Origin of the sequence: Pantoea sp. WMus005 (assembly GCF_013415305.1) — a bacterium.
In the GTDB taxonomy this organism is placed as follows: Bacteria; Pseudomonadota; Gammaproteobacteria; order Enterobacterales; family Enterobacteriaceae; genus Pantoea; species Pantoea rara.
In genome coordinates this window covers 172,133-287,475 of record NZ_JACBXU010000002.1, presented here as the reverse complement: position 1 = coordinate 287,475, position 115,343 = coordinate 172,133, and the positions used below count along the sequence as shown (strand labels likewise).

At 52.0% G+C, this 115,343-nt stretch carries 94 protein-coding genes, 3 tRNA genes and 1 pseudogene (2 of these 98 running past the window's edge); 39 read left to right on the top strand and 59 right to left on the bottom strand.

Translation table 11 applies throughout. The annotated features are described in order from the left end of the window. The 8 genes from HZZ01_RS11640 to HZZ01_RS11605 all read left to right on the top strand — a co-directional run. On the top strand, positions 1–5,669 hold the 3' portion of the coding sequence (locus HZZ01_RS11640) for a BapA/Bap/LapF family large adhesin (RefSeq protein WP_179897493.1). Its footprint begins 4,201 nt before the window's first position; only the last 5,669 of its 9,870 coding nucleotides appear in the window; its start codon lies beyond the left edge, outside the window; it ends in the stop codon at positions 5,667–5,669. A gap of 319 nt (positions 5,670–5,988) precedes the next feature. Continuing rightward, complete coding sequence (locus HZZ01_RS11635; protein ID WP_255434215.1) at positions 5,989–7,248, top strand: TolC family outer membrane protein; 1,260 nt, start codon at positions 5,989–5,991, stop codon at positions 7,246–7,248. 28 nt (positions 7,249–7,276) lie between these two features. Next, the gene (locus tag HZZ01_RS11630; RefSeq protein ID WP_179897490.1) at positions 7,277–9,484 is read left to right on the top strand and encodes a type I secretion system permease/ATPase; all 2,208 of its coding nucleotides are present in this window, start codon (positions 7,277–7,279) and stop codon (positions 9,482–9,484) included. After that, complete coding sequence (locus HZZ01_RS11625; protein ID WP_179897488.1) at positions 9,481–10,662, top strand: HlyD family efflux transporter periplasmic adaptor subunit; 1,182 nt, start codon at positions 9,481–9,483, stop codon at positions 10,660–10,662. The genes HZZ01_RS11630 and HZZ01_RS11625 overlap by 4 nt, the downstream gene beginning before the upstream one ends. Before the next feature lie 267 nt (positions 10,663–10,929). Then, positions 10,930–12,447, top strand: a complete 1,518-nt coding sequence (locus tag HZZ01_RS11620; RefSeq protein WP_255434214.1) for a transcription antiterminator — start codon at positions 10,930–10,932, stop codon at positions 12,445–12,447. Between the two features lie 15 nt (positions 12,448–12,462). Continuing rightward, complete coding sequence (locus HZZ01_RS11615; RefSeq protein WP_179897486.1) at positions 12,463–12,936, top strand: PTS sugar transporter subunit IIA; 474 nt, start codon at positions 12,463–12,465, stop codon at positions 12,934–12,936. A gap of 107 nt (positions 12,937–13,043) precedes the next feature. After that, a complete protein-coding gene (locus tag HZZ01_RS11610) occupies positions 13,044–14,468 on the top strand; it encodes a PTS fructose transporter subunit IIC (protein ID WP_179897484.1) in 1,425 nt (474 codons plus the stop codon). Between the two features lie 5 nt (positions 14,469–14,473). Continuing rightward, positions 14,474–15,334, top strand: a complete 861-nt coding sequence (locus HZZ01_RS11605; RefSeq protein WP_179897482.1) for a ketose-bisphosphate aldolase — start codon at positions 14,474–14,476, stop codon at positions 15,332–15,334. Positions 15,335–15,456: 122 nt separating this feature from the next. Here the strand turns inward: HZZ01_RS11605 and HZZ01_RS11600 are convergent, their stop codons facing one another. The 4 genes and pseudogenes from HZZ01_RS11600 to HZZ01_RS11585 all read right to left on the bottom strand — a co-directional run bounded on the left by HZZ01_RS11600 (position 15,457) and on the right by HZZ01_RS11585 (position 18,242). Then, a complete protein-coding gene (locus HZZ01_RS11600; RefSeq protein ID WP_179897480.1) occupies positions 15,457–16,041 on the bottom strand; it encodes a DJ-1/PfpI family protein in 585 nt (194 codons plus the stop codon). Positions 16,042–16,321: 280 nt separating this feature from the next. Continuing rightward, a complete protein-coding gene (locus tag HZZ01_RS11595) occupies positions 16,322–17,101 on the bottom strand; it encodes a CDP-diacylglycerol diphosphatase (RefSeq protein WP_179897479.1) in 780 nt (259 codons plus the stop codon). 17 nt (positions 17,102–17,118) lie between these two features. Further along, the gene (locus tag HZZ01_RS11590) at positions 17,119–17,544 is read right to left on the bottom strand and encodes a hypothetical protein (RefSeq protein WP_179897477.1); all 426 of its coding nucleotides are present in this window, start codon (positions 17,542–17,544) and stop codon (positions 17,119–17,121) included. Next, positions 17,541–18,242 (bottom strand): annotated as a pseudogene (locus tag HZZ01_RS11585) (hypothetical protein). The gene HZZ01_RS11590 and the pseudogene HZZ01_RS11585 overlap by 4 nt, the downstream one beginning before the upstream one ends. Before the next feature lie 714 nt (positions 18,243–18,956). Between HZZ01_RS11585 and dndB the strand changes: the two are divergent. From dndB to dndE, 4 genes are read left to right on the top strand one after another with little or no spacing between them, the layout of a single operon-like run. After that, on the top strand, positions 18,957–20,042 hold the full coding sequence (gene dndB, locus HZZ01_RS11580; protein ID WP_179897475.1) for a DNA sulfur modification protein DndB: 1,086 nt from the start codon (positions 18,957–18,959) through the stop codon (positions 20,040–20,042). Further along, positions 20,039–21,673: a DNA phosphorothioation system sulfurtransferase DndC gene (dndC, locus tag HZZ01_RS11575; RefSeq protein WP_179897473.1), complete on the top strand. Its 1,635-nt coding sequence runs from the start codon at positions 20,039–20,041 to the stop codon at positions 21,671–21,673. Before dndB ends, dndC begins: the two co-directional genes overlap by 4 nt. Further along, positions 21,663–23,663, top strand: coding sequence for a DNA sulfur modification protein DndD (gene dndD, locus HZZ01_RS11570; RefSeq protein ID WP_179897471.1), 2,001 nt, complete (start codon positions 21,663–21,665; stop codon positions 23,661–23,663). The genes dndC and dndD overlap by 11 nt, the downstream gene beginning before the upstream one ends. Next, on the top strand, positions 23,663–24,016 hold the full coding sequence (gene dndE, locus HZZ01_RS11565; protein WP_179897469.1) for a DNA sulfur modification protein DndE: 354 nt from the start codon (positions 23,663–23,665) through the stop codon (positions 24,014–24,016). The genes dndD and dndE overlap by 1 nt, the downstream gene beginning before the upstream one ends. Before the next feature lie 112 nt (positions 24,017–24,128). On the opposite strand, the gene dptH is transcribed toward dndE, so the two are convergent. The 7 genes from dptH to HZZ01_RS11530 all read right to left on the bottom strand — a co-directional run bounded on the left by dptH (position 24,129) and on the right by HZZ01_RS11530 (position 37,969). Continuing rightward, a complete protein-coding gene (gene dptH, locus HZZ01_RS11560) occupies positions 24,129–31,487 on the bottom strand; it encodes a DNA phosphorothioation-dependent restriction protein DptH (protein WP_179897467.1) in 7,359 nt (2,452 codons plus the stop codon). After that, positions 31,468–32,820 carry a DNA phosphorothioation-dependent restriction protein DptG gene (gene dptG / locus HZZ01_RS11555; RefSeq protein ID WP_179897465.1) on the bottom strand — a complete coding sequence of 451 codons (1,353 nt, stop codon included), beginning with the start codon at positions 32,818–32,820 and terminating at the stop codon, positions 31,468–31,470. The genes dptH and dptG overlap by 20 nt, the downstream gene beginning before the upstream one ends. A 2-nt stretch (positions 32,821–32,822) precedes the next feature. Next, the gene (dptF, locus tag HZZ01_RS11550; RefSeq protein ID WP_179897463.1) at positions 32,823–34,457 is read right to left on the bottom strand and encodes a DNA phosphorothioation-dependent restriction protein DptF; all 1,635 of its coding nucleotides are present in this window, start codon (positions 34,455–34,457) and stop codon (positions 32,823–32,825) included. 633 nt (positions 34,458–35,090) lie between these two features. Then, positions 35,091–35,175, bottom strand: a tRNA-Leu gene (locus HZZ01_RS11545). A 122-nt stretch (positions 35,176–35,297) separates the two neighbouring features. Further along, positions 35,298–36,329: a DUF1176 domain-containing protein gene (locus tag HZZ01_RS11540; RefSeq protein WP_179897842.1), complete on the bottom strand. Its 1,032-nt coding sequence runs from the start codon at positions 36,327–36,329 to the stop codon at positions 35,298–35,300. 229 nt (positions 36,330–36,558) lie between these two features. Beyond that, positions 36,559–37,551 (bottom strand): YsnF/AvaK domain-containing protein, encoded by a 993-nt coding sequence (locus tag HZZ01_RS11535; protein ID WP_179897461.1) that lies wholly within the window; start codon positions 37,549–37,551, stop codon positions 36,559–36,561. Between the two features lie 16 nt (positions 37,552–37,567). Continuing rightward, on the bottom strand, positions 37,568–37,969 hold the full coding sequence (locus HZZ01_RS11530; protein ID WP_179897459.1) for a DUF2382 domain-containing protein: 402 nt from the start codon (positions 37,967–37,969) through the stop codon (positions 37,568–37,570). Between the two features lie 527 nt (positions 37,970–38,496). On the opposite strand from HZZ01_RS11530, the gene HZZ01_RS11525 reads away from it, so the two are divergent. From HZZ01_RS11525 to HZZ01_RS11515, 3 genes are all read left to right on the top strand, one after another. Next, positions 38,497–39,006, top strand: a complete 510-nt coding sequence (locus HZZ01_RS11525) for a DUF2501 domain-containing protein (RefSeq protein WP_179897457.1) — start codon at positions 38,497–38,499, stop codon at positions 39,004–39,006. A gap of 130 nt (positions 39,007–39,136) precedes the next feature. Then, a complete protein-coding gene (locus tag HZZ01_RS11520; protein ID WP_179897455.1) occupies positions 39,137–39,772 on the top strand; it encodes a hypothetical protein in 636 nt (211 codons plus the stop codon). A 15-nt stretch (positions 39,773–39,787) separates the two neighbouring features. Beyond that, positions 39,788–40,456 (top strand): MarC family NAAT transporter, encoded by a 669-nt coding sequence (locus HZZ01_RS11515; RefSeq protein ID WP_136197793.1) that lies wholly within the window; start codon positions 39,788–39,790, stop codon positions 40,454–40,456. 43 nt (positions 40,457–40,499) lie between these two features. Here the strand turns inward: HZZ01_RS11515 and HZZ01_RS11510 are convergent, their stop codons facing one another. The 3 genes from HZZ01_RS11510 to HZZ01_RS11500 are packed head-to-tail and all read right to left on the bottom strand — an operon-like array spanning position 40,500 to position 44,301. Next, on the bottom strand, positions 40,500–41,762 hold the full coding sequence (locus tag HZZ01_RS11510) for a cytochrome c (RefSeq protein WP_179897453.1): 1,263 nt from the start codon (positions 41,760–41,762) through the stop codon (positions 40,500–40,502). A gap of 4 nt (positions 41,763–41,766) precedes the next feature. After that, positions 41,767–43,536 carry a GMC family oxidoreductase gene (locus tag HZZ01_RS11505; RefSeq protein WP_135910279.1) on the bottom strand — a complete coding sequence of 590 codons (1,770 nt, stop codon included), beginning with the start codon at positions 43,534–43,536 and terminating at the stop codon, positions 41,767–41,769. A gap of 36 nt (positions 43,537–43,572) precedes the next feature. Next, positions 43,573–44,301, bottom strand: coding sequence for a gluconate 2-dehydrogenase subunit 3 family protein (locus HZZ01_RS11500; protein ID WP_179897451.1), 729 nt, complete (start codon positions 44,299–44,301; stop codon positions 43,573–43,575). A gap of 689 nt (positions 44,302–44,990) precedes the next feature. On the opposite strand from HZZ01_RS11500, the gene HZZ01_RS11495 reads away from it, so the two are divergent. The 3 genes from HZZ01_RS11495 to HZZ01_RS11485 all read left to right on the top strand — a co-directional run bounded on the left by HZZ01_RS11495 (position 44,991) and on the right by HZZ01_RS11485 (position 49,514). After that, the gene (locus HZZ01_RS11495; RefSeq protein WP_179897449.1) at positions 44,991–46,568 is read left to right on the top strand and encodes an ABC transporter substrate-binding protein; all 1,578 of its coding nucleotides are present in this window, start codon (positions 44,991–44,993) and stop codon (positions 46,566–46,568) included. A gap of 118 nt (positions 46,569–46,686) precedes the next feature. Beyond that, positions 46,687–48,189, top strand: coding sequence for a helicase HerA-like C-terminal domain-containing protein (locus tag HZZ01_RS11490; protein ID WP_179897447.1), 1,503 nt, complete (start codon positions 46,687–46,689; stop codon positions 48,187–48,189). 26 nt (positions 48,190–48,215) lie between these two features. Continuing rightward, positions 48,216–49,514, top strand: a complete 1,299-nt coding sequence (locus tag HZZ01_RS11485; RefSeq protein ID WP_179897446.1) for a DUF445 domain-containing protein — start codon at positions 48,216–48,218, stop codon at positions 49,512–49,514. Between the two features lie 142 nt (positions 49,515–49,656). Here HZZ01_RS11485 and lptG read toward each other — a convergent pair whose 3' ends face one another. Both lptG and lptF read right to left on the bottom strand, forming a co-directional pair. Further along, positions 49,657–50,733: an LPS export ABC transporter permease LptG gene (gene lptG, locus HZZ01_RS11480; RefSeq protein WP_179897444.1), complete on the bottom strand. Its 1,077-nt coding sequence runs from the start codon at positions 50,731–50,733 to the stop codon at positions 49,657–49,659. Next, positions 50,733–51,833, bottom strand: coding sequence for an LPS export ABC transporter permease LptF (lptF, locus tag HZZ01_RS11475; RefSeq protein WP_179897442.1), 1,101 nt, complete (start codon positions 51,831–51,833; stop codon positions 50,733–50,735). Before lptF ends, lptG begins: the two co-directional genes overlap by 1 nt. 268 nt (positions 51,834–52,101) lie before the next feature. On the opposite strand from lptF, the gene pepA reads away from it, so the two are divergent. The 3 genes from pepA to HZZ01_RS11460 all read left to right on the top strand — a co-directional run bounded on the left by pepA (position 52,102) and on the right by HZZ01_RS11460 (position 56,998). Then, positions 52,102–53,613 carry a leucyl aminopeptidase gene (gene pepA / locus HZZ01_RS11470; protein ID WP_179897440.1) on the top strand — a complete coding sequence of 504 codons (1,512 nt, stop codon included), beginning with the start codon at positions 52,102–52,104 and terminating at the stop codon, positions 53,611–53,613. 65 nt (positions 53,614–53,678) lie between these two features. Then, on the top strand, positions 53,679–54,137 hold the full coding sequence (locus tag HZZ01_RS11465; protein WP_179897438.1) for a DNA polymerase III subunit chi: 459 nt from the start codon (positions 53,679–53,681) through the stop codon (positions 54,135–54,137). Between the two features lie 5 nt (positions 54,138–54,142). Continuing rightward, entirely contained in the window at positions 54,143–56,998 is a 2,856-nt protein-coding gene (locus HZZ01_RS11460; RefSeq protein ID WP_179897436.1) for a valine--tRNA ligase, read from the top strand. A gap of 52 nt (positions 56,999–57,050) precedes the next feature. Here the strand turns inward: HZZ01_RS11460 and HZZ01_RS11455 are convergent, their stop codons facing one another. The 3 genes from HZZ01_RS11455 to HZZ01_RS11445 are packed head-to-tail and all read right to left on the bottom strand — an operon-like array spanning position 57,051 to position 58,460. Beyond that, entirely contained in the window at positions 57,051–57,572 is a 522-nt protein-coding gene (locus HZZ01_RS11455) for a hypothetical protein (protein ID WP_179897434.1), read from the bottom strand. After that, positions 57,569–57,988 carry a tlde1 domain-containing protein gene (locus HZZ01_RS11450; protein ID WP_313697698.1) on the bottom strand — a complete coding sequence of 140 codons (420 nt, stop codon included), beginning with the start codon at positions 57,986–57,988 and terminating at the stop codon, positions 57,569–57,571. The genes HZZ01_RS11455 and HZZ01_RS11450 overlap by 4 nt, the downstream gene beginning before the upstream one ends. Further along, the gene (locus HZZ01_RS11445; RefSeq protein WP_179897432.1) at positions 57,981–58,460 is read right to left on the bottom strand and encodes an Hcp family type VI secretion system effector; all 480 of its coding nucleotides are present in this window, start codon (positions 58,458–58,460) and stop codon (positions 57,981–57,983) included. Before HZZ01_RS11445 ends, HZZ01_RS11450 begins: the two co-directional genes overlap by 8 nt. A gap of 305 nt (positions 58,461–58,765) precedes the next feature. Between HZZ01_RS11445 and HZZ01_RS11440 the strand changes: the two genes are divergently transcribed. Beyond that, positions 58,766–59,266 carry a GNAT family N-acetyltransferase gene (locus HZZ01_RS11440; RefSeq protein ID WP_179897430.1) on the top strand — a complete coding sequence of 167 codons (501 nt, stop codon included), beginning with the start codon at positions 58,766–58,768 and terminating at the stop codon, positions 59,264–59,266. Between the two features lie 34 nt (positions 59,267–59,300). Here the strand turns inward: HZZ01_RS11440 and HZZ01_RS11435 are convergent, their stop codons facing one another. Together HZZ01_RS11435 and rraB are read right to left on the bottom strand one after the other, a co-directional pair. Then, positions 59,301–60,062, bottom strand: coding sequence for a tRNA-(ms[2]io[6]A)-hydroxylase (locus tag HZZ01_RS11435; protein WP_179897428.1), 762 nt, complete (start codon positions 60,060–60,062; stop codon positions 59,301–59,303). A 57-nt stretch (positions 60,063–60,119) separates the two neighbouring features. After that, a complete protein-coding gene (gene rraB / locus HZZ01_RS11430; protein ID WP_179897426.1) occupies positions 60,120–60,545 on the bottom strand; it encodes a ribonuclease E inhibitor RraB in 426 nt (141 codons plus the stop codon). Between the two features lie 160 nt (positions 60,546–60,705). On the opposite strand from rraB, the gene argF reads away from it, so the two are divergent. From argF to ridA, 4 genes are all read left to right on the top strand, one after another. After that, positions 60,706–61,713, top strand: coding sequence for an ornithine carbamoyltransferase (argF, locus tag HZZ01_RS11425; protein ID WP_179897424.1), 1,008 nt, complete (start codon positions 60,706–60,708; stop codon positions 61,711–61,713). Positions 61,714–61,936: 223 nt separating this feature from the next. Further along, positions 61,937–62,872 (top strand): aspartate carbamoyltransferase, encoded by a 936-nt coding sequence (pyrB, locus tag HZZ01_RS11420; RefSeq protein ID WP_179897422.1) that lies wholly within the window; start codon positions 61,937–61,939, stop codon positions 62,870–62,872. Between the two features lie 11 nt (positions 62,873–62,883). Further along, positions 62,884–63,348: an aspartate carbamoyltransferase regulatory subunit gene (pyrI, locus tag HZZ01_RS11415; RefSeq protein ID WP_010251684.1), complete on the top strand. Its 465-nt coding sequence runs from the start codon at positions 62,884–62,886 to the stop codon at positions 63,346–63,348. A 72-nt stretch (positions 63,349–63,420) separates the two neighbouring features. Next, on the top strand, positions 63,421–63,807 hold the full coding sequence (ridA, locus tag HZZ01_RS11410; RefSeq protein ID WP_179897838.1) for a 2-iminobutanoate/2-iminopropanoate deaminase: 387 nt from the start codon (positions 63,421–63,423) through the stop codon (positions 63,805–63,807). Positions 63,808–63,857: 50 nt separating this feature from the next. On the opposite strand, the gene lplT is transcribed toward ridA, so the two are convergent. From lplT to HZZ01_RS11390, 4 genes are all read right to left on the bottom strand, one after another. After that, a complete protein-coding gene (lplT, locus tag HZZ01_RS11405; protein ID WP_179897419.1) occupies positions 63,858–65,048 on the bottom strand; it encodes a lysophospholipid transporter LplT in 1,191 nt (396 codons plus the stop codon). Beyond that, the gene (aas, locus tag HZZ01_RS11400) at positions 65,045–67,195 is read right to left on the bottom strand and encodes a bifunctional acyl-ACP--phospholipid O-acyltransferase/long-chain-fatty-acid--ACP ligase (protein WP_179897417.1); all 2,151 of its coding nucleotides are present in this window, start codon (positions 67,193–67,195) and stop codon (positions 65,045–65,047) included. The genes lplT and aas overlap by 4 nt, the downstream gene beginning before the upstream one ends. Before the next feature lie 329 nt (positions 67,196–67,524). After that, complete coding sequence (locus HZZ01_RS11395; RefSeq protein WP_179897415.1) at positions 67,525–69,264, bottom strand: penicillin-binding transpeptidase domain-containing protein; 1,740 nt, start codon at positions 69,262–69,264, stop codon at positions 67,525–67,527. A gap of 277 nt (positions 69,265–69,541) precedes the next feature. After that, positions 69,542–71,815, bottom strand: coding sequence for a molybdopterin guanine dinucleotide-containing S/N-oxide reductase (locus HZZ01_RS11390; protein ID WP_179897414.1), 2,274 nt, complete (start codon positions 71,813–71,815; stop codon positions 69,542–69,544). 190 nt (positions 71,816–72,005) lie between these two features. Between HZZ01_RS11390 and galR the strand changes: the two genes are divergently transcribed. After that, positions 72,006–73,007: an HTH-type transcriptional regulator GalR gene (galR, locus tag HZZ01_RS11385; protein WP_179897412.1), complete on the top strand. Its 1,002-nt coding sequence runs from the start codon at positions 72,006–72,008 to the stop codon at positions 73,005–73,007. 33 nt (positions 73,008–73,040) lie between these two features. Here galR and HZZ01_RS11380 read toward each other — a convergent pair whose 3' ends face one another. After that, positions 73,041–75,413 (bottom strand): beta-N-acetylhexosaminidase, encoded by a 2,373-nt coding sequence (locus HZZ01_RS11380; protein WP_179897410.1) that lies wholly within the window; start codon positions 75,411–75,413, stop codon positions 73,041–73,043. Positions 75,414–75,662: 249 nt separating this feature from the next. Between HZZ01_RS11380 and nrdD the strand changes: the two genes are divergently transcribed. Together nrdD and nrdG are read left to right on the top strand one after the other, a co-directional pair. Further along, positions 75,663–77,801: an anaerobic ribonucleoside-triphosphate reductase gene (gene nrdD / locus HZZ01_RS11375; RefSeq protein WP_179897407.1), complete on the top strand. Its 2,139-nt coding sequence runs from the start codon at positions 75,663–75,665 to the stop codon at positions 77,799–77,801. Next, entirely contained in the window at positions 77,798–78,265 is a 468-nt protein-coding gene (gene nrdG, locus HZZ01_RS11370) for an anaerobic ribonucleoside-triphosphate reductase-activating protein (protein WP_179897405.1), read from the top strand. Before nrdD ends, nrdG begins: the two co-directional genes overlap by 4 nt. Here nrdG and HZZ01_RS11365 read toward each other — a convergent pair. Next, a complete protein-coding gene (locus HZZ01_RS11365; protein ID WP_179897403.1) occupies positions 78,257–78,892 on the bottom strand; it encodes an NAD-dependent epimerase/dehydratase family protein in 636 nt (211 codons plus the stop codon). The genes nrdG and HZZ01_RS11365 overlap by 9 nt on opposite strands. A 146-nt stretch (positions 78,893–79,038) precedes the next feature. Here HZZ01_RS11365 and HZZ01_RS11360 point away from each other — a divergent pair, with 146 nt between their 5' ends. Beyond that, positions 79,039–79,560 (top strand): type 1 glutamine amidotransferase domain-containing protein, encoded by a 522-nt coding sequence (locus tag HZZ01_RS11360; protein ID WP_179897402.1) that lies wholly within the window; start codon positions 79,039–79,041, stop codon positions 79,558–79,560. Between the two features lie 34 nt (positions 79,561–79,594). Here HZZ01_RS11360 and HZZ01_RS11355 read toward each other — a convergent pair whose 3' ends face one another. Beyond that, positions 79,595–80,023, bottom strand: a complete 429-nt coding sequence (locus HZZ01_RS11355) for a YhbP family protein (RefSeq protein ID WP_179897400.1) — start codon at positions 80,021–80,023, stop codon at positions 79,595–79,597. A gap of 75 nt (positions 80,024–80,098) precedes the next feature. On the opposite strand from HZZ01_RS11355, the gene HZZ01_RS11350 reads away from it, so the two are divergent. After that, on the top strand, positions 80,099–80,392 hold the full coding sequence (locus HZZ01_RS11350) for a GIY-YIG nuclease family protein (RefSeq protein WP_179897398.1): 294 nt from the start codon (positions 80,099–80,101) through the stop codon (positions 80,390–80,392). Here the strand turns inward: HZZ01_RS11350 and HZZ01_RS11345 are convergent. Together HZZ01_RS11345 and HZZ01_RS11340 are read right to left on the bottom strand one after the other, a co-directional pair. Next, on the bottom strand, positions 80,376–80,882 hold the full coding sequence (locus HZZ01_RS11345; RefSeq protein ID WP_179897396.1) for a GNAT family N-acetyltransferase: 507 nt from the start codon (positions 80,880–80,882) through the stop codon (positions 80,376–80,378). The genes HZZ01_RS11350 and HZZ01_RS11345 overlap by 17 nt on opposite strands. Further along, complete coding sequence (locus HZZ01_RS11340) at positions 80,876–81,400, bottom strand: SCP2 domain-containing protein (protein ID WP_179897836.1); 525 nt, start codon at positions 81,398–81,400, stop codon at positions 80,876–80,878. Before HZZ01_RS11340 ends, HZZ01_RS11345 begins: the two co-directional genes overlap by 7 nt. Positions 81,401–81,604: 204 nt before the next feature. On the opposite strand from HZZ01_RS11340, the gene HZZ01_RS11335 reads away from it, so the two are divergent. The 3 genes from HZZ01_RS11335 to HZZ01_RS11325 all read left to right on the top strand — a co-directional run bounded on the left by HZZ01_RS11335 (position 81,605) and on the right by HZZ01_RS11325 (position 84,619). Next, a complete protein-coding gene (locus HZZ01_RS11335) occupies positions 81,605–82,600 on the top strand; it encodes a peptidase U32 family protein (protein WP_179897394.1) in 996 nt (331 codons plus the stop codon). 9 nt (positions 82,601–82,609) lie between these two features. Next, on the top strand, positions 82,610–83,488 hold the full coding sequence (locus HZZ01_RS11330; RefSeq protein ID WP_179897834.1) for a U32 family peptidase: 879 nt from the start codon (positions 82,610–82,612) through the stop codon (positions 83,486–83,488). 120 nt (positions 83,489–83,608) lie between these two features. After that, positions 83,609–84,619 carry a luciferase-like monooxygenase gene (locus HZZ01_RS11325; RefSeq protein WP_179897392.1) on the top strand — a complete coding sequence of 337 codons (1,011 nt, stop codon included), beginning with the start codon at positions 83,609–83,611 and terminating at the stop codon, positions 84,617–84,619. Here the strand turns inward: HZZ01_RS11325 and HZZ01_RS11320 are convergent, their stop codons facing one another. Continuing rightward, entirely contained in the window at positions 84,620–85,540 is a 921-nt protein-coding gene (locus tag HZZ01_RS11320) for an AraC family transcriptional regulator (RefSeq protein ID WP_179897390.1), read from the bottom strand. Positions 85,541–85,715: 175 nt separating this feature from the next. Here HZZ01_RS11320 and HZZ01_RS11315 point away from each other — a divergent pair, with 175 nt between their 5' ends. After that, positions 85,716–86,462, top strand: coding sequence for an SDR family NAD(P)-dependent oxidoreductase (locus HZZ01_RS11315; RefSeq protein WP_179897388.1), 747 nt, complete (start codon positions 85,716–85,718; stop codon positions 86,460–86,462). Between the two features lie 56 nt (positions 86,463–86,518). Here HZZ01_RS11315 and HZZ01_RS11310 read toward each other — a convergent pair whose 3' ends face one another. The 17 genes from HZZ01_RS11310 to rlmE all read right to left on the bottom strand — a co-directional run bounded on the left by HZZ01_RS11310 (position 86,519) and on the right by rlmE (position 104,538). Further along, positions 86,519–88,459, bottom strand: a complete 1,941-nt coding sequence (locus tag HZZ01_RS11310; protein ID WP_179897386.1) for a DEAD/DEAH family ATP-dependent RNA helicase — start codon at positions 88,457–88,459, stop codon at positions 86,519–86,521. A gap of 16 nt (positions 88,460–88,475) precedes the next feature. Further along, complete coding sequence (yrbN, locus tag HZZ01_RS21180; RefSeq protein ID WP_098053093.1) at positions 88,476–88,532, bottom strand: protein YrbN; 57 nt, start codon at positions 88,530–88,532, stop codon at positions 88,476–88,478. Between the two features lie 105 nt (positions 88,533–88,637). Then, a complete protein-coding gene (gene nlpI / locus HZZ01_RS11300; protein ID WP_179897384.1) occupies positions 88,638–89,522 on the bottom strand; it encodes a lipoprotein NlpI in 885 nt (294 codons plus the stop codon). A gap of 129 nt (positions 89,523–89,651) precedes the next feature. Further along, positions 89,652–91,787: a polyribonucleotide nucleotidyltransferase gene (pnp, locus tag HZZ01_RS11295; protein ID WP_179897382.1), complete on the bottom strand. Its 2,136-nt coding sequence runs from the start codon at positions 91,785–91,787 to the stop codon at positions 89,652–89,654. A gap of 310 nt (positions 91,788–92,097) precedes the next feature. After that, complete coding sequence (gene rpsO, locus HZZ01_RS11290; RefSeq protein ID WP_003851063.1) at positions 92,098–92,367, bottom strand: 30S ribosomal protein S15; 270 nt, start codon at positions 92,365–92,367, stop codon at positions 92,098–92,100. Between the two features lie 131 nt (positions 92,368–92,498). Then, positions 92,499–93,443, bottom strand: coding sequence for a tRNA pseudouridine(55) synthase TruB (gene truB, locus HZZ01_RS11285; protein WP_179897380.1), 945 nt, complete (start codon positions 93,441–93,443; stop codon positions 92,499–92,501). Next, positions 93,443–93,850: a 30S ribosome-binding factor RbfA gene (gene rbfA / locus HZZ01_RS11280; RefSeq protein WP_090963920.1), complete on the bottom strand. Its 408-nt coding sequence runs from the start codon at positions 93,848–93,850 to the stop codon at positions 93,443–93,445. The genes truB and rbfA overlap by 1 nt, the downstream gene beginning before the upstream one ends. Positions 93,851–93,915: 65 nt before the next feature. Beyond that, on the bottom strand, positions 93,916–96,609 hold the full coding sequence (infB, locus tag HZZ01_RS11275) for a translation initiation factor IF-2 (protein ID WP_179897378.1): 2,694 nt from the start codon (positions 96,607–96,609) through the stop codon (positions 93,916–93,918). 17 nt (positions 96,610–96,626) lie between these two features. Beyond that, positions 96,627–98,114, bottom strand: coding sequence for a transcription termination factor NusA (nusA, locus tag HZZ01_RS11270; protein ID WP_090963915.1), 1,488 nt, complete (start codon positions 98,112–98,114; stop codon positions 96,627–96,629). Between the two features lie 24 nt (positions 98,115–98,138). Beyond that, positions 98,139–98,591 (bottom strand): ribosome maturation factor RimP, encoded by a 453-nt coding sequence (rimP, locus tag HZZ01_RS11265; protein ID WP_010251795.1) that lies wholly within the window; start codon positions 98,589–98,591, stop codon positions 98,139–98,141. Positions 98,592–98,803: 212 nt separating this feature from the next. After that, positions 98,804–98,880: transfer RNA gene (locus HZZ01_RS11260), tRNA-Met, on the bottom strand. 59 nt (positions 98,881–98,939) lie between these two features. After that, positions 98,940–99,026, bottom strand: a tRNA-Leu gene (locus tag HZZ01_RS11255). A 37-nt stretch (positions 99,027–99,063) separates the two neighbouring features. Continuing rightward, positions 99,064–99,402: a preprotein translocase subunit SecG gene (gene secG, locus HZZ01_RS11250; RefSeq protein WP_009092412.1), complete on the bottom strand. Its 339-nt coding sequence runs from the start codon at positions 99,400–99,402 to the stop codon at positions 99,064–99,066. A gap of 217 nt (positions 99,403–99,619) precedes the next feature. Next, positions 99,620–100,954: a phosphoglucosamine mutase gene (glmM, locus tag HZZ01_RS11245; protein ID WP_033781660.1), complete on the bottom strand. Its 1,335-nt coding sequence runs from the start codon at positions 100,952–100,954 to the stop codon at positions 99,620–99,622. Further along, positions 100,951–101,790, bottom strand: coding sequence for a dihydropteroate synthase (gene folP, locus HZZ01_RS11240; RefSeq protein ID WP_179897376.1), 840 nt, complete (start codon positions 101,788–101,790; stop codon positions 100,951–100,953). The genes glmM and folP overlap by 4 nt, the downstream gene beginning before the upstream one ends. 79 nt (positions 101,791–101,869) lie before the next feature. Continuing rightward, on the bottom strand, positions 101,870–103,795 hold the full coding sequence (gene ftsH / locus HZZ01_RS11235) for an ATP-dependent zinc metalloprotease FtsH (RefSeq protein ID WP_179897374.1): 1,926 nt from the start codon (positions 103,793–103,795) through the stop codon (positions 101,870–101,872). A gap of 113 nt (positions 103,796–103,908) precedes the next feature. Beyond that, positions 103,909–104,538, bottom strand: coding sequence for a 23S rRNA (uridine(2552)-2'-O)-methyltransferase RlmE (rlmE, locus tag HZZ01_RS11230; protein ID WP_086905091.1), 630 nt, complete (start codon positions 104,536–104,538; stop codon positions 103,909–103,911). A 127-nt stretch (positions 104,539–104,665) separates the two neighbouring features. On the opposite strand from rlmE, the gene yhbY reads away from it, so the two are divergent. Continuing rightward, the gene (gene yhbY / locus HZZ01_RS11225) at positions 104,666–104,959 is read left to right on the top strand and encodes a ribosome assembly RNA-binding protein YhbY (protein ID WP_008925418.1); all 294 of its coding nucleotides are present in this window, start codon (positions 104,666–104,668) and stop codon (positions 104,957–104,959) included. A gap of 106 nt (positions 104,960–105,065) precedes the next feature. Here yhbY and greA read toward each other — a convergent pair whose 3' ends face one another. Beyond that, on the bottom strand, positions 105,066–105,542 hold the full coding sequence (gene greA / locus HZZ01_RS11220; RefSeq protein WP_003851087.1) for a transcription elongation factor GreA: 477 nt from the start codon (positions 105,540–105,542) through the stop codon (positions 105,066–105,068). Positions 105,543–105,790: 248 nt separating this feature from the next. Here greA and dacB point away from each other — a divergent pair, with 248 nt between their 5' ends. Next, the gene (dacB, locus tag HZZ01_RS11215) at positions 105,791–107,224 is read left to right on the top strand and encodes a serine-type D-Ala-D-Ala carboxypeptidase (RefSeq protein WP_010251813.1); all 1,434 of its coding nucleotides are present in this window, start codon (positions 105,791–105,793) and stop codon (positions 107,222–107,224) included. A gap of 167 nt (positions 107,225–107,391) precedes the next feature. Here the strand turns inward: dacB and cgtA are convergent, their stop codons facing one another. The 3 genes from cgtA to rplU all read right to left on the bottom strand — a co-directional run bounded on the left by cgtA (position 107,392) and on the right by rplU (position 109,391). Further along, on the bottom strand, positions 107,392–108,564 hold the full coding sequence (cgtA, locus tag HZZ01_RS11210) for an Obg family GTPase CgtA (protein WP_003851092.1): 1,173 nt from the start codon (positions 108,562–108,564) through the stop codon (positions 107,392–107,394). 242 nt (positions 108,565–108,806) lie between these two features. Further along, a complete protein-coding gene (rpmA, locus tag HZZ01_RS11205; protein ID WP_003851093.1) occupies positions 108,807–109,064 on the bottom strand; it encodes a 50S ribosomal protein L27 in 258 nt (85 codons plus the stop codon). 15 nt (positions 109,065–109,079) lie between these two features. Next, positions 109,080–109,391, bottom strand: coding sequence for a 50S ribosomal protein L21 (gene rplU, locus HZZ01_RS11200; RefSeq protein ID WP_008925416.1), 312 nt, complete (start codon positions 109,389–109,391; stop codon positions 109,080–109,082). Between the two features lie 256 nt (positions 109,392–109,647). On the opposite strand from rplU, the gene ispB reads away from it, so the two are divergent. Both ispB and HZZ01_RS11190 read left to right on the top strand, forming a co-directional pair. Beyond that, the gene (ispB, locus tag HZZ01_RS11195; RefSeq protein WP_179897372.1) at positions 109,648–110,619 is read left to right on the top strand and encodes an octaprenyl diphosphate synthase; all 972 of its coding nucleotides are present in this window, start codon (positions 109,648–109,650) and stop codon (positions 110,617–110,619) included. 238 nt (positions 110,620–110,857) lie between these two features. Next, on the top strand, positions 110,858–111,142 hold the full coding sequence (locus tag HZZ01_RS11190; protein ID WP_179897370.1) for a helix-turn-helix transcriptional regulator: 285 nt from the start codon (positions 110,858–110,860) through the stop codon (positions 111,140–111,142). Positions 111,143–111,213: 71 nt separating this feature from the next. On the opposite strand, the gene murA is transcribed toward HZZ01_RS11190, so the two are convergent. From murA to mlaF, 7 genes are all read right to left on the bottom strand, one after another. Then, positions 111,214–112,473 (bottom strand): UDP-N-acetylglucosamine 1-carboxyvinyltransferase, encoded by a 1,260-nt coding sequence (murA, locus tag HZZ01_RS11185; RefSeq protein WP_179897368.1) that lies wholly within the window; start codon positions 112,471–112,473, stop codon positions 111,214–111,216. Positions 112,474–112,539: 66 nt separating this feature from the next. Next, positions 112,540–112,797 (bottom strand): BolA family iron metabolism protein IbaG, encoded by a 258-nt coding sequence (gene ibaG / locus HZZ01_RS11180; protein WP_179897366.1) that lies wholly within the window; start codon positions 112,795–112,797, stop codon positions 112,540–112,542. A gap of 113 nt (positions 112,798–112,910) precedes the next feature. Further along, a complete protein-coding gene (gene mlaB / locus HZZ01_RS11175) occupies positions 112,911–113,216 on the bottom strand; it encodes a lipid asymmetry maintenance protein MlaB (RefSeq protein ID WP_179897364.1) in 306 nt (101 codons plus the stop codon). Beyond that, complete coding sequence (gene mlaC / locus HZZ01_RS11170) at positions 113,216–113,851, bottom strand: phospholipid-binding protein MlaC (RefSeq protein WP_179897363.1); 636 nt, start codon at positions 113,849–113,851, stop codon at positions 113,216–113,218. Before mlaC ends, mlaB begins: the two co-directional genes overlap by 1 nt. 15 nt (positions 113,852–113,866) lie before the next feature. After that, complete coding sequence (gene mlaD, locus HZZ01_RS11165; RefSeq protein ID WP_179897361.1) at positions 113,867–114,412, bottom strand: outer membrane lipid asymmetry maintenance protein MlaD; 546 nt, start codon at positions 114,410–114,412, stop codon at positions 113,867–113,869. Between the two features lie 4 nt (positions 114,413–114,416). Next, positions 114,417–115,199, bottom strand: coding sequence for a lipid asymmetry maintenance ABC transporter permease subunit MlaE (gene mlaE, locus HZZ01_RS11160; protein WP_090963895.1), 783 nt, complete (start codon positions 115,197–115,199; stop codon positions 114,417–114,419). A gap of 4 nt (positions 115,200–115,203) precedes the next feature. Beyond that, on the bottom strand, positions 115,204–115,343 hold the final stretch of the coding sequence (mlaF, locus tag HZZ01_RS11155) for a phospholipid ABC transporter ATP-binding protein MlaF (protein ID WP_179897359.1). 676 nt of this gene lie beyond the right edge of the window; the window shows 140 of its 816 coding nt (coding positions 677–816); its start codon lies off the right edge, out of view — the gene reads right to left on this strand; it ends in the stop codon at positions 115,204–115,206.

Here is a 115,343-nt window from a genome sequence, read left to right as displayed (position 1 = left end):
GCATCTTCAACGTCACGATTGATACCACCCCGCCAGATGGGGTTGATATCACTACGGTGACGCTGGCCGATGACGATGGCAATGCGATGACCGCTGCGGATGTTACCTCTGAAAATATGCCGACCTTCAATGGCAAAGATCTTGAAGCTGGAGCCACCGTTATTGTTCGCGACGGTGAAACTGTACTGGGCGAAACAACGGTGAATGAGGATGGCAGTTGGTCATTTACGCCATCAACCGCACTCGACGATGGCGATCATCACTTTACGTTTGAAGTAACCGATGCAATCGGCAACAGCAGCGGCATGTCTGAGGCACTGGATCTCTCAATCTCTGCCACCAAAGGTATTAACACCGGTGTTGTGATTACCGACGATGCAGGCAATGTGATTTCGGCTGGTGATGCCATTAACGACAGCACACCGACTTTCAGCGGCACAGACCAGACGCCAGGTGCTACGGTCTCCATCACCGATGGTGAAACCATGCTGGGGAGTGTCGTGGTTGCTGACGATGGCAGCTGGAGCTTTACCCCAGAGACAGCACTTGCAGAAGGTGATCATGCATTAATCGTGACCGTAACGGATCCTGCAGGCATTAGCAGCAGCGACACCATTAAAGTTGTCGTCGACACTATTGCACCTGATATGCCCGATACAGCCAGTATTGTCGTAACTGATGACACAGGTGCCGTTTTAGTCGCGGGCAGCCTGACTCACGAGACTACACCAACTTTCACCGCATCAGGGCTGGAAGCTGGCACCACTCTTATCATTCGCGATAATGGCACCATACTGGATGAAACCCTGGTGAAAAGTGACGGGAGTGGGTCCTTTACACCGTCTGAAGCACTGGGAGAGGGCGAGCACAGCTTCACATTTGAAGCTGTAGATGCAGCAGGCAATCGCAGCGGGCAATCTGAAGCGGTTAAGTATGTCGTAGACTCCGTTGCGCCTGAAGGAGTAAATACCACTTCAGTGGTGATCACCGATGAAGTCGGTACTGTTGTCAAGGCGACAGATACGCAGAAGGACAGCAAGCTCACTTTTAGCGGCAGTGATCTTGAACCTGCTGCTACCGTAACGCTGTACGACAAAGACGTGATTGTGGGCAAAACCACAGTAGCGAAGGATGGTAGCTGGAGTTTTGCGGCTGATGACGGCTTGTATGATGGTAGCCATGAGCTGACCTTTACAGTAACGGATGCCGCGGGTAACAGCAGCGATCCTTCTGCGGTAATGGACCTGACCGTTCAGGCTCTCAGCCTGAACGCATCCGATAATGTCAGCTCTGGTGCCGCAATCGGCTTCGCCTATCCGGTTGATGTGGCGGAAGACCTGGGCACGGTATTGAGCGATGGTGGCTTTTTTTCTTTGGGCAGCAGAATTCCCAGTGAGATTATTATCGTGCCGGATGGCTCGATTATGGATCTGAATGTCACCGCCACCTCTTCCGCATTTGTCAATGTGGCCAGCAACGCAACGCTGGTGTTGCAGAAGTATGATTCGTCGACTGGCGCATGGGTGACGGTTTCTCAGGATGACACCAGTAACCTGTTTGGCATATTTGGTCTGGGTGCCACAACCTCAACTATCACGCTGACCGGTTTGACTGCGGGACAATACCAGCTGGTTTACACCACCGCTGGCGTTAACCTCGGCGCGAGTTTTGACCTGAAAGCCTCTAAAACCCTTTATACCATCGCGGAACAGGGCACACCAACGGACTACACAACGGCAACCGGTAACGTCATATCAGATGTTGACAGTGTCTACGGCTCAGATGGTATTCCGCACAGTGCCCTCACCTCGGTGAGTGCGGTAAGCGTGACTGACAGTGATGGCAAAGTTACCTCTGCCACACTGGATGCCACGACGAAAACGGCAACCCTGGCAGGTCAATATGGCACGCTGGTCATTAATTCTGATGGCAGCTATTCCTACACACCGGTTTCATCTATGGACAGCATCGGTAAGGTTGATACCTTTACCTATACCCTTACCGATTCCGGCACCAGTCAAAGCTCATCAGCCCGGATTTATGTGCAAATTGGTACCACCAATGATGCCCTGAAGCTGAGCTGGGATGCGACTAATCCTGCAGCAGCGGCCTTAACCGACATTGCTTCCAGTAATGAAGCCGATGCCCGCGTAACCGTGACCTATGAATCATCCAGCGCCACAAATAGTGGCGTTAAACTGGTTGCAGACGGGAACGTTACTTCGACCTTCTCGCTGACGGGTGTTGACGATATGGTCACCGGTTCGCTGTCGCTAAGCACCGAATGGTCAATATTTGGCAATACGTTCGCCACACCATTAAACATCACCTATGCGGTACAACAGCAAAACAGTGATGGCACATGGGCAACGGTGAAAACCCAGAATGCCGTGGTGGCTGCCGGTTCGCACAATGGAGAAGTTATCCAGAACGTCGATATGTCAACGCTCATGTCAGATCTGGGCAAAGGCACTTATCGCGTCGCCATTTCAACCACCGGTCCAACAAATACGGTGACAATGGATATGACGGTGCAGGCTATCAGCACCACAGATTACGAGATCATCTCGGATGTAGTGGCAAGCGGTAATGTCCTGACCGACGAAGGAACGGACGGCGCGGTGGACAAGCTGAGTTCAATTTACACCAGAATATATGCGAAAGCAGGTGACAGCACCGATTCGCTGGTCATTGATGACAGCTACACCTGGGTCACTGAAAGCGGCGTTTCCATTGCAGGTCAGTACGGCACGCTGTTGATCTATAACAACGGCACCTACACCTATACGCCAGACACAGCAACACTCCCAACCGGTTCTGAGGACGTGTTTACCTACGCGCTGAAAGGTGCCAATGGTGAAGTCGTCAATGCGACGCTGACCATTAATCTGGGCATTGGGGTTGATGGCTACAGCCGTGGTGCGCTGGTCTACCACGGCACGGATGCGGGTGATATTTTTGATATCTATGACACGCAATTCGCCTCGGTAGAGGGTGGCAAAGGCAACGATACGCTGGCATGGCGTGGCAAGGGTGAACTTGTACTGAGCAGCATCGCGGCGAAGGTCAATGATATTGAATCAGTCAGGCTCACATCGACCACCGGCACAGATAATGTGGTGATTGATGCGCAAAGCGTGCTGGATGTGACCAATGATAACAATACTCTGTATATCAAGGGGATCGCTGGCGATAAGGTGACGCTGGAAGGCACCTGGGTCAACAGTGGCACGGTTATCGTCGACAGCATCTCTTACACGCATTACACCAGTACAACAGCTGCCGGTACAGTGGCCGAAATCTACGTGCAGCAGGGACTGAGTCTCTCGTCAACCACCTACACAGATAGCCAGAATGGAACGGAGTATACCGTTACCGCTGCGCAGGATGTTACCGGTACGACAAGCGACGATATCTTTAACGTAAGTGATACCAGCTTTATCCACATTGATGGTGGTGAAGGTCTGGATACGCTGGTATGGAGCGGTAAGGGCACGCTGACACTAAGCGATCTCCAGTCAAAAATCAGCAATATCGAAGAGATTGATCTGGTTAATGACAGCGCAGTTAACACAGTGGTTATTACCGCGCAAAACGTGGCGGATATCACGGATGCGAACAACACGCTGTTTGTTAAAGGTTCTATCACCGATCAGTTGACGCTGACAGGTAGCTGGACGCTTGCAGGCAAGGAAGTGGTCAACAATGTGGATTATGTCCACTACGTCGGAACCACCGATGATGGTCAGACAGTGAATCTCTATGTTGATAGTGACATGAAGCTGAGCAGCACGGTGACCGCGCCTGAACACAATGCAGCCGACGTGACGGGTGATGTTGCTCTGCTCAGCGACAAGGTCGCACAGACCACCACAATGAACACCGCCACCAGCAGCTTTACCAGTGCGAGCTTCACGGTTAACAGCGCCAGCGATCTGCAGGAGATTAACGTCAGCGTAACCGGGCCGTCGATCAATGCCATTAACACCGTTTTGGTAAACTGGTCGTTGCAGGTTTATAACGCCCAAACGCTGCGCTGGGATACGGTAACCAGCGGCAGCCAGCTTATAACGTCCAGCAATGCGTTGAATGTTTCACTGGACGGACAGTCGCCAGGCACTTATCGGGTTGTTGTAGATAGTGCTCAGGCTGGCTTTACAGGCTGGTTGTGGCAGAACTACTACGACACGCTGAGCGTCAAAGTTACAGCAAATATCGTCAGCACCACCGACTATAAAGTCAGCACCAGCTCAAGCGCGTCTGGTTCGGTCTTCGCCAGCGACAGCACGGCAGACAGCACCCAGCAGGTGAAATCCATCGCGGCAGGCATTGTTGCCGGTGCAGCAAGCTACACGCTGATTGCAGCAGCAGGTACAACGATTGCGGGCACCTACGGCACCCTGACTATTCACAACGATGGCAGTTATACCTATACGCTGAACAGCGGCTCGGTGATCAATCTGACCGGCAGTGAAGATGCGTTCACCTATGTTCTGGCGGATGGGTCGACCAAAAATCTGGTGATCACGCTGGGTGTTTCGGTGGATGGCGCAGAAGGTGGCGCGCTGATCTTTGCCGGTACCGTTGGCGATGACAGCTTCACCGTGCATGACACCCAGTTCACGTCGGTGGAGGGTAAGTCGGGTCAGGATACGCTGGTCTGGAATGGTGGAGGTGAGCTGAACCTCAGTGAGATTGCGGACAAAGTCCATAATATCGAAATCATCGACTTGCAGAATAACACCCAGGCCACGGCGCTGCTGATCGGTGCCGATGATATTGAGAAAATCACCGATGCCGATAACGTGCTGTATGTCAGGGGGGGCAGTAATGACTCCCTTTCATTACAGGGCGTGTGGATCGTTAACGGCGTGGAAACGCTGAATAACATTACCTACACCCTGTACACCAGCACGGCGCTCGATGGCGCAGCGATCAAGCTCTATGTTCAGCAGGGGCTGCACTTTAACGAAGTCACCGAGCATCTGACCGGTTCGTTAATGGATGCGTCTGACGACCTGAGCGTGGTATCGGTGAGCCAGAATGGTGAAACCACCGCAATCACCGACAGCGCAGTCAGCTTCAAAGGGAATTACGGCACGCTGGTTATTGATAAAGCAGGTCACTACAACTATGTGGTGGATGACGCTAATGCACACAGTGGTAACACCGACACCTTCACCTATGCCCTGTCAGATGGCAGCAATGCCTCTCTGAGCTTTAATCTGGGGATTGATGTCAATGGCAGCGCGGGTGGTGAAATCACCTTTACCGGCACCCGCGGTGGAGATGTTTTCGAAGTCTATGACACAGATTTCACCTCAATCAACGGTGCAGAGGGCAACGATACGCTGGCCTGGCATGGCACGGGTACGCTGAATCTCAGCGATATCTCCGCCAGGGTCAACAATATCGAAACCCTCGATCTGATGACGGATGCCGGAAAAGACAATCTGGTGGTCAGTGCAGAAAGTCTGCTGAAGATAACGGATAACAATAATACGTTATATGTCCGGGGTGAAAATGGCGATACGGTTACGCTGAACGGAAACTGGGAGCAGGCGGAAGGATTAGTGGCAAATGGGGTTAACTATAACCACTACACCAGTTCTGCAGCCGATGGCTCCGTGGTACAGTTATATATCGAAGATGATGTCACCATCGGATAATTAACATCCGCATTAAAAGCAGGCTGGGTTATTTATACCAGCCTGCTTTTTCCTCGCGCGCCATGCCGCTCTTTATGACTGAGGTATATTTAACTTTTAAAATATCATGAAAAAAATAATTATCATTTTGCACTGTATTTTAATTATCCCATATTCTTTTGCTGCGGAAAAAAAACTATTCACTGCCAGTCAGCCTGGTGTTAATGAATCCCCATCGGGTTTCTGGGGCGCATTGTCTAAAACGCCTGAGCCCGGAAAATTGCCGGCTGGCGGAACGGCCGTAGCGGATAAATTACACATTAATTCGTCCGAAATTGAGATGCAGCCTGCAGAAGCAGGTCAGGCAAAGAATTTTCCTGCTGACTGGCAGGCCGCCATTCAGCTGGCGGTTAATCATCATCCTTCGATCAACAGCAGCATTGCCACACTGGAATCCTCAGGATTTACTATCGATGCCGCTAAAGCGGGCTATCTGCCTGCCATAAAAGCGGGTATCACTACAGGTCGCCAGCAGGATGAGGGCAGCGGCCATATCGCGACCGTCGGCCTCTCGCAGATGCTCTACGACTTTGGTAAAACCGGCAGCGCGGTCGATCAGGCCAGCGCGAAATATCTGCGTCAGCAGGCCACTGTTCTGATGCAAATCGACACCATCGTTGAACAAACCGCACTGGCATTAAATGAAGTCTATCGCTCCACGCAGCTGCTTGATAACGCGAAGAAAGAAGTTAAAGCCCTGCGTGATATCCTGGCACTGACGCAACTGCGCGCCGATGCCGGTGCCAGTACCCGGGTTGATCCGGTTCAGGCGCAGGCGCGCGTTGAAGCTGCCCAGGCGTCACAGCTGGATCTGGAGATCAAACTGCAGCAGCAGAAATATCATCTGCAATCGCTGCTCGGCCAGCCGGTCGCGGAGAAGAAAATATCTGCACCGGTCTCTTTATTACCACTGATTGAACGCCAGAGCGCGCGGGTCGACCTTAACCGCAACCCAACCATTCTGGTCGCCCAGGCCGATGCCGCCGTTGCGCTGGCCGAATTACGTAATTACAAAGCGCAGCGCTATCCCACGTTATCGCTTGAAGCCAACACCAATAAATATATCGGCGATATCGCGGATTATCAGCGTCATAGTCAGTATCAGAATGTCTATTTATCCGTTAACAGCACGCTTTATCAGGGCGGTGCATTAGTGGCGCAGGAAAGCGCCAGTGCCAGAGCGCTGGAAGCGGCCAGAACAACCATTGCCAGTAAGAAACTGGAAATTACCGACCAGCAAAGAAATTATTTCCAGAGTGTTAAGGGATTGCAGAGAAATATCACTCTGCTGACCAGCCGCAAGAAAACCATTATGGAAACGCGCGCCCTCTATCGGGAACAATATTTATCGCTGGGGAATCGCAATGTCCTCGACTTACTCAATGCCGAACAGGAAATAAGCCGCGCCGAGCAGGATTTAATTAATGCGCGCTGTGATCTGTGGGCCTCTTCCGTAAATTATCTGGTGGTCACCGGTATGGCACGTGAAGCGTTTAACTTAAATAACCAGGTGATTCAGGGCCTGCGCATTGCGCCCTGATTCTGTCAGCAATAAAGAGAAGGTAAAAATGGACAACGTATCTGACAGAGAAAGTGCTTCAGCCCAGCCTGAGGCAAAAAAAGCCTACATCCCCTGGCTTGAGGCCCTGCTGATGGTGGCGAAACATTACCGGCTTGATGGCTCGCCTGAACGGGTGAAAGGGGAAGCGGAATGGCACATGCAGCATCTTTCTCAGGACGCCCTGATTGAAAATATGGCGCGCCAGCTTGGGCTGCTGGTCATTTTTGACGCGTTTGACCCGGATCAGCTCGATCCCTGGCGCATGCCGCTGATCGTCGATTTTGGTTCACGCGGCGTCGGCGTCATCACCACGGTAGGTGAAGAAGGCAAGGTCAGTGTCATGCTGAGCGGTGAAAAACAGCTGCAGAGCACATTGAGTATTGACGAACTGACGCAGTATGCGCAGCGCGTACTGTTGGTAAAACCAGAGTCCTCGGTGCCGGATGCGCGGGTAGATGACTACATCAAACCGCATCGGGCTGACTGGCTGTGGCAGACCATCCTTCAGGAGTGGCCAGCCTACGTAAATGTGATGTTTGCGTCGCTGATCTCCAACGTGCTGGGCCTCTCAGCGATGCTGTTCACTATGCAGGTGTATGACCGGGTGATCCCGTCCCAGTCCGTTCCCTCTCTCTGGGTGCTGTTTGGCGGCGTGATGATCGCCCTGACCTGCGTTTTTGTCATGCGCATTATCCGCACGCATATCTCTGATATGGCCGGTAAAAGTGCGGATCTGCGCATTTCTGATCGCGTCTTTGGCCATGCGTTGCGTATCCGTAACGATCAGCGGCCCAAATCGACCGGATCCTTTATCGCCCAGATCCGCGAGCTGGAGCAGATCCGCGAGCTGATTACCTCCACCACCATTTCAGCGATTGCCGATTTGCCTTTTTTAATCATCTTTCTCTTTATCCTCTGGTTACTGGGTGGATGGCTGGTGCTGGTTCCGCTGGCGGCGATTCCGCTGATTGTTATTCCTGGCCTGCTGGCGCAGGGATCGCTGGCGAAGCTCTCTAAGGCCACCATGCGCGAGTCTGCGGTTCGCAGCGCCATGCTGGTTGAGACCGTGCAGGGCATGGATGACATCAAGCTGCTGCGCGCAGAGCCCTACTTCCAGAACCAGTGGAATCACCTGAATGAGGTGATCAGTAAATCTTCGCAGAAGCAGCGTTTTATCAGCGGTCTGTTGATGAGCTGGACCAGTGAAGTCCAGACCGTTGCCTATGTGGGCGTGGTACTGGTGGGTGCCTTCTTTGCCATGAGCGGCGACCTCTCTACCGGCGTGTTAATTGGTTGCTCAATGCTGGCATCACGGATGATGGCCCCGCTGGGCCAGCTGGCGATGATCTTTGGCCGCTGGCAGCAGGCCAAAGTGGCGCGTGAAGGACTGGAGAACCTGCTTAACAGCGAGGTCGATCAGCCAGAACGCAGCGTCAAAATTCATCGTCCGCGCATTAACGGCGAATATACGCTCTCTGATGTCATCTATCGCTACGACCCAAACACCCCTGATCCTGTGCTGACGGTGAAAAAGCTGACGATTAAAGCGGGTGAAAAAGTGGCGCTGCTGGGACGCAACGGTTCCGGTAAATCGACGCTGCTGCAACTCATGGCTGGCCTGTTACAGCCAGGCGAAGGCGCGTTGCTGCTGGATGGCGTGCGCCTTTCCTCCATCGATCCGCTGGATGTCCGTCGTGACGTCGGGCTGCTCACCCAGAACTCATCTCTGTTTTACGGCACGATCCGCGAGAACTTAAGCCTCGGCATGCCGCTGGCAACTGAAGAGGAGATGCTGCAGGCACTGGAGATCAGTGGTGCCCTGGACTTTATCCAGCGGCTGCCGGAAGGCATGGATTACCTGTTGCAGGAGGGCGGTAAAGGCTTGTCTGGCGGACAGCGTCAGCAGTTGTTGCTGGCACGTACCCTGCTCCGTCAGCCCAGTGTGCTGCTGCTGGATGAACCCACGGCCTGGCTGGATGATGTCGCTGAAAAACATCTGGTTGAACGACTGATGACATGGATGGGCAACCGCACGCTGATTATCGCCACGCACCGTCCGGCAGTTTTGCAACTGGTTGATCGCATCATGCTGATCGACAAAGGCCGGATTGCGCGGGATGGTACCAAAACAGAGATGCTGGTCACCCGGCCTGAAACCAGCGCCACGCCTCAGCAGGGCAAAGTAAATGTTAAACCGCAGGGAGCCCAGCCATGATTTTCGCCTTATTCCGTAAAAAGAGGCCTCAGCGCTCCCGCAGGCGCACCTCTTCCGGTGGCCTCATCATCCTGTCGATGCTGGTCATGCTGCTGCTGTTCTTTTTCTGGGCCTCTTACTTTGAACTGGATGAAGTTACCGTGGGTGTCGGCAAAGTGGTGCCCAGCTCACACGAGCAGATCATCCAGTCGCTTGAGGGCGGGATCCTGAAAGAGCTGAAGGTTCACGAAGGGGATGTGGTTGAGGCGGGCCAGGTGCTGGCCACGCTGGATCCGACCCAGATTGACTCGGGTGTGCAGGAGAGCACCTCACATTTACGGGCTGCGCTGGCAACCGCAGCGCGCCTGCAGTCTGAGACCGCCGGCACACCGCTGACATTCCCGAAAGAGGTATTAGCCGATCCGCCCTTAGTGGCTGCAGAGACGGCGCTTTACCACTCGCGGCAGGAAAACTACAGCAAAACCATCAGCGGCCTGACCGAAGCGCTGAGCCTGATAAACCGTGAGTTACAGCTGACCTCTTCGCTGGTGGCAAAAGGCGCCGCCAGTAATGTGGAAGTGCTGCGCCTGAAACGCCAGGCAAACGACCTGCAGAACAAGCTCAACGATGCGAAGAATACCTACATTGTTCAGGCGCATGAAGAGCTGGCGAAAGCCAATGCCGAAGCGGCGTCTCAGCGCTCAATTATCATCGGCCGCGCGGACTCCCTGAAGCGCACGGTCATCCTCACGCCGGTCAGAGGGATTGTTAAAGATATCGAGGTGAACACGGTCGGTGGCGTTATCCCGCAGCGCGGCAATCTGATGGAGATTGTGCCACTGGATGAGCAACTGATGATTGAGGCGCAGATCCCCCCGCGCGATGTTGCCTTCATCACGCCAGGCCAGCGTGCGGTGGTGAAGCTGACTGCGTATGACTACAACATCTATGGCGGTCTGGAGGGCAAAGTGGCCTCTATCTCACCTGACACCATTCAGGATGAAGTGCATCGCGACCAGTATTATTACCGCGTCTACATCCGCACCGATAAGGATTATCTGGTCAATAAAAAGGGCAAAAAGTTTCCGGTTTATCCGGGCATGATCGCGATGGGTGAAATACACACCGGCAGCAAAACCATTATGGATTATCTGCTGAAACCGCTGAACCGGGCGAAGGAGGCGCTGCGGGAGAGGTAACGATAAGGTTTGCTGCCCCGGAAGATGGGGCAGCAGACAGCCAGTCTGAGGGTGGAACAGACTCTTCAGCCACTGCTGCCAGCCAGTCATTTCTGCTCATACTCCCCCTTCCCCCTCTTGTTTTCCCTCCTTCCCGATTATTTCAAAAAAGGCATTGCGGTGGTCAGTCTGATCGTCAGGTTGTGGCCATTTTTTAATATTTACATGGCATAACCCCTTTGTTTAGATGATAACTGACAAGGTGAATAACAAAATAATCGGAACCTTATGATGATGAAGGCGTTGACTGAACGGCAACTGACGATTATGCGACAGCTTATTTCTCATAACAGTTATGTGAGCCTGCACACTATTTCAGAAAAAACGGCCATCACTACCCGAACATTGCGCCGCGACATCGCCGATATTAATGAAAAACTCTCTGACCAGGGAATCAACCTCAGCGGTAAAAGTGGGAGAGGGATCACAATTAAATTTGCCGATGCGCAGTCTGAAATAGCTGCACGACGAATTTTCTCAACGGAAGTGGATGATTTCAGCAGCAACTTCAGGATGCTGAAAATAGCCTCTGATTTATTAATGCTGTCGCCAAAAAGTTCGTCCATTAGTGAACTGGCAGATAAATATTTTATCAGCCGCGCGTCGATAGTGAATGATTTAAAAACATTGGAAGCCTGGTTACATCAGTTTGATTTAACCTTATTAAAAAGTCGCGTCGGCACCAGCATAAAAGGCAGCGACCCTGATATTCGCATGGCGATGAAAGCGCTGGTGCTAAAATCGATTTATAACCGTCAGGATATGATGGAAAGCCGTCTGGATGAAAGCACGCTGCAGGAGCTTTCAGAGAAGTTTGGCCAGCAGGCTGTCCACTTTACCCTGCAATTAATTAATTTTATTGAACAGCAACTGCAATACACGATAAGCGATCCTTACTACATCAATTTATTTACCCATATTCTGGTGCTGATCCACAGGAGTCACTCTCCGCTGCTCAGAACGGATGCCCGCGCGGTGTCGATGAACCGGGTCAGCGATCGCCATGCCTGGCAGGTTTCGCTGGCGGTGATAGAACGCATCGAGACCGCTTATAACACGGTGCTGGTGGCTGAGGAGTCTCACTCCATCTATCAGTATCTCGTCTCCTCCGGTAAGGCAGGCGGCGAGACACCACCACACGATGACGCACTGATTTCAGAACGCGAAACCCGCTTCGCAGAAGCACTGATTAGCCGGGTGGCGCAGCGCATCAACATTGAAATCACCACTGACCAGAACCTGCAGGCTTCACTGTCATCCCATATCAAGCCGATGCTGAACCGCCTCAGATATCACATCCGGATTAAAAATCCGCTGCTGCATGATATCCAGACCGAGCTGGGAACGGTGTTCGCCGCTGTCAAAGCGGTCATTAGTCAGCTGACGCAGGAGTACAACCTGGATGCGATCAGTGACGATGAGGTGGCTTACCTGACGGTGCATATTCAGGCCGCCATCGAAAACAGCATCAAGGTAAAACGGGTATTGCTGGTCTGCTCCAGCGGTCTGGGCACCTCGCAGCTGCTTTACGGGCGGATTATCCGCGCCTTTCCTGACTGGAAGATTATCGACATCGTGCCAGGAAAAAACATTGCAGACTCCCTGAAGCGACATGAGTGTGACGTGGTGATCTCCACCATCCGGCTGGAGCCGCTGGAAAAACCGGTGGTCTATGTCTCAGCGCTATTTTCGGCGAAAGATATCGCAAGAGTCACGGAATGTCTGGTATCGAATTCGATTAATTAATAATGGAGAAGCAAAATGACGACAGCCGTAGCGATTAATGAAGTCCTGAAAGAAGAATGTATTATTCTGGATGTCGATTGCCAGACCAAAGAGCAGATCATTTCTCAGCTGACCGACCTGCTCTGCCAGACCGGCGCGGTCACCGATAAAGCGGCGTTTCTGAACGATGTTTATCTGCGCGAGGAATTAGGCTCAACCGGATTTGAAAATCATATTGCGATTCCGCACGGTAAATCCGCTGCCGTAGCCAAAACCCGGATTGCCGTGGGTCGATTACGCCGCGATATTCCATGGGAGACCATCGACGGCACGAAAGTCCGGCTGGTTATTCTCTTTGCAGTAAAAGAGTCTGATAAAGATGTCGGCCATATCAAAATGCTCGCCAAAATATCTATCGCGTTAGGTGACGAAGATGTGGTTGAGCAATTACTGAATGTGGAACATCGCGAAGAGATGTTTCATTTACTGTTATCCCGATCGGGAGCCTGAATAAACCGGAGAGCATCATGAAATAAAAAACTAAGGAGGTATTCCAGGTTGTAGCCATCCCTTCAGACCGAAAAACATAAATATAAAATTTTCACTGGAGAACGTTTATGAACATCATTGCCATTACCGCCTGTCCTACAGGTGTCGCCCACACCTACCTTGCCGAAAGTAATTTAAAAAAAGCGGCTAAAAAACTGGGCCTGAATGTATTAGTTGAAACCCAGGGCGCGATTGAAAGCGAATATATTTTCAGCGACGACGATATTCATCAGGCCGACGTGGTGTTGATCGCCGCAGATAAAAAAGTGGAGATGGTGCGTTTCCGGCACAAAAACGTGATCGAGGTGCCAGTTACCCGTGCCGCTAAAGACGCTGAAGGCTTACTCAGCGCGATTGTTAACGGTGAGCTGGCGCCCAGACTGGTTGACTCCGCCCCACAGGCCGGTGCGGCTGAACCGGCTAACCCTGGCAGAGAGGCGTCGGGTTCCCGTTCGTGGATATCAGAGATTTATGTGCATCTGATCACCGGTGTAAATCTGATGATCCCGTTCGTGGTCGCTGGCGGCATTCTGATCGCCCTGAGCTTTTCATTCGGGATTACGGCGGCCACACCCGGGGACGCGAATTTCAGCCCGATAGCCAAGATGCTCTCTGACATCGGCGGCGGTTCGGCCTTTGCCCTGATGCTGCCGATTCTGGCGCTGGGGATCAGCCAGTCTATCAGCGGCAAAGCGGGCATCGTGGCGGGTGCCGTGGGCGGGATGATGGCGATTCACACCGGTTCCGGCTTCCTCGGCGCGCTGATTGCGGGTTTCCTGGGCGGATATATCACGCTGTTAATCAATAATCATATTCATCTGCCTAAAGCGGTCGCAGGCCTGAAACCCATTTTGATTGTGCCGCTGCTGAGTGTGCTGCTGACCGGTGCACTGATGGCGCTGCTGATTGGCGAGCCGATTAAAATGCTGCTCGGCTGGCTGACCGCCTTCCTCAGTTCACTGGGTAACGCTAACGCTGCCCTCCTCGGCCTGCTGTTCGGCATGATGGTGGCCTTTGATATGGGCGGCCCGCTGAATAAAACCGTCTGTATGTTTGCGATTGGCCTGATGTCGAGCGGGATCTACGGACCGATTGCGGCATGCATGGCGGCGGGCATGGTGCCACCACTGGGCATCGCACTGGCAACCACCCTCTTCCGCCGTAAGTTTACCGAGCAGGAGCGTGAGACCGGCAAGGTCACCTACATCCTCGGCCTTTCATTTATTACCGAAGGCGCGATCCCTTACGCGGTTGCCGATCCGCTGCGCGTCATTCCGGCCATTGTGGCGGGTTCCGGCCTCGCAGGCGCCCTGTCGATGATGCTGGGCTGTGCTTCCCGCGCTCCACATGGCGGCATTTTCGTCATCTTCATTCCTAACGTGATCAGCAATGTTATGGGTTACCTGTTTGCGATTGCCGCAGGCAGTCTGCTGACGGCGCTGATCCTGTTGTTCCTGAAAAAAGACATCTCCGTTCCTGCAAAACAAGGATAAAACCTATGCTTTACAACATGAAAGATCTGCTCAGCGTGGCCCAGCGTCATCAGTTTGGTGTCGGCGCATTCAACATCGCCAGCGCAGAGTTTGGCCGTGTGGCGGTTGAGACAGCCGAGCGGCTGGATTCACCACTGATTCTGGAGATCCATCCGGAAGAGATGGCCTTCACCGGCCCGGAGTTTATCGGTTATCTGCGGACGCTGGCGATTCAGGCGCGTGTGCCGGTGGTGATCCATCTTGATCACGGTCGTTCGCTGGAAGAGGTGATGAAAGCGATCTACGCCGGTTTTACCTCGGTGATGATTGATGCCTCGTCTCACCCTTTCGAGCAGAACATTGCGCTGACGAAGAAGATCGTCGAAATAGCGCACACGATTAATGTCTCCGTGGAAGCGGAGCTGGGTACCATCGGTGTGGCGGAAGGCAGCGGCGAAGGCGGCAGCAACGAGATTCTCTATACCGATCCGCAGCAGGCAGAGACCTTTGTGCGTGAGACCGGCACCGACACGCTGGCCGTCGCCATCGGGACATCGCATGGCCTCTACCCCAAAGGGAAGCAGCCGAAGCTGGATATCGAGCGCCTGCAGCAGATCCGTAAGGTGGTGGATATCCCGCTGGTGCTACATGGCGGGTCAGGCAACAAAGACAGCGAGGTTGCGGAATCCATTCGTTATGGCGTCGGTAAAATCAATATTTCCAGCGACATGAAGAAGGCCTTCTTCGTGGCGCTGGAACAGGAACTGAAACAGGGTGGACACGAGCCTAATGCCCTGTTTATTAAACCGATGCAGGCGGCAGGTGAAGTGGTCGCGGCGAAGATGGCGCTGTTTAGTTCGGTGGGGAAAGCGGCGCTGTATCGGTAAGCCCGTTGTCCATCGTGAGTGGAACCCGGCTGCGATTCAAAGAGACACTGAGGATTCAGTGTCTCTTTTGCTGGCATCATAACAATCAGCGCTCTGTGCGGCTGACTGAAATCCAGGGGCGTTTAGCGAGGCGACCTGTTCAGCCACGGACGGTAATAGATATGTTCAGCCTGGAAATCGACCGCGCCTTTATTACCGGTGAGACGTTCAGCAAGCGTTAATGCAAAATCGAAGGCGACACCCAGACCCCGTCCACTGAGCAGATTGCCATCCTCCACCACATCCTCCATCACATACTCGCCATCTGTTACCGCCAGCCCCAGTTCACCTGAGCAGGTATAACGACGGCCTTTGAGCAGGTTATTGCCACCCAGCACCCGGGCGGCAGCAGAGCAGATGGGTGCAATCAACATGCCGGCGTCATCATGTCGCTGGATTAAGGCAGCAACAGCAGAGCTGGCGGCCAGATTCTTAGAACCTTCAGGCCCGCCAGGCATGATCAGTGCATCGAATAAATGTGCGTCCGGTAATTCTTCAATCAGCGTATCTGCTTTAATGACGGCACCGTGGTAGCTGACGATCTCGCGCTGAGGCTGACAGGCAACGGTGGTGACGATGACGCCCAGCCGGCTGAGTATATCGAGAGTAATAAACGCTTCTGCTTCTTCAAATCCTGTGGCCAGGAGTAATGCTGCATTTTTGGACATATTCCCTCCGATGATTTCCAATAAATGAAACATTGTTTCATTTTATCGGCATTCTACCAGAAGTTTTCCGCTGTCGATGACTCCGTTTATAGAGCGGGGTTTTATTACGTGTGCGTGACGGGATGCCACTAACAGCGCGAGGGGCGCTGTTCCTTTGTTTCGGCGTGAGCCATAAGCTGGTTTTTCTGCGCGGGTAATCGTCCTCTTCAGCCGGGTTCCTGCTGGGAGAAGATTGGGTTATAGCAGTGTGGCTGGGTTGGTTCAGGGTGATGAGGTTTGGTTACTGCGCAGCTGAAACATCAGCCGGCGGCGTTGAAAGAATAGCGCAGCGTTTATCCAGTAGCGACTCAACGGACGCCCGATTGCCCTTATCCCAGCCGCGCCGGGTGGTGAGCAGGATAAACCCTTTCTCTCCCGAGAACGTCGTCGGGATGAGCGCTACACCCGATTCCGCCAGCTGTGGCGGCGACAGAGGGAAATGGCGCGCAACCGAGGAAACAGGATAGATCCCCATCGCCGTGGGCTGCATAACGCGACGGGCATAATAGGTGTGATTCAGCAAACGGTCGGGCAAGGGTCGCCAGTCATTATGAATATAGGGGCGCTCGGCCTGAAGCTGTCGATAGACATCCTCCCGCAGGCAGGTCAGATGAATATGCAGTTGATTCTGGCTGCGGCCATAAGCGGAATTCAGCGCCATGCCGAGCCGATCCTCAGGCACTTCAGCGCCATAGGCCGCCATCAGACGATAGCGCATTAGCCAGGCGTAACCGAAATAATCGGCACGTCCGGGGCGCGACAGCGCAATGCTCTCAATGCCGGACATCGCCATCGTCGGTACCAGAATAAAGTGCAGCCTGTGGCGAGGATTCTGGATGATGCTGTAGCCCTGTGTGCTGTCCCGCGGCAGATAGACTTGCTGGCAGGGAGCAGGATCGCGACGGTAATGATAGTTATTCATGCAGAGGTCATGCGTGACCGTCCACAACGCGTCAGAGCGGGCGCATCCTGTCAGCAGCAGCGCGATGACCAGCGGCAGAGACCGGCATCGCAACAACATTTTCCCGTTCAGGCGACTCAATTATTCAGAACCCTGGTCAGCTCAACCTCACGGGTTGTGGGATTAAAATACAAATAGAACTGATCCCCATCCAACTGATCAGGCCTTGCCCATATTTCCTTCTCACCCAGACTGCGCTTTTGCTTCGCGTATCCCAGCTTTTCGAGATAAGCGCGCAGCGATGCAGTATCTGCAGCTCCTTTAAATACGATGCTATTTGAAGGGGAATAACCGTCACCAGGATGCGATTCAAAGTAGTAGTTGTCCGTAATGCGCGGGGCATTTTCAATATCCGGGTCTGTCAGCATGTGGTAGTTAAAGAGATCATTTTCTTTATAGACAGTTGCCTCATCAGAGCCTGATGTAACGAACCAGACAAACAAGCCGCCACAAACAAGTATGGTGACAGCTATAAGGGCGAACCACTTAAATAGTTTTTTCATTGCTTCGTCCCCATGAATGAGAGTGAAGTCCCATCATTGGTAACGACCTTAACGATTCCAGAAGTGAAATCGTTCCACGGCCTGAGCCAGGTCATAAAATGCGGAAGATTTACCTTATATGGCTGATGTCGGACGCATTTGTCATCCGGGTCAGGAAAAAGAATCGGACGGAATCCATGATTTTAATGGGAACCGATAGCCCCGTAGTAGTCCCAGTGCCGAACCGCTGAATCATAGCTGACTGGCTTGAGACGATAGCCATATCGACCCGGTGTGATAGCCCGATAAAACCCGAACAGATCAGACACCAAATCCTCACCACTGAAGCCACTGTCTGTATACCATGAGAATGACCGCAGACTTTGCAGACCTTCAAATCTGGACGCGGTGTTCATCATCATCGCCAGCATGATTCTATTAATCTTATCGGTGCTCCGGCCTCGCTTGATTTCCCAGTGAGAAAATTTCCCGATGCCAAACCGCGATTTGAACTTAAAAACGCCCATATCCTGCCGGTACATGACTGAATAAGATGGCTTGCCGCTACGCCCACCTTCAGCGAACTGACGCCTCAGCGCAGCCACATCATTGCCACGGGCATGGCCCATCTCAATCCAGCCCAACACTTCGGTATAGACAATACCCCTGTCGAGTACGTCAAATGATGCCCCATCCTTAATTTCTCTTATGGTGCTCATAATTACATCTCCTTATGTAGTTTGCTCGTGAATGGTATAGCTGATTTTTCAGGCAGTCCATACGGGAAGCTGTTTACATTAGCGTGCTCCCATTGATTACCATCTCGCCTGCGCTGCATGGCGGTTTGGGCAACAAAGACACTGAGGCCGCGGAGTCGCTCCGTCATGGCGCAGGTAAAATCATTATCTCCAGCGACATGAAGAAAACTTTCTTCACAGCGTTGGAGCAGGAGCTGAAGCCAGGGAACTCGAGCCTAATGCTCTGTTTGTTAAACCGCTGCAGGCGGTGAGTGAAGTCGTCGTGGCTAAGATGGCGCTGTTGCGTTCCGCCGGTAAGGCGTCTTTTATCGGTAAGGAGTTGGTGGGGTAGATTGAGACAGGGAGTTGAGATTGGGAAGGTACTGATTAGTAGCTGTCTTTTTTTGATTTGGGGACCGCTTATGTTGAGCAGGCAAGACTTGTCAGGATAAGAGAAAACAGCGTTAAGGATAGCTCTAGATGAGGTGCTTAAATGAGCATATAAAACGCTCCCAAAACGTTAAGCTTGCGATTTACATATTCAGGTAACGTGTTGTATTAAAATAGTTAAATCACATACTAAAAAACAGAAAAAAGTACCGAATGAATCATTACTATTACGTAAAAAAGGATGACATCAGCCTATAAAACGTTTATTTTTACGTAAAATAAATATTACTTCCAGGTAACTGCTCTATGGCGAATTTTGACACTGACTATTGCTACTCTTTCCCCGCAGTCAGAGGAATCCAGGCAGGCCGACCCTTTTATATCGCTACCTGCCCTATGCGCATAATCCCCAAAATTTTTAGTTTTGACGAAAATGAAGTACCTCCTGAGTTGCGCGCACAAAGGACGTTAAACAAAGCACGCATACCTGAAATGGTTCGCTACTTACTTGAAAATCCAGATGATTATGTCTTCTCTGCACTAACTGCTTCCATTGCAGTTGATGTGCAATTCGATGAGTATTCGGGATCCAATAACTTAGGGACTTTGCGCGTGCCCATGGAAGCACAAATTTTAATCAATGACGGGCAGCATCGCAGGAAAGCGATAGAAGACGCACTGGATGCAAGACCAGAGTTAGGACAAGACAATATTCCTGTCTTATTCTTTGTCGATGAAGGACTTAAACGCAGTCAGCAAATGTTTGCTGATTTGAACAAATACGCCATCAGACCAAGCCCTTCTCTTGCGACGCTCTATGACCATAGGGATATCAGTTCGAATCTTTCACGGTATCTGGCTATGAATATCGAGCCTTTTATCGGACTGACTGAAATGGAAAAATCCAGCATCAGTAAGTTTTCAAACAAACTGTTCACTTTGAGTAGCATCAAGCAAGCTACGCGTTCTCTGCTGGGGAAAGAACCTAAAGCCAATGATGTTGAGCAGTGCTCTGACCTTGCGGCTCTCTATTGGCAAGCGATATTTCAGGTCATGCCAGACTGGCAATTAGCAGCAAAAAAAGAAGTCTCTCCAGCTCAACTTCGGCAGGAGTATGTTCATGCACACGGCATAGGACTCCAGGCGCTGGGTTTACTGGGTCATTGCTTGCTCTCAGAACACCCTGATTCATGGCAGAAAATAATTTGTGCTCTTAGAGACTTCGATTGGCGTAAAAGTAGCCCAGAGCTAACCAAACGTGCGATGCAACATGGTAAACTCAGTAAGACGACAGCATCTATTCAGCTTACCTGCAATGCTCTTAAAATCGCCTTATCGCTTCCCCTTTCAAATGAAGAACAAGAGCTAGAAGCTCAAATGGTTATCTCATGAGTAAACTGATTCAGGCCCACGATCTGGCCGATTACGAAGATTTCATCAACCAGGAAAATTTTGCCGGGCGGCCCCTGGCAGAATACGTATCTGAAGTACAACGTATCTATTGTGCTGATAAGCGTCCATGGGTGATTGGTTACAGCGGGGGTAAAGATTCCAGCGCTGTCATTACTTTGGTATACCTCGCACTACTGGGACTACCGCCCGCTATGCGGCAGAAAGACGTGTTTCTTGTTTCGTCCGACACATTGGTAGAGACACCAGTCGTAGTAGATTTGATCAAGAAGACCATGCAACGAATTGAAGCCGGTGCTAAACGCGCTGGACTTCCAATCACTCAACATGCTGTCATGCCAAAGACACATGAAACCTTCTGGGTCAATCTTCTGGGTAAAGGTTATCCTGCCCCTACCCGTAGTTTCCGCTGGTGTACTGAACGCATGAAAATCAACCCGGTAAGCGATTTTATCAAAGATAAAGTCAGCCAGTTTGATGAGGTCATCGTTGTACTTGGATCGCGTAGTAGCGAAAGCGCATCTCGTGCTCAGGTTATTGCTAAACACAAAATTGATGGGACCCGTCTGGCACGGCATACCACTCTTGCAAATGCTTTTATCTATACCCCTATCGATACCTGGGACACTGAAGACGTCTGGAAATTACTCAGAGGTGCATACCGTTATTCTCCAGATGATGTCGATGAGTGGGAAAACCCATGGGGTGGTAACAACCGTCCCTTGTGGACACTGTACATGGACTCTTCAGCGCAAGGCGAATGTCCGCTTGTTATCGATGACAGTACGCCGTCTTGCGGTAGTTCACGCTTTGGATGCTGGACTTGTACCGTGGTTACAAAAGATAAAGCGATGGAAAGCCTGATCCAGAATGGTGAAGTCTGGATGTCCCCGTTACTGAAATATCGCGATCTTCTGGCGTTCACCACCGATCCAGTGAATAAAGATACTTACCGCAACTATAAGCGCCGTAGCGGCAAAGTCAGCTATCAATACGCTAAAGACGGCGAAGAAATAAGCGCTGAACGTAAGCATGTTCCAGGGCCTTACTGGATGAAATACCGCCAGCAATGGTTGAAAGATTTGCTGGAAATTGAACGAGATATGAATGCTCAGGGTCACACCATCACGCTTATCACTGAACCTGAACTACATGCTATTCGGCAGGAATGGTTAAAAGATCCGAATGAGCCCGATTGGTATGATGCCCTGCCGGGTATCTATCGGGAGGTCTATCAAAAAGATTTAGATTGGGTTGTAGACGACCAGTCAAGATTTGATGCCAGTGATGCTGACTTGCTAATGCAGATATCTCAAGGGTTTGATGTTGAACCTGAGATGGTCATGAAGTTAATTGAACTGGAAGTATCAATGGAAGGCCTGAGTCGACGTCAGGGAATCTTTGACAAGTTAGGCACCATCCTGAGACAGGATTGGGGCAGTCTTGAAGAAATCAAGCTGCAACAAGAAGCATTACAGAAACGAAACGATCGGGATATACATCAGAGCGAAGTCGCTCAGTTAGAAGCCGAACTCCAGATATTGCAGCGAAGAATCGCCGAAGTAAGTGACTCGTCTTTGCATACCAGTGAGGAAAAAGAACATGTTAATTAAACAGCTGGTTTTGCATAACTTCAGAGTCTTCAGAGGTGAGCACGTTATTGAATTGGCGCCCAGAAAGCGCCAAAACAATTCTAATCCGCGCCCGATAGTTTTATTTGGTGGACTAAACGGCGCTGGAAAAACATCAATTCTATCGGCTATCCGAATTGCCTTATACGGTAGACTTGCGTTTGGTACTTCAACCCAACAGCAAGAATATGTTGAAGAGCTTAGTGCGTTAATTCATAACGGTTCAACTGCGGGCGAAAATGCAGGTGAAGCATCTATCAAGCTCAGCTTTACTTATAACAAAGGCGGTTATGAAGCTGAATTTACTGTTACACGTACGTGGAAAAAAGGTAAAAAAGATCAGCTATCACTTCAGCAAGATGGCCAACCCCTGAGTGAGCTGGATTATGATCAGTGCCAAGGGTTCCTGAATGAATTAATTCCACATGGAATTGCTGATTTATTCTTTTTTGACGGCGAAAAAATTGCAGAACTTGCTGAAGACGATTCAGGAAATATTCTACGCACAGCAGTTAGACGCTTATTAGGATTAGATCTCATTTCGAAACTTCGAAATGATTTGATGATATTTGTTAAGCGCCAACAATCAAGTCAGCTAGAGATTTCTAAACAGCAAAAGCTATCTGAGCTTGAAGAACAGGCTAAGAATTTTTCTTTCCTAGCAGAGCAGATTTTAGAAAAAGCTGATTTTGCAAAAATGCGCATCGATTTGCTGACGAAAGAAATCATGCGTTATGAATCCCTGCTCAATGCCGAAGGCGGTGCTTTTGCACAAACTAAAACACAAGAAAAACAGAAAGTTGATACGCTTTTAAAGGAAAAAGAGCGCCTTGAAAAAGCCTTGCGCCATGAGTGCGATGGCTCATTACCCTATGCTTTAGCACCAAAAACATTGGGCATTTTGTTGGACCAAGTAAATAAAGAGATGCAAATCAAGCAAGCGAGCAGTTTTGAAAAAGAATTGAATCAATTTCTCGTACAGCTAAAAAATGATATCTCATTCCGTTCAGGTACTACAGGTCTTATTGCTGCCGAAGCGATTGAAGATAATCTAAAAGATTTCCTCGCTAGTAAACCTAAAGGGGAGTTATTGTTTGACATCTCGGAACGGGAAGCTGGGATGATTGAACAGTCTATACGGCAAGACAGTAAGAAATCGTGGGAACGTTTTGAGCTCTATCGCACTCAATTAGCAGAAGTTGAAGAGCAGTTGGAGCAAGCGGCAGCAAATATTGCGCGTGCGCCGGAAGATGAGCAGCTCATAGATATATTTGAAAAACTACGAGAGCTTGACCGGCAACGCGAGAATAAACGGCAGGAGTATCGCCTGCTTCTTGAAGAAGCAAAGCAAACTAAACAACAGCAGCTTGAATGTGCTCGCCAGATACAAAAAACACATGACCTGGCTCGTAATCAGCATAACTCTGATAGTGCATTTAATAATGCGCAGGAAACGATCAATCTGCTTGATCGATACAGCGAACTATTAACGCAAGCCCGGGTTAAGACGCTGTCAGTTAACTTTGGCGATGCCTATCGTAAATTAGCGCGTAAAGAAGATTTACAGCTCAATGCTCATATCAACCCTGAAACGTTTGATGTGGAATTGATCGATGAAAAAGGCACTGTGATAAATCGTAAACTTCTTTCCGCTGGAGAAAAACAGATCTATGCGATTGCAATACTTGAAGCTCTGGCCAAAACCTCTGGTCGTGATTTGCCAGTAATTATTGATACGCCATTAGGCCGTTTAGATTCACAGCATCGAGATAAATTGATTAATCATTACTTCCCGTTTGCCAGTCATCAGGTAGTGCTGCTCTCGACAGATACAGAAGTAGATGAGCGATATTTTGTTGATCAATTGCGAGATGATATCTCTCATGCTTATGAGATTGTTTTTAATGCAAATACTAAATCATCAATATTAAAACCGGGATATTTCTGGGAATTGACTAAGGAGTCAATCTGATGCTCCCTAACAGAATGCAGCTCAGTCGTCAGACTGAAGAACAACTGAAAAAGTTAAAAGGTTATACTGGGATCACTCCAAATTTATCGGCTCGCTTAGCCTTTTTCCGCTCAGTAGAGAGTGGCTTTCGATATGCGAGTGAATCAGATAATCAAAAGCTCGATGGTATGCTAGTTCTTGATAAAATCACATGGTTAGGGGATACATTACATACAACTGAATTTATTTTAAAAATGATTTATCCGAATCTCGAACATAAGTACTTTATCAAGGCTTGGGCAGCTCATGTTGAAGATGGAATTGCAGACTTAAGAAGCCATCGCAGTATGAAGAGTTTTTCTAAAGCCCTCTAATTCATATTCAACCGATATTATTCAATAGTAAAGATTAAGGAAGCAGTGAAATCATCACTGCTTCCATTATCATATTCACGTAGTAAAGAGATTAAATTACAGAATGTAATCTTTAAACTCTATCCTCTAAGGCAACTACTTTGATAACTTTTGCCGATTGCTCAATATTTCCATCATCACTCATATGCAGGCCTACAGATATACATTCTCCTTTTTTTAACTTTGCCAGTTCGCTTAACCATTCTTTTTTACTCGAACCGGGAACGGCTTGCTCGAGTAATTTAGCGTAACTTTGAATTTCTGTTTCAGCTGGAGCAAAAAATAGTTTATGAGCAGCTTGGAATAAACGGTCCTGTTCATCCTTTCGCAGGTTGCTAAGGGTCTGAGTGGCTAATATAAGTGACAAACCATATTTTCTTCCTTCAGTTAACATCTTTCCTAAAGGACTATCGAGTTTCTGATCTAAGTTTTGAACCTCGTCCAATACTATTGGCAATGGAGAGTTTTTACTTCCATTAGTGCAAGCATAAGAGTATAAGTCCCATAATATGAACTCAACCGCCAAGTGCCATATGTCACGTGAAAGCCTAGCGAGCTGAATTATTCTTGATGTGGTTAATTTTTCATTGAATATATTTGACCATCCGTTTGAGGATGGTGAGAAAGAAAAAAGATTAGCTTTTACAATAGGATGTAATTTATTAGCAAGAGTTTCACCATGCTTACCTAATTCATTAAGATCATTAAGCATTTTATCGAAATTATATTCATTATCATACAATCGCACGCCCTCTTCGATTGCTCTTATAAGAGTTGATAACTGCTGATTCCCAAGATCAGAAAATACAGCATTGAAAACAGAAGCGACTCTCGACGCAACAGCGTGTTCGGTATCAGTAATATCGAAACCTGCTACTTTTTGTGATTGCTTGTTGAATGGGTTTAAATCAAGTGCCTTTTGAATCACAAGGTCAGTTATAGGCGAGACTTTATCAAAGAACAATTTTTCAAGATGTTCGGGAAGAAAACCATTTGTGTAATCTATAACTAAAGAATTGACATGACATTTGGCCAATTCCAATAAAATAGCCTGTATACAATATGTTTTACCCTGACCAGATCTTCCAAAAACGATCAAATGCCTATTTGGTAATTCTTTACTTCCATATTCCCAATATACAGGTTTTTTACTGTCAACTGCATTACCAATAAGTACACGACAATCATCAATGTTATAAGCAGCATCATAACTTGCTTTATCCAATTCCACCGCCTGAGATTGTGCGTCTAGAAAATAATCTACTGAATTTTCATCTGTTAAAGTAGAAGCTTTAACGTCCGTTGATAAAGATTGAGTGTTATCTACGTAAGAAGAACTCACATTATCAATGCATCTCTTGATAATATGCTCATGGATGCATAACTGCTTATTTAAGATATCAATTGCTTCTTTACGAGTTGAAGATATATCCAAAGCTTTACGACAAATATCAGCAAGACTAGAGAATTCTATAACGCATTTTGATATAAGATTCTGTACAAAAAAGTAATTTTTCCCATGTGCTTGGGCATAAATCTTAAGTAGAGAGATATAAAAATATTTATTGTAATTTTCATTGAGATGAAAATTGAGAAAATCCTGAAGCTTTGAAGCTTCAATGATACGCGTTTCGCCATCAATGAATTTTATGGCTAGTTTAAGCATATACTCTATATTTAAGTCAGTAAAAGCATTATCAACATGTGAATACGTATTTTCATCGATCCTTACTATGCACCCATCAGTTAAAAGTTGGTCAATGTAAAATGCTGCATGGCCAATAGATTGACTTCTTATTTTTGAAGCAACGTCGTTTTTTGATAAAGGTCTGAGAGAGTTTTTAAAATAATCTACTAAAACTGTTTTTTGAGAAGCCAGATCAAAACTTTCAACTAGGCTTACAGTATCTGCTCCAGACTTACCATTAAAATAAATACCAAACTCTTCTCCATAAGCTCGGACAAGGTGCCGTACTAAAAAGTAGTCATCTGAAAAGCTAGCTCTTTGATATATATCTACTGATAAGTTTACTGATACTCGACCGGCATACTGATGCTCTTGCAATTTAGAGAAAACAAATTTCAGAATTCTTTCTTTGTTTTCTTCAGTAATATTTAAATACTTTGCGTGACGGTATGCACCTCTTCCACATTGATAAGCGAGATCTTTATCGACAGCTCGCAATAGATTAGGATCCAGTCTATCCTCAAAAAAAAGTCCACTTGAAAGAGATTTCTTATTTGCTTCACTTTGGATATTGTACCAGACATCCCCGTTTGGGAAATCAAGTAGAGTATTTGTTAATGCTGGTATTTTTGATAACGCAAGAGGCATTATCATATCACTATAGATTTTTAAAATCCCTTCCCTCCTCCAAATTGCAATTTGATTTTCAGCTACTGCAATCTCAACATTCAGGGTTTCATGAATGTACCATGCCAAATCATCAATAGTTGCAGGAGCCTTATTCCAGCACCAAAAGTCTTCAAAAACGGTTTTTGAAAGATTAGGAGCAGTGACTAAAGAAATCTCATTCTCATTTAAATTACAGCAAAGTTCAATGAATGAATAAAACTCTTTTGAGGATTGGAATTTCTTTCGCAATTCAGGAAACAATGGTGTTCTTAACTCACTTAAGTTATTTTTTGTAATTGACCAAATAACTTTGCTCGAAATTGGTAGTGAACAAACAAAACTATTTCTAGCTTTTACTTCTATTTGTCTTATTCTTTCTCTGCTAACATTATAACTAATACCTATAGTCTCGAGAGTCTCACTTTCACAATTAATCCCAAATCTACGAATAAAGATGTCATTCTGTCTGGAATCCGAATCAGCTATATAGTCATCAAGGTACGACAGTAATTCATTCTCTACCTTCTCTAAAGAAATATTAAAATCCTCAATAATATTTTTTTCTATTCTATTTTTATTTATCGAAAATTTATTTAATTTTAAAAGGTCAACTAGATTTATGAATTTTTTCAGTTTTAATTTTCCGAAACCCTCTATATCCAATAGACGTTCTTCAGATATTTCTGTTATTTCTTCTATACTAATATCATTACCAAATACCCTAAGTAACGTATTGACTAATGCTACATATTCATTTGTAACATTAACATCTTTTAACTTAGCCTCATAATTAATATTGCTGGAAAAAACTCCCTCATGACTTTCATGACTTTCATGACTTTCATGACTTTCATGACTTTCATGACTTTCATGACTTTCATGACTTTCATGACTTTCATGACTTTCATGACTTTCATGACTTTCATGACTTTCATGACTTTCTTCTAAGACTATTCTCTTAAAAGTATAGAATAAAATTAAATCTTTTGAACTTAGTTTATTCTCATCTTTAAAATCAAGCTCCGTTAATGAAATTATATCTGTATGATTGATATCCCTTTTGAGTATATTTATTATTTTTTTAACTATAACGTCAAATTTAGATTCATAGTTAAAATTAGCTTTATACAAAACCTTATCGCTAAGATCATCTAAATTTTCACTAGAATCTTTTGACCCATATTTTTCATATTTATTTTCATTCTCATAAGTAATGTCTGATTGAAGAGCCAAATAATCCTCAAACTCGCCTTCAAACAATTTCAATTGCGAGAGTTCAGGATAAGCTTTAAAGTCTTTAAATTTTATAGAGAGATTTTCTATTGATTCTTCATGTAGTGTTTTTACAAATCCTTGAGGTAAACGTACCTTCATAACACTCAAGTCGTTATCCAAACTTATCTCTATACGAGATCTTTCCATTTCCTCATTGACAGCTAATACAATTCCCTCCGGGTAATTGGTCAAGTCACATATATTGTAATCACCTTGCAATAAATGGTCACAGCTATCATGCAAAAAAGAAAAATATCTTTTTGGGAAAACATTATATAGTTCAAACTTTTCAATTTGAGTGAATAGTTGTTGTACAAATAAAGAACGATAAACACGTCCTTTAAAACTATTAGGCTGAAGTAACTCTTTCATGTGCACAGAAAGAGCTTTAGACTGTTTTATTGCTTTTGTGAAATCTGTACCATATTTTCTCGATTTTACTTCTAATGGCAGAAGAACTAATTGCCGATCCTTAATTCCAACAAAAAGTATATCATCGGATAAAGCACCTTTAGTCTTGTTGTGTAACCGTGCAGAAAAATCATGATCTTTGATTTGTAATCCTAAATTACCAGTAACGCGAAGCATTTCTCCCACAGATAATGGAATCCATGTCAGATCACTTGGTAAAAGTAAACTTGAAATAAACTTATAGGCAGCTACGATACCTTTTTTTTCTTTAATTTGATTTTTTAAGCTTTCACTCCTTTTCTCACCTGAATCTTTTACAATGTTTAACAACCACTGACCATTAAGAGCATTGAATGAACTAATAAGTTCATTTGAGTTACTCTTTAAAAGATCCTTATAAAGTCCGATTCGGGAAGATACTGTTACAGCATCATATGATACTGAGTTAGTATATTGATCAGTATAATGTATAAGTATAGTTTCTTTAGTATCAAAGAAATCCAAAGTTACTTTAGGATCTATTATACAAGTCCAAATGCTTGTGCTATAAACTTTGCTTAGTTTACTTCTAAATGAATCCTGTACAGCTAGAACCGGAACACTATTCTTAATAAATTTTGCAGAGTTATCCCTATAAGGAAGAAGAAGTTGGTTGTAAAGTGAAGCAAGTTTTAAAACATAATTATCTACATTTACATTTTTCAAACCAAATCCCGTATAGAATACATCATTTTCTAAATATGATGATTCTCCTGACAAAAGCCCCTCACATAATATTCCTGATTTACTTTCATTAACATTATTAGTACGCATAACTACTTCTTCGTTGTTTTTAAAGAAGCTTAGATGTGCATAATGATATTCAGTAAAATCAGTTATTTTATATAAAGTAACCCCATTTCTTAATTTGTATATTAAATCATCTAGATCTGCTTCCTTTTCATTAGTATTAGTTCTTACTAGTTCACGCAACTTATGAATGTTGCTAAACTCTGATAGCAGGTCGAAATCAGTATTATAAAACCCTTCATTATAAATATTTATTTGTAAGTTTTTTCTTTTCCTGGTCGCTTTTTTAAAATACAACAAAACGCCTTTGAATAAATCGGAGTTATGCTTATTATTTATTGAATTAATGATTAGTGGAGTGTCTGTTGAATTTTCAAATAACATTTCAAAACAGCCAACGAAATCAACTATTTTTTCAAAAACAAGTTTTGAAACATAATAGTTATCATTTTCTCCATTCGCACCGATCTCAATCCAAAACTTGTTATGGCTTAATGGCTTAGCTCTCAAAAAGGTTGATTTATCATCAAATAATATAGGTATTAGTCCGCTGGCATTAAATTTATCAACGGTTGTAGGAGGTATTAAACTAAATGAATTAACCTCATCGTTTTTTCTTAATCTACAAAACTGTAAGGCATATGACAAACATAATGGATGAAATGGTGTCAGAAACTCATTTCCATTCCTTTTGATACTACCTAAACTTATTAATAAACGGCTTTTCGTATTCAAAGCACCCTGCGGTACACATCCAAGTTCTTTCTCTACATAAAAAAGCAATTTTTCAATTATTTCTGTTAAGCTATCAGGCCAGTTTGTTGTTGATAAAAGTGTATCATTACTAGACAGCCACTGATAAAGATCATGGTAACATGCACCAATTTCCGGATATTCTTCTGAGACATCTTCCACGCTGATTTTTCGATTACTTTCATCATCAAAATATACTATATCATCATTAATCAAATTGTATTCTATAACACATAAATCTTTAGCCTGTGGCGATAGATCTTTTTCTCTACCACCGATAACAACTCTAGATGCGTTAGGCTTATATTTTGGAATACTATCAGCTGAGAAAATATTGATACTTCTTTGCGTATCGAATAGACTTGGTAGTTTGATACTCTCAACTAATTTTGGACCAACAATAGATACTTGTAAATCATGATTTCCTGAGAAAAACCTTATGTCACCATGATAATCTAACTCCTTAATTTCTTTAAAGCTAATTGACTTTAATCCTTCAAAATTGACACTCTTATCTTTGCCGGTAAATATATGCTCTCTATTTTTACAGGCATCGATAACCATCATTTCTGGCATATTGCTTAATATAAGCCGCCCTTTTTTTCTTTTAATTTCAACTTCTAGATACTCTAGATAATTTTTTAGATAAAAAACATTGCTTTTAACAATGCAAATATTAAATTTATAAGATTCGCGTGACGACACTCTTTTCAATCTGATTTGAAAGAATATTGGTGAACCGATAAACGGGAACTTTACGTTTAATATGGAATGATTATCTGTGTTTATCGTATTGATGGTTACACTATCAAGAGATAAATCACCTTCAACCATAATTTGTTCATTTCTGAGTTGAGGTTCCCCTCTTCCCATTTTTATTTTAAGCTCAACTTCATTGCTGCTCACTTCACTGATAAGTGAAATCTGTCTATTTGAATGTGAATTGTTATCCAAATCTTTCCATGTATTTAGCACATTACTATTTATTTCTATACTTTTCACTTCAAGCTTTCTAAGCTTGTTTTTTTCTATTTCAGCCTCAATATTTGAAAAACTTTCATTTTTATATTCTAGCTTGTTTTTTATAAACTTATCTTTTATAAAACGCTCACCAAATCCAATTTCCTCTAGCTTTCTTTGAAGTTCTGAAGAATCATCACTGAAGTCGTTCACTATTGAGTTTATAGTAACCGATAACTTCTTGTTTTTATAGAGTTCTTTTTTTAACTGAGTTTCATCATTAATATCTGACAATCTAGGCTCTGGGAAAAAACCATGCTCTTTAATATCTATTTTTTCTGAATTTAAACTTTTATAAAGTTTTTCAAATCCAAAAATACTTAAATTCTCCTCGTCGATAGTTTTTTGAGAAATTTCAATCAAAGAATTGCATATTAACTTCTCTTTATGTTCAGATCCTAAATTACTGAGAGCTTTACTCACGCTCTCGGAAGAATATACACCTCCAACTGCACAAGTATCTGTAAAAGTAGTAGTTAATGTTTCGAGTGAACTATTGTTTATTATAAATAATATTGCGCCTTCAATATCGTTTATTGCATCTCTAACGCTTGCTATGTAATCCTCATGACTTGAATTTGCATCCTGCTCACCCAGATGATGTAGCATTACTATTATTTTTTTACCGCCTCGACTTTCGACATAATTTACCATGGAGTCATTAACCTTCAGCATTTTAAAGCCCAAAGATCTAAACCCATTATATAGTTTTAAGGATTGTTCTGGATTAGAACTTACATATTGATATTTAGTATTTTGGCTATTTATTTTATCAATATAGGAAAAGAACAAATTAGCTAAAAAAACCTCAAACTGTTGATTTAACATATACTGCATCTCCACTATCACTTAACTTTTCAACGTTGCCGACCGTTTCATAAAATTTCAACAGAGCTTTTTTTGATTTTAGATCAAACCATACACCACGTTCATTGAAACCTTGAATTAAATCGTCAATTAGAATTTTTTTAGATTTCGTTTGGTTTATTATTAAGTTTGTTATAAGAATTATTATTTCAGATTTTAAAACAAAGTAACTGCCTGCTCCTCTTCTGTTAGTAATAAACCCAGCAGAGAAACTATTTTCAAATGTACTGACAACTATTTTGTTTCTACTTTTACGCGAATTTGCTTTTGAAGATCTCAGCGTCTCATCAAATATTTGTTTATGAATAGACATGCCTTTATTTAAAGCTTTATGAACAGTGTCTTCTTCAAGGTATATTTCTCCAAATAGCTGAGATAAGTATTTGTTAAACTCATTTACTTTTGACAAGAGTGATGGTATTTCACTTTCACACACCTCCCAGGCTGGTTTTTTTGTTATCCGGTTTAAATAACCTAGCAATGGAAAAATACTATAAGCCAACCCAGTTGTTTTACTAAATAAATATTCATAACCAAATTGATTACATTCATGCCTTTCTTTACTAGCAGGCTCAGTTTCAAGAATAAAGTATAGTTTTTTCGCTTCGGGTTTTTTATATCTATGGGCTGGAGTGCAGACATGTATTGTCAACTGCGTCAAATAAATAAAAACGTAAAATGCCACAAAGTTTTCAATTTCTTCTAGTAAATACGTTGTATTTTCTGCTAGCGCGTTAAGATCTTTCGAAAATAATTGAGATAAGAACGGTAAGTAGCCTTGATAATTTTCATTCTTATCTTTGGATATACAAAGGGCTTTAATATTACTTATTAAGTGGTTTTCTAGAGCATTACAACCATTCAAGTCATATTGCTTATTAATGATTTCCGAGGTTAAGCCACGCATGATACTAATCATTGTTTTTGTTCTTGCATTACTCTTTTCTTCTTTATTTATTAAATACGCTAAAGGTGTTACTGTTAAAATTTCATCTCCCGAGAAATAAATCTCATTTATAACCTCAGCTAACTCTCGCGTATCTCTTGACTTATTTGTAATTTCTAGAACTTCTTCTTTTAATTGCTCTAACGTGCGATCATTAAGCGAAAGATTATACAAAGAACCTACTACCTCTTGATATACACGCGTCCAATCAATTTTATTATCTCTATCGTTAGGCCCTATTGGAAGATAAACATCAGCAACGTTCGCATATAAGGAATTATTATTTTCATTCTCAATATATCCTTCTACCATGGCGATGGAATTATTAATAATATCTAACGCATCCATTATTACCCCTCCACCCTATATCTATTTCGGTGCTTATCAATTAAGATTGTTCTTTTACCTTTCAACAATCTTAACGAGTCCGCGCTTTTAGTTTTCTCAACAAATCTCCTAACCATTTCATCCAACTTTGCAACACTTTCTAAATTTTGCCTATTTGGCCTGTAACCTTGTGATATTTTAATGCATTGGATTATTGTATTGATGTCAATATCAATGACTAAAGAACAATCATTATTTAAAATTAATGGTATTGATATTTTGTCATAGGAAATTAGTTTATGCTTTTCGATGCTGTCCAAATCTGCTTGAACATTTATTTTATTGCATATTGAATAGCTTTCATGTGACCGGCTGACTATAAAACCTTCAGATCTTTCATTGAGCATTCTATTGGAGTATATTAAAACAGAGTTAACTATTAAACCTTCAATAATGTCCAGACACGCATTCTCATCAGCGCTATTCAATTCATCTTTTTCATAAATAGCAATTAATTTTAAATAATATTTCAGCGCCTTTTTAATAATGTCTTCTTCCTCTAAATCATATATAAACACATCCTCACTATAGTTTTTAAACATAAGAGAAGCTCTGATAATGCCTTTGGATGAAAGCTTATGACCCGTCAACAAGTTAAGTTTATCTTTTAGTTTTAATCCATCTTCTTCAAAACTATTTGTAGCATATTGAAGGTAAAAATCATCTATAGCCTTATTATGCAATTTAACTGGGTCCATCTTTTGAAAGCACTTGCTAAATGCGTTATCAAAGTCAGAAAAAACATTACCAACTATGCCGTCATCATTCTGTTTTGTAAGTATCTGGAAAATGAAATCTACAAATACTCTTGGTATTAAAAACTGCTCGTCTAGCAATCTTGCAAGACCAAACAATTCAATTAATTTATCTTGGAAACCAGGTAATGATAATACATCGAAGTTTTTTGAAATCATTCCTCCTGCTTTTTTATCTGATAAGTATAAATTATAAAAAGGGTTTTCATCTGACTTTTCGGTTAATTTATTTAAAAATGATTTTATAAAATCTGAAGTTATTACTTCCTTAGAAAAGGATATTCTGGGGTAACACTCAAAATCATAAAAGCTCACACCGCCAAAACTAAAACCTTTTTTCTTTCTGTTATTAAAATATCTTTCAATAGCATTTTTTATTTCACTGTGAGTGTCACAACCCTGTTTTATAAACTTCTGCAACATGCCAATGTTGATGCCAATAACTAACGGTTTTTCATTTTTTTTATATTCAACAAACCTATCATTGAGACATTCGACAGCCGATTTATGTTGGCTATTACTATGCGTGGCATCAAGATGGAATATAACCTCCTCCTTATGAGCTCCATACAGTTTTGTTAATATCTCTGATTTACCATCTCCCGAACTTCCACACAGGCATATTATTTCCTTATCTCCTGCTGCTATCTTTTTTAATTGCTCAGCCACATCTTCTTGAATTTCAGATTCAACATATAGATGATCTTTAAGCCTTTGAAATTCGTCTATATCACTACTCATCCTTAATGTTGACACTGAGTATTTTGATGATTTAGATAGCACATTTAAAGCTTCGTAGAAATTCAAAGTATCTTCTCCTATAACATAAATAACAATTCCCATTTTTTAATAATGGCTAACATGACTACTATTTCATACTATCTTAACTGCATTTCCGATAATCCATTAGCTGGAAAATTATGTTAATTAAAAATCATTAATTTTAGGTTAAACTAAAAAAGAAAATCGATATATTTTATAACGCCTCATAACTTATATTTAATATTTCACTTGGCGAGTAATGCCAGATTAAATTTTGATTTTTTATATTATTTATAAGTGTTAGTACATGACTTTATGACGTTTTGAGCTCACGCTACCGCCACAACCTTTTTTTGGCTGTAATGTAACATTTGAGACCTTGGTCACAACCTTAAACTAGCTGTTTGTTCCAAGATAATTATATATAATATTTTGAATAAAACATAAAGAAATCATTAACGATTCTGGACTATCATCCAACTACGATGATTGTTAGCGTAGACCACATTAATCGTGTTGAAGCTGTCAATAGCCCCTTTGATATACATCTCACATTATCTCAACCGTGATAATTTCAAAAATTAACTATTAGCAGTAAAATCTTTAGTTTTTTTCGTCATTTAATAATGAAAATATCGATGAAATGGTAGATATGTTGTTAGAAACAAAAAAAGCCGCCTTAAGGCAGCTTCTTTTCCTACAAGTCACTTCATATGGTGCCGAAGGCCGGAATCGAACCGGCACGCCTCGCGGCGGTTGATTTTGAATCAACTGCGTCTACCGATTTCGCCACTTCGGCACTGAAGGGTATGCGGAAAACGTTGAGGATTATACCGTTACCCCCTGTTTCCGCAACCCTTATCCGCAGACGACGGTGCAACTGCTGAAAAAACCGTCTTTTTGGATCTCAGGTTCACCGGCTTAACCCGAAACAGGCTTCACATCCGTCACCAGCGTCGGCAGATCCCAGGTGCCGCCCGCATGGATATAACGACACATGCCGGTCCCGCCGTCATAGCTTTTGCGGAAAGCCTTGCCGTCCCATACCCAGCTTTCCTGGCTCATGCAGTCGCCGATGCCCCGGCCTTTCTGCACATTGGTAATCTCGCCCTTGTCGTAATCCGACCCGGAAATCGTCACCAGCTCAGGCTTGCCTTTTAACTGGTTATCAATGACCCAGTAGCCATATCCTTCGTTATAAGCGGCACGCCAGCAGAGTGCCGAAAGCAAAGCATGGGTGTCATCCAGTGGCGTAAGCGTAAGTCCGTCGGTTTCCGGATCGCTGTTTTCTGCCGGTGAATAGAGGCTGTCGCACGTGTCATCGTCATTGTGATTGACCGTTGCAAGCAGCCGGGTTTTCAGTGCGTCGCTTTCAGAAGCGGTCATCAAACGGGGTTCGCCGCCGAGGGTTTTTGCTGCCTGGATCACCGGTGCAGGCACAGCCTTAGCTACGCTGCTTTCCGGTTTATTGCCCTTTTTGGTGAGCGCGCCTGGTGTGCCGATACGGCCCTGCACGTCGTCAGCTTTCAGCAGCACGGCATAAGCGCCCTCGCCGGAAAGCAGAAAAGGTTTTGTGCCGCCCTTAAACTCGACTTTACCGCTGCCTTTGACGGCGCTGATGACCGCAGAGGTCTGGCTGGCCGACATTCGCCAGTTGTCATCAGCTGCTACCAGATCGCCTGCTGATTTCCCGTCGATCCACAGCGTCAGCTTTTCCGCCGGTTTGCTGTCATCTTCGGTGTCGCCCAGCGTCACTTCGCCCACTATCTCAGTTCCCGGCCCAGCCGCACGGGTGAGCAGGATAGAGCCGGAGGGATCCTCTTCTTTGGCATAACCCGCAATGCGGCAGGTCCGAGTGTTGTCACAGACAACTTCCCAGTCTTTGTGCTCAAGCGTTTTTGCGCTCTGGGCGGCCTGAGCCGACAGGGAGAGCATCCCCAGCACGAAAAGCATCGGTTTACAGTTCACTTTATTCCCTTATGTTTTATTTCTGCCCGACCTGCGCGGATAGCGCCTGATTGTATCGAAGAAGATATGACGCTGTTATCTGTTTTTACCGTCCCCCAAACGCAAAAGAGCCAACCTCTCGGTTGGCCCCTTCATGCATATTTCAGCATCTTGCATGCTCAGCATCGGGTATCATCGATACCCGTCAGCGCCTGTTGTTGTCAGGATGAGCGCCTCAATGTGAGTGATCATGCAACTTACTTTCAACCTTGTCCTTCACTTCGCTGGCTTTCTCGCTCACCTTCTCAGTCAGGCTCTCTTTGTGGTCGCGATTATGCGCACCGGGTGACTGCGTCGCTGCACCCGCTGCGGCAGGTCTGCCCGCTGCGGTGGTACCCGGCAGCTCGCGCTCCAGACCACTTCGTGCATGGTCGATATCCACTTCCTGACGACGCACCGTGTCGTTAATGGTCTCGGTACGATCGCTGCCGTCAGTACGCACCACCACTTCTTCTTTCACGTGGGTCGTTTTATTGATCACCGGCTGCTCATGGGTCTCAGCGACCTCGACAGTTTTCTCTGACCAGTCCACTTCTCCGGCCAGCGCGGGTTCATTCACCGAGCGACGGAAGATGTCAGCGTGCTGCTCATGCAGCGAGATATCTTCAGATACGGTATCAGTCACGGTATAGCGTCGAACGCGGGTCGAGCCTTCACTGACCAGACGTTTACCCACTTCCACCTGCTCTTCGGCCAGACGCAGAATATCAGCTTCGCTCTCATCACCAGTCAGTGAGGTGCGTAGCGGCTCAGCCGGGCGGTCATTGGTCTCACCGGCAAACTGCTTACCTGCTGTCGGGTTGATGCCCGGCGCGGTGTTGCCATTATTAACTGAGCTTTGCATGCGTGACGGCACATCTACCGAATCATGAGAATGGAGAATTGTCATGGCGCGGGCCAGCTTCTCCTCCTCAGTGCGGATGGTCAGCACAACGCCGCCCTTGTCCATCGCTTTGGTATAGACATCCGCCTCATCTTTATCGACGTCGTGCCCGAACAGACGCTGCCACAGGCTCGGATGGCGAATAGACTGCCCTTCCTGCTGCAAACGTTCCCCACTGATAAGACTGATGTCCCGATCAGAAAAGCCTGCTTTCACGAGATTTCTTTTCGCGGCCTCTGCCTGAATTGCAGAATCGAACAGTGTTACGATTTTTTCCTGTGCCATGATAGGTTCCTCTCTGTTAGCTAATTTGATCGTCATCTCTTTCAACGTTCACCTGCTGCTTACGTCGGGTCACCACTTCCTGAAAAGGAACATTCTCCTGCACTTTTCGGATGTGGATCTCCTCTTTAAGCACCAGCTTTCTGACGATTTGGATTTCTTCCTCTACTACCGGGACAATCAGTACACCGTTCTTTTCCCTGATTTCAGGCATCGTTTCAACGATCTGCGCTTTCGCTACATGCTCAACCTCAACCTTCTCCCGGTTAAGCAGCGTACTGATGACCTCGTCATGTTCAGTTGTGGAACGGGTAACTCGGACATGTCCATCCACAATCTTTTGCTTCGTCAGGGCTATTTGCTCTTCTGCGAGTTTAAGCGTGACGTCTGCATTTTCATTGTGCTCTGGCTGTCCAGCCATATTATCGCTCCCGTTAAAAATTAAATCACAACTTCCTGACACAGTGATTAAGCATGAACACTCTCGCGAATTCCGCAAGGCGACATAATAAAAAATCTCGCCACCTCAATTTTATTTCGGCACATAAAACCACCTCTGAAAAAAGCGATTCGGCTTATTTTATCGCTGCGATTTAAAATTAAATAAGATATTAATCAATAACTTAATGAAAGTTAATTTCGCAGGTAAATATTAACACGCCAGACGCAACCACTTAAAATATCGCTTATAAGCAAAGCGGTAAATTTAATTTAAACCAGGACAATTCCTGACAAATACAGGTAAAAGCTCAAATAATCTTCCGGTAGCTCGCGCTTATTATCCGCCCCCAGTCATGGCCGTAAAGAATAACAACCCTCACACTCACCTGAATATTTCACGGCATCGATTACAGAACATTCTCAAACTTTTATCTGTGAAAGAAATTCAGGAACTTTCTGCTCCTCAGCCTTTCTTAGGAAAACAAATAAGTCCATACAGAGGTTGAGATGAAACGAGCACAACGCAGTGCGTGGGGATGGGGACTGGCGGCACTTCTGGTGGCGGGCAGTGCATCAGCGGCAAGCTGGCAGGATCAGCTGAGCAGTGCAGCATCACAGCTCAGCCAGCAGAACAACGGCAGTACAACCGGCACTACACAGCAGAATGGCGGCCTGTCGCTCTCATCTATTTCCAGCATGCTGGGCGGCGGCGATAAAGCGGTCAGCGCCAACAGCATGACCAATGCCGCGGGTGTGATGCAGTACTGTGTCGAACACAACGTGGTGAAAAACAATGTGCAGTCGGTGAAAGATCAGGTGCTGAGTAAGCTCGGTCTGAATACCACCACCGCACAGGAGCAGAAAACCGATTACACCCAGGGCGTGGCAGGCCTGCTGAACACCGGTAACGGCCAGCAGCTCAATCTGCAAAGCCTGAGCAACTCGCCGATGGGTGAGAAGCTGAAAACTAAAGCCTGTGACGTAGTACTGAAGCAGGGCAAAAACTTTATCTCGTGATCCCTCTCCTCTTCTCTCCCCTCTCTGCGCTGAGGGGAGCATTAAACGCCCCACTGCTGTGATGCCTGACATTCCCTTAACCTGGGGTTGAGCGCTATAGTGTTGTTTTGGTTTCTACAGGACAGCACGCATGAAAGGCATCAACATCGCACTTTACTTCGACCCCGATCAGATTCACGCCTGCGTTCACGAGCAGGATGACAGCTATCTCAGCAAAAAATTCGAGTATGACGATGGCGTGATTGAAGAGATCTACCAGTGGCTGGAGCAGTACGAGCCTAAACGCACCCACATCTGCCTGATTGAAAACGAAACTGCCGAGCTGCTGGCCGATGAGCTGGTCGACAGTGGATTCCGCGTCCATCAGGTCACCATGCATCAGCTGCTGAGCTGGTTCGCCACCGAGCCGCCTTCTACGCCAGACGGCACGCCAATGCGCGCGATGCTGCGCTTCCTGGAAGATGAACATCCACGCGAATATGAGTCGCGTACGCCGCAGACTGAAGCGCTGATGGAGATGTTCGACGAGCTGGATGCGCTGGAGATGGTTGATGACGCCGACGATGAAGACTCGCTGCCAGGCGATCTGCTGCGCGCCATGAAGAAGCACAAAATCACCGCCAGCGAAGCCGCCCGGCATCTGCTGCCGGACGTTAACGAACGTATCCGCGAGCATCTGATGCAGTACCCCGAACTGATGACGCCGGAAATCCTGCAGGACTTCTTCCCGGAGCTGCTTGAGGCGCTGGAGCGTCCGAAACACTAATCAGGGAGAGGGCACATGCTGGAGCTGATTAAAGCAGTGAGCCTGGGGCTGGTGGTGATCCTGCCGCTCGCCAATCCGCTCACCACCGTGGCGCTGTTTTTAGGTCTGGCAGGTGAGATGAACTTCCAGGAGCGTAACCGCCAGGCGCGGCAGGCTTCTATCTATGTTTTCGCCATCATGATGGTGGCGTGGTATGCGGGCAGTGCGGTGCTGAATACTTTCGGCATCTCCATTCCTGGCCTGCGTATGGCGGGCGGCCTGATCGTTGCCTTTATCGGCTTCCGGATGCTGTTCCCGGCGAAGCCCGCAGGGCATTCGGTAGAAGCGAAGCAGAAACTGGATGAGCAGGAGGCAACCAAAGAACCGGTGAACATCGCCTTTGTGCCGCTGGCAATGCCGAGCACGGCGGGGCCAGGAACCATTGCGATGATCATCTCTTCCGCTTCGACGGTAAGAAGTGGCGTCGATTTTCCTGCCTGGGTGATTAGTGTCGCGCCAGTGCTGACCTTCCTGCTGGTGAGCCTGATTCTGTGGATCTCCCTGCGCAGTTCGGGTGCCATCATGAAGCTGGTGGGTAAAAGCGGCATTGAGGCGATCTCGCGCCTGATGGGATTTTTACTGGTCTGTATGGGCGTGCAGTTCATCATTAACGGCGTGCTGGAAGTGGTGCGCACCTTTCACTGATCCGGAATGTCCCCTCTGCTGACCGGCTGAGGGGACAGCTCAATTACTTCAGCGTTTTACGTACTTCAGCAACCTGATCTTTGCTCACCGCTGGCGCGGTGTTGCTCCAGCCCTGACGAATAAAGGTCGCGAGCTTTGCGACTTCATCATCATTCAGCCGCTGCGCAAAGCCCGGCATCGCCAGCTTCGAAGGGGCTTTTTCGGTCGAAGGCTGCTGCGCGCCCGCCAGAATGGTGTGGATCAAGCCGGTTGGATCGTTAGCATTGACGATGGTGGCCCCATCCAGCTCCGGGAAAATCCCAGGTGCGCCTTTGCCGGTCACGAAATGACAGGCACCGCAGTTATCCAGATAGAGACGCTCGCCTTCGCTGAGGTTCTTCGCGGCGGTGAGTTTCGCTTCCGTTGCCTGCTGCGCCTGCACGCTGAACGCCTGCAATGGCGGATTGCCGCCCAGGAACTTCAGGTAGGCCGCGATGGCTTTCAGATCGGCATCGGTCATGTGTGAGGTGCTGTGCTCAACCACCGAGGTCATCTCACCGCCCACTGCCGCTTTATCGTTACGGCCGGTCTGCAGATAATCCACGATTTCCTGCTCGCTCCAGTGCGGCACACCGCGCAGTGACGGCACATCCCAGTTGTTCAGGCTGCCGCCTGCCAGGAATTTATCGTCGCCGCTATCCAGCGCTTTCTCGTTCATGCCCAGACCGCGCGGCGTATGGCAGCTGCCGCAGTGGCCCAGACTCTCCACGATATAGGCACCGCGGTTAACCTCGGCTGACGCGCCACCAATCGGCTGGAACGGCTTGTCAGACGCGAACGCCCAGTTCCAGAACCGCATGCCCCAGCGCTGGCTGAACGGGAAGCTCAGATCGGTTTCCGGCGGCTGTTCTGCGCTTGGCTGCACGCCTTTCATGAAATAGGCGTAGAGCGCATGGATATCGGCATCGCTGATTTTGGCGTAGTCAGGATAAGGCATGGCCGGATAGAGATGCGATCCGTCCGGTAATACGCCTTTACGCACCGCGTCAGAGAACTGCTGCTCGCTGTAGTTGCCGATACCATGTTGCTTATCGGGCGTGATGTTGGTGGAGAAAATGGTGCCGAGGTTCGACTCAATCGCCAGTCCGCCTGAATAGGCCGGTTTGCCGGGCAGCGAGTGGCACGCCATGCAGTCGCCCAGCCGGGAGAGATATTCGCCCTGCTTAATCAGTTGCGCTTCATCTTCGGCGTGAACCGGCAGCGCAAATCCACTGGCCAGCAGCACCGCGTTGGCAAAAATAAAAGACTTCAGTTTCAGCTTATTCATGCGCTTATGCCTGTACCAGTGGGCCGGGATTTTTCAGGTAATGATCTTTGATCGCCTGAGCCGCCATCAGGGTAATCGCACCGATGGTATCGGTCGGGTTCGCCTGGAAGTTCTGCGGGAAGGCGTTGCCGCCCGGCACAAAGACGTTATGCACATCCCAGCTCTGCAGATACTTGTTGAGTGCCGAGGTTTTCGGGTTATCGCCCATCACTGCGCCGCCCACGTTATGGGTAGAGACATATTTAGTGAGATCGAAATCCGCGCCCATCGGCAGGAAGCTCATGCTCATGCTGTCCGGGTTCAGCTCTTTGGCAATGTTGCCGACGATGCCTTTCAGATGCTGCTGCAGCTTCAGCTCGTTCTCTTTCCAGTTAAACGTCATACGCAGCAGAGGCAGCCCGCGGTGATCGTTGTAGTTCGGATCGAGATCCAGATAGATATCGCGGTAAGACTGGCAGGTGGTGGTGATGCTGATCTTCATCGAATGACCGTACCACTCTTCCAGACCTTCCTTGTAGCCCATGCCCCAGGTCGGCGTGCCTTTTGGCAGCGCGGTGCTGATTGGCGTACCGGTCGCCTGTGAGCTGTGGATCTTCGCACCGCCCAGGAAGCCGAGCGAAGGACCGTCGAAGTTGCCTGGCGAGATATCGTTAAACATCTGGCCGGTCGCGCCCGCCGTGGCGTACGGATTGAAGTTTTTATCTTTGAAGAACAGCGTCGCGCCGCCGTTCGACAGGAACGCGTAGTTACGCCCTACCACACCCTCTTCAGTAATCGGGTTGTAAGGCTTGCCGATGCCGGAGAGCAGCATCAGACGCACGTTGTAGAGCTGGAAGCTGCTCAGCACTACGATCTTCGCTGGCTGGAAGCATTCGTTGCCCTGTGCATCAATGTAGATCACGCCTTTCGCGGTTTTCTTATCATCATTCAGCACGACCTTGATCACTTCCGCGTTCACTTCATAAGAGAAGTTCGGCATGCGCTTCAGCGAATCCATGACTGCGGTCTGCGGCGACGCTTTGGAGTAGTTCAGGCAGGGATATTTACTGCAGTAGCCGCAGTAGTTGCACGGCGCGATCTGGTTGCCGTACGGGTTTTTCCACGCACGCGACACACAGGCTGACGGGTTCGGGAACGGATGGTAACCGAGTTTGGTCGCCACCTCTTTGAACATCACGTTGTTCAGTGTGTCATCCAGCGCAGGCAGCGGATAAGGCTCAGAACGCGGGCCTTCAAACGGATCGCCGCCTTCCAGAATTTTGCCGCGCAGGTTGCCGGTGTTGCCCGACTGGCCGCAAATCAGTTCGAATTTGTAGTAATAAGGTTCGATCTCTTCCCAGCTGAACGGGAAGTCCATTACCCGCATATCATCCTGCAGAATGCCCGGCTTATACGCCTCGTCGACATAGGTCTTCAGTTTGATATCGGTTGGCGTCGGACGGATCAGTACCGCTGTCCAGTGCAGGCCAGAACCCCCTACGCCGGTGCCCGGTGCAAAGGCGCCCCATTTACGGGTGGGTAATGCGGTCTGGCTGCTGTTGTAGCGCACGGTGACCGCCACTTCGGCGGGCGTGGCAAACACTTTGTTGCGCACCGCATAGGCGTATTCATCCGCCGGTTTCGGGTAGGCGAACTCGTCGTAATCACGATCGCCGCCGCGCTCCAGCGCGCGCACGTCCAGACCGGCCAGCGCCAGCTCGATGCTCATCAGCGAGCCTGCCCAGCCGAGGCCGCAGACCACGACGTCGACTTCTTTTTTAGTAACCTGTGCCATGATAATCCTGTTTCAAATACCTGATGTGGAAGCGCGTTATGCGCGTTCACCTTTGATGCTGACCGGGCCGAGCGGATAAGGCACGTTGTGCTGTTTCACCCATTCGGTGAAGCTGGCACGCGCGCCCGGGAATCCGATGGCGATCCAGGCTTTCATGCCTTTATTACCGCCGTACATCGGGTCGGCCAGGTAGCCATGCTTGGTATCTGAAAGCAGCTGGCTGAAAAAGTGAGAAGGCTTAAGATCGGCTTCGCCCAGCGCGGCAAAGTCGATCTCATTTTTGTTTACCTGGGTCAGCACCGCATCTTTCTCTTCCAGCGTCAGCGCATGAAACGCTTTCTGATGCGTGTTCTGCGACCACTGATTAATCAGCCGGATACCGGTCTGATACATCTGCTGAGGGCGGAACGGAATCTGATAACCCATGGTGGCTGGCGCCTGGGTATTAAAAGGCCCCTGCAGGTAGATTTCGCTGCCAAACGCTTCGCTGTGCAGCTGCTGATCGATAAAGATCGGCACGTTGGTTTCCAGCGCGCCCGGCGCTTTGCCTTTGCCGCCCGCCGGAATCAGACGGTCGGTGGCGGCCAGAATGAACTGCCACTCATCGGCACTAAAAAAAATGGGTTTGTAATCGGCTAACTCGGGTGCGGCCATCTCTGCAGCCTGTGCCGCAGTCATGCCTTTCAGGACCAGCTCACTTAATGGCAATGCCAGCAGTGAACCGAGCAAAAATTTACGCCTGGTGGTGGGTTTTTCTAACAGCATATCCGCACGACTCTCATCTGCTAAATACCCGCTTTATTTGTTATGGCGCAGTAAGGCTGAGTGCAGGCAGGAAACGCTCCGCAGAGGTTAACGCATACAACAAAGACCACGGCAGAACAGATAAGGGCGGGTAGAATTATGTATCGGTGACTAACGGAACCTATCGGTTAATAACCTGGTAATATTAGGGATATATGTGTGTCTGAATGTAAAAATTGAATTTAAAATGTGTCGATGTGAAAGTTTATCATGGTGTTGCGGAGAGGTTGCAGACAGGTAAAAGAATTACAGCGCGGGAATTGCAGCTAAAACCGCATAAACATCGGGTGCTTAGCCTTTATGACGCAGAATAGAGGGTTATTATTTTCGCCCTGTCATCATCACGCAGAATAACCGATAAAAAAATATCATACTTCCATACCAGAGAATGGTTCTCATCGTTAACAGTATAGTTACTTCGATAGTCATACAATCAGACTGTGCGCAATTTGTGATCGGCTGAGTAAAACCGGCTTTATTTCGCCCGCTGCAAAATGACGATGGAATAATGACTGATCGTTATTATCTTGTTTTGTCCCTTTGCCTGAATCTCTACGCTAATAATTGTGCAAAGCTCATAACAAACCGGCATTTTGAGATTATCGGGCGCCCGATAGAGTAGAGCGATTAACGACTCAGGATAACTCCCGATGCGCAAAACGCGACTCTCACTCTCTTTATTCACTGCCCTGGCACTGGTTCATCCGGCACATGCCGCCACGCCTGCTGACACGCTGGTGGTCGCCGTGCCACTTGATGGCATCATCAGTTTCGATCCGGCGGAAAGTTTTGAAACCATCAGTAACAGCAGCCTGCGCAATATCTACCAGACGCTGCTGGAGCCGGATCACCAGAACCCTCAGCAGCTCTCGCCACTGGCGGCCACGCGCTGGCTGGCCGGAAAAACGCCCCACAGCCTGGTGTTCGACCTCAATCCGCAGGCCCGCTTCGCCAGCGGCAATTCTCTGACCGCGCAGGATGTGGTGTTCTCATTAACCCGTGCGGTAAAACTCAACAAAGCGCCCTCTTTTATCCTCGGCGAATTTGGCTGGACGCCAGAAAATATCGACCAGCAGTTTACGGTGATCAACGACCACCAGCTTGCGCTGCGCTGGCCCGCTGAAATCGGCAGCGATCTGGCGCTGCGCCTGCTGACCGCGCCTGTCGCCTCCATCGTCGACAGCAAACTGGCGCAGGAGCACGCCAGCAGCAACGATTACGGCAATGCCTGGCTGAAGAACCACTCCGCTGGCAGTGCCGCCTATGCCATCAAACAGTTTGTGCCGCTGCAGGCGCTGGTGCTGGAGGCCAATCCTCACAGCAGCCAGAAGCCGTATCTGAAGCGCGTATTACTCAAGGGCGTGGCCGATCCCGGCAGCCGCCGTCTGTTGATCCAGCAGGGTGATGTCGATGTCGCCTGTCAGCTTGGCCCGGACCAGATTGCTGCGCTGAAAAATACTGCCAGTGTGCGTGTCGAGGCCTTTCCGTCCAGCCTGATTTACTACATCGGGCTTAACACCCAAAGCCCGCAACAACCCGCGCTGGGGAATCCGGCGCTGTGGCAGGCGGCTCGCTGGCTGGTTGACTATGACAGCCTGGCAAACCAGCTGCTGAAAGGTCAGTACCGTATCCATCAGAGCTTCCTGCCGGACGGCTTCGATAGTGCGCTGAACAGCACGCCGTTCCATTACGATCTGAAAAAAGCCCAGGCGATCCTGCAAAAAGGCGGCATTAAACCCGGCACGCATATCGCGCTGACGGTGGTGAATCAGCCGCCTTATATCGATGTGGCGCAGGCGCTGCAGGCAAGCTTTGCCAAAGCGGATGTGCAGCTCGATATCCAGCCGGTGGCGGAATCAGAGCTGTGGAGCAAAATGCGCAGCCGCAACTTCCAGGCAATATTCTCTTACTGGGGCGCGGACTATATCGACCCCAATACCAACGCCAGCACCTTTGCCTCAAATGTGCCAGGCGGCGGCAAAACCCTGGCGTGGCGCGTCGGCTGGTCCATTCCGGAACTCAGCGCCCAGACCCGCGCTGCCGCCGGAGAAGGCGACGCCGTGAAACGTCGCAACCTCTATACCGGGCTGCAAACCCGCATCCAGCAGGATTCGCCGTTTATCGTCCTCTTACAGGGCGCAGTACAGGTGGCAGTGCGCAGTAACCTCAGTCACCTGCAGCAGGGTATCGGTGTCAGCCTGCTTAATTTTGAAGAGGTGCAGAAGTAACTCTGGTTCAGGCCGCTGCTTTATGGAGCCGCGGTCTTTTTTGGTGAATAGTTCTCCTCCTGTGCCGCCCCGGCTTGCTATCCTTCAGGCATAACCTTCAGCCTGAGAGTGGAAAATCATGACTTCCCCGCTACTGATTGCCCGGACGCCAGACGTCGAACTTCATCTGTTACCGCAAATGGCTAACCGTCATGGCCTCATCACCGGCGCGACCGGTACAGGTAAAACCGTCACGCTGCAGAAGCTGGCAGAGTCGTTCTCCGCCAGTGGCGTGCCGGTCTTTATGGCCGACGTCAAAGGCGATTTGACCGGTGTGGCGATGGCGGGTCAGTCCAGTGAAAAGCTGCAGGAGAGACTGATAAAAATCGGCGTCACCGACTGGCAGCCGCAAGGTAATCCGGTCGTGCTGTGGGATATCTTCGGCGAGAAAGGTCATCCGGTGCGCGCCACCGTCTCCGATCTTGGGCCGCTGCTGCTGGCGCGACTGCTGAACCTGAATGAAGTGCAGAGCGGCGTCCTGCAGATTATTTTCCGCATCGCCGATGACCAGGGTTTGCTGCTGCTGGATTTTAAAGACCTGCGCGCCATGACCCGGTACATTGGCGACAACGCCAAAAGCTTCCAGACCCATTATGGCAACATCAATAGCGCCTCGGTCGGTGCGATCCAGCGCGGCTTACTGACGCTGGAGCAACAGGGTGCGGAACACTTCTTTGGTGAACCGATGCTGGATATCGCCGACTGGATGCGCGTCGACAGCAACGGCAAAGGCGTCATCAATATCCTCTCTGCGGAGAAGCTCTACCAGATGCCGAAACTCTACGCCACCAGCCTGTTGTGGCTGCTGTCGGAGCTTTACGAACATCTGCCGGAAGCAGGCGATCTCGATCAGCCAAAGCTGGTGTTCTTCTTTGATGAGGCGCATCTGCTGTTTACCGACGCACCTGCGGTACTGCTGGAGAAAATCGAACAGGTGATGCGGCTGATCCGCTCCAAAGGCGTCGGCGTCTGGTTTGTTACCCAGAATCCAGGAGATATTCCCGATCGGGTGCTGGGTCAGCTTGGCAACCGCGTCCAGCATGCCCTGCGCGCCTTCACCCCCAACGATCAGAAAGCGGTGAAAACGGCCGCCGATACGCTGCGCGCCAACCCGGCGTTTGACAGTGTTGAGGCGATTCAGGCGCTGGGTACAGGTGAAGCGCTAATCTCCTTCCTGGATGCCAAAGGCAGCCCGTCGGTCGTGGAACGCGCCATGGTGATTGCGCCCGGCTCGCGCATGGGCCCGGTCACTGGCGATGAACGTAACGGTCTGATCAATCATTCCCCGCTGTATGGTAAATATGACACTGAAGTCGATCGCGAATCGGCGTTTGAAACGTTGCAAAAAGGCTTCCAGGCCGCCAGCGATGAGGCCAGCGCACCACCGGCCAAAGGCGATGATGTCGCGGTCGATAATGGCATTCTCGGTGGTCTGAAAGAGATTTTATTTGGCCGCACCGGCCCACGCGGCGGTAAACACGACGGCGTAGTGCAGACCATGGCGAAAAGCGCCACGCGTCAGATTACCAATCAGATCATCCGTGGGGTACTCGGCAGCCTGCTGGGTGGCCGTCGCCGATGAGCCCGGCTCTCTGCTAAGATCAGGTTATGGATAAACAACACGAACTCAATCGGATGAAACGTCTGGCGCTGCTGCTGTTGCTGCTTGCCGCTGCGACGTTCATCGTCACCCTTTTCCTGCCACCCGGCTTCTGGGTCAGCGGCGTAAAAGCGATAGCGGAGGCCGCGATGGTCGGCGCGCTGGCAGACTGGTTTGCGGTGGTGGCGCTGTTCCGGCGCGTGCCGGTGCCCTTCATCTCGCGCCATACCGCCATCATCCCGCGCAACAAAGATCGTATCGGCGAAAACCTCGGGCGCTTTGTGCAGGAGAAGTTTCTTGATACCGATTCACTGCTGAATCTCATTCGCCGTCACGATCCTTCAAACCTGCTGGCGCAGTGGCTGAATGCGCCGGGCAACGCGGACCGCATCGGTCGCCATCTGCTTCAGGTGATGCGTGGCTTCCTCGATCTGACCGATGACGCACGTATCCAGACCTTTATGCGCCGCGCCGTACATCGTGCGATCGACAAGGTCGATCTCAGCCAGACCAGTGCCATGGTGCTGGAGAGCCTGACCAAAAATAACCGTCATCAGGCGCTGCTGGACGCGGCCATCGAACAGCTGCTGAAGCTGCTGCATAAACCCGCAACTCGCGAGTTCATTGCCATGCAGCTGGTGCGCTGGCTGAAACGCGAACATCCTATCAAAGCCAAAATGTTGCCGACCGAATGGCTGGGCGAGCACAGTGCAGAACTGGTGGCAAACGCGGTCGATTCGCTGCTGGATGATGTGGCGCTGGATCAGGGCCATGAGCTGCGTCTCGGTTTCAATCGGGCGGTCGACAAGCTGATCGTTAAATTGCAGAACGACCCGGAAATGGCCGAGCGCGCCGAAGAGATCAAAGGCTGGCTGAAAGAGGATGTCTCATTCAACCGCTACATCGGCGAGCTGTGGAATGACATGCGCAACTGGCTCAAGGCGGATCTCAGCAGTGATGATTCACGGGTGCAGGAGAAAGTGCGCGGTGCGGCCCTGTGGCTGGGCGAAACCCTGGCAGCCGACCCGGCGCTGCGTGATTCAATGAACCAGCATCTGGAGCAGGCGGCGCGCAGTGTTGCGCCTGAGTTCGCCAGCTTCCTGACGCGACATATCAGCGACACCGTAAAGAGCTGGGATGCGCGCGATATGTCGCAGCAGATCGAACTCAATATCGGCAAAGACCTGCAGTTTATCCGCATCAACGGCACGCTGGTGGGCGGCACCATCGGGCTGATTCTTTATCTGCTGTCGCAATTGCCCGCTGCCCTGCCTGCACTGTCAGGCTGGATAAGCAGTGTGACCTGAAGCCGCTCCACGCGACTGAAACCGCTACGCACAGCCGACGCACAAACGTAAAGCGATGGGAGTAGCAAAGCATCGCGGGCCATTACACGGGTCACAAAAAAAGGCCGCTTGCGCGGCCTTTTTTTTACTGCATTTACTGCGCTTAGCGCCGCTTAATCAACATAAACATACTGATCGCAAAGAACGCAAAGCTCGGCAGAATCGCCCCCAGAATTGGTGGCAGACCGTACACCAGACTCAGTGGGCCGAAAATCTGGTCCAGCACGTAGAACAGGAAGCCAAAGCTGATACCGGTCACTACACGTACACCCATCGACACGCTGCGCAGCGGACCAAAGATAAACGACAGCGCCATCAGCATCATCACCGCGACGGACAGCGGCTGGAAAATCTTGCTCCACATATTCAGCTGATACCGTCCCGCTTCCTGACCACTCTGCTTCAGATATTTACTGTAGCTATGCAGACCGCGAATCGATAATGCATCAGGATCGAGCGCGACCACACCCAGCTTGTCCGGCGTCAGATTGGTTTTCCATTCGCCACTCAGGCTCTGCGAACCGGTAATCTGCTTCGGATCGGTGAGGTTCGACTCATCGACCTGCGACAACATCCAGCGCTTCTTTGCCGCATCCCAGGTCGCCGTCGCCGCGTAACGCACGCTCTGCAGACGACGCTGATCGTTAAAGCTGTAGATGCTCACGCCATCGATTTCGTTGTCACCTTTAATGCGCTCGATAAAGATAAAGTTATTGCCATCTTTCGCCCACAGACCGTTCTGGGTCGAGACCAGTGCGCCGCCGTAAAGCTGCTGAGCCCGGTAGTTGCGCGCCATCTGCTCGCCCGACGGCGCGACAAACTCACCAATCGCCATAGTCAGCAGCACCAGCGGAATCGCCGTTTTCATTACTGAAAGCGCCACCTGCATGCGGGTAAAGCCTGCCGCCTGCATCACCACCAGCTCACTGCGCTGCGCCAGCGCGCCCAGTCCCAGCAGCGCGCCCAGCAGGGCCGCCATCGGGAAGAAAATCTCAATATCTTTGGGCACGCTCAACAGGGTGTAATAACCGGCACTCAGGGCGCTATAGCTGCCCTGACCGGTCTTACGCAGCTGATCAACGAACTTGATGATGCCGGACAGCGACACCAGCATGAACAGAGTCAGCATGATGGTATTGAAGATGGTTTTACCGATATAGCGGTCAAGTACGCGAAACATCAGACCGACCCTCCGCGGGTAAAGCGGGCGCGAATCCGACGCATCGGCACGGTATCCCACAGGTTAAGGAGCACCGCCAGCACCAGATAACTGATATTCACCACCCACATCCAGATAGCCGGATCGAGGCGCCCTTTTGCTCCGCTCGACTTCAGCGAGCTCTGCAACAGGAAGAAGATCAGATAAAGCAGCATGGCAGGCAGCATTGACAGCACGCGTCCCTGACGTGGGTTCACCACGCTGAGCGGCACCACCATCAGCGCCATCACCAGCACCGCAAATACCAGCGTCAGACGCCAGTGCAACTCGGCCTGGAAATCAGGTGTCTTGTTCGCGAACAGATCGGTCATGCTCGCCTGCTCTGCATCGTTAGGATCGAGCGTTGCCGCTTTATATCCCACAATGGCCTGATAGTTGGTGAAGTCAGTGATACGGAAGTCACGCAGCAGTGCCGTGCCCTCAAAGCGGGTGCCTTTATCCAGCGTCACCACCTGCGAGCCATCTTTATGCTGCTCCATATGACCGCTGTCAGCCAGCACCACCGAAGGACGCGCGTTCCCTTTAGGCCGTAACTGCGCCAGGAACACGTTACCAAAGTGGTTGCCCTTCACATTCTCGACAAACAGCACGGCGCTGCCGTCGCTGGAGGTCTGGAACTGTCCGGCGGCCATTGCTGCCGCACCCGGGTTCGCTTTGGCGTTCTGCGTCACTTCATCCTGATAACGGGATGACCACGGTCCCAGCCAGATAACGTTCACTGCCGCCACCACCGAGGTAAACAGCATCAGAACCATCGCCGCTTTAACCAGGACAGCCTTACTCAGGCCGCAGGCGTGCATCACGGTAATTTCACTTTCCGTGTAGAGACGCCCCAGCGTCATCAGGATCGCCAGAAACAGACTTAAGGGCAGTATAAGTTGTGCCATTTGAGGCACACCGAGTCCTAACAACGTCAGAACGAGGTTTGTCGGCACTTCGCCATCCACCGCGGCACCCAGTATCCTGACCAGCTTCTGACAAAAGAAGATGAGTAGCAGGATAAAGAGGATAGCCAGCTGGCTTTTGAGCGTTTCCCGAACCAGATATCTAATGATGATCACGCTTAGTACGCCTGTGAAAACTTGTCTTTTTGCAGGAAAATCGCTAGTTTCAACGCTTATCAGCCATTTTTCTTCATCAATGGCCGTCGCCGTAGCTAAATTTGTATGAAAAACGCGTCCGGGTGGTGAAAAAACAACATCTTGTCACCCTGATTCATTATGACCTCCAGCAGCAGAATGTCATGCTGCGACGATGAATAAATGGGTCATGAGCGCGCTACATTCTAGCGGCAGCAGCGGCCGTTGTCTTTAAGATTCAGGAGAGTGCATGGAGTTCAGTGTAAAAAGCGGAAGCCCGGAAAAACAGCGCAGTGCCTGCATTGTCGTTGGCGTTTTCGAACCGCGTCGTCTGTCACCGATTGCCGAACAGCTGGATAAAATCAGCGACGGCTACATCAGCGCCCTGCTGCGCCGCGGCGAGCTGGAAGGAAAAGTGGGCCAGACACTGCTGCTGCATCATGTGCCAAATATCCTGTCCGAGCGTATTCTGCTGATTGGCTGCGGTAAAGAGCGTGAGCTGGATGAACGCCAGTACAAGCAGGTCATTCAGAAAACCATTAACACGCTGAACGACACCGGCTCCATGGAAGCGGTCTGCTTCCTGACCGAGCTGCATGTCAAAGGCCGCAATACCTACTGGAAAGTGCGTCAGGCGGTGGAGACCTCCAAAGAGGCGCTCTACAACTTTGACCAGCTGAAAAGTAATAAAGCAGAGCCGCGTCGTCCGTTACGCAAGCTGGTGTTTAACGTGCCGACACGTCGTGAACTGACCAGCGGCGAACGGGCGATCCAGCATGGGTTAGCGGTCGCGGCCGGCATGAAAGCCGCTAAAGACCTTGGCAATATGCCGCCCAATATCTGTAACGCCGCTTATCTGGCGTCACAGGCGCGCCAGCTGGCCGACAACTTCAGCAAAAATGTCACGACCCGTGTGATCGGCGAACAGCAGATGAAAGAGCTGGGCATGAACGCCTATCTCGCCGTTGGTGCCGGTTCGCAGAACGAATCGCTGATGTCGGTGATTGAATACAAAGGCAATCCGGATGCGGAAGCACGGCCGATTGTGCTGGTGGGTAAAGGGCTGACCTTTGACTCCGGCGGCATCTCCATTAAGCCTGCCGACAGCATGGACGAAATGAAGTATGACATGTGTGGCGCGGCTACCGTCTATGGCGTGATGCGTATGGTGGCCGAGCTGAATCTGCCGCTGAACGTGGTGGGCGTGCTGGCGGGCTGTGAAAACATGCCGGATGGCCGCTCAATGCGTCCGGGCGACGTGCTGACCACCATGTCTGGCCAGACGGTTGAAGTGCTGAACACTGACGCTGAAGGCCGCCTGGTCCTGTGCGATGCGCTGACCTATGTTGAACGTTTCGACCCGGAAGTGGTGATTGACGTGGCGACGCTGACCGGAGCCTGCGTGATTGCGCTGGGCCATCACATCAGCGGCCTGCTGTCGAACCACAATCCGCTGGCGCATGAGCTGATCAGCGCCTCCGAGCAGTCAGGCGATCGCGCCTGGCGTCTGCCGATGGCGGATGAGTTCCAGGAGCAGCTGGAGTCCAACTTTGCCGATATGGCGAACATTGGTGGCCGTCCTGGTGGTGCAATTACCGCCGCCTGCTTCCTGGCACGCTTTGCCCGCAAATATAACTGGGCACACCTGGACATCGCCGGTACCGCCTGGCGTTCCGGCAAGGCCAAAGGCGCCACCGGACGACCGGTGCCGATGCTGTCGCAGTTTCTGTTGAATCGGGCAGGATTGAACGGCGACGACTAAGCGCCCTCTTTCCTGACAGCAAGGGCGGATCTGATTCCGCCCTTGATCTTCTGATGAGCTAACCGATGAAAAACGCAACCTTCTACGTGCTGGAAACCGATGCCCCAAGCGATGGCCTTAGCGCCGTTGAAGCGCTGGTGTGCAATCTGGCGGAAACACGCTGGCGGGCCGGAAAGCGGGTGTTGATCGCCTGCGAAGATGAGCAGCAAGCCATTCGTCTCGATGAAGCGCTGTGGCAACGACCGCCAAATGCCTTCGTGCCGCACAACCTGGCGGGTGAAGGCCCGCGCTACGGTGCACCGGTCGAACTGGCCTGGCCACAGCGTCGCGGCAGTTCACAGCGCGATCTGCTGATTAGCCTGCTGCCCCACTTCGCAGATTTTGCTACTGCTTTCCATGAAGTGATAGACTTCGTTCCTTACGAAGACGCTCTCAAACAACTGGCGCGCGACCGCTACAAAGCGTATCGCAGCGTTGGATTCCAATTGAATACGGCAGCGCCACCACAGCCGCAAACGACATAGCAGAAATGGAAAAGACATATAACCCGCAAGATATCGAGCAGCCGCTTTACGAGCATTGGGAAAAGCAGGGCTACTTTAAACCGAATGGCGATACCAGCCAGGAAAGCTTTTGCATCATGATCCCGCCGCCGAACGTCACCGGTAGCTTGCACATGGGTCACGCCTTCCAGCAAACCATCATGGACACCATGATCCGCTACCAGCGCATGCAGGGGAAAAATACCCTGTGGCAGGCCGGTACTGACCACGCGGGCATCGCCACGCAGATGGTGGTTGAGCGCAAAATTGCGGCTGAAGAGGGCAAGACGCGCCAGGACTATGGCCGTGATGCGTTCATCGACAAAATCTGGCAGTGGAAAGCAGAATCCGGCGGCACCATTACCCGCCAGATGCGCCGTCTGGGTAACTCCGTCGACTGGGAGCGCGAACGCTTCACCATGGACGATGGCCTTTCCAACGCCGTTAAAGAGGTGTTTGTTCGCCTCTACAAAGAGAACCTGATCTACCGTGGCAAACGCCTGGTAAACTGGGATCCTAAGCTGCGCACGGCGATCTCCGATCTGGAAGTGGAAAACCGCGAGAGCAAAGGCTCAATGTGGCATATCCGCTATCCGCTGGCTGACGGCGCAAAAACCGCCGACGGTAAAGATTACCTGGTCGTTGCCACCACCCGTCCGGAAACCCTGCTGGGCGATACCGGCGTGGCCGTTAACCCGGAAGATCCACGCTATAAAGATCTGATCGGCAAATTCGTGATGCTGCCGCTGGTTGGCCGTCTGATTCCGATCGTTGGCGACGAACACGCTGACATGGAAAAAGGCACCGGCTGCGTCAAGATCACCCCGGCGCATGACTTCAACGACTATGAAGTCGGTCGTCGTCATAAGCTGCCAATGATCAACATCCTGACCTTCGATGGTGATATCCGCGACCGCGCCCAGGTATATGACACCAACGGCGAAGCCAGCGATGCCTGTTCCGATGAGATCCCGGCGGCTTTCCAGAACATGGAACGCTTCGCAGCGCGCAAAGCGATTGTCGCCGCTGTCGATGAACTGGGCCTGCTTGAAGAGATCAAACCGCACGACCTGACCGTACCTTACGGCGACCGTGGCGGCGTGGTTATCGAGCCGATGCTGACCGACCAGTGGTATGTGCGTACCGCCCCGCTGGCGAAAGTCGCGGTTGAAGCTGTAGAGAATGGCGACATCCAGTTCGTGCCGAAGCAGTACGAAAACATGTACTTCTCCTGGATGCGCGATATTCAGGACTGGTGTATTTCCCGTCAGCTCTGGTGGGGGCACCGCATCCCGGCGTGGTACGACGACAACGGTAACGTCTACGTTGGCCGTACCGAAGATGACGTCCGTGCCGAGAACAACCTGGCCGCCGATGTGGCGCTGCGTCAGGATGATGACGTGCTGGACACCTGGTTCTCTTCAGGTCTGTGGACCTTCTCCACGCTGGGCTGGCCGGAAAACACCGAAGCGCTGCGTACCTTCCATCCGACCAGCGTACTGGTCAGCGGCTTCGACATCATCTTCTTCTGGATTGCCCGCATGATCATGCTGACCATGCACTTCATCAAAGATGAAAACGGCAAACCGCAGGTGCCGTTTAAAACCGTCTACATGACCGGTCTGATCCGTGATGAAGAGGGTCAGAAAATGTCGAAATCCAAGGGTAACGTGATTGACCCGCTGGATATGGTCGACGGCATTTCGCTGGAAGCGCTGCTGGAAAAACGCACCGGCAACATGATGCAGCCACAGCTGGCCGAGAAGATCCGCAAACGTACCGAGAAGCAGTTCCCGGACGGCATCGAGCCATCAGGCACCGATGCGCTGCGTTTCACTCTGGCGGCGCTGGCCTCAACCGGTCGCGACATCAACTGGGACATGAAGCGCCTGGAAGGGTATCGCAACTTCTGTAACAAGCTGTGGAACGCCAGCCGCTTTGTGCTGATGAACACCGAAGACCAGGATTGCGGACAGAATGGCGGCGACATGACGCTGTCGCTGGCAGATCGCTGGATCCTGACCGAGTTCAACAACACGGTGAAAGCGTACCGTGAAGCGCTGGATAGCTATCGTTTCGATATCGCGGCTAACCTGCTGTATGACTTCACCTGGAACCAGTTCTGCGACTGGTATCTGGAGCTGACCAAACCGGTGATGAACAGCGGCAGTGAATCTGAATTGCGTGGCACCCGCCATACGCTGGTTCACGTGCTGGAAGCGCTGCTGCGCCTGGCGCATCCGATCATTCCGTTTATCACTGAAACCATCTGGCAGCGCGTGAAGGGACTGAAAAATATCAGCGACGACACCATTATGCTGCAGCCTTTCCCGCACTACGATGCGTCGAAAGAAGATGCCGAAGCGAAAGCGGACATTGAGTGGATGAAGCAGGCGATCGTCGCGGTGCGTAATATCCGTGCCGAGATGAACATCGCGCTGAGCAAGCCGCTGGATGTGCTGTTGCGTGACTGCTCACCTGCGGCGCTGCGTCGCGTTGAAGCTAACCGCAACTTCCTGTCGCGCCTGGCGCGTCTGGAAAGCCTGACCATTCTGCCTGCGGGCGAGAAAGGCCCGGTGTCGGTGACCAAACTGGTTGAAGGCGCAGAGCTGCTGATCCCGATGGCGGATCTGGTGGATAAAACCGCTGAGCTGGAGCGTCTGGCGAAAGAGCTGGTTAAGCTGGATGTGGAGATCGAGAAGATCGAGACCAAACTGGCGAACGAAGGCTTTGTTTCGCGCGCCCCGGAAGCGGTCGTCGCGAAAGAGCGCGAACGCGTGGCAGACCTGCAACAATCAAAAGCAAAACTGATTGAACAGCAGGCGGTCATTGCGGCGCTCTGATTAATACATTGCTCTGAAAAAAACCCTGCGCGCTGGCGCGGGGTTTTTTATATCATTTTTGTGATGACACCTTTCCCTGCCTCATTTCAGCGGCAAGAAGATGATGGCTATTTTCCAGAACAGCCAGACATCTTTTTCTTTCAGCCCCTCCGAACGTTAGCCGGTTAAGTGCTGCACGGGTTTGTAGAAAGTACGCTTCTGTCTCATCTGGCGTGGGTTCAATAAATGGTATACCGCACAGCTTATCAACATTGCTTAGCGTAACGAATTTTATAATCACTTCAGGATTTTCAGGTAAGGCATACGCCATAGCGATGTCTACACCTTCCTGAAATGAGGTTACGCCTGAGAAGGGCGACTGCTTAAGAATGGGATAAAGTTCAATCCAGCGCGTCCGGCCCTGAGAGAGGTATTCAGTTATCTGATCATAATCAGCCTCTAAGAGCAGAGTACTGTCGTTATTTCCTGATGCCGTAAGCACTTTATCCGATAAGCGTTGTTCTGCAGATGTAACGTTTTCCGATGAACAGGATAGTGACAATAAAGTTAAAACCACAATAATGACTCTTTTCATTTCACAATTAATTCCCTGTCACCGCTATCCGCAATACTCTTTCTGACACTGAAAGAAGCGACAATACAGCCATTAGACGCAGTGCCAAAGCCATTATCGCCATGAATGAGAAATCCAGAGCGACCACACATATCATTGCCAGCATAGGGTGTCAGACGAAGAACAAAACGCCCGGCTGTGGGATGCTTAGTTATGGGGCTGCCAATCTTATACTTCCCTGCTGGCAATGGACCTTTGTTAACCTCACACGCATAAGTCGGCTCATCTTTGTATCCCTCAGCCCCGGCGTAAAGTGCATCGAATTTATAGACGCCATTTTGTGTAAAAGAACGCTTTCTTACGTCATAAACCCATGTCATACCTGCTCCTTGAATGATGCCCGCAAGTGCTGCGTCATTGATAGTATGATTAAGCACGTTCCTTCCATGAATCTGAGTGTTGAATATTGCCATCGCAGTACTTCCAGGTGATTTTTTCGTACCGGAGCGTAACGGACTCAAGGTGGTTCAGATTTTCAATCGATTTGATGTTATGCATAAGGGGATTTACCGATACGACCTTCACCCCTTCAATGAACATATTGAAATACTCTTCTTCCTGGCCTGCATAATTGATGCGATACCACTTTATTTCCGCTGATTTGAGTGTTTGACCGGAGGATACTGCTTTGTAGAGATAAGGGCTTGATGAGTCGAATTCTTTCTCGAATTCTAATGCACTGTGAACACGCGTTCCTGTTAGTTTTCCAGTGTGGGAATCCACAGGGATACTCAATCCATGCATGAAACTAAGAACCTCGATACTTCCTTCACGATGCTCAACATCTACCGAACCTTTGATATCGGCCCCACCATCATCTTTCAGCCAGAGGTACGCTGGAATTGCCATAAATTAATCCTTTAATTAGCTTTAAAAATCTTACCTTACAGGAGCAAAAACCGGGAGATTTGATTCATATCAAATAAGACAAATAGAATAAATGTAAAGCCACCTTATTTATCAACGTCAGATAATAGGCATTATTTTCAATTATTGAACGAGGTAACTTAAAACGATAAAACAGATTTAACGCAAAAAAATAAAGAATATTCGTGGATGCAATGTTTCGATGCATTATCAGCAATATTGCTTTTACATGGCGATAATGTTACTTCTGGTAAATGTCTAACCGATTTGCATAATTCAATCCCAATATGATTTCTGACTCTCAGCCCCTCCACGTGCGGCCAATTATTGCCGCCGATAACCCGTTTATTGCCCAGGTAATCCGCGACGTTTCTGCGGAGTTCGGCCTGACGGCGGACAAAGGCTACACCGTTTCCGATCCCCAGCTCGATCAGCTATTTGAGCTTTACAGTGCCGAACAGAGCGCCTACTGGATTGTTGAGTATCAGGGCAAGGTGGTGGGCGGCGGGGGTGTTGCACCTCTCGCCTGCAGCGCGCCCGATATCTGCGAACTGCAAAAGATGTACTTTCTGCCAGAGGTGCGCGGCCAGGGTCTGGCACGCGAACTGGCGCTGCGGGCGATGGAACATGCACGCAGCCACGGCTTCCGTCGCTGCTATCTGGAAACCACTGCCAGCCTGACGCGGGCCATTAAACTCTATGAGTCGCTGGGCTTTGAGCATATCGATAGCGTGATGGGCTGCACCGGCCATGTCGACTGTGAAGTGCGGATGCTGAAACTACTGTGATAAAGGGGCTGGCAGCCCCATTGTTATTACGGGTTCAGAACGCCGGTACGCCGCTGTGAAAACGTAATTCGTTGTCAGGTTCGCTGATTAAGCGCCCTTCTGTCACACCGATCGCCTGCACCCGTGGCGCGATATCTTTGGCGGCAATCTGCGCCGCCAGTGTTAAATAGTCCTGATAATGCCGCGCCTCTGAGCGCAACAGCGACTGATAGAACTTCGCCAGTTCATCATCAAGATACGGTGCCAGACTGGCGAAGCGCTCACAGGAGCGTGCTTCGATGTAAGCGCCACAAATTAACTTATCTACCAGCGTTTCCGGTTCATGCGTGGTGACTTCACGCAGCAGCGATTTAGCATAGCGGCTGGAGGTGATCTTCTGATAGACCAGCCCGCGCGACTGCATAATTTCCCATACCTGATAGAAGTGATGCAGCTCCTCTTTAATCAGCAGCACCATCTTCTCCACCAGCTCATCCGCCCACGGCAACGCATTGCGCACGATGATGCGTTTGGTCAGGTTCTTATGGGCGTTGATAAAGTCGCTGTCGCCATCTTCGCGGAAGATAAAATCTTCATAGGGTTTCAGCCACGCCAGAATAGCGTCACCGCTGGGTTTGTCAGCGACATATTTGCGAATCAACCACACGGCGGTCTGCGCGGCTTTTAGCTCACACACCAGATGGTCGGTTAACAGCAGCGTCAGATTTTCCGGCTTGCGCGCCTCATCAATCCAGGCCTGTGGCGTGCGGCAGTGCAGAAACTGGTAGATCGGTTCGAGTAAGGGTGCGTAGTTCATGATGTCAAAACGAGGCTGGAAAAGAAGAGAGGCGGAGCATCCTCCGCCCTGCGCAACTTAGTGGCGAATGCCGTTATCATCTTCGTCTTCATCGTCGATGGCGTCTTCGTCATCTTCACCTTCGGCATCGGGATCTTCGAAATAGGTTCCCCAGCCGTCGTAATCGACGTTGTATTTACCAATCAGGTTCACCAGCTGCTCGACCTGTACATCGATCAGCTCAGGCTTCAGCGCAGATTCACTGATGATGTCGACGCACATGACGGTGGTGCCATCTTCCAGCTCCAGCTCTTCCGGCTCGGTCACTTCATAACCCAGCTTGAAGGCGTCAACCGCGGCTTTTTCCAGCGAATCAAAATTATTGCATGAGAGATGGTGTTCGATGGTGTAGAGCGCATCAGGATCGCTGCCATCCTCCAGCAGCTCTTCAATAATCTGCCGTGTCTCTTCCTGCTGCTCTTCCAGTAATGCTTCATATGCCATGACGATGTCCTCTCTGAGTTCGGCAATAATCAATTATTTTCCCACACTGCCTGTCGCGCCACTACACAAAAAGAAAAGTTTATTAGCCTTAGACTTGAAAATGAATATTCATACGGTTAAATTGAATTTTAATTCATTTTTATGATTACCGGAGTGTTGTATGAGTCAGCTGTATCAGCGCCATTTCCTCAGGCTTCTGGATTTTACCCCCGCCGAAATTGATCACCTGCTCTCCCTGTCCGCTGAATTAAAACAGGCAAAAAAAAGCGCCAGCGAAGTGCAGTATCTGAAAGGTAAAAACATCGCGCTCATCTTCGAAAAAGACTCGACCCGTACCCGATGCTCTTTCGAAGTTGCCGCTTACGATCAGGGCGCGAACGTCACCTATTTAGGTCCAAGTGGCAGTCAGATTGGCCATAAGGAGTCGATGCGCGACACCGCGCGGGTACTGGGCCGGATGTACGATGGCATTCAGTATCGCGGTTATGGTCAGGAACTGGTAGAGACGCTGGCAGAACACGCCGGTGTGCCGGTGTGGAACGGCCTGACCACCGAGTTTCATCCGACCCAGTTGCTGGCGGACCTGCTGACCATGCAGGAACATCTGCCGGGCAAAAAGCTGAGTGAGATGACGCTGGTTTATGTGGGTGATGCGCGCAACAACATGGGTAACACCATGCTGGAAGCGGCCGCACAGGTAGGTTTGGATCTGCGCCTGGTGGCACCGAAGAGCTGCTGGCCAGAGGACGAACTGGTGGCGCAGTGCCGTGACGCCGCGCAGCAGACCGGCGGCAAAATCACCCTCACCGAAAACATTACCGATGGCGTGAAAGGCGCTGACTTTATCTACACCGACGTCTGGGTGTCGATGGGCGAAGCCAAAGCGGTCTGGGCAGAGCGTATCGCCCTGCTGCGTGACTATCAGGTTAACCGCGCGATGCTCGATCTGACCGGCAACCCGCAGGTGAAGTTTCTGCACTGTCTGCCCGCGTTCCACGACGATCAGACCACGCTCGGTCAGCAGATGGCTGAGCAGTACGATCTGCCCAACGGCATGGAAGTGAGCAACGAGGTGTTTGAGTCGCCGCACAGCATTGTGTTCGACCAGGCCGAGAACCGCATGCACACCATCAAAGCGGTAATGGTCGCCACGCTGGGCCAGCGCTGAGAAGCCGCAAACGTTTTCCTCTTGCTGCGCCACCGCGAACGGGTATAATGCGGCCCAATTTGCCGGAGGAAATATGCGACAGCACAGCGGACAATTTGACGCTCAATCACGCCTGACTGCAGGCGGCGCTGCTGTTTCCTTCGGTCATCGACCCGATCATAAAAAAGCCCCTTAAGCAGGGGCTTTTTTTTGTCCGCAATCCGGCCGCGCAGAGGAGAGATCTATGCCTAACCCGCTATATCGCAAGCACATTATTTCAATCAACGACCTCAGTCGTGAAGAGCTGGAACTGGCGTTGCACACCGCCGCTACGCTTAAAGCCCATCCGCAGCCGGAACTGCTGAAGCATAAGGTTATCGCCAGCTGCTTTTTTGAGGCCTCGACCCGCACCCGCCTGTCGTTTGAAACGGCGATTCATCGCCTTGGCGCGTCAGCGGTGGGCTTTGCCGACGGCAGTAATACCTCGCTGGGCAAGAAAGGCGAAACCCTGGCCGACACCATTTCAGTCATCAGTACCTACGTCGATGCGATCGTAATGCGTCATCCGCAGGAAGGCGCGGCGCGGCTGGCGACCGAATTCTCTGGCGGTATCCCGATTCTCAATGCCGGTGACGGCGCGAACCAGCATCCGACCCAGACGCTGCTCGATCTCTTCACCATTCAGGAGACGCAGGGCCGTCTTGGTCAGCTGAATGTGGCGATGGTCGGTGACCTGAAGTATGGCCGCACGGTGCACTCCCTGACTCAGGCGCTGGCGAAGTTTGATGGCAACCGCTTCTTCTTTATCGCACCCGATGCGCTGGCGATGCCGGCCTATATCACCGATATGCTGGATGAGAAGAATATCGCCTGGTCACGGCACGACAGCTTTGAAGAGGTCATGCCGCAGCTCGATATTCTCTACATGACGCGGGTGCAGAAAGAGCGGCTCGATCCGTCCGAATACGCCAACGTCAAAGCCCAGTTCATTCTGCGCGCCGCCGATCTCAGTACAGCGCGCGCCAACATGAAGGTGCTGCACCCGTTGCCGCGCATCGACGAAATTACCACTGATGTCGATAAAACCCCTTACGCCTGGTATTTTCAGCAGGCGGGTAATGGCATCTATGCACGCCAGGCTCTGCTGGCACTGGTTTTAAACAGCGAACTCGCCCTGTAAGGAGATTCCCCATGACGCAAGACAACAAATTGCAGGTCGAAGCGATCAAACGCGGTACAGTGATCGACCATATTCCGGCGCAAATCGGCTTTAAATTGCTCTCTCTGTTCCGGCTGACCGAAACCGATCAGCGCATTACCATCGGTCTGAATCTGCCATCCGGCGAAATGGGCCGCAAAGATCTCATCAAGATAGAGAACACCTTTCTTACCGATGATCAGGTGAATCAGCTGGCGGTCTATGCGCCCCATGCCACGGTTAACCGCATCGACGACTATGAAGTCGTGGCAAAGATCGCCCCGACGCTGCCGGATCACGTTGAGCGCGTGCTGACCTGCCCTAACAGTAACTGCATCAGTCGCAGCGAGCCCGTCTTCTCCAGCTTTGCCGTGAAGCAGCGCGCCGACGATGTGCATCTGAAGTGCAAATATTGTGAGAAAGAGTTCGCCCGGCATGTGGTGCTGGGTCACTGGTAATCGCCCTGCCCGCCCCTATAATGGGCAGCACCGGCGGCATCGCCGCCTGACGACATAATCAAAGGAGCAATGATGTCTCGTGAAATCAGTACTGCAAAAGCCCCTGCCGCTATCGGCCCCTATGTTCAGGGTGTGGATCTGGGCAGCATGATCATCACCTCGGGTCAGATTCCGGTCGATCCGGCAACCGGTCAGGTGGCCGATGACGTTGCCGCACAGGCGCGTCAGTCACTGGAAAACGTAAAGGCGATTGTTGAAGCCGCGGGTCTGAAGGTCGGCGATATCGTGAAGACCACGGTGTTTGTGAAGGACTTAAATGATTTCGCCACGGTCAACGCGACGTATGAGGCTTTCTTCACCGAGCATGAAGCTTCCTTCCCGGCGCGTTCCTGTGTCGAAGTGGCGCGTCTGCCAAAAGATGTGAAAATCGAAATCGAAGCGATTGCCATCCGTCGCTAAGCGTGTAAGCCGCCTCTCTCCTGGCAGGCCGGAGAGAGGCGGCTAATCCGTTAACGCTTAGCCGGTCGCCACAGCCACAGCACCGTAATCGCCAGCGCAAACAGCACGCCAAAACCGACGCCTGTCGCTACCGCAGGTGCACCCGCCTTAATCGCCAGCGTATAGAGCCCCAGCATGATCAGCATGGCGCTGTTCTCACCCAGATTCTGCACCGCAATCGCATTGCCTGAACCAACGCTCTCTTTGCCCCGCGCCTGCAACAGTGCATTCAGCGGCACCACAAAGAAACCGCCCAGCGCACCAATCAGCATCAGCACTAAATAAGCATTCAGCAGAGAGTGCTGCAGCGCGAAGACCACCACCATGATGCCAATCAGCACACCAGCCGGCATACAGCGACGCACGGTCTCCAGCGTCACCAGCTTCGCGGCAGCCGCAGCCCCGATCACAATCCCGATCGCCACCATGGCATTCAGGGTTGTTGGCGTGGTGTTGTCGTTAATACCCAGCGCCACCGGCACCCAGAGCACCAGCAGGAAACGCAGCGTCACGCCTGCGCCCCAGAACAGACTGGTGCCGAGCAGCGAGAAACGGGTCTCTGCATCACGCCACAGCAGCGTGGCGGCACTGAAAAAGCTGCGCGTCATCACGCCGAACTGCCAGCTCTGACCCGGCCGCGCCGCCTGCAGCTTCGGAATAAACAGGTTCGCCACCACCGCGATGCCATAAGTCAGCGCACAGATTCCCAGCGCCGCCAGAATATGCCAGTCAGCCAGCATCCCGCCCGCCACCGAGCCAAGCAGAATGGCGGCGATGGTCGAGGCCTCCATCAGCCCGTTGGCTTTCACCAGCTTCTCGCCGTGGGTGATCTCACCGAGGATGCCATATTTAGCTGGCGAGTAAGCCGCAGCGCCCGCGCCCACCAGGGTATAGCCGACAAAGGGATTGAAGCCAAAGCAGATCACCAGCGCGCCCAGCAGCTTCAGGCTGTTGGCAAGCATCATCACCCGCCCTTTTGCCATGCTGTCCGCTACCTGACCGACAAACGGCGCCAGCAGAATATAGGCCGCGACAAACAGCATCTGCAGCACCGGCTGGCTCCACTCGGGATAGAACTGACTTTTCAGCACCGCCAGCGTGGCAAACAGCAGCGCGTTATCGCCAAAGGCCGAAAAGAACTGGGCGATAATCACGGCAATCATGCCGCGTGACATCAGCGGCGCATTACGATCAAGGCTCATGCCTGCTCCTCTTCCGCCATTTTTTTCAGCGTGACGTAATCAGGTTTACCGCTGCCCAGTTGCGGCAACTGCTTCATGACACGGATATCACGCGGCAGTGCCAGCTCTGGCGCGCCCAGCTCGCGAGCCGCTTTCTGCAGCCTGTCGCGCGCCAGCTCAGCGTCAGTGGTGAACAGCACCAGTGCCTCACCACGCTGACCATCCGGGCGCAGTGAAGCAGCATGTTGTTTGTCCGGCGACGCCTTGAGGGCAATCTGCTCGACGATCTCTAATGACACCATCTCACCCGCAATCTTCGCAAAGCGTTTGGCACGCCCCTGAATCTGGCAGAAACCGCCTTCATCAAAGCTGACGATATCACCGGTGTCATACCAGCCCGCTTCCAGATTGCCTTCGCCATCGTCGGCGACCGGGGCTTCCAGCACGCCTGGGTTCTCGACGCGCAGATAGCCCTTCATCACGTTCGGCCCGCGCAGTTGCAGACGTCCGCCCTGCTCGATGCCTGGCACCGACATCAGGCGTGAATCCATGCCCGGCAGAATGCGTCCTACGGTGTGCGTCTTCGCCGCCATCGGTACGTTAATCGCCACGACCGGCGCGCACTCGGTTACGCCGTAGCCTTCCAGAATGCGAATGCCATACTTCTCGATGTAGAGCTGACGGGTGTTCTCCTGCAGTTTCTCCGCACCCGCAACCACATAACGCAGGCGGGCAAAATCATAGGGCGCGGCAAAGCGCGCGTAGTTACCCAGGAAGGTTGAGGTGCCAAACAGCACAGTACAGTTACGGTCATAAACCAGTTCCGGCACGATGCGATAGTGCAGCGGGCTGGGATAGAGGAAGACCTGGGCACCGGTCATCAGCGGCGTGAACAGCCCGACGGTTAAACCAAACGCATGAAACAGCGGCAGCGCTGACATAAAGCGGTCGCGCGGTGTGAAGTCAGCAATGGTGCGGATCTGTTCGACGTTCGCCAGCAGGCTTTTATGTGAATGCACCACGCCTTTAGGGTTGCCTTCAGAGCCGGAGGTAAACAGTACCATTGCAGCGTCTTCCGGCTGCTGAGGCAGCTGGGCGCGATGCGGCATCAGCAGATGTGCAAGGATCCACAGCTTGTCCTTGCCCGTTACGGTATCTTTCAGATCTTCCAGGTAGATCCACTGCACATCATCCAGCCCCTGCGGCAGATGCCACAGGTTGCCTTTGTCCAGGAACTGCCGCGACGTGAAGACGGTTTTGATCTGTGCAGCCGTCAGGGCTGCCCGCATGCCGTTAACGCCCGCGCTATAGTTGAGCATGGCCGGAACGCGTCCGCGCAGGGTGGCACCAAAAATCGCCGCCGCCGTCACGGTAGTGTTGGGCAGTAGCAGCCCCACCACTTCACGCGGCTGGCTGTAGCGCTCCAGAATACGGCCTACGCCCAGTGACTTCTTCAGCAGTCCGTTGTAGCTGTCGGGTTTGAAATTCACATCTTCGATGCAGCGCTTAAACGCGCCATAACGCGTCCTGGCCGCCAGAAACGCCTCAAACAGGGTTTCACGCGGACGTACCGCCATGCGCGCTTCCATCATCACATGATGCAGATGCTCACCGGCCAGCACGCGCCGATCGCGCGCCCGTTTCGCCTCCGGCATCGGAATGCGGGTGGCGGGCAGAACGGTCAGTGTGATGCGCGGGAACAGGCGGCGTTTAAACACGCCCGCCAGACGACCAAACGGCGTGAACTCTGCCCCTTCAATGCGCATTGGCACCACGTTCGCGCCTGAACGCGCCGCGACAAAACCCGCCCCGCTGTAGATCTTCATCAGCGAGCCGGTGACAGTAATTCGTCCTTCCGGGAAAATCACCACCGGACGGCCTGTATCGATCAGCCGGACCAGTTGCTTCAGCGCCATAGGGCGGGTCGGATCCAGCGGCACAAAGTCGATAAAGGGTTTTGCCAGACGCATAAACCAGCTTTCGCTGATGGTCGAGTAGACAGCAAACACCGGCTTAATGGGCAGAAATAGCGCCAGCAGCATGCCGTCGAGAAACGACATATGGTTCGGGGTGATCAAAACCTTCTGCTTATGCAGTTCGGCGACGTCGCCTCGCAGTTCGACCCGCCATAACAGGCGAAATATCAGGCGTAATAATGTGAAAACCATGCCGGCTCCTTAGCATCGTGAAAATAGCTCCTCACGATGCAGGATTTGACGCGGTTCGACAACAGAATTATCGGCAGCACATTGCGCGGTTTTACAGGGGAAGGCAAGGTCCGGCGAGCAGGCAAAAAAAACCCACGCATCTGCGTGGGTTGGTGTAATAACAGGGATCTCACTGCCGAAGCGGTGTTGTTTTCACACCCATCAATACCTCTGGGACTGTTATCCTCGCACTGATTGACCGCGCGGAGACAGCGGGAAAACGCAACCGAATTCGGGGAAGTGCAACGAGGTGTGAATATCTTTCATGCCTCGCTTACACTCTGATTTAACTAAGATTTATCCGAAGGATTGGCCGATGGCTTAGTATAGATAGCGTCCGGCGCCACATTCATGTGCTTCAGTACCGGTCCCATGATATTGCCGAACACCGGTGCGGCCACCGAGCCACCGAAGTGATCGCCTGCCGTCGGATGGTTGATCATCACCACCAGCGCCACTTCAGGATGGCTGGCGGGAGCAATACCGGCGGTGTAGTTGACGTAGCCGCCATCATACTTCCCGCTGGTGCCCATTTTTTCCGCCGTACCGGTTTTGGTGGCCAGACGATAGCCCGGCACGGCGGCTTTAAGCCCGGTTCCGCCTGGCAGGACATCACTCTCCAGCATATGCACCACCTCTTTTACCGTTTCCGGGTTGGCCACCTGCCGCCCCATAACCGGTGGGGTGACGCGGGTGATCGACAGCGGACGGTAAACGCCATAAGAGCCGAGCGTGGCGTATTCACGGGCAATCTGCAGCGGCGTGACACGCAGGCCGTAGCCAAAGGAAAAGGTGGCCCGCTCGATATCAGCCCAGCGGGCGCGGTGCAGCGGGAAGTAGCCGACGCTTTCGCCGGTCAGCCCTAATCCGGTGGGTTTACCCAGACCGAACGCATGGTAGGTATTCACCAGGGCTTCAGCAGGCATCGCCAGCGCGAGGTGCGACACGCCGATGTCGCTCGATTTTTGCAGAATGCCGGTCATCGTCAGGCGTGGCCAGTGACCAACGTCGCGGATCAGGTGGCCATTAACGCTGTAAGGCGTGGTGTCGATGACCGAGTCCGGACGCACCAGATGGCGCTCCAGCGCCTCCATCACCACCAGCGGCTTGACGGTCGATCCCGGCTCGTAGCTGTCGTTGATGGCTGAGTTACGCATCTGCGCCGGGGTGGCCCCTTCATAGTTATTGGGGTTGAACGACGGGTAAGAGGCCATCGCCAGAATCTCGCCCGTGTCGATTTTCACCAGCACGGCGGCACCCGAGTCCGCCTTGTTGATCAGCACGCCGTCGCGCAGTTTGCTGTAGAGCGTGTACTGGTCATATTTATCAATGCTGAGCTGCACCGTGGGCGGCTGCGTTGGCGGCTGGTAGTTGATCATCGCAATGATATTGCCCGCCGCATCCTGGCGATAGACCTCTTTTCCCGGCTCGCCCTGCAGCACCTTATCAAAGCCTTTTTCCAGGCCGTTAAGGCCGACGTTATCCGCCCCAACGATGCCGAGCAGCGGCGCGGAAGCTTCGCTCATCGGATAGAAACGGCTGTCGTCGTAAACTTCACTGATGCCTTTCAGCTTCAGCTCTTTAATATCTTTGGCAATGCCCAGCTCGACTTTACGCCCCAGATAGAGGAAACGGCGTTTCGGGTTGGCGGTGATCTGCGCAGCCAGCTCTTCGGGACGGGTGTTAAGCGCCGCCGCAAGATAGGCCCATTTAGCACTGGTGAAATCGGGATTGCCCTCCAGCACGCGCTGCGGATCGGCAATGACATCGCGCGACGGCACACTAAGCGCCAGCGCTTCACCGTTACGATCCAGCAGGGTACCGCGACTGGTCGGCAGCGTGACGGTTCGCAGTGATCGCTGATCCGCTTCATGCTCCAGCATCGGCTGATTCAGGAACTGCAGGTCCGCTACGCGCGCCAGCAGCACCACCAGACAGGTCGTGACACCCAGGCAGATCAGCCGAAAACGAAAAGGGTTAAAGGGCGCTTTTATCTGGTCTTTTCCCAGTAGTTTTTTAATCCGGGGCATGGCATTCCGCTGCGCAAAATAAAGAGAAAGGGGCTGGTGCCAGCAGTTATAAAGAAAGCGCTGGCTGTATAACAGAAAAACTGTGTATCAGTTCGTTATCGGCGCGGATTTTTGGCAAAAAAAACCTGCGCATCTGCGCAGGTTGGTGTAATCAAGAAAATCTATTGATGTTCACCCATCAATACCTCTGGGACCCTGAATGTAGCAAAGGGAATTGATCGGCTGCCATCACTCAAACGCAACAGTTACCGGCAAAATGTAACCAGCCATGAGATCCTTACGCTATTGTGCAATCCTGATGTTTTTTGATTTCCACCAGGCAACTCATGGCATTGGGTCCCTGCGTCAGCGACGACGTTCCAATGTCGAGCGTCAGCACATTGGGGTTGCCCGCGCGATCGTGCGGCTGCCACGCCTTGCCAAAGCCAGGATCAAACCATGCGCCGGTAGCGATGATCACTACGCCCTGCGTCAGCCCATCAGTGATCCGCACGCCGGCCAGCATCGCGCCACGGGTGTTGCTCACCTCAATCTCGTCGCCCTCCACCAGCCCGCGAGCGGCCGCATCCTGTGGATGCATGTAGAGCGTTTCGTGCCCGGCAGTTTTATTACCCTGTACCGTTTCGGTGGCATCCAGCTGGCTGTGTAACCGGTCGGAAGGCTGAATGGAGATCATGTGCAGTGGATAGTCGCGACTGACCGGCGAACCGAGCCACTCCTGCGGTTCACGCCACTCCGGATGGCCGGCGAAATCGTCAAGCTGATAGTCCGCAATGGTCTGGCTGAAGAGCTCGATTTTGCCGCTGGCGGTTTTGATCGGATTGGCCTGCGGATCGTCGCGGAATGCGTCCATAAACTGATAGGGCTTGCCGCCTTCAGGAATTTCAACAAAGCCGCGCTGCCAGAATGCTTCAAACTCCGGGAAATCGATGCCTTTGCGCTGATGGGCGGTCGCACACTGCTGATAAAGATGGGCGATCCACTGCATCTCGTCGCGCCCTTCAGTGAAGGTATCGCGATAGCCCAGACGCTCTGCCAGGTCAGCAAAAATATCGAAGTCGTTACGCGCCTGATGCTGCGGCTTAATCGCCTGATGCATCGCCAGCACAAAGCGGTCACGTGAGGAGCCACCGATGTCATTGCGCTCCAGCGTGGTCGTCGCGGGCAGCACGATGTCGGCCATCTGCGCGGCAGGCGTCCAGACGATATCCTGCACCACGACGGTATCGGGCCGTTGCCAGCCCTCCACCAGACGGTTCAGCTGCTGGTGATGGTGGAAAGGATTGCCGCCCGCCCAGTGGACCATGTGAATGTCGGGATAGTGCAGGGTTTCGCCCTGGAAGCGGTATGGCTGGCCGGGATTGAGCAGCATATCGCTGATGCGCGCCACGGGGATCGACAGCCCCGAAGGATTCGGGCCGGTGCTCATCATCGGAGCCGGACCTTCCTGGCGCGGGTTGCCGACGCTGTTCATCGAACCGTGACCAAAGGAGAAACCCGCGCCCGGCAGGCCTGGCTGACCGAGCATCGACGACAGCGCAATCATCATCCAGTAAGGCTGTTCGCCACGATGGGCGCGCTGCACGGAATAAGAGCAGGTAATAAAGCTGCGCTTGCCGGTCAGCTGCTGCGCCAGTTGCACAATGCGATCCGCCGGGATGCCGGTGATACGGCTGGCCCAGCCGGCGGTTTTCGCGACACCGTCGGTTTCGCCCAGCAGATAGGCACGCAGCTGCGGCCAGCCGGTGCAGTGGCTGGCGAGAAACGCTTCGTCAACCGCGCCGCGCTGGGTGATCTCATGGCCCAGCGCCAGCATCAGTGCCACATCGGTATTGGGGCGAATCGGGATCCACTCTGCATTAACGAATTCCGGACAGTCATCGCGCATCGGGCTGATGTTGATGACCGGCGTCCCTTTGGCCGCCAGCTGCATCAGCGCCGGTTTCAGGCTGTGCTGCCCTGCACCACCTGAGGCGACCTGGGCGTTTTTCAGCGCCAGCCCACCAAAGGCGACAAAAATTTCGGCATGCTCCACCACCTGTGGCCATTCGGTGACGCGTCCGGTCAGCGGCATATAGGTGCCTATTACATAGGGCAGGAAGAACTGCGCCGCGCCCCAGCTGTAGTTGCCCTGCTGATCGACGCCACCGCCGCCCTGAAAGTAGAAACGGCGAACCAGCGTGCGGGCGTGGTTAACGCGTCCAGCCGATGACCAGCCGTAGGAGCCGTTGAAAATGCCCGAGGCACCGTAGCGCTCGCGAACGCGGCAATTCTCTTCCGCCACCAGATCCAGCGCGGTTTCCCAGTCGACGGCGACAAAATCTTCCCGGCCACGCAGCGTGCGGTCGCTCTTCTCGCGTGACTTCAGCCACGAGCGCCGTACCATCGGCTGGCGAATGCGTTTGTCGGAGTAGACCAGCTCGGGAAGGGTGTGGATCATGGGTGACGGATCGGCATCGGCGAAGAAAGGTTCGCAGCCAATCAGGCGATCGTTTTCAGTGACGGCGGTAAAGGCGCCCCAGTGAGCCAGATGCGGCACTTTGGTTTTCATCGTTGTTTTTCACGGTAGCCAGGTAGGAAAGTGAGCATAACATGGGGCGACGGCTGAGCAGAAGATGTGCCGCAGGGTCCGGTTTCGCCCCTTTTTGCGACGACGCTGGCATTCTGTCGGGTTGATGTGTCCGCCCTTTTCCGTAACACTGATGCGATGTGTAAACGTTTTCCCCAAAGCAGGTCAACGCATGGCTACCATAAAGGATGTTGCGCGACTGGCGGGCGTTTCTGTCGCCACAGTCTCACGTGTAATCAATAATTCTCCCAAAGCCAGCGACAGCTCCCGACAGGCCGTAGGCCAGGCGATGGAGCAGCTTCAGTATCACCCGAATGCCAACGCACGCGCGCTGGCGCAGCAATCGACCGAGACGCTCGGCCTGATTGTCGGTGACGTCTCCGATCCGTTTTTTGGCGCGATGGTTAAAGCCGTGGATGAGGTGGCAGGCGACACAGGTAACTTTTTGCTGATTGGTAACGGTTACCATAATGAGCAAAAAGAGCGGCAGGCGATTGAACAGCTGATGCGTCACCGCTGCGCTGCGCTGGTGGTTCACGCCAAGAAAATTCCCGACGCAGAACTGGAAGTACTGATGAAGCAGGTGCCCGGAATGGTGCTGCTGAACCGGCTGATAAAAGGCTTCGAAAAGCGCTGTATTGCCCTCGACGATCGCTACGGCGCCTGGCTGGCAACCCGCCATCTGATCCAGCTCGGCCACCAGAATATCGCCTTTATCTGCTCGACCCACACCATCTCTGATGCCGAAGATCGCCTGCAGGGCTACTACGATGCGCTGAAAGAGCACGGCCTGCCGTGCAGCGACCGTCTGGTCACCTGGGGCGAACCGGATGAAGTCGGCGGTGAGCAGGCGATGACGGAACTGCTGGGACGCGGCAAGAACTTTACCGCCGTCGCCTGCTACAACGACTCTATGGCGGCCGGGGCATTGGCGGTGCTGAGCGATAACGGCGTTCGCGTGCCGGAAGAGATGTCGCTGATCGGCTTTGATGATGTGCTGGTGTCGCGCTATGTACGACCGCGCCTCACCACCGTCCGCTATCCGATTGTCACCATGGCGCAGCAGGCGGCCCAGCTGGCACTGGCGCTGGCCAACGATCTGCCGCTGCCGGAAGTCACCCACATGTTCAGCCCGACGCTGGTGCGCCGCCATTCGGTCAGCGGCCCGGCCTGACCCCACGGTGGCTGGCTCGGCTGGCCACCGCGTTTACTGAAAGGCACGCAGCAGCGTCTCCAGCGGCCTGACCAGTGCTATCACTGTTTCATCCTGCACTTCTGCGGCAGCATCCAGTGTCGCATGCATCTCCGCCACTTCGCTGGCACCAAACGCCTGGTTGCGGACGTAAGCATTGACCAGTGCGATGCCCATGGCGCTCAGCACCTCGATCTGCTGCACGCTGTGTGCCAGCGGCTTCAGCATCGCGCTTCCGTTGATGACTGGCATTACCGCAGTCGTGTTGGCCTGCCAGCGCTGCAGCGGTGCACGAACCGCGGAGGCGGCAGCCGCATTATTACGGTCAGCGATCAATACCGCGACCTGCTGCTCCAGCAGGCGCACCGCCTCACTCTCTGCCGGCAGCACATCGGCCAGCCGGTTTAACGGCTCATTATAGTTATAATGGCCCGCCTGAAACTTCAGGTGCTGGCGCGTGTAGTACTGCGCCGGTTCCAGCACCTCGGCTAATACCCGCAGCGGGGCGATATCATGTCCGCTGGCCAGCCGCATCATCTGCTGCTCCGTCTGGGCATGCTGCAGCGTTCCCACTGACACAGTGCTCCAGCGATCCATCGCCGACAGGCGCGAATACATCGACTCCATGTTCGTGGCATTTTCTGCCGACCATAACCGCTCGGCCACCACAAAGACGCGCGGCCACAATTTGGTATCGATAATCTGGCTGTTGATGTTTTCCGCCCACAGCGCCGCCTCGCCACCCAGCAGATTTTGCTGCACCTGTTCTGGCGTGGGCAGCACGGGCGCGATCCCCACAGGCGGCTGCATCAGGCGCTGACCGCTGGTGGGATAACGCACGTTGCCCACCAGCACATACCCTTTCAGGGACTGTTGCTGCAGCGTCACCACCGGCTGGAACGGCCCCATCCAGCTATCCACGCTGAACTGCACCTGCTGCGTTGAGAGCCAGTTGATCTGACTGACCATCCGTCGGGCTTTGCCGTCAAAATCGATAAAACCGCGCCAGCCCGGCTCGCCCTGAATGAGCGTAAAGCTGCCTTTCACCGGACTGCCTTTCAGCCGCGGCATCGTAAATGACCAGCTCTGCGCCTGATCGCCGGGCCGCAGACGATCCTGGCCGTTAAGCCCGCGCGGCGTGACTTCGTTGCGATAGTGATAGCTGGCAGGCTGGGGCTGATCGAGGTAGAAACCCGTGGAGAGGATGCCGCGCATGTTCTCTTTTGCCAGCGCACTCAGCGCATCCTGCCCCTGCCACGACTGGATCAGAATGCTGCGTGGCAGAGTGGGATGCGCAATCTCGTCCCAGCCCATCATCTGACGCTGATGGGCTTCGAGGATCTTCTCCACCCGCTGATTGAAATACGCCTGAAGCGCATGCGCATCTTTCAGACCGTGTTCGCGCATAAACTGCTGAATGGTGGGCGAGTCGTTCCACTGTGTGGGATCGACTTCATCACCGCCGATGTGAAGCCACGGATCGGGGAAGATCGCCGCCATCTCACCCACCAGCGTATCGATCACCTGATAAACCTGCTCATTGCTGGGATCGAGCAGCGGCTTAAAGACGCCCCAGCCGCGCTCTATCTGCCAGGGCCCAGGTGCGCTAATCAATTCCGGCATTGCGACTGCCAGCGCGGAAGCATGTCCCGGTATATCCAGCTCGGGCACCACCCGCACCCCGCGATCGGTGGCATATTTCACGATCTCACGCATCTGCTGCTGGCTGTAGTAGTTGCCATCGCTGGCTTTCTGCTGCAGCTGGGGATAGTGGCTGGAGGCGAAGCGCCAGCCCTGATCGTCGGTGAGATGCCAGTGAAAAACGTTCATCCGTGCGGCGGCAATGCCGTCAATCTGACGTTTTAGCGTCTCCACCGGCATGAAGTGACGCGCCGTGTCGATCAGCACGCCGCGCCACGGAAAGCGCGGATGATCGTGGATGGTGACGTAAGGAATCGTCGTGCCCTGCTCGCCGTTCTGGATCAGCTGCAGCAGGGTTTCCATGCCGCGCATCGCGCCAAAACGGCTGTGCGCGGTTAACAGTACGCCGTCGCCATTGACCTGCAACTGATAGCGCTCATCGCTGTCGGGCAGCGGCAGCGGGTCCACCGCCTCTGCAATCACGATGCGGATAGTCGGCGCGACCACCGGCTGGGTTGCGGGCAACAGCGGCCAGCCGGTCTGGTTGCTGATGCGCTCTAGCCAGCGCGCTTCGGCACCTGCCAGATGATCACCTGAAATTTGCAGCGTCAGCGGCGGCGTCAGGGTGAGCGCGCCGCCACTGGCGGGCTGCTCCACCTGTTGCGGCCAGGGCATCAGCGGCAGCGGGCTGGCCTGGGCGAGCGGGCCGAGGACCGAAAGCAGAAGCAGAGAACGGGGTAACCACATTGGCGGGCATCCTTGTAACGTCAACGTTTTGACAGGGCAGAATCTTGATTAAAGTTGCTGCACGCCGATCTGCCAGTTAATCCCGCAGGAAACCGGAAGCAGAACCCGTTTTTTTACATCCGTCGGAATTTTCTATCGGGTTGAGCCTTCCTTGTTTCAGGTCAAATCAGAGCACATTAATTCTCAGCAATCACTACATGTAGGGATTAGAATCCTCACAACCCCTATATGTAGTTCATGGAGAAAGAGATGGCGACGGTGGTAATCAAGCGTGATGGATGGCGGACAGGCTTTGATGCGCAGCGTATTGAACAGGCCGTGGTGGCGGCAGCACAGGCAGCAGAGGTCGACGACGGGGCCTGGTGCGCCCAGGTTGCTGAACGCGTTGCATTGCGACTGGCCGATCGTCCGGAGGTGGATATCCGGGAGATTCAGTGCGCGGTGGAAGAGACGCTGATGGCGGGTCCTTATCCGCAGCTGGCGCGCGCCTATATTGAATACCGCCACGATCGCGATGTCGCCCGCGATCGTCAGAGCCAGTTACATCACGCCATTCGCGGTCTGGTCGATCAGACCAACGCGGCGCTGCTGAATGAGAATGCCAACAAAGACAGCAAAGTGATCCCGACGCAGCGCGACCTATTAGCCGGGATCGTGGCGAAGCACTACGCACAGCAGCAGATCCTGCCGCGCGATGTGGTGCTGGCGCACGAACGCGGCGAGATCCACTATCACGATCTCGACTACTCCCCCTTCTTCCCGATGTTCAACTGCATGCTGATCGATCTGAAAGGCATGCTGACCAACGGCTTCAAAATGGGCAATGCTGAGATCGAGCCGCCTAAATCGATCGCCACCGCCACCGCCGTCACGGCGCAGATCATTGCGCAGGTCGCCAGCCACATTTACGGCGGCACCACCATTAACCGCATTGATGAAGTGCTGGCCCCGTTTGTTGAGCAGAGCTATGCCCGGCATCTGGCGATCGCTGAGCAGTGGCAGATCCCGCAGGCAAAGCAGTATGCACGCCAGCGTACGGAAAAAGAGTGCTACGACGCTTTTCAGTCGCTGGAGTATGAGGTGAACACCCTCCACACCGCCAACGGCCAGACGCCATTTGTCACCTTTGGTTTTGGTCTGGGGACGGACTGGGCGGCGCGGCTGATTCAGCAGTCGATTCTGCGCAACCGGCTGGCGGGGCTGGGCAAAAATCGCAAAACAGCGGTGTTCCCTAAGCTGGTGTTCAGCATTCGTGAAGGTGTTAACCGCCGGGCAGGCGACGTTAACTACGACATCAAGCAACTGGCTCTGGAGTGTGCCAGCAAGCGGATGTATCCCGACATCCTTAACTACGATCAGGTGGTGAAAGTCACCGGCTCGTTTAAAACCCCGATGGGCTGCCGCAGCTTCCTGGACGTTTATGAAGAGAACGGCGAGCAGATTCATGAGGGCCGCAACAATATCGGCGTGATCAGCCTGAATCTGCCGCGTATCGCGCTGGAAGCAGGCGGTGATGAAGCGCGTTTCTGGACGCTGCTCGATGCGCGCCTGCTGCTGGCTAAGCGGGCGCTCATGACGCGGGTCGCGCGGCTGGAGAAAACCAAAGCACGTGTCGCACCCATCCTCTACATGGAAGGTGCCTGTGGCGTCCGGCTGAATGCAGATGATGAAATCGGTTCTATTTTCCGCAATGGCCGCGCGTCGCTGTCGCTAGGCTACATCGGCCTGCACGAAACCCTGAATGCCCTCAGCGGCGGTCATCAGCATCCTTACGATGACGCGGCACTGCGCGCCAAAGGTGTGGAAATTATCGCCTATATGCGTGATGCCACTGAGCGCTGGAAAGAAGAAACCCGTTACGGCTTCAGCCTTTACAGTACGCCGAGTGAAAATCTGTGTGACCGCTTCTGCCGTCTTGATGCGGCGCAGTTTGGCCTGGTGCCGGGCGTCACCGACAAGGGGTATTACACCAACAGCTTCCATCTCGACGTTGAGAAGAAGGTCAATCCTTACGACAAAATTGACTTTGAAGCACCCTATCCGCCGCTGGCGAATGGCGGCTTCATCTGTTACGGCGAATACCCGAATGTGCAGCACAATCTCAAAGCGCTGGAGGATGTCTGGGATTACAGCTATGACCGCGTGCCCTATTACGGCACTAACACACCGATTGATGAATGCTACGAGTGCGGCTTCAACGGCGAGTTCACCTGTACCAGCCGGGGCTTTACCTGCCCGAATTGCGGCAACCACGATCCGGCGCGCGTCTCTGTCACCCGACGGGTCTGTGGCTATCTGGGCAGTCCGGATGCGCGGCCTTTTAACGCCGGTAAGCAGCAGGAAGTGCAGCGCCGTGTTAAACATCTGGCAGAAGGACCGCTGGGATGATGCATATCCATCGCTACTACGATGTGGATATCATTAATGGCCCTGGCACCCGCTGCACGCTCTTTGTCGCCGGTTGCGAACATCAGTGTCGCGGTTGCTACAACCAGAGCACCTGGCGGCTTGACTCCGGCATGCCCTTTACGCTTGAGATGGAGGAGCAACTGCTGGCGGATTTGCAGGATACGCGCATTCCGCGCCAGGGATTATCGCTGAGCGGCGGCGATCCGTTGCATCCGCATAACGTGCCGCACATCCGCCGTCTGGTAAAACGGGTGCGGCAGGCGTGTCCCGAAAAAGATATCTGGCTCTGGACCGGTTACCGGATGCAGGAGCTGAATGCGGCGCAGCGCGCGGTGCTGGCCTATCTCGACGTACTGATCGATGGTCGCTTTGTTGAAGAGGAAAAGGATGCCACGCTGCAATGGCGCGGCAGCCGGAATCAGATTATCTGGCAGTTACGCTGAGTGACGCGGGATGTCGCCCGACGCAATGATATTGACGCTCTCACCTCCCTGAGTGAAAGCCTGCTGGTGCAGACAGCGTGCCACGTCGCGCGCGTGCACTGCCCGCCAGTTGCCCGGCAGCAGCGCGAAAAGCGGTCCCGCCAGGCTTTCACCGCCGCGTTTCTGTGCACGATCCCCCAGCAGCAGTGAAGGCCGCACCAGCGTCAGGCGCGGCCAGCCCTGATGGCGTAGCGCATTCTCCATTTCGCCTTTGACGCGATTATATAAAAACGGTGAGTGGCGACTGGCCCCGTGCGCACTGACCACCAGCATCTGCTTCGCCCCCAGACGTAATCCGCATAGTCCACTGTCCACCACCAGGGTGTAATCGACGTGGATAAAGGCCTGTTTGCTGCCCGCCTGCTTACGCGTGGTGCCGAGGCAGCAGAACACCGTATCCAGCGCACTCTCCAGCGGCCCCAGCACATCGGTGAGATCGGCTTCAACCGGATTCACCACTTTGTGCATCACAGGCAATGCCCGGCGGGTGGGTGCGATGATCTCATCGACTCGCTCGTCCTCAATCAGTAAGCGCAGCAGATGCGACCCGATTAAGCCGGTGGCACCGGTCAGTAATACGCGGTTCATCTCAGATTCGTCCTTATTTCACTGCTTATAGGTTAAAAGATAGCTGATCTTAGCGGGCTGGCTTGCGTTCTCACTCTTAGCGACCAGGCTTATAGCGTCATCCGGATAGCGCGCCTTGCGCTCCACTCGTTTTAAGGAGGAAAAAAATGAGCAAGAAAGTGGCGGTTTTGATTACCGATGAATTTGAAGACTCAGAATTTACCTCACCTGCGGAAGTTTACAAACGCGCTGGTTTTGAGGTGGTTACCATCGAGAAACAAGCCGGTAATGTCGTTAAAGGCAAGAAAGGCGAAGCGGAAGTGACCATCGATCGTAGTATTGATGATGTCAGCCCTGCAGAATTTGACGCCCTGCTGCTGCCAGGCGGTCATTCACCTGATGCCCTGCGCGGTGACGACCGTTTCGTCGCCTTTACTAAAGAGTTTGTTGCCAGCGGCAAGCCGATTTTTGCCATTTGCCACGGGCCACAGTTGCTGATCAGCGCGAATGGCGTTCGCGGTCGCAAGATGACCACCGTGAAGGCCGTTGCCATTGACCTGATCAATGCCGGTGCTGACTTCCATGATAAGGAAGTGGTGGTAGACGGCGATAAGCTGGTCACCAGCCGCACGCCGGACGATTTACCGGCCTTTAATCGTGAATCCCTGCGGATCCTCGAAGCGCTGTAAACCGCTACGCCCTTTTCTGCTGAAAAGGGCGTTTCTATTTCTCCCGCTGCCAGGCAATTTTCTTGCCGAATCCCAGCGCATTATCCGTCATCTTCACTTCATCCAGCACAATCTCCCACAGCGGTGCCGACACTTTGCGTGAGACCGGAAAACGTTTCTGGTAAGCGGCTCTGGCGATCTGCTCTGTTGACTCTTCCAGCCGTTTGACATGGCCACGATACTGCACGCCTTTAATCAGCAGCACGCTTCTGGGCTGGCCATTGACGGTGCCCGCCACCTGGGGATTCTGCACCATCAACTCGCCGTGGCGGGTATCGGGTTCGGTCATAATCCAGAAGACCATGCGCGTCTCATCAAACACGTAGTAGCAGTTAGCACACCAAAGATGATCGTCGGCGGTACAGCAGAGTGAAAGCACGTGCTGCTTTCTGAGGTAGCGAACCAGATGGGCGTGATCGGACAAGATAAACTCCTGGCGATGCACCGGAGCGTGAAGCGCGCTACACTGCCCGGCACCTTTTTTTGGAAAATGATAGCGATGAGTCAGCAGTGGCAACTCTACCTCGTCCGGACGGCGAAAGGGAGCCTGTACACCGGCATCACCACGGATGTGGAGCGTCGGGTCGCTCAGCACCAGAGCGGACGTGGCGCACGTGCGCTACGCGGCAAAGGTCCGCTGGACCTGGTGTTTCACTGTGCAGCGGGCGATCGTGCCAGCGCCTCCAGGCTGGAGTATCAGGTTAAGCAGCTAAGCCGCCAACAGAAATTACTGCTGGTGGCGGCTCAGCCGATCAGTCTGGAGAGCTGGCTGAGTATTACGGCTGGCGATTAAAGGGTTCGGCGTAGTCGATCTGCCCTTCCGCGCCATCATAAGCATTATCCGCCAGACGGTAGACCTGGAATGTTGCCTCAGTTCCCGGCCAGCGACTGCGCAGACCGTAGCGTGCCGCCGGTTCAAAACCAAAACGGTTGAACAGCGCCGGATCGCCCAGCACGACGACTGCGCTGTAGCCAAATTCATTGAGCGTATCCAGCCCCTCATAAATCAGCTTGCTGGCCAGACCCTGGCCGCGCAGCGTCTCATCGACCGCCAGCGGTGCCAGAGCCACCCAGCCGCGATCTTCACCCTGAACGCTGACGGGACTGAATGCGGCGTAACCCAGCACCTGCCCTTCCTCATCAGTGGCGACCACGCCTAGCGTCAGCAAGCCATCTTCGCGCAGCGCCTGAGTCAGTTCCGCCTCTGCTGAAGTACTGAAGCAGCGTCTGAGCAGTACGTCGATGCCCGCAGCATCAACACCAATTTCGCTACGGATCAACATGCGGCACCTGCGCGCGCCTGTGTGGCCTTCGCGTCCTGTTTCATGCCGGCATCAACAAATGCCGCCATTTGTTCAATTGCCGTGCGTAACGCGGTGGGCATAGCCTCGGGTTCAATAGCATCCATTACGTTCTTCACCTCAAGTCCCAGTTCAGTGTCACCTTCAATCACCAGCCGGCGTTGAAAGAACAGCATGTCGGGATCTGCTTTACGTGCTGCCACCAGCAACAGATCATTGGCATTGCCCCGAAACCAGACATCCGCTTCGGACTGTTGCAATACCGCCAGTCGGCCGTCCTGCAGCGTGGTGATCCATTGCAGATTGAGATCGGCAATTTCAATACCCAGCAGGCGACCATCCAGAAAGTCTAACTCACCTTCAGCCAAAGCATGGCGAAATTGCCAGTTTAAGAGTTGTTGCAGAAGCAACTTTTTGACCGGGAATGGGGTGAACGCAGCGGGTAACCCTAAGATTTTAGGACCGTTTTTCACACAATGGGCATGTATCCGCTCTAACACTTTCATCACTCCCTTCAGAAAATTTTACGTATATTGCCATATCCGTTTCGGCGCGCCTCCTCTGAGATCAATAAAAATCACTGCTGGCAGAGGGAAAAAAGTGCCGCCAGGACGGATGAACTGGAATTTTTCTGCCCCAAATCAACACTCTTGCCGGACCAGATGCCTAGACTCGACGCCCATCGCATGTTGAGAGGAACACCTATGGAACTGCTCTGCCCGGCAGGAAACTTACCCGCAGTGCGCACCGCCGTAGAGAATGGCGCGGATGCGGTCTATGTGGGGCTGAAAGATGACACCAATGCCCGTCACTTCGCGGGCCTGAACTTCACCGATAAAAAGCTGGCTGAAGCGGCGCGCTATCTGCATCAGCATCGCCGCAAACTGCATGTGGCGATCAATACATTTGCCCATCCGGATGGCATGGGACGCTGGCAGCGGGCGATTGATGTGGCGGCGCAAAACGGCGCCGACGCGCTGATCCTGGCCGATATTGCCACGCTGGAGTATGCCGCGCAGAATTATCCCCAGGTTGAACGTCATCTTTCTGTCCAGGCTTCGGCGACCAATCTGGAGGCGATTCGATTTTACCATCGCCATTTCAATCTGCAGCGGGTGGTGCTGCCGCGCGTGCTATCGATCCATCAGGTTAAACAGCTGGCGCGCAGCACGCCGGTGCCGCTGGAGGTGTTCGCCTTTGGCAGCCTGTGCATTATGGCGGAAGGCCGTTGCTACCTCTCTTCCTGGCTGACCGGAGAATCGCCGAATAGCGCGGGTGCCTGCTCCCCGGCGAAGTTTGTGCGCTGGCAGCAGACGCCGCTGGGCATGGAGTCGCGTCTTAATGAAGTGCTGATTGATCGCTACGCGCCCGATGAAAGCGCGGGTTATCCGACGCTATGCAAAGGACGATATGAAGTTAACAGCAAGCGCTATCACGTGCTGGAAGAGCCCACCAGCCTCAACACTCTGGAGCTGCTGCCGGAGCTACTGCGGGCAGGCATCGCCTCGGTGAAAATCGAAGGCCGTCAGCGCAGTCCTGCCTACGTCGCTGATGTGGCGCGCGTCTGGCGTCAGGCGATCGATCGCTGCAAAGCCCAGCCGGAACAGTTTGACGTCGCGCCGCAGTGGATGCAGACGCTGGGCAATCTCTCTGAAGGCACGCAAACCACGCTGGGTGCTTATCACCGTGAATGGCAATAAGGAGTCATGATGCAATATGCCCTTGGGCCGGTGCTCTGGTACTGGCCGACCAATACGCTGGAGGATTTCTACCAGCAGGCTGCCCGCAGTAGCGCAGATATTATCTATCTCGGTGAAGCGGTGTGCAGTAAACGGCGCGCCACGCCCTATGCCCGCTGGATGGATCTGGCTCGGGAAATGGCAGCCAGCGGCAAACAGGTGGTGCTGAGCACGCTGGCGCTGCTGCAGTCACCCTCTGAGCTGAAAGAGCTGCAGCGTTACGTTGAGAACGGTGAGTTCCTGATTGAAGCTAATGATATCGGCACGGTCAATATGGCCGCGGAGCGCCATCTGCCCTTTGTCGCCGGCCCGACACTCAATGTTTATAACGCCGATACGCTGCAGTTGCTGGTCAAAGAGGGGATGACACGCTGGTGTATGCCGGTGGAGATGTCACGTGACTGGCTGCTGCAGCTGCTTCAGCAGTGTGAGACGCGGGGTATCCGTCAGCTGTTTGAGGTGGAGGTGCTGGGCTATGGTCATCTGCCGCTGGCGCTCTCGGCACGCTGCTTCACCGCCCGCTCGGAAAACCGCGCGAAAGATGACTGCGAAACCTGCTGCATCAACTACCCCACAGGCCGTCGCGTTAATTCCCAGGAGGGACAGCAGGTGTTCGTCCTCAATGGCATTCAGACCATGAGCGGCTACTGTTATAACCTGGGTAACGATCTGGCGGGCATGCGCGATCAGGTCGATTGCGTCAGGCTCTCTCCGCAGGACGTTACGACGCTTGCTGAGATCGACCGTTTCCGTGCCAATGAAAACGGCCAGGCACCGATAATGGTCGCGAAAGGCAGCGATTGTAACGGTTACTGGCGCAAACTGGCGGGTATGACGCTGGTATCCTGAGTAAAAGCACATACCGGCTATATTCCTGCCCAGGTTAGCAGTTTTAATAGGTGGAATGATGCGTAATACTTAATGGTGCAGGCCTTCATTTAATGCCTGCGTCATACAACGGGAGTAGTCATGTCTGATAAAAAACCTCTTCGCCTGTCCGTGCTCGATCTCGCGCCGATTCCACAGGGTGCGACCGCGCGGGACGCGTTTCACAATTCACTTGCGCTGGCGCGTCAGGCTGAAAAACTGGGTTTCGAACGCTACTGGCTGGCTGAACATCACAACATGACAGGGATTGCCAGCGCCGCGACGTCGGTGCTGATTGGCTATCTGGCGGCGAATACCGAGACTCTGAAGCTGGGCTCTGGCGGCATTATGTTACCTAACCATGCGCCACTGGTGATCGGTGAGCAGTTCGGCACGCTGGCTTCTCTCTATCCCGGCCGTATCGACCTCGGCTTAGGCCGTGCGCCAGGTTCAGACCAACGCACCATGATGGCGCTGCGCCGTCATCAGGCCAACATGCACATCGACACGTTTCCTGAGGATGTGGCTGAACTGATTAACTGGTTCGATGCGGAAGCAGATGCGCCGTTGCCTGTGCAGCCGGTCCCCGGTCTGGGCCTGAAGATTCCGGTCTGGCTGCTCGGCTCCAGCCTTTATAGCGCACAGCTGTCAGCAAAAATGGGCCTGCCGTTTGCGTTTGCCTCCCATTTTGCACCTGACCAGCTGTTCCAGGCATTGCACGTTTACCGCGAGAACTTCCAGCCATCGGCGCGTCTCGACAAGCCTTATGCCATGGTCTGTATTAACGTGGTCGCTGCTGACAATGAGCGTGATGCGCGCTTCCTGTTTACCTCGCAGCAGCAGCAGTTTATTAACCTGCGCCGCGGCAAACCGGGTCCGTTACCGGCTCCGGTTGAAAACATGGATAACCTCTGGTCGCCGTCAGAGCAGTATGGCGTTCAGCAGGCACTCAGCATGTCGCTGGTCGGCGATACCGACAAGGTGCGTCATGGACTGGCCTCACTGATGCGTGAAACCCAGGCAGATGAGATTATGGTCAATGGCCAGATTTTTGACCGCGACGCGCGCCTGCGCTCTTTTGCGATTGCGATGGAAGCAGCGAATACCCTGTAATCAGTTTTGCGGTGAGCGGATAATATCCGGGCTCACCGCCAGCTGACGACTATCCCTGGCCGGAGATTGCCCATACAGGCGGCGATACTCCCGGCTGAATTGCGATGCACTCTGATATCCCACCCGATAACCTGCCGTCCCGGCATCGAGCTTTTCCACCATCATAAGACGTCTCGCCTCATTCAGCCGCAGTTGTTTCTGGTATTGCATTGGCGTCATGGCGGTAACGGCTTTGAAGTGATGATGCAGCGAAGAGATACTCATGCCGACACTGCTGGCGAGCTGATCGATCTTCAGCGGCTGATGAAAATTCTCTCGCAGCCAGCGGGCAGCCTGCGCCACCCGATTGCCCGGTCGCTCAGAAAGCGCCATGTTCAGGATGCGTGAACCTTCCGGCCCGGTCAGCAGCCGGTAGAAAATCTCCTGCTCAATAAGGGGCGCCAGGGCCTCAATATCTTCCGGGTGCTCAAGCAGACGCACCAGCCGAAGGACCGCATCCATCAGCAAAGGTGAAACCTTATGCACGGTGACGCCGCGTTCATTAGGCGCTATCGCCAGCGGTAGCGCCGGAGGAAACTGTTCCAGGTAGCGCCTTAGCCGGGGTTCATTGATGGCAATACCCACTCCCAGATTTGGCTTTTCCTGCGTGGCGGCGGTAACGCAGGCGCGCACCGGCATATCCAGCGTCACCAGCAGCAAGTCACCCGGCCCATAGTGCAGCACCTCATCACCAATATGCAGCGCCTTACCGCCCTGGGCCACCAGCGCAAAGCTGGCCCATTGAGCAAAGTGCATCGGCTCCGTCGGAGATGAAACCCGGCCAAAAAACAGACAATCTATGGCACTGGCATGCCGGCCATCCTCCGGAGCATGACGGGCAATTAACTCTGCCAGCGCCTGCCACTTGTCACTCTCTTTCACTCTGCTCTCTCCCTCCTGCTCTCTGTGCTGATATTACCTGACGCCAGGCGGAATGCCTGTCCTGTTACGGCACTTTTGCAGGATTGTGCAAAAAGCTTGCAGGATTGCGCTACCCGCTTTTCAGCACCAGCGCGCATAGTCTTTCGACGCAATCATTACGGCGGAGAATGACATAATGAAAGCACTGCAGAACAAAATCGCACTGGTGACAGGCGCGTCGAAAGGTATAGGTGCGGCGATTGCTATCGCCTTTGCCGCAGCGGGCGCGCGCGTCGTGGTCAATTATCGTCAAGATGAAGTGGGGGCTGCTGATGTAGTCAGCGATATCGTCACCCTGGGCAGTGAAGCCGTGGCAGTACAGGCCGATATCTCTCGCCTGCGGGATGTGGAGCGGCTGTTCGCCACCACTGCAGACTGCTTCGGCGCACCGGACATTGTGGTGAACAATGCGGGCAGTTTTCATCACGGCGAGTTTGAGGCGCTGACCCCGGAGGAGATGCAGCAGCAGATTAACGTTAACCTGCTCGGCACGTTAATGGTCTGTCAGCAGGCGATTCGTCACTTCCCCGCGCATGGCGGCAGCATTATTAATCTCAGCGCCCTGAACAGTAAAAACAGTACGCCAGGTTCCGTACTCTGGGCCGCCACCAAAGGCGCGGTGGATACGCTGACCCAGGGGCTGGCGCGCGAGTTGGGTGCCAGAAATATCCGTGTTAACGCCCTGGCTCCAGGAATGATCCTGACCGAGGGACTGCTGGCTGCAAAGAGGATGAGCCCGCAGCTCAAAGCGCAACTGCTGGCGGCTACGCCGCTGGGGCGATTTGGTCTGCCGGAGGATGTGGCGCAGGTGGCGCTGTTTCTGGCATCTGAGGAGTCTGCCTATGTCAGCGGCGAGCGCGTGATGATCAGCGGCGGTGCCTGACACGCATAAAAAAAAGGGAAGCCAGTGGCTTCCCTTTTCGTTACGACGTTAAGTCGTTATGCATCACGACGACGTGGAGCGGCGGTAGCGCCCTCTTCACGACGTGGACCACGGCTACCTTCACGGTTAAAGGTACGACCGCCGCCTTCACGACCACCTTCACGGCGTTCAGAAGAGAAGCGACGACCACCTTCACGGTTGGCTGCACCTGGACCACCAGCGCCTGGACCGCTGCGACGCTCAGCGCCAGCACCGGCTGGACGGCGATCACCACGGCCTTCATTTGGCAGCGCATCACCCAGTAACTGCATATTCATCGGTTTGTTCAGAATACGTGTACGGGTAAAATGCTGCAGGATGTCGCCTGGCATGCCTTTCGGCAGTTCGATAGTTGAATGCGTACCGAACAGCTTGATGTTACCGATGTAACGGCTGCTGATGTCGCCTTCGTTAGCGATAGCGCCAACGATATGACGAACTTCAACACCATCATCACGGCCTACTTCGATGCGGTACAGCTGCATTTCGCCAACGTCACGACGTTCGCGACGTGGACGATCGCCATCACGGCTTTCACGATTTTCACGCGGAGCACGAGAATCGCCACGCGCTTCACGGCTGTCACGACGGCCATCACGCTCGTCACGATCGCGGTATTCGCGACGTGCAGGACGTGGTGCTTCCGGTGGCAGAATCAGAGGACGTTCGCCCTGTGCCATCTTCAGCAGTGCGGCTGCCAGTGATTCCAGATCCATTTCGTCTTCTGGCTGCATTTTAGCCAGCAGAGCACGGTACTGATCCAGATCGCTGCTTTCCAGCTGCTGCTGGACTTTAGCAGCAAACTTAGCCAGACGACGCTCACCCAGCAGTTCTGCGTTAGGCAGTTCGACTTCAGGAATAGTCAGCTTCATCGTACGTTCGATGTTGCGCAGCAGACGACGCTCACGGTTCTCAACGAACAGCAGCGCACGGCCAGCACGGCCAGCACGACCGGTACGGCCGATACGGTGAACGTAAGATTCTGCATCCATCGGGATGTCGTAGTTCACAACCAGGCTGATACGCTCAACGTCCAGGCCACGGGCCGCAACGTCGGTTGCAATCAGGATGTCGAGACGACCATCTTTCAGGCGCTCCAGCGTCTGCTCGCGCAGTGCCTGGTTCATGTCACCGTTCAGCGCTGCGCTGTTGTAGCCACTACGCTCCAGCGCTTCAGCCACTTCCAGCGTTGCGTTTTTAGTACGCACGAAGATGATGGCAGCATCAAAGTCTTCAGATTCCAGGAAGCGAACCAGAGCGTCTGTTTTACGACCATAAGCAGTCCAGTAGCTCTGGCTGATATCAGGACGTGTAGTCATGCTTGACTGGATACGCACTTCCTGCGGATCTTTCATGAAGCGTTTGGTGATACGACGAATTGCTTCCGGCATGGTTGCAGAGAACAGCGCAGTCTGATGACCGGCTGGAATCTGTGCCATGATGGTTTCAACGTCTTCGATGAAGCCCATACGCAGCATTTCATCAGCTTCATCCAGCACCAGGCCGCGCAGGTTAGACAGTTCTAACGTGCCGCGTTTCAGGTGGTCAAGCAGACGACCAGGCGTACCTACAACAACCTGAGGTCCCTGACGCAGTGCACGTAGCTGCACGTCATAACGCTGGCCGCCGTAGAGGGCAACCACGTTCAGGCCACGCATGTGTTTAGCGAATTCGGTAATTGCTTCAGCAACCTGTACCGCCAGTTCGCGGGTAGGTGCCAGCACCAGGATTTGAGGTGCTTTAACAGTTGGGTCAATGTTGTTTAACAGCGGCAGAGAGAAAGCCGCAGTTTTACCACTCCCGGTCTGCGCCATGCCTAACACGTCACGGCCCGCCAGCAGGTGAGGAATACACTCAGCCTGGATTGGGGATGGCTTTACGTAGCCCATGCCATTCAGTGATTCAAGGATGTCGGCGTTCAGGCCAAGGTCAGCAAAAGTGGTTTGGATATCAGTCATGTAGTACACGTGCCTCTTAGATTGCGGCGGCCAGTCTACATAACTCGTCGTGAAAACTTTCAGTCATTTTCATCAAAAAGTGTGAACCGGCTCAAATTAGAAGTTTTGACGAACAGAAAAGCCTTCATCCTTTAAGATGATGACTTAACAGGTTTTACAGGCAAATTAAGTTCGTCAGCTATTGCTGGTCAGATTCTGATAAATCGTCTTGTGCCTGGCCGAGTTGCGCCAGTTCCAACAATGCGTATCGGTGTTCAACAAAGTTATTGACGTTGTTGGCCACCGCCAGTTTGAACAACGCTTTCGCGTCGTCCTTCTCCCCCAGACTTAGGTAGTACTTACCTAAATAGAAGTTGGTTTCACTGAGATGTTCAGCGAGCGAGGTGTTATCCGTTGCGTCCGCCTTGAGACTTTCCATCAACGCTTTTTCGTTGATATCTCCAAGGTAGAACTCGACAATATTCCATCCCCATTGGTCTCTGACCGCTTTGTCGTGACGCTGTTGAAGCGCAACTTTTGCCTTGTCGACATCCATCTCACGTTCAACGAGATAGAGCCACAGACTGCGGAAAGGATCGTTAGGATCGTCTTGATAAAACGCCAGCAGATCATCTTGCGCTAACTTGTATCGACCGCCGTAATAGAGGGCGATACCACGGTTTAAATGCGCATAGTTGTAAGTTGGATCAAGCTCAAGTACAGAATCAAACGCTTCATAGGCGGCATCAAAGTTGCCCGCCTGCGTTAAATATATGCCTAAGTAGTTAAACACTTCTGGCATATCTGGTCTTATAGACAGCGCTTGCGAAAAATCGTTCCGCGCTAATGCCCGCAGACCTAAACTATCATACAACACTCCGCGCTCATATAACAGCTGTGCGCGTTCATCATCGGTGAGAGCGCGACTGGCAAGAATTTGTTCCATGCGCGCCAGTATCACTTCCTGCTGCAGTGTGGGCTGTAAAGGCACTGCAAGAACTTCGTTCTTACGCCAATTGGAGTTGCTGCATCCTGCCAGCGTCAAAGCTGTCGCAACAAAACACCAGCGCAGAAAAGGCTTCATTTCCCACTCCCGAATACAAACATTGGGATAACTATCCTGTCATCCGCCTGCTGTGCACAAGGATTCCCGCCCTCGCGATGATACAAACGCCCCTCTCCGCCAGGCAAAGAGGGGCAAATCAGCAACGTCTTACTCAGCTTCAGGCGTAATCACCGCGGCAGCTTCTTCAGTCTGCGGCTTAGATTCTGTCGCTTCTTTGATGCTCAGACGTACGCGGCCCTGGCGATCAACTTCCATCACCTTAACCGGCACTTCCTGACCCATCTGCAGATAGTCAGTCACTTTTTCAACGCGCTTATCAGCGATTTGTGAAATGTGAACCAGACCTTCCTTACCACCGCCGATAGCGACGAAGGCACCGAAGTCAACGATACGGGTCACTTTACCACTGTAAACGCGGCCCACTTCGATCTCTGCGGTAATCTCTTCGATACGACGAATTGCTTCTTTCGCTTTCAGACCATCGGTCGCTGCGATTTTCACGGTGCCGTCATCTTCGATTTCAATCGTTGTGCCGGTCTCTTCGGTCAGTGCACGAATCACTGAGCCGCCTTTACCGATCACATCTTTGATCTTGTCCGAGCTGATTTTGATGGTGTAGATGCGTGGAGCGAATTCAGAAATCTCGGTACGCGGCGTGCTGATAGCCTGTTCCATCACGCCCAGAATGTGCAGACGCGCACCCTTGGCCTGGTTCAGGGCTTCCTGCATGATTTCACGCGTGATGCCTTCGATTTTAATGTCCATCTGCAGCGCGGTGATACCTTCACGGCTACCCGCTACTTTGAAGTCCATGTCGCCGAGGTGATCTTCATCGCCCAGAATGTCAGACAGAACCACAAACTTCTCATCTTCTTTTACCAGACCCATCGCGATACCCGCAACGGCGGCTTTGATTGGCACACCTGCATCCATCAATGCCAGTGAGGCACCGCAGACAGAGGCCATTGAAGAAGAGCCGTTAGATTCGGTAATTTCAGATACAACACGAATGGTGTAAGGGAAATCTTCCGCTTTTGGCATTACCGCTAACACGCCGCGCTTCGCCAGACGACCGTGACCAATCTCGCGACGCTTCGGCGAACCGACCATGCCAGTTTCGCCGACTGAGTATGGAGGGAAGTTGTAATGGAACAGGAAGCTGTCGGTACGTTCGCCCATCAGCTCATCCAGGTTCTGCGCATCGCGGGTTGTACCCAGCGTTGCCGTAACCAGTGCCTGCGTCTCACCACGGGTGAACAGTGATGAACCATGGGTACGTGGCAATACGCCAGTACGCACGTCCAGACCGCGGATCATATCTTTTTCACGGCCATCAATACGTGGCTCGCCATTCAGGATGCGGGTACGAACAACGGTTTTTTCGAGGCTATGCACGATATCACCGATTTCTGAACCATCCAGCGTTTCATCTTCAGCCAGCAGAGCAGCAATGGTTTCGTCTTTAATGACGCCAACCTGCGTATAACGCTCCTGCTTGTCAGTGATGCGGTAAGCATCGCTGATGCGCGCTTCTGCCAGGGCAGCAACACGAGAAATCAGTGCGGTATTGGCGGCTTCTGGCTGCCAGTCCCAGCGTGGTTTGCCCGCTTCAGCAACCAGGGCATTGATGTTTTCAATAACGATCTGCTGCTGGTCGTGACCAAAGACCACGGCACCCAGCATCTGCTCTTCTGACAGAATCTCAGCTTCAGATTCAACCATCAGAACGGCATTCTGCGTACCGGCAACAACCAGATCCAGACGAGACTGTTTCAGCTCATCGGCAGTTGGGTTCAGAACGTATTGATCGTTGATGTAACCTACGCGTGCAGAGCCAATCGGGCCATTGAACGGCAGACCAGAAAGTGCCAGCGCAGCAGAGGCACCGATCATTGCAACGATGTCAGGATGAACCTGTGGGTTTACAGAAACCACGGTTGCAATAACCTGAACTTCGTTAACAAAACCTTCCGGGAACAGCGGACGAATCGGGCGGTCAATCAGACGCGAAATCAGCGTTTCGCCTTCGCTTGGACGGCCTTCACGGCGGAAGAAGCTTCCCGGGATACGACCAGCAGCGTAAGTACGCTCCTGATAGTTTACGGTCAGCGGGAAGAAGTCCTGACCTGGTTTAGATTTTTTCTGACCTACAACAGTGACGAACACTGCAGTATCGTCCATGCTCACCATTACAGCGGCTGTCGCCTGGCGCGCCATCATGCCGGTTTCCAGCGTGACGGTATGTTGACCATATTGGAATTTGCGTACGATCGGATTCAGCAAAGTCAAAGTCCTTAACTTCGGGGCATGGCTATCTGTAGCCCGCCATTGATTACCAATCTTCAGTTGCATCCTCGCGACTAATGACAACCCTCGACCGCCTCTGCGGTAAAGCCTCTCATTAGCCGCGCGAAATTCTGCAAACTAAAGATCACACTAAGCAACAATACATCAGTTTGGACCGGATTGCTGCCGATTGCTCGAAAAAAGGGGCCATAAAGGCCCCCTCTTAAAGAAACTCGCACAAATCTGATCGTAAGCTGCACACTGTGCAAAAGCCCGCGTAATGCCCCGACGATCAGATTCTTCAGACTTAGCGACGCAGACCGAGACTTTCGATCAGGCTGCTGTAGCGTGCAACGTCTTTACGCTTCAGGTAATCCAGCAGCTTACGACGCTGAGATACCATACGCAGCAGACCGCGGCGGCTGTGGTGGTCTTTTTTGTGCTCAGAGAAGTGACCCTGCAGATGGGTAATCTGCGCGGTCAACAGGGCAACCTGAACTTCAGTTGAACCGCTGTCGTTAGCACCACGGCCATATTTAGCAACGATCTCTGCTTTAGCTTCTACGCTTAGAGACATAATAAACTCCAGTAATAAATGAATGTATGGGTGCCGATCTCTAATTCAGCATCCCGCTTTAAAGCCGCGCTATTCTACTCTGCGCCCGATAGCAACGCAAATGCCCCATCAGCGAAAAGTGAACGCCCGGCTTAATCCTGATACTCAACCACTAAACGACGTGGCGCAAGACGGCCATCATCAGCGATTTCGGCCATGCCGATAAACTTACGCGCTTCGCCTTCCGATACCCTGACCAATCCCTGCGCAGGGGCATTGCTGGCCTGTACCGGCTGACCCTGGCGGAAAAAATCTGCCACAGCTGGCGGGATATTCACCTCAGGGAAATCAGAGGCGGGGCTATCCATCGGCAACAACAGCGGATCGAGCTGTGTCTCCAGTGGGATACCGCCTTCCGTCGCTTCCGTCAGCAGGGCGTTGAGCTGTTCCAGCGTCACCATCCTTTCATAGGGATAACGCGCAACCTGAACGCGACGCAGCATGATGACATGCGCTCCGCATCCCAGCTTTTCGCCCAGATCATCAATGATGGTGCGGATATAGGTGCCTTTGGAGCAGTGAATTTCCAGCTCCAGCTCATTATCCTGCCAGCGAATAAACTGCAGCTCATAGACAGTAATTGGACGGGGTTCACGCTCAATTACGATGCCCTGACGCGCATATTCATATAGCGGGCGACCCTGGTGCTTCAGCGCCGAAAACATCGACGGCACCTGCAACGTTTCGCCACGGAAGCTCTCGAGGGCGCTGTCCAGATCGGCCTGACTGAAGCTGACCGGACGCGTCTGCACAATGTTGCCATCGGCGTCTGACGTGTCCGTACGTTCGCCCAGTCGGGCAATCACGCGGTAGCGTTTGTCGGAATCCAGCAGATACTGCGAAAACTTAGTCGCTTCACCCAGGCAGATCGGCAACATGCCGGTCGCCAGAGGATCAAGCGCGCCGGTATGACCTGCGCGATTGGCGTTAAAGATACGCTTCACTTTCTGCAGGACATCATTCGACGAGACGCCTTGTGGCTTATCCAGCAACAACACGCCATGGACGTCGCGACCGCGACGACGCGGACGACTCATTACGCCTCCTCGTCATCGCCCGTAGCGTCGGGGCCACGGCGCTCAGCATCGTTCTTCACGACGCTGGTGACGAGATTGGACATGCGCATCCCTTCCACTAACGAGTTGTCGTAGAAGAAGGTCAGCTCAGGCACGATACGCAGACGCATCGCTTTGCCCAGCAAAATACGGATATAACCTGACGCTTCTTTCAGTGCTTTCAGGCCATGTTTAATCGCTTCTTCATCTTTGTCGTTAAGGAAAGTAACGAACACTTTTGCGTAGGCGAGATCGCGTGACACTTCAACGCCGGATACGGTGACCATCATGCCAAGACGGGGATCTTTGATCTCACGTTGCAGGATCATCGCAATCTCTTTCTGCAGCTCTTGTGAAACGCGCTGCGGGCGACCAAATTCTTTCGCCATCATTATTTCTCCCAAATAATTCGGGAGGCCAGAGGCCTCCCAAATTGCAACACATCAGCAGTCTATTACTCGATGGTGCGTTTAATTTCGATGATTTCAAACACTTCGATCATATCGCCAACGCGAACGTCGTTGTAGTTCTTCACGCCGATACCGCACTCCATGCCGTTACGCACTTCGTTGACGTCATCTTTAAAGCGACGCAGAGATTCCAGCTCGCCTTCGTAAATCACCACGTTGTCACGCAGGACACGGATTGGATTGTGACGTTTGATGTTACCTTCCGTCACCATACAACCGGCAATCGCGCCAAACTTCGGTGATTTGAACACGTCACGCACTGCAGCCAGACCAATGATCTGCTGTTTGTACTCGGGTGCCAGCATACCGCTCATCGCCGCTTTAACTTCATCAATCAGGTTATAGATGACTGAGTAGTAACGCAGATCCAGGCTTTCAGCATCGATGACGCGACGCGCAGAGGCATCAGCACGGACGTTGAAGCCGATCAGGATGGCGTTCGAGGCAGCGGCCAGCGTTGCGTCGGTTTCGGTAATCCCGCCGACACCTGAACCGACAATCTTCACCTTCACTTCGTCGGTGGAGAGTTTCAGCAGGGAGTCAGAGATCGCTTCCACAGAACCCTGAACGTCAGCTTTCATCACGATGTTCAGTTCAGAAACTTCGCCTTCGGTCATGTTAGCAAACATGTTCTCAAGCTTAGATTTCTGCTGGCGAGCCAGTTTAACTTCGCGGAATTTGCCCTGACGATAGAGCGCAACTTCACGTGCTTTCTTCTCGTCACGAACCACGGTCGCTTCATCACCCGCAGCCGGCACGCCGGACAGGCCCAGAATCTCAACCGGAATAGATGGACCCGCTTCCATGACTTCGCGGCCCAGTTCGTCACGCATTGCACGAACACGGCCATATTCGAATCCACAAAGAACGATGTCGCCTTTGTTCAGTGTACCTTCACGGACCAGCACGGTTGCAACCGGACCACGACCTTTGTCGAGGAACGATTCGATGACCACGCCACTCGCCATACCTTCACGAATAGCAGTCAGTTCCAGTACTTCCGCCTGCAGCAGGATAGCGTTTAACAGGTCATCAATGCCGGTACCTGCTTTCGCAGAGACATTAACGAACATGTTTTCGCCGCCCCACTCTTCCGGAATGATTCCGTACTGAGTCAGTTCGTTTTTAACACGATCCGGATCCGCTTCTGGCTTATCGCACTTGTTCACTGCAACCACAACCGGCACTTTAGCGGCTTTGGCGTGCTGAATAGCTTCGATGGTCTGTGGCATCACGCCATCGTCTGCTGCGACAACCAGGATAACGATGTCGGTCGCCTGCGCACCACGTGCACGCATCGCGGTAAACGCGGCGTGGCCCGGGGTATCCAGGAAGGTGACCATACCGGTGTCGGTTTCGACGTGGTAAGCACCGATGTGCTGAGTAATGCCGCCCGCTTCGCCAGAGGCGATTTTGGTGGAGCGGATATAGTCCAGCAGGGATGTTTTACCGTGGTCGACGTGACCCATGATGGTGACAACCGGAGCACGAGACTCCTGCGCCGCATCAGTATCACGATCGTCCATTACCGCTTCTTCCAGCTCATTCTCACGACGCAGGGTCACTTTGTGGCCCATCTCTTCGGCAACGAGCTGTGCAGTTTCCTGATCGATGACCTGGTTGATAGTCGCCATAGCGCCCATCTTCATCATCGCTTTGATGACCAGAGAACCTTTTACCGCCATTTTGTTAGCCAGTTCGGCTACGGTAATGGTTTCGCCAATCACAACATCGCGGTTAACGGCCTGCGCTGGCTTGTTGAAGCCCTGCTGCAGTGCGCTAGGTTTGCGATGCTTGCCGCCTTTACCGCCACGAACCTGCGCACGCGCTTCTTCACGGTCAGTTTTGGCTTCAGAATGTTTGTTGCCTTTTTTTGCCGGACGCGCAGCTTTAGCAGTTGTACGCGCACGCGCACGACCTGCTTCAACCTGACGGTCGTTTTCGTCTTCTGCCTGACGGGCATGGGTCGAAGTGGTGACGTGATAGTCGCCTTTATCCTCTTCTTCTGGCTTTTCCCATTCAGCTGATTTCTCTTCAGCCAGACGGCGGGCTTCTTCAGCTACGAGGCGGGCAGCCTCTTCCAGCTTACGGCGGGCTTCTTCTTCAGCTTTACGCTTCAGTTCGGCAGCTTCAGCTTCGCGACGGGCTTTGTCTGACTGCGCAGCCCTGGTCACTTCGTCGGTAGGTTGATTTGTCACTTTGTCATTTTCCGCTGCTGCACGTTTGGCCTTGTCAGCGGCTTCGCGCCTGGCTTTATCTTCGGCTTCACGTTGCGCTTTCTGTTCAGCTTCGCGACGGGCTTTTTCTTCAGCCTCGCGTTGCGCCTGCTCTTCCGCTTCACGCTGCGCCTCGGCTTCTGCTTCGGCCTGAGCTTGCTCAGACTCTGCATCACCTTTCACATAGGTACGCTTTTTGCGGACTTCAATTTGCACCGACTTACTTTTACCCCCGGTGCCTGGAATATTCAAGGTGCTGCGCGTTTTACGCTGCAGCGTCAGCTTAGCGGAACCGACCTGACCGTGTTCACGGTTCAGATGAGATAGTAAGGTTTCTTTCTCGTGCTGGGTCACCGCGTCATTTTCAGACTTAGGGATCCCCGCATCAGCAAATTGCTGTACCAGGCGATCGACCGGAGTCTGAATTTCTGCGGCCAGCGATTTTACGGTTACATCTGTCATGCTGTTCCTTCCTGTTATTACGCGTCATCGCCGAACCAGCAGATATTACGTGCGGCCATAATCAGCGCGCCGGCCTGTTCATCAGACATGCCTTCAATATCCGTCAGATCGTCAACACCTTGCTCAGCGAGATCTTCCAGCGTGCAAACGCCTTTCGACGCCAGGCGGAACGCCAGCGCACGATCGAGGCCTTCAAGATTCAGAAGATCCTCAGCGGGCTCCTGATTTCCAAGACTCTCTTCTTTCGCCAGGGCCAGGGTGGTTAACGCATTTTTTGCTCGTTCACGCAGGGCTTCAATGGTCTCTTCATCGAGACCGTCGACTTCCAGCAGCTCGTTGATTGGCACGTATGCCAGCTCTTCCAGCGAGGAGAAGCCCTCTTCCACCAGTACGGTGGCGAACTCTTCGTCGATGTCGAGATGTTTAGTGAACATATCGATCGCTGCATGGGCTTCAGCCTGATGCTTGGCCTGCAGATCATCGACGGTCATCACGTTCAGCTCCCAGCCACTTAGCTGCGAAGCGAGACGCACGTTTTGGCCGTTACGGCCGATCGCCTGAGCCAGATTGCCAGCTTCTACGGCGATATCCATGGTGTGATTATCTTCATCAACCACAATCGACGCCACATCGGCCGGAGCCATGGCGTTGATAACAAACTGCGCCGGGTTATCGTCCCACAGCACGATATCGATACGCTCGCCGCCCAGTTCACTGGAAACTGCCTGAACACGCGCGCCGCGCATACCCACACAGGCACCGACGGGATCGATACGTTTGTCGTTGGTTTTGACTGCAATTTTAGCGCGCGAACCCGGATCACGGGCAGCGGCTTTAATTTCAATCAGTTCTTCGCCAATTTCTGGCACTTCAATGCGGAATAGCTCAATCAGCATTTCCGGTTTGGAACGCGTCACGAACAGCTGCGCGCCACGCGCTTCCGGACGTACAGAGTAGAGTACGCCACGAATACGATCGCCTGGACGGAAGTTTTCGCGCGGCAGCATATCTTCGCGCATGATAACCGCTTCGGCGTTGCTGCCTAAATCGAGGGAAATATTGTCGCGATTAACTTTCTTCACCACGCCAGTAATAATTTCGCCTTCATGCTGACGGAACTGATCAACCACCATTGCGCGCTCAGCTTCGCGCACTTTTTGCACGATAACCTGCTTAGCGGTCTGGGTGGTGATACGGTCAAAGGTGACCGATTCAATCTGATCTTCGACATATTCGCCCAGATTGAATGCTTCATCTTCGAAGCGGGCCGCATCCAGCGTGATCTCGCGCGTCGGCTGTGTCACCTCATCAACGATTTCCCAGCGGCGGAAAGTATCGAAATCACCACTGCGGCGATCAATGCTGACGCGTACCTCGATTTCCTGCTCGTACTTTTTCTTGGTCGCAGTCGCCAGCGCGCTCTCCAGCGCTTCGAAGATTTTCTCACGCGGCAGGGCTTTTTCGTTAGAAACGGCTTCTACAACAGCTAAGATCTCTTTGTTCATCCTGGTTAGCCTCAATCCGGACTTTTAAAAGTGGGGGACCAGGTTCGCTTTCTGAATATTACTCAGTGCGAACACTTCATCGCTACCCTCAACGTGCACCGTGATCATCTCGCCATCAACTGACTTAATGGTTCCCTGCCATTTACGGCGGTTCTGAACGGCCATACGCAACACCAGACTCACTTCTTCACCCATAAAGCGGGTGTAGTGTTCTGCAGTGAACAGAGGACGATCGAGTCCCGGTGAAGAGACTTCAAGGTTGTAAGGTACAGTAATGGGATCTTCAACATCCATTACCGCACTTACCTGGTGGCTGACATCGGCGCAATCATCGACATTGATGCCATCTTCACTATCAATATAGATGCGCAGGATAGATGTGCGACTACGAACGAATTCAATTCCAACCAGTTCGTAACCCAGCGCTTCTACGGGAGCCGATACCAACTCTGTCAATTTTTGCTCTAATGTGGACAAGCCCACCCCCAAGACATAAAAAAAGGGCCTATAGCCCAGTATTACGATTCGCTAATAACAAAAAACCCCGAATATTCGGGGCTTTTAGTCACTGGACCCTGTATGCCGCGATGCGGCCCGGACTCCATCCTAAGAATTTTCTTTCAAAAAATAGCCGTGAATGCGTCCGTCGATGCATACAGTATATTTGAAAAAGAACTCAAAGGTAAAATTGGTTGCGGGGGCCGGATTTGAACCGACGACCTTCGGGTTATGAGCCCGACGAGCTACCAGGCTGCTCCACCCCGCGTCCGAAAACGTGGCGAATAATACGCCAGACCTGCATAAAATGCAAGTGATACTGCTATTTGGTACCGAGGACGGGACTTGAACCCGTAAGCCCAATCGGGCACTACCACCTCAAGGTAGCGTGTCTACCAATTCCACCACCACGGCACTGCACTGACCACAACGATTCGTTGCGCTGACGACCTTACTTAGGAATATCGCTGCCCGGAGTAACCGGTTGAGCTGGCTTTTCAGTCTGTTGAGAAGACTGCGCCGGCGCAGAAAGATTTTCCCACTCGCTTCCCTTCGACGCTTTATTGCTGTTCAGATTACCCAGAACCAGGCTGATGATGAAGAACAGTGCCGCTAAGATGCCAGTAGTACGCGTCAGAAAGTTACCTGAACCCGAAGAACCAAACACCGTACCGGATGCGCCTGCACCGAATGAGGCTCCCATATCAGCGCCTTTGCCTTGCTGCAGCATGATCATACCCACAAGGGCGATAGCTACAATAAGGAAAACAACTAAAAGAGCTTCGTACATATTCAACCTGTTCCTTGCACGATAATCGTACAGTTAAAGCTTCAACCAGTATTGATGGGGAGTCTCGTCATCACCCATCAGAAGCGGGTGTGAATACTAACCAAAGGCGCATATCTCTGCAAGTGCAATTTTTAGCAGCCAGACTGATTGCAGAAAAAAGCGCCATCCCGGTGATTTTACAGGCAGTTCAGCATCCTGCGAACCGCCTGTTATAAGCTTAAACGGCCTTGACCTGGTCAGCGATACGATTTGCCAGTTCCGTTACCTGCGCCTCATTTTCACCTTCGACCATTACACGAATCAATGGCTCGGTTCCTGATTTACGCAGCAGAACGCGTCCACGACCCGCCAGGGCTTTTTCTACTTCGGCGGTAACGGTTTTTACTGCGTCGCTTTGCAGTGGATCATGCTCGCCCGCAAAGCGAACATTGACCAGAACCTGCGGCAGCATCTTCATACCGCTACAGAGATCGTGCAGGCTCATATGATTGCGTACCATTGCAGTGAGTACTTGCAAACTTGCAACAATACCGTCACCCGTGGTGGTTTTATCCAGCAGAATCACATGACCAGAGTTCTCCGCGCCGAGACGCCATCCCTTCTCCTGCATCTTCTCCAGCACATAGCGGTCACCCACTTTGGCGCGGGTAAAAGGAATGCCAAGTTGTTTCAGCGCTAACTCCAGTCCCATGTTACTCATCAGCGTACCCACTACGCCGCCGCGTAACTGTCCCTGACGCAATGCTTCGCGTGCAATGATATAGAGGATCTGGTCGCCATCCACTTTGTCGCCCAGATGGTCAATCATCATGATACGGTCGCCGTCGCCGTCGTAGGCCAGACCAATATCGGCTTTCTCGGCCAGCACACGCTGCTGCAGCAGTTTGAGATCGGTGGCACCGCATTCTTTGTTAATGTTCATGCCGTCTGGCTGGACACCGATAGCAATGACGGTTGCGCCCAGTTCTCGCAGAACATTCGGCGCAATGTGGTAAGTCGCACCATTGGCGCAGTCGACCACAATTTTCAGGCCGTTAAGATTCAGTTCGCTTGGGAAGGTCCCTTTGCAGAACTCAATGTAACGCCCTGCGGCATCGACAATACGGCTGGCACGGCCTAACTGCGCAGACTCAACGCAGGTAATCGGCTTTTCCATTTCCAGTTCAATCGCTTCTTCGACGTCATCAGGCAGTTTGGTGCCCTCGGAGGAGAAGAATTTAATCCCGTTATCGTCAAACGGATTGTGCGATGCGGAAATCACAATACCCGCCTCTGCGCGGAAGGTGCGGGTCAGATAGGCGATAGCGGGCGTTGGCATCGGGCCGGTAAATGCAGCTGTCAGGCCCGCCGCCGCAAGACCCGCTTCCAGCGCAGACTCCAGCATATAGCCAGAGATACGCGTATCTTTACCGATAATGATTTTCTTTGAACCGTGACGCGCCAGCACTTTACCTGCTGCCCAGCCCAGCTTCAGGACGAAATCGGGGGTGATAGGTGTTTCACCGACTTTGCCGCGAATGCCGTCTGTACCGAAATATTTACGATTACTCATGATACTCCTTTTGCTCTTCGGGTCGCTTCGACCACGCGCATCGCTTCGGCCGTTTCTTTTACGTCATGCGCGCGAATAATCTGCGCGCCCTGCATTGCAGCAATCACCGCGCAGCTAAGGCTGCCGGTTAAACGCTGTGACGGGCCGACATTTAACAGCTGGCCAATCATCGATTTACGCGACATTCCTACCAACAACGGCAGACCGAAGTGGTTAAAATCGCCCAGATGAGCCAGCAGTTCATAATTGTGGCTGAGATTTTTACCGAAACCGAAGCCCGGGTCGAGTATCAGCCGCTCTTTTTTAATTCCCGCCGCTTCACAGCGCGCAATCTGCTGCGCGAAGTAAGTGTCCACTTCGCTTAAAATGTTTTTGTAAACCGGTGCCTGCTGCATCGTGCGCGGTTCACCCTGCATATGCATCAAACAGACGGGAAGTCCGGTAGCGGCAGCAGCTTCCAGTGCACCTCGTTCAGAGAGTGAGCGAACGTCATTAATGATGTGAGCGCCCACTCGCGCGGCTTCACGGATGACTTCTGCTTTAGATGTATCGACTGAAATCCAGACTTCGAAACGCTGGGCGATGGCATCGATCACCGGAATTACCCGCTCCAGCTCCTCCTCCACACTCACTTCATCCGCGCCAGGTCGGGTTGATTCACCGCCCACATCGATGATGGTTGCGCCTGCGTTGACCATCTCATTGGTATGCGTCAGCGCATCGACCAGCGCGTTATGTTTGCCACCATCTGAAAAGGAGTCCGGCGTGACATTCAGAATGCCCATCACATGGGGAAAAGATAAATCGAGATGGGAATCACGGGCGAACAACTTCATGGTGAAAACTCCTTACTGATCAATATCCGGATGTAAAAAACCCCGGACCAGCCGGGGTTTTGTCTGACGATGTTGCGTCTTATTTATTGTACTGCTCTGACATGGTATTGCCTGGGTTCGGCGTACGCGGTTCATCAACAGGACGTGGCGCCTTTGGCGTACCGTTGCTGTCTGAGCTGCTGCCTGGATCTTCCCAGCCAGCTGGCGGACGCACTTCGCGTCGTGCCATCAGGTCGTCGATCTGCGGTGCATCAATGGTTTCATACTTCATCAGCGCGTCTTTCATCGCGTGAAGAATGTCCATGTTCTCACCCAGAATGCGACGAGCACGCTGGTAGTTGCTATCGATCAGGTGCTTAACTTCCTGGTCGATGATGCGGGCAGTTTCATCAGACATATGTTTCGCTTTCGCGACAGAACGCCCAAGGAATACTTCACCCTCTTCTTCTGCATACAGCAATGGACCCAGTTTTTCGGAGAAGCCCCACTGTGTCACCATGTTGCGAGCCAGATTGGTCGCGACTTTAATGTCGTTAGACGCACCGGTAGAAACACGTTCCACACCGTAGATGATCTCTTCTGCAAGACGACCGCCGTAAAGCGTTGATATCTGGCTTTCCAGTTTCTGACGGCTGGCGCTGATCGCGTCGCCTTCAGGCAGGAAGAAGGTCACTCCGAGCGCACGGCCGCGTGGGATAATCGTAACTTTATGCACCGGGTCATGCTCTGGCACCAGGCGACCAATAATGGCGTGGCCCGCTTCGTGGTAGGCGGTTGACTCTTTCTGCGATTCCGTCATCACCATAGAGCGACGTTCCGCACCCATCATGATTTTGTCTTTCGCTTTCTCGAACTCAACCATCGATACCACACGCTTGTTTGAACGGGCCGCGAACAACGCTGCTTCGTTCACAAGGTTGGCCAGATCGGCACCTGAGAAGCCTGGAGTACCACGTGCAATGATCGCTGCATCGATATCGGTAGCCAATGGCACACGACGCATATGCACTTTCAGGATCTGCTCACGACCGCGTACGTCTGGCAGGCCTACCACAACCTGACGGTCAAAGCGGCCTGGGCGCAGCAGCGCAGGATCCAGTACGTCAGGACGGTTAGTCGCAGCGATAACGATAATACCTTCGTTACCTTCGAAACCATCCATCTCAACCAGCATCTGGTTCAGCGTCTGCTCACGTTCATCATGACCACCGCCTAAACCGGCGCCACGCTGACGACCAACGGCATCGATCTCATCGATGAAGATGATGCACGGTGCTGCTTTCTTGGCCTGTTCGAACATGTCACGCACACGGGATGCGCCGACACCAACAAACATTTCCACAAAGTCCGAACCGGAGATGGTAAAGAATGGCACCTTCGCTTCACCGGCAATGGCTTTAGCCAGCAGGGTTTTACCGGTACCCGGTGGCCCCACCATCAGAACGCCTTTTGGAATTTTACCGCCCAGCTTCTGGAAACGGCTCGGCTCACGCAGATATTCCACCAGCTCAGCCACTTCATCTTTCGCTTCGTCACAACCGGCAACGTCGGCGAATGTGGTTTTAATCTGGTCTTCCGTCAACATGCGGGCTTTGCTTTTGCCGAAGGACATCGCGCCCTTACCGCCGCCGCCCTGCATCTGACGCATAAAGAAGATCCACACACCGATCAGCAGCAGCATCGGGAACCACGAAATGAAGATTGAAGCCAGCAGGCTTGGTTCTTCCGGTGGTTCGCCAACCACTTTGACGTTTTTGGTCAAGAGGTTATCGAGCAACTTAGGATCATTGACAGGAATGTAGGTGGTATATTTATTGCTGTCTTTTTTGACAACGTTAATCTCACGCCCGTTAATGCGTGCCTCGCGGACCTGATCCTGGTTCACTTCCGACAGGAAGGTTGAATAATCAACCCGACGGCCATTTGACTCGCTGGGCCCAAAGCTCTGGAATACTGACATCAGCACGACCGCGATGACTAACCAGAGAATCAGGTTTTTCGCCATGTCACTCAAGGGATTAACCTCATATTACATCGGTGTTAACAGATAGCGTAGGGTACTATAGTTCCTGCATACATGGAATCGCAGCAAAGCTGCGGACTTCTCCAGCAATTTGGTTATAGTTTGCGCCCAGTCGCCACAATGTACACTTCACGTGAACGAGAACGTGAAGCGTCCGGCTTACGAATTTTTACTTTCGTAAACAGGGAGCGAATTTCCCGCAGGTATTCATCGAAGCCATCTCCCTGAAACACTTTCACTACGAAACTACCGCCAGGTGCCAGAATATCCCGACACATCTCCAGCGCCAGCTCTACTAAATACATCGACCGGGGAATATCTACGGCAGGTGTACCACTCATATTCGGTGCCATATCTGACATGACCACCTGAACTTTCTGATCGCCAACGCGCTCAAGCAATGCATTGACTACCAATTCTTCACGAAAATCGCCCTGAAGGAAATCGACACCGACGATTGGATCCATTGGCAGGATATCACAGGCAATGACGCGCCCTTTGTTCCCGATTTGCTGTACCACATATTGCGACCAGCCACCGGGTGCAGCACCCAGATCTACCACGGTCATACCGGGTTTGAACAGCTTGTCACCCTGTTGTATTTCATCAAGTTTAAACCAGGCGCGCGAGCGCAACCCTTTTTTATGCGCCTGGAGCACATATTTATCGCTAAAGTGTTCCTGAAGCCAGCGGCCGGAGCTGGCTGAACGCTTTTTACCCGTCATAATATTTCCAACTAAATCGTCATCGTAGCGATAAACCTGCACGCAATGGGTTGCGTCGATTTGGTGATATACCCGAGATGGCGGTAGAATGAACCGTTTTCAATCCCTGAGTAAGTAAAAAACTACGATGAATCTAAGTACCAAACAAAAACAGCACCTCAAGGGCCTCGCCCATCCACTCAAGCCAGTGGTTATGCTGGGTGGCAACGGCCTGACTGAAGGCGTGCTGGCCGAAATCGAGCAGGCTCTGGCGCATCACGAACTGATTAAGGTCAAAATCGCCTCAGAAGATCGTGAAACGAAACAGCTGATCGTCGAGGCTATCGTGCGTGAGACCGGTGCCAGCAACGTACAGGTGATCGGCAAAACGCTGGTGCTGTATCGCCCCTCTAAAGAGAGCAAAATTTCTTTACCACGTTAAGTGGGCAAAGAAAGTGACATGCTCTTACCTCAGATAAAAGGCCGCGATGCGGCCTTTTTCTTTTCTTTACATTGCGCATCAACGCTTTTTCAGGCGACGCACCATCTTAAAGGTATTCTACCTTCAGGATCTCATACTCGACATCGCCGCCCGGGGTTTTCACGATAGCCACATCATCGGCTTCTTTACCCACCAGGCCACGCGCCATTGGCGAATTGACCGAAATAAGATTTTGCTTAAAGTCCGCTTCGTCATCGCCCACGATACGATACGTTGACTCTTCGTCGGTCTCGACATTCAGTACGGTCACCGTTGCGCCGAAAATCACGCGACCCGTTTTAGGCATCTGGGTGACGTCAATCACCTGCGCATTAGAGAGTTTGGCTTCAATCTCCTGAATACGGCCTTCACAAAAACCCTGTTCTTCACGCGCAGCATGGTATTCCGCGTTCTCTTTTAAATCGCCGTGTTCGCGTGCGTCAGCGATAGAGGCGATAATGCGCGGGCGCTTCACGGTTTTCAGCTCGTTCAGCTCTTCACGCAATCTTTCAGCGCCTCTTAACGTCATCGGAATCTGATTCATTTAAGCTCCTCGCCATCTTTCCTGTTAACGATGTCATCCTGACCGGTGACTGCAGAAAAAAGCGTTCTGCGGCACATTAGCCCGTTTTTGCAAATAAAAGAATCCTGACCCGGAAATGCTTCCAGGCCAGAAAAGAGTTTTGCAATTTGATACGTATTTTACCCCAGAGTTCACTGCGGGTCATCGTTTACTTTGCACCGTCCGGCAACGTAGTATTGACGCCCTCACCTGCCAGTTACCGCGAGATTATGCGATTTTCACGACTTGTTACCGGATTAAGCTGCGCATTTATGCTACAGGCACACGCAGCGCCAGTTGATGAATACATGCAGTACCTGCCAGACGGCGCCAATCTGGCGCTGATGGTTCAGAAAGTGGGTGCATCAACACCGATTATTGATTACCACGGAAAACAGATGGCCCTGCCAGCCAGTACCATGAAAGTGGTAACGGCGCTGGCGGCCCTGCTGGAACTGGGTGGTGACTTCCGTTTTCAGACCACTTTTGAGACTCGCGGCGCCATTATAGATGGCACCCTGAACGGCGATTTAGTGGCTCGTTTCGGCGGTGATCCGACCTTAAGCCGTCAGGATCTGCGCAACATGGTCGCTGCGATTAAGAAGCAGGGTATTAACCATATTAAAGGCAATCTGGTTATCGACACCTCCGTGTTTGCCAGTCACGACATGGCGCCGGGCTGGCCGTGGAATGACATGACCCAGTGCTTCAGCGCCCCGCCGGGTGCGGCGATTGTTGATAAGAACTGCTTCTCAGTGTCGCTCTACAGCGCTAATACGCCGGGTGAAAATGCCTTTGTGCGTATCGCATCCTATTATCCGGCACATATGTACAGCCAGGTCCGCACCATCGGCCGCAACAGCGGCGAAGGGCAATATTGTGAACTGGATGTGGTGCCGGGCGAGCTAAACCGCTACACACTGACCGGCTGTATGCGCCAGCGTGCAGAACCGCTGCCGCTGGCCTTTGCTGTGCAGGATGGCGCGGCCTGGGCAGGCGAAATTCTCAAGGCGGAGCTGCGGTCGTCAGAAATTGATTACAGCGGGCATCTGGTGCGTCAGACGCAAGTCACGGAGCCAGGCACTGTACTGGCATCGACCCAGTCCGCGCCCCTGCATACGCTGCTGCACACCATGCTGAAGAAGTCAGATAACATGATTGCCGATACGGTGTTCCGCACTATTGGTCATCACTACTTCAATGTGCCAGGTACTTTCCGCGCCGGACAGGATGCTGTTCGTCGTATACTGAAAGCGAAAGCCAACGTCGACATGGGCAACAGCATCCAGGTCGATGGTTCCGGACTATCGCGTCATGATCTGATCTCACCGCAAACCATGATGCAGGTGTTGCAGTTCATTGCTAAGAATGACAACACACTGGATTATATTTCGATGCTGCCGCTGGCTGGCTATGATGGCACGCTGCAATACCGCGGCGGCCTGCATGAAGCAGGACTGGATGGCAAAGTTTCGGCGAAAACCGGCTCACTGCAGGGCGTCTATAACCTGGCAGGTTTTATTACCACCTCAAGCGGTGCGCGGGTAGCGTTCGTTCAGTTCCTTTCCGGTTATGCGGTACCGCCGGAAGATCAACGTACCCGCCGTATTCCGCTGGTGCGTTTCGAAAGCCGACTTTATCGCGATATTAATCAGAACAATTGATTACGCAGTAATAGAAACGCAGCAGGCGAGCAACCTGCTGCATTTTTTATGGCTGAATCCGCCAGAAGCGGGTGTTAGCGTGGTAATGAGCAGGTTGCAGAAAGAACGAAGCCCCCTTTCAGGCCTTGAAAGGGGGCTTCGTATATCACACTGTAGCAGACGCGCGGTTAACGCTGATAGATGATCTCAACGCCTTCGTCGTCTTCATCATCCCAGTCGTCATCCCACTCTTCGTCTTCCACTTCAACCGTATTTTCAATAGTTTCTTTGTGGTAATCATCCCACATGAACTCTACTTTCTCCGGCTGTTTCTCTTCAAGCTCGGCTTCTTTAGGGTTGGCGTTGATGAAGCTCATCACGTCCCAGCAGAGTTCGTTGACACCGGTACGGCTTGCGGCAGAAATCAGGTAGTACTTATCTTCCCAGCCCAGTGCTTCAGCAACTGCTTTTGCCCGTGACTGCGCTTCTTCCTCACTGATCAGATCAATTTTGTTGAAGACCAGCCAGCGTGGCTTGTTAAACAGTTTCTCACTGTACTTTTCGAGCTCGCCGAGAATGATGCGGGCATTTTCAACCGGATCGCTTTCATCGATCGGATCGATGTCGATCAGGTGCAGTAACACGCGGCAGCGCTCGAGGTGCTTCAGGAAGCGAATGCCGAGGCCTGCGCCATCTGCTGCGCCTTCAATCAGGCCAGGAATATCGGCCACGACGAAGCTCTGTTCACTGTCCATGCGGACTACACCCAGGCTTGGCACCAGCGTGGTAAACGGATAGTCAGCTACTTTTGGTTTAGCTGCCGATACGGCACGGATAAAGGTCGATTTACCGGCATTCGGTAAACCCAGCATCCCGACGTCTGCCAGCAACATCAGCTCCAGCTGCAGATCGCGCTTTTCGCCTGGTGTACCCATGGTTTTCTGGCGCGGACTGCGGTTCACTGACGATTTGAAACGGGTATTACCCAGGCCATGCCAGCCACCTTTGCCGACCATCAGCTTCTGGCCGTGGCGCGTCATGTCGCCCAGTGTTTCGCCGGTACCCTGATCAATAACCCGGGTGCCGACCGGCACTTTAACTTCGATATCTTTACCGCGTTTGCCGGTACAGTCGCGGCTCTGTCCGTTTTGTCCACGCTCGGCGCGGAAGGACTTTTCGAAACGATAATCGATAAGGGTGTTAAGGTTTTCATCAGCGATCAGATAAACGTCACCGCCATCACCGCCATCACCCCCATCAGGGCCGCCTCTCGGGATATATTTTTCGCGGCGGAAGCTGACGCAACCATTACCGCCATCACCGGCGACGACCAGGATTGTCGCTTCATCTACAAACTTCATTTTCTATCTCCGTCACACAATCGCCTGCAGCACTCTGCAGACGGGTCCGCCAGGGTCTTCTGCGCTGACCAGCGGCGGATAAATCAGGATTGGCTTTCGCCAGTGCGTACATAAATTGTACAGCAAACTTTTGTGATGCGTTGCTTTTACCGCAACAGACCGCAGAATGTAAAAAGCCCCGCAGGAGCTGCGGGGCCTTTAATTCGTGCGTTCAGACGTTAAACGTCTGCGTCACGACAACCTTACTCAGCAACGATGCTGATGTATTTACGGTTGTTCGGACCTTTAACTTCGAACTGTACTTTACCGTCTGCAGTAGCAAACAGGGTGTGGTCACGACCACAACCTACATTGGTACCGGCGTGGAATTTGGTGCCACGCTGACGAACGATGATGCTACCTGCCAGAACAGATTCACCACCGAAACGTTTTACACCCAGACGTTTTGCATTGGAGTCACGACCATTTCGAGTCGAACCACCAGCCTTTTTATGTGCCATTTGTCAGATCTCCTCTTACGCCGTGATACCAGTGATTTTCACATCAGTGAACCACTGGCGATGGCCTGCTTGCTTACGGTAGTGCTTACGACGACGAAACTTAACAATCTTAATTTTCTCGCCACGACCATGAGCAACAACTTCTGCCTTGATCATTCCGCCTGAAACCAGTGGCGCGCCGATTTTAACGTCTTCGCCATTAGCAATCATCAGAACCTGGTCAAACTCAATCGTTTCACCGGTTGCGATGTCCAGCTTTTCCAGGCGAACGGTCTGACCTTCGCTTACTCGGTGTTGTTTACCACCACTTTGGAAAACCGCGTACATATAAAACTCCGCTTCTGCGCTTGCCTTTTAGTTCATCAGGCGGCGCGCTAAATATTCACAATAGGGCGCGAATTCTACGCAAAACTCCAGAAGAAGACAAGAGCACTTTGCACACTCTTGCAGAAAAAAAACACAGGCTGAATGCAACCGTTTCTCAGGCACAAAATTCAAGTACAATCAGTAACAGATTACCTGAACGCTGGCTGGGTAAACCACTTACCATGGCAGAGATAACGAGTCATAGCTGAAAAGACGAATGAACTTAGAACAGATTAATGAATTAACCGCACAGGATATGGCTGCCGTTAACCAGACCATCCTCGACCAGCTGAATTCGGATGTCTCGCTCATCAACCAGTTGGGCTACTACATCATCAGTGGTGGGGGCAAGCGTATCCGTCCCATGATTGCCGTGCTATCCGCACGTGCCATGGGCTACAAGGGCGACCTGCACGTGACCAATGCGGCGCTGATCGAATTTATCCACACCGCCACGCTGCTGCATGACGATGTCGTGGATGAATCCGATATGCGTCGTGGCAAAGCGACCGCTAATGCGGCGTTTGGCAATGCGGCAAGCGTGCTCGTCGGTGATTTTATTTATACCCGCGCCTTCCAGATGATGACCAGCATGGGTTCGCTGCGTATCCTGGCGCTGATGTCAGAGGCGGTAAACGTGATTGCTGAGGGCGAAGTCCTTCAGTTGATGAACGTTAACGACCCCGACATCACCGAAGAAAGCTACATGCGCGTGATTTATAGCAAGACTGCGCGCCTGTTCGAAGCGGCCTCGCAGGCCTCTGCGATCCTGGCTGAAGCTACACCTGAACAGGAGAAGGCGCTGCAGGATTATGGGCGCTATCTGGGTACGGCTTTCCAGTTAATTGACGATTTACTCGATTATAGCGCTGATGGCGAGACGCTGGGTAAAAATACCGGCGATGACCTGAGTGAAGGCAAACCCACGCTTCCACTGCTGCATGCTATGCAGCACGGCTCGCCTGAACAGGCGAAGATGATCCGTGAAGCCATTGAGCAGGGGAATGGCCGTCATCTGCTGGAACCGGTGCTGGAAGCGATGAATCAGTGTGGTTCGCTGGAATGGACGCGCAATCGCGCCGAACAGGAAGCGGACAAAGCGATTGACGCCTTACGTATTCTGCCCGAATCACCGTGGCGCAGTGCCCTGGAGTCACTGGCACATATGTCTGTTCAGCGCGATTTCTGATCCCTTATGGAGCCTGCCAGGCTCCATTTTTATATCACTGCTCTCACTTCTCTTTATTCCCTCTTAGCTGTTGCATTCCTTTTGTGTGCCATCACACAGACCAGATGCTGGATCCAAATTTAACTGGAAATTAATGGAACTAATTTGATATAAAAGACCTGTTCTTTCCAGATAATAGTAAAAAGGAAAGCCAATATCCCGCAGGACGACGCAATGACAAGGAAAAGGTGAGCAGGCTATGGAAAAAAGGATGGAAGACTGGCATCCGGCTGACATTATCGCTGCGTTGCATAAACGTGGCATGACTCTGGCGGCGCTGTCACGCGCAGCGGGTCTGAGTTCATCAACGCTGGCTAATGCGCTCACGCGTCCCTGGCCTAAAGGTGAATGGCTGATTGCAGACGCGATCAAGATTCACCCGAGTGAGATCTGGCCAAGCCGCTATTATGATCCTGATACCCACTGCCTGCTGGATCGCCGGAAACGTATCCGGACGTCTGCAAATCATTCCGATAGCGCCTGAAGTTCAGGCGAGCTTCAGGCAAAAAAAAACCAGCCCCAAACGGGGCTGGTTCTTTCAACATATCAGCAGGATTACTCTTCGCTGACGCGCTCGATGTTTGCACCCATCGCTTTCAGCTTATCTTCAATATGCTCATAGCCACGATCGATATGATAAATGCGATCAACGAACGTCGTTCCTTCCGCAATACAACCCGCCAGAACCAGACTGGCAGAAGCACGCAGATCGGTCGCCATCACCTGCGCACCTGACAGGGTTTCAACCCCATGACAGATCGCCGTGTTGCTCTCAATCTCAGCATGTCCGCCCATACGGATCAGTTCCGGGATATGCATGAAACGGTTTTCAAAGATGGTTTCGGTAATCAGGCCCGTCCCTTCCGCGACCATGTTTAACAGGGTGAACTGTGCCTGCATATCAGTCGGGAAACCCGGATGCGGTGCAGTGCGCACGTTAACCGCTTTGGGTCGCTTACCGTGCATATCCAGACTGATCCAGTCTTCACCGGTTTCGATATCGGCACCTGCATCACGCAACTTAGCCAGCACAGCGTCCAGCGTATCTGGCTGAGTTTTGTGACACAGTACTTTACCGCCTGAAATCGCAGCCGCCACCAGGAAAGTACCGGTTTCGATACGATCTGGCAGGACGCGGTAAACACCGCCACCCAGACGCTCTACGCCTTCGATGGTGATTTTATCGCTGCCTGCACCACTGATTTTGGCACCCAGGGTGTTCAGGAAGTTGGCAGTATCGACAATCTCTGGCTCACGCGCCGCATTCTCAATCACCGTGGTACCGGTCGCCAGCGTCGCAGCACTCATGATAGTGACGGTTGCGCCGACGCTGATTTTGTCCATGACAATCAGCGCGCCCTTCAGGCGGCCATTGACTGAGGCTTTAACGTAGCCCTCTTCCAGCTTGATCTCGGCACCCAGCTGTTCCAGACCGGTAATGTGCAGGTCAACCGGACGCGCGCCAATAGCGCAGCCACCCGGCAGAGAAACCTGACCCTGACCAAAACGTGCCACCAGCGGACCCAGCGCCCAGATTGAGGCACGCATGGTTTTGACCAAATCATAAGGTGCACAAAATACATCTACCGCGCTGGCATCGACATGTACAGAACCGTTGCGTTCCACCTTCGCACCCAGCTGAGTCAGCAGCTTCATGGTGGTGTCAATGTCGCGGAGCTTTGGCACATTCTGGATCTCTACCGGCTCTTCGGCCAGCAGGGCAGCAAACAGAATAGGCAGTGCGGCATTCTTCGCCCCGGAAATGGTTACTTCACCACTTAAACGGGTGGGGCCTTGCACACGAAATTTTTCCATTAACACGGCTCTCAATTAACTCGCTAAAAATTAGACTCGCCCAGGGCGAGTTCACCACGCTGGGGATCAGAAACCGTTGAGTTTACGGTCACGCGCCCATTCAGCGGGAGTGTAGGTTTTGATAGAGACAGCATGCATGCGGTTGTCCGCGATGAATTCCATCAGCGGCGCATAGACAGCCTGCTGCTTTTTGACGCGGCTCAGTTCGCCAAACAGTTCGCCTACGGCGATCACCTGAAAATGGCTGCCATCGTTGCTCATCACATGAACTTCTTCTAAAGGCAATGCGGCCATCAGCACGGCCTGAATTTCACTGTTTTCCATTGGGCTTAACTTCACTTAATAATAATAAGGCTGACATAGTAGAGGAAAGCGTCTGACTCTTAAATACGCAAAAGCCCCTGTCGAAAACAGGGGCTTAGCATAACAACCGGAAATCAGGCGCTTTTATCCGCAGAAACAATAATCTGTTGCAGATTGTAAAGCGTAATCAGCGAGAGCAGTTTGTCGCTGATGCCGGTAAAGCGTGGGGTAATACCCTGTGCCCGTGCGATTTCACGCAGGTGCACCAGCAGGGCCAGACCGGAAGAGTCAACGCGCTCCAGCGCCGCAACGTCGATGGTATCAACATCTTTAATCAGCGTCTCACGTTGCTGCCACAGGCTCATCAACGTGTCGCGATCCAGTTCGCCTCTCAGTAACAGCGTGCTGGCTTCCCGCTCCCAGCGTAACGATTCGTGCATTATTGTTGTTTATCCAGCGTGATTGGCTGTGCCGCAGAAGATTTCAGTTGCGCCGTCAGACCATCGATACCTTTAGTACGCAACAGATCGCTCCACTCATTTTGTTTGGTAGTAATCATGCTGACGCCTTCGGCAATCATGTCATACGCCTGCCAGTTCCCACTCTGACTGTTCTTACGCCACTGGAAATCGAGGCGAACAGGTGGACGGCCATTTGGATCGATAATTGACACACGAATGGCGACAATTTTGGCATCGCCTAAAGGCTGCTCAGGCTGAATCTGATAGCTCTGTCCGTTATACAGTGCCAGTGCCTGACCATAAGCCTGCGCCAGATAGTCACCAAAGGCGCTGAAGTAAGCTTCGCGCTGAGCAGGTGTCGAATCACGATAGTAGCGGCCCAGCACTAACGCGCCGGCATATTTGATCTGCACATAGGGCAGCAGCTCCTGACGAACAATCTCTCTCAGATAATTAGGATCCTGCTTGATTTTCGGCTGCTCATTTTTCAGACGGGTAAAGGTTTTTTGCGCTGCTTCGTTCATCAGCTTATAGGGATTGCTCTGATCGGCTGCGGTCGCCGTCAGCGGTACTGCAACCACCAGCATGGCAATCATCAGTAAACGTTTAAACATGGTATACCCTCTTCTTTAAGGTTGAGCCGGTGCCGCAGGCGCAGCACTGTCGCTTTCCTGCGCATCCTTGCTGTCATTGTTTTGTTTTTTATCGCCGCTCTTATAAAGGAACTGGCCGATCAGGTCTTCGAGCACCATGGCTGACTTCGTGTCGCGCAGTGTATCGCCATCTTTCAGCATCGCCGAGCCGAGTTCAGGATCGTCAAAACCTAAGTTCAGCGCCAGGAATTGCTCACCCAGCAGACCCTGAGTACGGACAGCCAGTGAGCTGGTGTCTGAAATTTTATTCGCATACTGATCGCTGATTTCCATGGTGACACGCGGCAGCAGCGTTTTCGGCTCAAGCGCTATTTCTGTCACCCGGCCAATCACCACACCACCGATTTTGACCGGCGAACTGGCTTTCAGGCCGCCGATATTGTCAAAGGTCGCGTAAAGTTTCCACGTCGGCTCTGTGCCCATTGACTTTAGATCGGCGACGCGCAGACAGAGAAACAATGCGGCGATCAACGCCATAATCATAAAAATGCCAACCCAGATTTCGCTTTTTTTGCTTTGCATTGCATCAATTCCCAAACATCAGTGCTGTCAGCACAAAATCCAACCCGAGCACCGCCAGTGAAGCATGTACTACGGTACGCGTTGTTGCGCGACTGATCCCTTCAGAAGTGGGAATCGCGTCATAGCCATTAAAGAGGGCAATCCAGGTGACCGTCACAGCAAATACGGCGCTTTTGATGATGCAGTTAACGACATCGGTCCGGAAATCGACTGCGTTCTGCATAGCTGACCAGAAGAAGCCGGGATCGATCCCCTTCCAGCTCACGCCAACCAGTGCACCGCCAGCGATACCCACCGCGGTGAAGATCATTGTCAGTAGCGGCATGCTGATAAAACCGGCCCAGAAGCGCGGCGAGACCACGCGGCGCAATGGATCCACCGCCATCATCTCCATACTGGAGAGCTGCTCGGTCGCTTTCATCAGGCCGATTTCAGCCGTCAGTGCGGACCCTGCCCGTCCGGCAAAAAGCAGCGCGGTCACGACCGGCCCCAGCTCGCGCAGCAAGGAAAGCGCCACCAGCATACCCAGACTGGTTTCGGCACCATAGGTGTTCAGCACCAGATAGCCCTGCAGTCCGAGTACCATGCCGATAAACAGCCCCGAAACCACAATAATCAGTAACGACAGTACGCCAACACTATAGAGCTGTTTGATCAGTAGCGGCGAGTGTCTGCGGAACGCGGGTTTTCCTACCAGCGCGTGAAACAGCATTAATCCTGCGCGTCCAAAACTGGCGCACGTTTCAATTCCCTGACGACCGAATGACGCCAGCGCCTTCAAGACCATCTGTTTAGTTACTCCCTGAGCCGGTTAAATCCGCGAGATAGTCGCCGGCAGGAAAACGGAATGGAACCGGACCATCCGCATGGCCATCAATAAACTGGCGCACGCGCGGGTCATTATTCTCTCGCAGTTCCGGCGTGGTGCCGT

Excerpts from the sequence above, each read along its gene's own strand:
- ibaG (WP_179897366.1), bottom strand. The coding sequence starts at position 112,797 with ATGGAAAACAGTGAAATTCAGGCCGTGCTGATGGCCGCATTGCCTTTA.
- HZZ01_RS11540 (WP_179897842.1), bottom strand. The coding sequence starts at position 36,329 with ATGCTTTTCGTGCTGGGGATGCTCTCCCTGTCGGCTCAGGCCGCCCAG.
- dndD (WP_179897471.1), top strand. The coding sequence starts at position 21,663 with ATGTTAATTAAACAGCTGGTTTTGCATAACTTCAGAGTCTTCAGAGGT.
- HZZ01_RS11360 (WP_179897402.1), top strand. The coding sequence starts at position 79,039 with ATGAGCAAGAAAGTGGCGGTTTTGATTACCGATGAATTTGAAGACTCA.
- HZZ01_RS11315 (WP_179897388.1), top strand. The coding sequence starts at position 85,716 with ATGAAAGCACTGCAGAACAAAATCGCACTGGTGACAGGCGCGTCGAAA.
- HZZ01_RS11590 (WP_179897477.1), bottom strand. The coding sequence starts at position 17,544 with ATGAAAAAACTATTTAAGTGGTTCGCCCTTATAGCTGTCACCATACTT.
- HZZ01_RS11620 (WP_255434214.1), top strand. The coding sequence starts at position 10,930 with ATGATGATGAAGGCGTTGACTGAACGGCAACTGACGATTATGCGACAG.
- mlaD (WP_179897361.1), bottom strand. The coding sequence starts at position 114,412 with ATGCAAAGCAAAAAAAGCGAAATCTGGGTTGGCATTTTTATGATTATG.
- HZZ01_RS11525 (WP_179897457.1), top strand. The coding sequence starts at position 38,497 with ATGAAACGAGCACAACGCAGTGCGTGGGGATGGGGACTGGCGGCACTT.
- HZZ01_RS11190 (WP_179897370.1), top strand. The coding sequence starts at position 110,858 with ATGGAAAAAAGGATGGAAGACTGGCATCCGGCTGACATTATCGCTGCG.
- HZZ01_RS11330 (WP_179897834.1), top strand. The coding sequence starts at position 82,610 with ATGCAATATGCCCTTGGGCCGGTGCTCTGGTACTGGCCGACCAATACG.
- HZZ01_RS11495 (WP_179897449.1), top strand. The coding sequence starts at position 44,991 with ATGCGCAAAACGCGACTCTCACTCTCTTTATTCACTGCCCTGGCACTG.
- mlaC (WP_179897363.1), bottom strand. The coding sequence starts at position 113,851 with ATGTTTAAACGTTTACTGATGATTGCCATGCTGGTGGTTGCAGTACCG.
- HZZ01_RS11455 (WP_179897434.1), bottom strand. The coding sequence starts at position 57,572 with ATGAAAAGAGTCATTATTGTGGTTTTAACTTTATTGTCACTATCCTGT.
- dndC (WP_179897473.1), top strand. The coding sequence starts at position 20,039 with ATGAGTAAACTGATTCAGGCCCACGATCTGGCCGATTACGAAGATTTC.
- HZZ01_RS11310 (WP_179897386.1), bottom strand. The coding sequence starts at position 88,459 with ATGACTGATATCCAAACCACTTTTGCTGACCTTGGCCTGAACGCCGAC.
- HZZ01_RS11335 (WP_179897394.1), top strand. The coding sequence starts at position 81,605 with ATGGAACTGCTCTGCCCGGCAGGAAACTTACCCGCAGTGCGCACCGCC.
- HZZ01_RS11485 (WP_179897446.1), top strand. The coding sequence starts at position 48,216 with ATGGATAAACAACACGAACTCAATCGGATGAAACGTCTGGCGCTGCTG.
- dacB (WP_010251813.1), top strand. The coding sequence starts at position 105,791 with ATGCGATTTTCACGACTTGTTACCGGATTAAGCTGCGCATTTATGCTA.
- yhbY (WP_008925418.1), top strand. The coding sequence starts at position 104,666 with ATGAATCTAAGTACCAAACAAAAACAGCACCTCAAGGGCCTCGCCCAT.
- nlpI (WP_179897384.1), bottom strand. The coding sequence starts at position 89,522 with ATGAAGCCTTTTCTGCGCTGGTGTTTTGTTGCGACAGCTTTGACGCTG.
- HZZ01_RS11535 (WP_179897461.1), bottom strand. The coding sequence starts at position 37,551 with ATGGCACAGGAAAAAATCGTAACACTGTTCGATTCTGCAATTCAGGCA.
- glmM (WP_033781660.1), bottom strand. The coding sequence starts at position 100,954 with ATGAGTAATCGTAAATATTTCGGTACAGACGGCATTCGCGGCAAAGTC.
- ridA (WP_179897838.1), top strand. The coding sequence starts at position 63,421 with ATGTCTCGTGAAATCAGTACTGCAAAAGCCCCTGCCGCTATCGGCCCC.
- lptG (WP_179897444.1), bottom strand. The coding sequence starts at position 50,733 with ATGTTTCGCGTACTTGACCGCTATATCGGTAAAACCATCTTCAATACC.
- HZZ01_RS11605 (WP_179897482.1), top strand. The coding sequence starts at position 14,474 with ATGCTTTACAACATGAAAGATCTGCTCAGCGTGGCCCAGCGTCATCAG.
- HZZ01_RS11345 (WP_179897396.1), bottom strand. The coding sequence starts at position 80,882 with ATGTTGATCCGTAGCGAAATTGGTGTTGATGCTGCGGGCATCGACGTA.
- HZZ01_RS11610 (WP_179897484.1), top strand. The coding sequence starts at position 13,044 with ATGAACATCATTGCCATTACCGCCTGTCCTACAGGTGTCGCCCACACC.
- rpsO (WP_003851063.1), bottom strand. The coding sequence starts at position 92,367 with ATGTCTCTAAGCGTAGAAGCTAAAGCAGAGATCGTTGCTAAATATGGC.
- dptH (WP_179897467.1), bottom strand. The coding sequence starts at position 31,487 with ATGTTAAATCAACAGTTTGAGGTTTTTTTAGCTAATTTGTTCTTTTCC.
- HZZ01_RS11435 (WP_179897428.1), bottom strand. The coding sequence starts at position 60,062 with ATGAACTACGCACCCTTACTCGAACCGATCTACCAGTTTCTGCACTGC.
- aas (WP_179897417.1), bottom strand. The coding sequence starts at position 67,195 with ATGGTTTTCACATTATTACGCCTGATATTTCGCCTGTTATGGCGGGTC.
- folP (WP_179897376.1), bottom strand. The coding sequence starts at position 101,790 with ATGAAGTTGTTCGCCCGTGATTCCCATCTCGATTTATCTTTTCCCCAT.
- ispB (WP_179897372.1), top strand. The coding sequence starts at position 109,648 with ATGAACTTAGAACAGATTAATGAATTAACCGCACAGGATATGGCTGCC.
- mlaB (WP_179897364.1), bottom strand. The coding sequence starts at position 113,216 with ATGCACGAATCGTTACGCTGGGAGCGGGAAGCCAGCACGCTGTTACTG.
- truB (WP_179897380.1), bottom strand. The coding sequence starts at position 93,443 with ATGAGTCGTCCGCGTCGTCGCGGTCGCGACGTCCATGGCGTGTTGTTG.
- pyrI (WP_010251684.1), top strand. The coding sequence starts at position 62,884 with ATGACGCAAGACAACAAATTGCAGGTCGAAGCGATCAAACGCGGTACA.
- HZZ01_RS11460 (WP_179897436.1), top strand. The coding sequence starts at position 54,143 with ATGGAAAAGACATATAACCCGCAAGATATCGAGCAGCCGCTTTACGAG.
- HZZ01_RS11440 (WP_179897430.1), top strand. The coding sequence starts at position 58,766 with ATGATTTCTGACTCTCAGCCCCTCCACGTGCGGCCAATTATTGCCGCC.
- HZZ01_RS11515 (WP_136197793.1), top strand. The coding sequence starts at position 39,788 with ATGCTGGAGCTGATTAAAGCAGTGAGCCTGGGGCTGGTGGTGATCCTG.
- murA (WP_179897368.1), bottom strand. The coding sequence starts at position 112,473 with ATGGAAAAATTTCGTGTGCAAGGCCCCACCCGTTTAAGTGGTGAAGTA.
- HZZ01_RS11445 (WP_179897432.1), bottom strand. The coding sequence starts at position 58,460 with ATGGCAATTCCAGCGTACCTCTGGCTGAAAGATGATGGTGGGGCCGAT.
- dndE (WP_179897469.1), top strand. The coding sequence starts at position 23,663 with ATGCTCCCTAACAGAATGCAGCTCAGTCGTCAGACTGAAGAACAACTG.
- HZZ01_RS11630 (WP_179897490.1), top strand. The coding sequence starts at position 7,277 with ATGGACAACGTATCTGACAGAGAAAGTGCTTCAGCCCAGCCTGAGGCA.
- HZZ01_RS11625 (WP_179897488.1), top strand. The coding sequence starts at position 9,481 with ATGATTTTCGCCTTATTCCGTAAAAAGAGGCCTCAGCGCTCCCGCAGG.
- nrdG (WP_179897405.1), top strand. The coding sequence starts at position 77,798 with ATGATGCATATCCATCGCTACTACGATGTGGATATCATTAATGGCCCT.
- dptF (WP_179897463.1), bottom strand. The coding sequence starts at position 34,457 with ATGGGAATTGTTATTTATGTTATAGGAGAAGATACTTTGAATTTCTAC.
- secG (WP_009092412.1), bottom strand. The coding sequence starts at position 99,402 with ATGTACGAAGCTCTTTTAGTTGTTTTCCTTATTGTAGCTATCGCCCTT.
- HZZ01_RS11395 (WP_179897415.1), bottom strand. The coding sequence starts at position 69,264 with ATGCCCCGGATTAAAAAACTACTGGGAAAAGACCAGATAAAAGCGCCC.
- HZZ01_RS11490 (WP_179897447.1), top strand. The coding sequence starts at position 46,687 with ATGACTTCCCCGCTACTGATTGCCCGGACGCCAGACGTCGAACTTCAT.
- HZZ01_RS11510 (WP_179897453.1), bottom strand. The coding sequence starts at position 41,762 with ATGAATAAGCTGAAACTGAAGTCTTTTATTTTTGCCAACGCGGTGCTG.
- pyrB (WP_179897422.1), top strand. The coding sequence starts at position 61,937 with ATGCCTAACCCGCTATATCGCAAGCACATTATTTCAATCAACGACCTC.
- cgtA (WP_003851092.1), bottom strand. The coding sequence starts at position 108,564 with ATGAAGTTTGTAGATGAAGCGACAATCCTGGTCGTCGCCGGTGATGGC.
- HZZ01_RS11390 (WP_179897414.1), bottom strand. The coding sequence starts at position 71,815 with ATGAAAACCAAAGTGCCGCATCTGGCTCACTGGGGCGCCTTTACCGCC.
- nusA (WP_090963915.1), bottom strand. The coding sequence starts at position 98,114 with ATGAACAAAGAGATCTTAGCTGTTGTAGAAGCCGTTTCTAACGAAAAA.
- mlaE (WP_090963895.1), bottom strand. The coding sequence starts at position 115,199 with ATGGTCTTGAAGGCGCTGGCGTCATTCGGTCGTCAGGGAATTGAAACG.
- HZZ01_RS11520 (WP_179897455.1), top strand. The coding sequence starts at position 39,137 with ATGAAAGGCATCAACATCGCACTTTACTTCGACCCCGATCAGATTCAC.
- nrdD (WP_179897407.1), top strand. The coding sequence starts at position 75,663 with ATGGCGACGGTGGTAATCAAGCGTGATGGATGGCGGACAGGCTTTGAT.
- dptG (WP_179897465.1), bottom strand. The coding sequence starts at position 32,820 with ATGGATGCGTTAGATATTATTAATAATTCCATCGCCATGGTAGAAGGA.
- HZZ01_RS11505 (WP_135910279.1), bottom strand. The coding sequence starts at position 43,536 with ATGGCACAGGTTACTAAAAAAGAAGTCGACGTCGTGGTCTGCGGCCTC.
- rbfA (WP_090963920.1), bottom strand. The coding sequence starts at position 93,850 with ATGGCGAAAGAATTTGGTCGCCCGCAGCGCGTTTCACAAGAGCTGCAG.
- HZZ01_RS11380 (WP_179897410.1), bottom strand. The coding sequence starts at position 75,413 with ATGTGGTTACCCCGTTCTCTGCTTCTGCTTTCGGTCCTCGGCCCGCTC.
- HZZ01_RS11615 (WP_179897486.1), top strand. The coding sequence starts at position 12,463 with ATGACGACAGCCGTAGCGATTAATGAAGTCCTGAAAGAAGAATGTATT.
- HZZ01_RS11465 (WP_179897438.1), top strand. The coding sequence starts at position 53,679 with ATGAAAAACGCAACCTTCTACGTGCTGGAAACCGATGCCCCAAGCGAT.
- greA (WP_003851087.1), bottom strand. The coding sequence starts at position 105,542 with ATGAATCAGATTCCGATGACGTTAAGAGGCGCTGAAAGATTGCGTGAA.
- HZZ01_RS11325 (WP_179897392.1), top strand. The coding sequence starts at position 83,609 with ATGTCTGATAAAAAACCTCTTCGCCTGTCCGTGCTCGATCTCGCGCCG.
- HZZ01_RS11595 (WP_179897479.1), bottom strand. The coding sequence starts at position 17,101 with ATGTTGTTGCGATGCCGGTCTCTGCCGCTGGTCATCGCGCTGCTGCTG.
- galR (WP_179897412.1), top strand. The coding sequence starts at position 72,006 with ATGGCTACCATAAAGGATGTTGCGCGACTGGCGGGCGTTTCTGTCGCC.
- argF (WP_179897424.1), top strand. The coding sequence starts at position 60,706 with ATGAGTCAGCTGTATCAGCGCCATTTCCTCAGGCTTCTGGATTTTACC.
- rpmA (WP_003851093.1), bottom strand. The coding sequence starts at position 109,064 with ATGGCACATAAAAAGGCTGGTGGTTCGACTCGAAATGGTCGTGACTCC.
- ftsH (WP_179897374.1), bottom strand. The coding sequence starts at position 103,795 with ATGGCGAAAAACCTGATTCTCTGGTTAGTCATCGCGGTCGTGCTGATG.
- infB (WP_179897378.1), bottom strand. The coding sequence starts at position 96,609 with ATGACAGATGTAACCGTAAAATCGCTGGCCGCAGAAATTCAGACTCCG.
- HZZ01_RS11350 (WP_179897398.1), top strand. The coding sequence starts at position 80,099 with ATGAGTCAGCAGTGGCAACTCTACCTCGTCCGGACGGCGAAAGGGAGC.
- HZZ01_RS11635 (WP_255434215.1), top strand. The coding sequence starts at position 5,989 with ATGCAGCCTGCAGAAGCAGGTCAGGCAAAGAATTTTCCTGCTGACTGG.
- dndB (WP_179897475.1), top strand. The coding sequence starts at position 18,957 with ATGGCGAATTTTGACACTGACTATTGCTACTCTTTCCCCGCAGTCAGA.
- rraB (WP_179897426.1), bottom strand. The coding sequence starts at position 60,545 with ATGGCATATGAAGCATTACTGGAAGAGCAGCAGGAAGAGACACGGCAG.
- rlmE (WP_086905091.1), bottom strand. The coding sequence starts at position 104,538 with ATGACGGGTAAAAAGCGTTCAGCCAGCTCCGGCCGCTGGCTTCAGGAA.
- HZZ01_RS11600 (WP_179897480.1), bottom strand. The coding sequence starts at position 16,041 with ATGTCCAAAAATGCAGCATTACTCCTGGCCACAGGATTTGAAGAAGCA.
- rplU (WP_008925416.1), bottom strand. The coding sequence starts at position 109,391 with ATGTACGCGGTTTTCCAAAGTGGTGGTAAACAACACCGAGTAAGCGAA.
- HZZ01_RS11530 (WP_179897459.1), bottom strand. The coding sequence starts at position 37,969 with ATGGCTGGACAGCCAGAGCACAATGAAAATGCAGACGTCACGCTTAAA.
- lplT (WP_179897419.1), bottom strand. The coding sequence starts at position 65,048 with ATGAGCCTTGATCGTAATGCGCCGCTGATGTCACGCGGCATGATTGCC.
- HZZ01_RS11365 (WP_179897403.1), bottom strand. The coding sequence starts at position 78,892 with ATGAACCGCGTATTACTGACCGGTGCCACCGGCTTAATCGGGTCGCAT.
- pepA (WP_179897440.1), top strand. The coding sequence starts at position 52,102 with ATGGAGTTCAGTGTAAAAAGCGGAAGCCCGGAAAAACAGCGCAGTGCC.
- HZZ01_RS11500 (WP_179897451.1), bottom strand. The coding sequence starts at position 44,301 with ATGCTGTTAGAAAAACCCACCACCAGGCGTAAATTTTTGCTCGGTTCA.